This is a genomic window from Luteimonas sp. FCS-9 (assembly GCF_001014645.1).
Classification (GTDB): Bacteria; Pseudomonadota; Gammaproteobacteria; order Xanthomonadales; family Xanthomonadaceae; genus Luteimonas.
On the sequence record NZ_LASZ01000004.1, the window covers coordinates 1 to 112,287 of the forward strand.

At 71.9% G+C, this 112,287-nt stretch carries 104 protein-coding genes, 1 tRNA gene, 2 pseudogenes and 1 riboswitch (1 of these 108 only partly in view); of the genes and pseudogenes, 65 read left to right on the forward strand and 42 right to left on the reverse strand.

Features of this window, described 5'->3' with window-relative positions:
• The 5 genes from dapE to map form a co-directional block, all read right to left on the reverse strand.
• Positions 1-855: succinyl-diaminopimelate desuccinylase (gene dapE / locus WQ56_RS04740; RefSeq protein WP_047135955.1), on the reverse strand; the 855-nt coding region annotated here is incomplete at its 3' end.
• A 93-nt stretch (positions 856-948) separates the two neighbouring features.
• Entirely contained in the window at positions 949-1,305 is a 357-nt protein-coding gene (locus WQ56_RS04745) for an arsenate reductase (protein WP_047135956.1), read from the reverse strand.
• 80 nt (positions 1,306-1,385) lie between these two features.
• Positions 1,386-2,219 (reverse strand): 2,3,4,5-tetrahydropyridine-2,6-dicarboxylate N-succinyltransferase, encoded by an 834-nt coding sequence (gene dapD, locus WQ56_RS04750; protein ID WP_047135957.1) that lies wholly within the window; start codon positions 2,217-2,219, stop codon positions 1,386-1,388.
• Positions 2,220-2,248: 29 nt separating this feature from the next.
• Positions 2,249-4,864 (reverse strand): [protein-PII] uridylyltransferase, encoded by a 2,616-nt coding sequence (gene glnD, locus WQ56_RS04755; protein ID WP_047135958.1) that lies wholly within the window; start codon positions 4,862-4,864, stop codon positions 2,249-2,251.
• Between the two features lies 1 nt (position 4,865).
• Positions 4,866-5,648, reverse strand: coding sequence for a type I methionyl aminopeptidase (gene map / locus WQ56_RS04760; protein WP_047135959.1), 783 nt, complete (start codon positions 5,646-5,648; stop codon positions 4,866-4,868).
• 235 nt (positions 5,649-5,883) lie between these two features.
• Between map and WQ56_RS04765 the strand changes: the two genes are divergently transcribed.
• The 7 genes from WQ56_RS04765 to tsf all read left to right on the forward strand — a co-directional run bounded on the left by WQ56_RS04765 (position 5,884) and on the right by tsf (position 13,273).
• Positions 5,884-6,426 (forward strand): spore coat U domain-containing protein, encoded by a 543-nt coding sequence (locus WQ56_RS04765; RefSeq protein WP_047135960.1) that lies wholly within the window; start codon positions 5,884-5,886, stop codon positions 6,424-6,426.
• A 7-nt stretch (positions 6,427-6,433) separates the two neighbouring features.
• Positions 6,434-6,991 (forward strand): spore coat U domain-containing protein, encoded by a 558-nt coding sequence (locus tag WQ56_RS04770; protein WP_052772848.1) that lies wholly within the window; start codon positions 6,434-6,436, stop codon positions 6,989-6,991.
• A 33-nt stretch (positions 6,992-7,024) separates the two neighbouring features.
• On the forward strand, positions 7,025-7,798 hold the full coding sequence (locus WQ56_RS04775; RefSeq protein ID WP_047135961.1) for a molecular chaperone: 774 nt from the start codon (positions 7,025-7,027) through the stop codon (positions 7,796-7,798).
• Positions 7,798-10,137 (forward strand): fimbria/pilus outer membrane usher protein, encoded by a 2,340-nt coding sequence (locus WQ56_RS04780; RefSeq protein WP_047135962.1) that lies wholly within the window; start codon positions 7,798-7,800, stop codon positions 10,135-10,137. The genes WQ56_RS04775 and WQ56_RS04780 overlap by 1 nt, the downstream gene beginning before the upstream one ends.
• Positions 10,137-11,180 (forward strand): spore coat U domain-containing protein, encoded by a 1,044-nt coding sequence (locus WQ56_RS04785; protein WP_047135963.1) that lies wholly within the window; start codon positions 10,137-10,139, stop codon positions 11,178-11,180. Before WQ56_RS04780 ends, WQ56_RS04785 begins: the two co-directional genes overlap by 1 nt.
• A 287-nt stretch (positions 11,181-11,467) precedes the next feature.
• Positions 11,468-12,253, forward strand: a complete 786-nt coding sequence (rpsB, locus tag WQ56_RS04790) for a 30S ribosomal protein S2 (RefSeq protein WP_047135964.1) — start codon at positions 11,468-11,470, stop codon at positions 12,251-12,253.
• 141 nt (positions 12,254-12,394) lie between these two features.
• Positions 12,395-13,273, forward strand: a complete 879-nt coding sequence (tsf, locus tag WQ56_RS04795; protein WP_047135965.1) for a translation elongation factor Ts — start codon at positions 12,395-12,397, stop codon at positions 13,271-13,273.
• Between the two features lie 259 nt (positions 13,274-13,532).
• Here tsf and galU read toward each other — a convergent pair whose 3' ends face one another.
• From galU to cmk, 7 genes are all read right to left on the reverse strand, one after another.
• Entirely contained in the window at positions 13,533-14,435 is a 903-nt protein-coding gene (galU, locus tag WQ56_RS04800) for a UTP--glucose-1-phosphate uridylyltransferase GalU (RefSeq protein WP_047135966.1), read from the reverse strand.
• Positions 14,432-16,348, reverse strand: coding sequence for a nucleoside-diphosphate sugar epimerase/dehydratase (locus WQ56_RS04805; protein ID WP_047135967.1), 1,917 nt, complete (start codon positions 16,346-16,348; stop codon positions 14,432-14,434). Before WQ56_RS04805 ends, galU begins: the two co-directional genes overlap by 4 nt.
• Entirely contained in the window at positions 16,341-17,360 is a 1,020-nt protein-coding gene (locus WQ56_RS04810; RefSeq protein ID WP_047135968.1) for a glycosyltransferase family 4 protein, read from the reverse strand. Before WQ56_RS04810 ends, WQ56_RS04805 begins: the two co-directional genes overlap by 8 nt.
• Positions 17,361-18,539, reverse strand: a complete 1,179-nt coding sequence (gene lapB, locus WQ56_RS04815; RefSeq protein WP_047135969.1) for a lipopolysaccharide assembly protein LapB — start codon at positions 18,537-18,539, stop codon at positions 17,361-17,363.
• Positions 18,540-18,717: 178 nt separating this feature from the next.
• The gene (locus tag WQ56_RS04820; protein WP_255350605.1) at positions 18,718-19,035 is read right to left on the reverse strand and encodes an integration host factor subunit beta; all 318 of its coding nucleotides are present in this window, start codon (positions 19,033-19,035) and stop codon (positions 18,718-18,720) included.
• A gap of 48 nt (positions 19,036-19,083) precedes the next feature.
• Positions 19,084-20,772 (reverse strand): 30S ribosomal protein S1, encoded by a 1,689-nt coding sequence (rpsA, locus tag WQ56_RS04825; protein WP_047135971.1) that lies wholly within the window; start codon positions 20,770-20,772, stop codon positions 19,084-19,086.
• 268 nt (positions 20,773-21,040) lie between these two features.
• Positions 21,041-21,721 carry a (d)CMP kinase gene (gene cmk / locus WQ56_RS04830; protein ID WP_047135972.1) on the reverse strand — a complete coding sequence of 227 codons (681 nt, stop codon included), beginning with the start codon at positions 21,719-21,721 and terminating at the stop codon, positions 21,041-21,043.
• 109 nt (positions 21,722-21,830) lie between these two features.
• On the opposite strand from cmk, the gene ykgO reads away from it, so the two are divergent.
• From ykgO to WQ56_RS04860, 6 genes are all read left to right on the forward strand, one after another.
• A complete protein-coding gene (ykgO, locus tag WQ56_RS04835) occupies positions 21,831-21,956 on the forward strand; it encodes a type B 50S ribosomal protein L36 (RefSeq protein WP_005913193.1) in 126 nt (41 codons plus the stop codon).
• A gap of 217 nt (positions 21,957-22,173) precedes the next feature.
• Positions 22,174-22,503, forward strand: a complete 330-nt coding sequence (locus WQ56_RS04840; protein WP_047135973.1) for a hypothetical protein — start codon at positions 22,174-22,176, stop codon at positions 22,501-22,503.
• Between the two features lie 19 nt (positions 22,504-22,522).
• Positions 22,523-23,587 carry an agmatine deiminase family protein gene (locus tag WQ56_RS04845; protein ID WP_047135974.1) on the forward strand — a complete coding sequence of 355 codons (1,065 nt, stop codon included), beginning with the start codon at positions 22,523-22,525 and terminating at the stop codon, positions 23,585-23,587.
• Between the two features lie 144 nt (positions 23,588-23,731).
• Entirely contained in the window at positions 23,732-24,634 is a 903-nt protein-coding gene (locus tag WQ56_RS04850) for a carbon-nitrogen hydrolase (protein WP_047135975.1), read from the forward strand.
• A gap of 6 nt (positions 24,635-24,640) precedes the next feature.
• A complete protein-coding gene (locus WQ56_RS04855; protein WP_047135976.1) occupies positions 24,641-25,186 on the forward strand; it encodes a GNAT family N-acetyltransferase in 546 nt (181 codons plus the stop codon).
• 4 nt (positions 25,187-25,190) lie between these two features.
• Positions 25,191-26,399 carry a TraB/GumN family protein gene (locus WQ56_RS04860; RefSeq protein WP_047135977.1) on the forward strand — a complete coding sequence of 403 codons (1,209 nt, stop codon included), beginning with the start codon at positions 25,191-25,193 and terminating at the stop codon, positions 26,397-26,399.
• Between the two features lie 153 nt (positions 26,400-26,552).
• On the opposite strand, the gene WQ56_RS04865 is transcribed toward WQ56_RS04860, so the two are convergent.
• The 3 genes from WQ56_RS04865 to WQ56_RS04875 are packed head-to-tail and all read right to left on the reverse strand — an operon-like array spanning position 26,553 to position 34,269.
• Complete coding sequence (locus WQ56_RS04865; protein WP_047135978.1) at positions 26,553-29,642, reverse strand: efflux RND transporter permease subunit; 3,090 nt, start codon at positions 29,640-29,642, stop codon at positions 26,553-26,555.
• On the reverse strand, positions 29,639-33,145 hold the full coding sequence (locus WQ56_RS04870) for an efflux RND transporter permease subunit (RefSeq protein ID WP_047135979.1): 3,507 nt from the start codon (positions 33,143-33,145) through the stop codon (positions 29,639-29,641). Before WQ56_RS04870 ends, WQ56_RS04865 begins: the two co-directional genes overlap by 4 nt.
• Positions 33,145-34,269 carry an efflux RND transporter periplasmic adaptor subunit gene (locus tag WQ56_RS04875; protein WP_047135980.1) on the reverse strand — a complete coding sequence of 375 codons (1,125 nt, stop codon included), beginning with the start codon at positions 34,267-34,269 and terminating at the stop codon, positions 33,145-33,147. Before WQ56_RS04875 ends, WQ56_RS04870 begins: the two co-directional genes overlap by 1 nt.
• A gap of 235 nt (positions 34,270-34,504) precedes the next feature.
• Here WQ56_RS04875 and WQ56_RS04880 point away from each other — a divergent pair, with 235 nt between their 5' ends.
• On the forward strand, positions 34,505-34,873 hold the full coding sequence (locus WQ56_RS04880) for a cytochrome c (RefSeq protein ID WP_047135981.1): 369 nt from the start codon (positions 34,505-34,507) through the stop codon (positions 34,871-34,873).
• 5 nt (positions 34,874-34,878) lie between these two features.
• Positions 34,879-35,301, forward strand: a complete 423-nt coding sequence (locus WQ56_RS04885) for a cytochrome c (protein WP_082132218.1) — start codon at positions 34,879-34,881, stop codon at positions 35,299-35,301.
• Between the two features lie 264 nt (positions 35,302-35,565).
• Here WQ56_RS04885 and WQ56_RS04890 read toward each other — a convergent pair whose 3' ends face one another.
• Positions 35,566-37,209 (reverse strand): hypothetical protein, encoded by a 1,644-nt coding sequence (locus WQ56_RS04890; RefSeq protein ID WP_047135982.1) that lies wholly within the window; start codon positions 37,207-37,209, stop codon positions 35,566-35,568.
• 31 nt (positions 37,210-37,240) lie between these two features.
• Positions 37,241-37,834, reverse strand: a complete 594-nt coding sequence (locus tag WQ56_RS04895) for an NfuA family Fe-S biogenesis protein (protein WP_047135983.1) — start codon at positions 37,832-37,834, stop codon at positions 37,241-37,243.
• A gap of 98 nt (positions 37,835-37,932) precedes the next feature.
• Here WQ56_RS04895 and WQ56_RS04900 point away from each other — a divergent pair, with 98 nt between their 5' ends.
• Entirely contained in the window at positions 37,933-38,286 is a 354-nt protein-coding gene (locus tag WQ56_RS04900; RefSeq protein WP_047136134.1) for a 4a-hydroxytetrahydrobiopterin dehydratase, read from the forward strand.
• 30 nt (positions 38,287-38,316) lie between these two features.
• Here the strand turns inward: WQ56_RS04900 and WQ56_RS04905 are convergent, their stop codons facing one another.
• Positions 38,317-39,279 carry an RluA family pseudouridine synthase gene (locus tag WQ56_RS04905; RefSeq protein WP_047135984.1) on the reverse strand — a complete coding sequence of 321 codons (963 nt, stop codon included), beginning with the start codon at positions 39,277-39,279 and terminating at the stop codon, positions 38,317-38,319.
• 409 nt (positions 39,280-39,688) lie between these two features.
• On the opposite strand from WQ56_RS04905, the gene WQ56_RS04910 reads away from it, so the two are divergent.
• Positions 39,689-42,949 (forward strand): Rne/Rng family ribonuclease, encoded by a 3,261-nt coding sequence (locus WQ56_RS04910; protein ID WP_082132219.1) that lies wholly within the window; start codon positions 39,689-39,691, stop codon positions 42,947-42,949.
• Between the two features lie 344 nt (positions 42,950-43,293).
• Here the strand turns inward: WQ56_RS04910 and WQ56_RS04915 are convergent, their stop codons facing one another.
• The 3 genes from WQ56_RS04915 to WQ56_RS04925 all read right to left on the reverse strand — a co-directional run bounded on the left by WQ56_RS04915 (position 43,294) and on the right by WQ56_RS04925 (position 45,923).
• Positions 43,294-43,941, reverse strand: coding sequence for a response regulator (locus WQ56_RS04915; protein ID WP_047135985.1), 648 nt, complete (start codon positions 43,939-43,941; stop codon positions 43,294-43,296).
• 83 nt (positions 43,942-44,024) lie between these two features.
• Positions 44,025-44,606, reverse strand: a complete 582-nt coding sequence (locus WQ56_RS04920; RefSeq protein WP_052772851.1) for an SCO family protein — start codon at positions 44,604-44,606, stop codon at positions 44,025-44,027.
• Positions 44,607-44,777: 171 nt separating this feature from the next.
• Entirely contained in the window at positions 44,778-45,923 is a 1,146-nt protein-coding gene (locus WQ56_RS04925; RefSeq protein ID WP_047135987.1) for a pyridoxal phosphate-dependent aminotransferase, read from the reverse strand.
• Positions 45,924-45,990: 67 nt separating this feature from the next.
• Here WQ56_RS04925 and WQ56_RS04930 point away from each other — a divergent pair, with 67 nt between their 5' ends.
• From WQ56_RS04930 to WQ56_RS04985, 12 genes are all read left to right on the forward strand, one after another.
• Positions 45,991-46,494: a DUF3293 domain-containing protein gene (locus WQ56_RS04930; RefSeq protein ID WP_047135988.1), complete on the forward strand. Its 504-nt coding sequence runs from the start codon at positions 45,991-45,993 to the stop codon at positions 46,492-46,494.
• A 78-nt stretch (positions 46,495-46,572) separates the two neighbouring features.
• Positions 46,573-47,208: a heme ABC exporter ATP-binding protein CcmA gene (gene ccmA / locus WQ56_RS04935; RefSeq protein WP_047135989.1), complete on the forward strand. Its 636-nt coding sequence runs from the start codon at positions 46,573-46,575 to the stop codon at positions 47,206-47,208.
• The gene (ccmB, locus tag WQ56_RS04940; protein ID WP_047135990.1) at positions 47,205-47,894 is read left to right on the forward strand and encodes a heme exporter protein CcmB; all 690 of its coding nucleotides are present in this window, start codon (positions 47,205-47,207) and stop codon (positions 47,892-47,894) included. Before ccmA ends, ccmB begins: the two co-directional genes overlap by 4 nt.
• 105 nt (positions 47,895-47,999) lie before the next feature.
• Positions 48,000-48,758, forward strand: coding sequence for a heme ABC transporter permease (locus WQ56_RS04945; RefSeq protein WP_047135991.1), 759 nt, complete (start codon positions 48,000-48,002; stop codon positions 48,756-48,758).
• On the forward strand, positions 48,755-48,931 hold the full coding sequence (gene ccmD / locus WQ56_RS04950) for a heme exporter protein CcmD (protein ID WP_047135992.1): 177 nt from the start codon (positions 48,755-48,757) through the stop codon (positions 48,929-48,931). Before WQ56_RS04945 ends, ccmD begins: the two co-directional genes overlap by 4 nt.
• Positions 48,928-49,404, forward strand: coding sequence for a cytochrome c maturation protein CcmE (ccmE, locus tag WQ56_RS04955; protein ID WP_047135993.1), 477 nt, complete (start codon positions 48,928-48,930; stop codon positions 49,402-49,404). The genes ccmD and ccmE overlap by 4 nt, the downstream gene beginning before the upstream one ends.
• A 36-nt stretch (positions 49,405-49,440) precedes the next feature.
• Complete coding sequence (locus WQ56_RS04960) at positions 49,441-51,375, forward strand: heme lyase CcmF/NrfE family subunit (protein ID WP_047135994.1); 1,935 nt, start codon at positions 49,441-49,443, stop codon at positions 51,373-51,375.
• Positions 51,372-51,935 carry a DsbE family thiol:disulfide interchange protein gene (locus tag WQ56_RS04965; RefSeq protein ID WP_047135995.1) on the forward strand — a complete coding sequence of 188 codons (564 nt, stop codon included), beginning with the start codon at positions 51,372-51,374 and terminating at the stop codon, positions 51,933-51,935. Before WQ56_RS04960 ends, WQ56_RS04965 begins: the two co-directional genes overlap by 4 nt.
• A complete protein-coding gene (locus WQ56_RS04970; protein WP_047135996.1) occupies positions 51,932-52,375 on the forward strand; it encodes a cytochrome c-type biogenesis protein in 444 nt (147 codons plus the stop codon). The genes WQ56_RS04965 and WQ56_RS04970 overlap by 4 nt, the downstream gene beginning before the upstream one ends.
• Complete coding sequence (locus WQ56_RS04975; protein WP_047135997.1) at positions 52,375-53,394, forward strand: tetratricopeptide repeat protein; 1,020 nt, start codon at positions 52,375-52,377, stop codon at positions 53,392-53,394. Before WQ56_RS04970 ends, WQ56_RS04975 begins: the two co-directional genes overlap by 1 nt.
• A gap of 116 nt (positions 53,395-53,510) precedes the next feature.
• Positions 53,511-54,632 (forward strand): homoserine O-acetyltransferase, encoded by a 1,122-nt coding sequence (locus WQ56_RS04980; RefSeq protein WP_047135998.1) that lies wholly within the window; start codon positions 53,511-53,513, stop codon positions 54,630-54,632.
• Between the two features lie 50 nt (positions 54,633-54,682).
• Entirely contained in the window at positions 54,683-55,291 is a 609-nt protein-coding gene (locus WQ56_RS04985) for a cysteine dioxygenase family protein (RefSeq protein ID WP_047135999.1), read from the forward strand.
• A gap of 78 nt (positions 55,292-55,369) precedes the next feature.
• On the opposite strand, the gene WQ56_RS04990 is transcribed toward WQ56_RS04985, so the two are convergent.
• The gene (locus WQ56_RS04990) at positions 55,370-55,882 is read right to left on the reverse strand and encodes a hypothetical protein (RefSeq protein WP_156170353.1); all 513 of its coding nucleotides are present in this window, start codon (positions 55,880-55,882) and stop codon (positions 55,370-55,372) included.
• A gap of 130 nt (positions 55,883-56,012) precedes the next feature.
• On the opposite strand from WQ56_RS04990, the gene WQ56_RS04995 reads away from it, so the two are divergent.
• The 3 genes from WQ56_RS04995 to WQ56_RS05005 all read left to right on the forward strand — a co-directional run bounded on the left by WQ56_RS04995 (position 56,013) and on the right by WQ56_RS05005 (position 57,495).
• A tRNA-Leu gene (locus WQ56_RS04995) sits at positions 56,013-56,098 on the forward strand.
• A gap of 246 nt (positions 56,099-56,344) precedes the next feature.
• Positions 56,345-56,656 (forward strand): hypothetical protein, encoded by a 312-nt coding sequence (locus tag WQ56_RS05000; RefSeq protein WP_047136001.1) that lies wholly within the window; start codon positions 56,345-56,347, stop codon positions 56,654-56,656.
• 68 nt (positions 56,657-56,724) lie between these two features.
• Complete coding sequence (locus WQ56_RS05005; RefSeq protein ID WP_047136002.1) at positions 56,725-57,495, forward strand: NRDE family protein; 771 nt, start codon at positions 56,725-56,727, stop codon at positions 57,493-57,495.
• 16 nt (positions 57,496-57,511) lie between these two features.
• On the opposite strand, the gene WQ56_RS05010 is transcribed toward WQ56_RS05005, so the two are convergent.
• The 5 genes and pseudogenes from WQ56_RS05010 to WQ56_RS05025 form a co-directional block, all read right to left on the reverse strand.
• Positions 57,512-57,946: a hypothetical protein gene (locus WQ56_RS05010; protein ID WP_047136136.1), complete on the reverse strand. Its 435-nt coding sequence runs from the start codon at positions 57,944-57,946 to the stop codon at positions 57,512-57,514.
• Positions 57,947-57,996: 50 nt separating this feature from the next.
• Positions 57,997-58,179 (reverse strand): annotated as a pseudogene (locus tag WQ56_RS17990) (PspC domain-containing protein); the annotation flags it as partial.
• Between the two features lie 44 nt (positions 58,180-58,223).
• A complete protein-coding gene (locus WQ56_RS05015; RefSeq protein ID WP_047136003.1) occupies positions 58,224-59,291 on the reverse strand; it encodes a class III poly(R)-hydroxyalkanoic acid synthase subunit PhaC in 1,068 nt (355 codons plus the stop codon).
• Between the two features lies 1 nt (position 59,292).
• On the reverse strand, positions 59,293-60,960 hold the full coding sequence (locus WQ56_RS05020; protein WP_052772852.1) for a poly(R)-hydroxyalkanoic acid synthase subunit PhaE: 1,668 nt from the start codon (positions 60,958-60,960) through the stop codon (positions 59,293-59,295).
• Between the two features lie 59 nt (positions 60,961-61,019).
• Positions 61,020-61,640, reverse strand: a complete 621-nt coding sequence (locus WQ56_RS05025; protein ID WP_047136004.1) for a CDP-alcohol phosphatidyltransferase family protein — start codon at positions 61,638-61,640, stop codon at positions 61,020-61,022.
• 122 nt (positions 61,641-61,762) lie between these two features.
• On the opposite strand from WQ56_RS05025, the gene WQ56_RS05030 reads away from it, so the two are divergent.
• Genes WQ56_RS05030 through WQ56_RS05050 form a run of 6 tightly spaced genes read left to right on the forward strand, consistent with a single transcriptional unit; the run spans position 61,763 to position 64,990 of the window.
• The gene (locus tag WQ56_RS05030; RefSeq protein WP_047136005.1) at positions 61,763-62,614 is read left to right on the forward strand and encodes an SPFH domain-containing protein; all 852 of its coding nucleotides are present in this window, start codon (positions 61,763-61,765) and stop codon (positions 62,612-62,614) included.
• Positions 62,614-62,952: a hypothetical protein gene (locus tag WQ56_RS05035; RefSeq protein WP_156170355.1), complete on the forward strand. Its 339-nt coding sequence runs from the start codon at positions 62,614-62,616 to the stop codon at positions 62,950-62,952. The genes WQ56_RS05030 and WQ56_RS05035 overlap by 1 nt, the downstream gene beginning before the upstream one ends.
• Entirely contained in the window at positions 62,949-63,158 is a 210-nt protein-coding gene (locus WQ56_RS05040) for a hypothetical protein (RefSeq protein ID WP_047136007.1), read from the forward strand. Before WQ56_RS05035 ends, WQ56_RS05040 begins: the two co-directional genes overlap by 4 nt.
• Positions 63,151-63,327 carry a DUF4177 domain-containing protein gene (locus WQ56_RS18535; RefSeq protein ID WP_156170357.1) on the forward strand — a complete coding sequence of 59 codons (177 nt, stop codon included), beginning with the start codon at positions 63,151-63,153 and terminating at the stop codon, positions 63,325-63,327. Before WQ56_RS05040 ends, WQ56_RS18535 begins: the two co-directional genes overlap by 8 nt.
• Positions 63,324-64,145 carry a CPBP family intramembrane glutamic endopeptidase gene (locus WQ56_RS05045; RefSeq protein WP_052772853.1) on the forward strand — a complete coding sequence of 274 codons (822 nt, stop codon included), beginning with the start codon at positions 63,324-63,326 and terminating at the stop codon, positions 64,143-64,145. Before WQ56_RS18535 ends, WQ56_RS05045 begins: the two co-directional genes overlap by 4 nt.
• 50 nt (positions 64,146-64,195) lie before the next feature.
• Positions 64,196-64,990, forward strand: a complete 795-nt coding sequence (locus tag WQ56_RS05050) for a M15 family metallopeptidase (RefSeq protein WP_047136008.1) — start codon at positions 64,196-64,198, stop codon at positions 64,988-64,990.
• A gap of 49 nt (positions 64,991-65,039) precedes the next feature.
• On the opposite strand, the gene WQ56_RS05055 is transcribed toward WQ56_RS05050, so the two are convergent.
• The 5 genes and pseudogenes from WQ56_RS05055 to WQ56_RS05075 form a co-directional block, all read right to left on the reverse strand.
• Entirely contained in the window at positions 65,040-65,408 is a 369-nt protein-coding gene (locus WQ56_RS05055) for a DUF423 domain-containing protein (protein WP_047136009.1), read from the reverse strand.
• 110 nt (positions 65,409-65,518) lie between these two features.
• Positions 65,519-66,691 (reverse strand): SRPBCC family protein, encoded by a 1,173-nt coding sequence (locus WQ56_RS05060; RefSeq protein WP_047136010.1) that lies wholly within the window; start codon positions 66,689-66,691, stop codon positions 65,519-65,521.
• A 310-nt stretch (positions 66,692-67,001) separates the two neighbouring features.
• Positions 67,002-67,070: pseudogene (locus tag WQ56_RS19240) on the reverse strand (DNA-binding response regulator); the annotation flags it as partial.
• Between the two features lie 83 nt (positions 67,071-67,153).
• A complete protein-coding gene (locus WQ56_RS05070) occupies positions 67,154-67,795 on the reverse strand; it encodes a response regulator transcription factor (RefSeq protein WP_047136012.1) in 642 nt (213 codons plus the stop codon).
• 23 nt (positions 67,796-67,818) lie between these two features.
• A complete protein-coding gene (locus WQ56_RS05075; protein WP_047136013.1) occupies positions 67,819-69,033 on the reverse strand; it encodes a sensor histidine kinase in 1,215 nt (404 codons plus the stop codon).
• A 175-nt stretch (positions 69,034-69,208) separates the two neighbouring features.
• Between WQ56_RS05075 and WQ56_RS05080 the strand changes: the two genes are divergently transcribed.
• The 6 genes from WQ56_RS05080 (at position 69,209) to WQ56_RS05105 (ending at position 74,351) form a co-directional block, all read left to right on the forward strand.
• Positions 69,209-69,802, forward strand: a complete 594-nt coding sequence (locus tag WQ56_RS05080) for a GNAT family N-acetyltransferase (protein WP_047136014.1) — start codon at positions 69,209-69,211, stop codon at positions 69,800-69,802.
• The gene (minC, locus tag WQ56_RS05085) at positions 69,802-70,581 is read left to right on the forward strand and encodes a septum site-determining protein MinC (protein WP_047136015.1); all 780 of its coding nucleotides are present in this window, start codon (positions 69,802-69,804) and stop codon (positions 70,579-70,581) included. The genes WQ56_RS05080 and minC overlap by 1 nt, the downstream gene beginning before the upstream one ends.
• A 26-nt stretch (positions 70,582-70,607) precedes the next feature.
• Positions 70,608-71,417 carry a septum site-determining protein MinD gene (minD, locus tag WQ56_RS05090; RefSeq protein WP_047136016.1) on the forward strand — a complete coding sequence of 270 codons (810 nt, stop codon included), beginning with the start codon at positions 70,608-70,610 and terminating at the stop codon, positions 71,415-71,417.
• A 2-nt stretch (positions 71,418-71,419) separates the two neighbouring features.
• On the forward strand, positions 71,420-71,683 hold the full coding sequence (gene minE, locus WQ56_RS05095; protein ID WP_047136017.1) for a cell division topological specificity factor MinE: 264 nt from the start codon (positions 71,420-71,422) through the stop codon (positions 71,681-71,683).
• 6 nt (positions 71,684-71,689) lie between these two features.
• On the forward strand, positions 71,690-72,220 hold the full coding sequence (locus tag WQ56_RS05100) for a hypothetical protein (protein ID WP_047136018.1): 531 nt from the start codon (positions 71,690-71,692) through the stop codon (positions 72,218-72,220).
• Between the two features lie 130 nt (positions 72,221-72,350).
• On the forward strand, positions 72,351-74,351 hold the full coding sequence (locus WQ56_RS05105; RefSeq protein ID WP_047136019.1) for a M2 family metallopeptidase: 2,001 nt from the start codon (positions 72,351-72,353) through the stop codon (positions 74,349-74,351).
• 709 nt (positions 74,352-75,060) lie between these two features.
• On the opposite strand, the gene WQ56_RS05110 is transcribed toward WQ56_RS05105, so the two are convergent.
• On the reverse strand, positions 75,061-76,317 hold the full coding sequence (locus WQ56_RS05110; protein ID WP_047136020.1) for a multidrug effflux MFS transporter: 1,257 nt from the start codon (positions 76,315-76,317) through the stop codon (positions 75,061-75,063).
• A gap of 218 nt (positions 76,318-76,535) precedes the next feature.
• Here WQ56_RS05110 and WQ56_RS05115 point away from each other — a divergent pair, with 218 nt between their 5' ends.
• Positions 76,536-77,330: an OBAP family protein gene (locus WQ56_RS05115; RefSeq protein ID WP_047136021.1), complete on the forward strand. Its 795-nt coding sequence runs from the start codon at positions 76,536-76,538 to the stop codon at positions 77,328-77,330.
• On the opposite strand, the gene WQ56_RS05120 is transcribed toward WQ56_RS05115, so the two are convergent.
• On the reverse strand, positions 77,327-77,656 hold the full coding sequence (locus tag WQ56_RS05120; RefSeq protein WP_047136022.1) for a hypothetical protein: 330 nt from the start codon (positions 77,654-77,656) through the stop codon (positions 77,327-77,329). The two genes, WQ56_RS05115 and WQ56_RS05120, sit on opposite strands and share 4 nt — an antisense overlap.
• 188 nt (positions 77,657-77,844) lie before the next feature.
• Positions 77,845-77,941: riboswitch (glycine riboswitch) on the forward strand.
• A gap of 86 nt (positions 77,942-78,027) precedes the next feature.
• On the opposite strand from WQ56_RS05120, the gene gcvP reads away from it, so the two are divergent.
• Positions 78,028-80,970 carry an aminomethyl-transferring glycine dehydrogenase gene (gene gcvP, locus WQ56_RS05125; RefSeq protein ID WP_047136023.1) on the forward strand — a complete coding sequence of 981 codons (2,943 nt, stop codon included), beginning with the start codon at positions 78,028-78,030 and terminating at the stop codon, positions 80,968-80,970.
• 102 nt (positions 80,971-81,072) lie between these two features.
• Here gcvP and WQ56_RS05130 read toward each other — a convergent pair whose 3' ends face one another.
• From WQ56_RS05130 to WQ56_RS05155, 6 genes are all read right to left on the reverse strand, one after another.
• Positions 81,073-81,339 (reverse strand): hypothetical protein, encoded by a 267-nt coding sequence (locus WQ56_RS05130; protein ID WP_047136139.1) that lies wholly within the window; start codon positions 81,337-81,339, stop codon positions 81,073-81,075.
• 57 nt (positions 81,340-81,396) lie between these two features.
• Positions 81,397-81,909, reverse strand: coding sequence for a ferritin-like domain-containing protein (locus WQ56_RS05135; protein ID WP_047136024.1), 513 nt, complete (start codon positions 81,907-81,909; stop codon positions 81,397-81,399).
• 66 nt (positions 81,910-81,975) lie between these two features.
• Positions 81,976-82,533 carry a hypothetical protein gene (locus WQ56_RS05140; RefSeq protein ID WP_047136025.1) on the reverse strand — a complete coding sequence of 186 codons (558 nt, stop codon included), beginning with the start codon at positions 82,531-82,533 and terminating at the stop codon, positions 81,976-81,978.
• Positions 82,530-84,059, reverse strand: coding sequence for an FAD-dependent oxidoreductase (locus tag WQ56_RS05145; protein ID WP_047136026.1), 1,530 nt, complete (start codon positions 84,057-84,059; stop codon positions 82,530-82,532). Before WQ56_RS05145 ends, WQ56_RS05140 begins: the two co-directional genes overlap by 4 nt.
• 114 nt (positions 84,060-84,173) lie before the next feature.
• On the reverse strand, positions 84,174-86,561 hold the full coding sequence (locus WQ56_RS05150; RefSeq protein ID WP_047136027.1) for a catalase: 2,388 nt from the start codon (positions 86,559-86,561) through the stop codon (positions 84,174-84,176).
• A gap of 241 nt (positions 86,562-86,802) precedes the next feature.
• A complete protein-coding gene (locus WQ56_RS05155; protein ID WP_052772854.1) occupies positions 86,803-89,742 on the reverse strand; it encodes an EAL domain-containing protein in 2,940 nt (979 codons plus the stop codon).
• A gap of 259 nt (positions 89,743-90,001) precedes the next feature.
• On the opposite strand from WQ56_RS05155, the gene WQ56_RS05160 reads away from it, so the two are divergent.
• Positions 90,002-90,253 carry a hypothetical protein gene (locus WQ56_RS05160; protein ID WP_047136028.1) on the forward strand — a complete coding sequence of 84 codons (252 nt, stop codon included), beginning with the start codon at positions 90,002-90,004 and terminating at the stop codon, positions 90,251-90,253.
• 67 nt (positions 90,254-90,320) lie between these two features.
• On the opposite strand, the gene WQ56_RS05165 is transcribed toward WQ56_RS05160, so the two are convergent.
• Complete coding sequence (locus WQ56_RS05165; RefSeq protein ID WP_047136029.1) at positions 90,321-90,821, reverse strand: hypothetical protein; 501 nt, start codon at positions 90,819-90,821, stop codon at positions 90,321-90,323.
• Positions 90,822-90,994: 173 nt separating this feature from the next.
• Here WQ56_RS05165 and pyrH point away from each other — a divergent pair, with 173 nt between their 5' ends.
• From pyrH to WQ56_RS05240, 15 genes are all read left to right on the forward strand, one after another.
• Entirely contained in the window at positions 90,995-91,720 is a 726-nt protein-coding gene (gene pyrH, locus WQ56_RS05170; RefSeq protein ID WP_047136030.1) for a UMP kinase, read from the forward strand.
• Positions 91,721-91,855: 135 nt separating this feature from the next.
• Positions 91,856-92,413 carry a ribosome recycling factor gene (frr, locus tag WQ56_RS05175; RefSeq protein WP_047136031.1) on the forward strand — a complete coding sequence of 186 codons (558 nt, stop codon included), beginning with the start codon at positions 91,856-91,858 and terminating at the stop codon, positions 92,411-92,413.
• 120 nt (positions 92,414-92,533) lie between these two features.
• Positions 92,534-93,289, forward strand: a complete 756-nt coding sequence (gene uppS, locus WQ56_RS05180; RefSeq protein ID WP_255350606.1) for a polyprenyl diphosphate synthase — start codon at positions 92,534-92,536, stop codon at positions 93,287-93,289.
• Positions 93,286-94,125, forward strand: coding sequence for a phosphatidate cytidylyltransferase (locus WQ56_RS05185; protein WP_047136032.1), 840 nt, complete (start codon positions 93,286-93,288; stop codon positions 94,123-94,125). Before uppS ends, WQ56_RS05185 begins: the two co-directional genes overlap by 4 nt.
• Positions 94,126-94,174: 49 nt before the next feature.
• Positions 94,175-95,353 carry a 1-deoxy-D-xylulose-5-phosphate reductoisomerase gene (gene dxr / locus WQ56_RS05190; RefSeq protein WP_047136033.1) on the forward strand — a complete coding sequence of 393 codons (1,179 nt, stop codon included), beginning with the start codon at positions 94,175-94,177 and terminating at the stop codon, positions 95,351-95,353.
• A 9-nt stretch (positions 95,354-95,362) separates the two neighbouring features.
• Entirely contained in the window at positions 95,363-96,727 is a 1,365-nt protein-coding gene (rseP, locus tag WQ56_RS05195; RefSeq protein ID WP_047136034.1) for an RIP metalloprotease RseP, read from the forward strand.
• A gap of 68 nt (positions 96,728-96,795) precedes the next feature.
• Entirely contained in the window at positions 96,796-99,315 is a 2,520-nt protein-coding gene (gene bamA / locus WQ56_RS05200) for an outer membrane protein assembly factor BamA (RefSeq protein ID WP_047136035.1), read from the forward strand.
• Between the two features lie 13 nt (positions 99,316-99,328).
• A complete protein-coding gene (gene lpxD, locus WQ56_RS05205; RefSeq protein ID WP_047136036.1) occupies positions 99,329-100,354 on the forward strand; it encodes a UDP-3-O-(3-hydroxymyristoyl)glucosamine N-acyltransferase in 1,026 nt (341 codons plus the stop codon).
• Positions 100,351-100,806 carry a 3-hydroxyacyl-ACP dehydratase FabZ gene (gene fabZ, locus WQ56_RS05210; RefSeq protein WP_047136037.1) on the forward strand — a complete coding sequence of 152 codons (456 nt, stop codon included), beginning with the start codon at positions 100,351-100,353 and terminating at the stop codon, positions 100,804-100,806. The genes lpxD and fabZ overlap by 4 nt, the downstream gene beginning before the upstream one ends.
• A 2-nt stretch (positions 100,807-100,808) precedes the next feature.
• Complete coding sequence (lpxA, locus tag WQ56_RS05215; protein WP_047136038.1) at positions 100,809-101,594, forward strand: acyl-ACP--UDP-N-acetylglucosamine O-acyltransferase; 786 nt, start codon at positions 100,809-100,811, stop codon at positions 101,592-101,594.
• A 54-nt stretch (positions 101,595-101,648) separates the two neighbouring features.
• Entirely contained in the window at positions 101,649-102,902 is a 1,254-nt protein-coding gene (gene lpxB, locus WQ56_RS05220) for a lipid-A-disaccharide synthase (RefSeq protein WP_047136039.1), read from the forward strand.
• Entirely contained in the window at positions 102,899-103,528 is a 630-nt protein-coding gene (gene rnhB / locus WQ56_RS05225) for a ribonuclease HII (protein ID WP_047136040.1), read from the forward strand. The genes lpxB and rnhB overlap by 4 nt, the downstream gene beginning before the upstream one ends.
• 118 nt (positions 103,529-103,646) lie before the next feature.
• The gene (gene dnaE, locus WQ56_RS05230; protein WP_047136041.1) at positions 103,647-107,177 is read left to right on the forward strand and encodes a DNA polymerase III subunit alpha; all 3,531 of its coding nucleotides are present in this window, start codon (positions 103,647-103,649) and stop codon (positions 107,175-107,177) included.
• A gap of 44 nt (positions 107,178-107,221) precedes the next feature.
• Positions 107,222-108,094: a hypothetical protein gene (locus WQ56_RS05235; protein WP_047136042.1), complete on the forward strand. Its 873-nt coding sequence runs from the start codon at positions 107,222-107,224 to the stop codon at positions 108,092-108,094.
• Between the two features lie 104 nt (positions 108,095-108,198).
• On the forward strand, positions 108,199-109,158 hold the full coding sequence (locus tag WQ56_RS05240; protein ID WP_047136043.1) for an acetyl-CoA carboxylase carboxyltransferase subunit alpha: 960 nt from the start codon (positions 108,199-108,201) through the stop codon (positions 109,156-109,158).
• 72 nt (positions 109,159-109,230) lie between these two features.
• Here WQ56_RS05240 and WQ56_RS05245 read toward each other — a convergent pair whose 3' ends face one another.
• The gene (locus WQ56_RS05245) at positions 109,231-110,292 is read right to left on the reverse strand and encodes an NADH:flavin oxidoreductase/NADH oxidase (protein WP_047136044.1); all 1,062 of its coding nucleotides are present in this window, start codon (positions 110,290-110,292) and stop codon (positions 109,231-109,233) included.
• 102 nt (positions 110,293-110,394) lie between these two features.
• Between WQ56_RS05245 and tilS the strand changes: the two genes are divergently transcribed.
• The 3 genes in view from tilS to WQ56_RS05260 are tightly spaced (at most 47 nt apart) and all read left to right on the forward strand, a layout consistent with a single transcriptional unit that may run on beyond the window.
• The gene (tilS, locus tag WQ56_RS05250; protein WP_047136045.1) at positions 110,395-111,750 is read left to right on the forward strand and encodes a tRNA lysidine(34) synthetase TilS; all 1,356 of its coding nucleotides are present in this window, start codon (positions 110,395-110,397) and stop codon (positions 111,748-111,750) included.
• A gap of 47 nt (positions 111,751-111,797) precedes the next feature.
• Positions 111,798-112,085, forward strand: a complete 288-nt coding sequence (locus tag WQ56_RS05255; RefSeq protein WP_047136046.1) for an exodeoxyribonuclease VII small subunit — start codon at positions 111,798-111,800, stop codon at positions 112,083-112,085.
• A protein-coding gene (locus WQ56_RS05260; RefSeq protein ID WP_047136047.1) for a farnesyl diphosphate synthase crosses the window boundary here: on the forward strand, positions 112,078-112,287 show its 5' portion. 690 nt of this gene lie beyond the right edge of the window; the window shows 210 of its 900 coding nt (coding positions 1-210); its start codon is at positions 112,078-112,080; the stop codon falls past the right edge of the window. Before WQ56_RS05255 ends, WQ56_RS05260 begins: the two co-directional genes overlap by 8 nt.

The following is a 112,287-nucleotide window of genomic DNA, read 5'->3' on the forward strand; positions in this document are numbered from 1 at the left end:
GTCGATCACGTGGTCCAGGCCGTGCCGGTCCAGCAGCGCGGCGACTGCCGCCTCCAGTCGCGGCGCGTCCCAGTGCGGGTTGTAGCGCAGGTTGAACTGCACCGTCGCGCTGCCGGGGATCACGTTCGTCGCGCCGGTGCCGGCGGCGATGTTGCTGACCTGCAGGCTGGTCGGCGGAAACGACTCGAAGCCGTCGTCCCAGTGGCGGCCGACGAGCTCGGCCAGCGCCGGCGCGAGCAGATGGATCGGGTTGCGCGCCTTGTCGGGATAGGCCACATGACCCTGCACGCCGCGCACGGTCAGCGTGGCCGACAGGCTGCCGCGCCGGCCCACGCGCAGCAGGTCGCCCAGGCGCCGGGTCGACGACGGCTCGCCGGTGATGCACCAGTCGATGCGCGTGCCGCGCTCGGCGAACGTGCGCGCGACCCGGCGCACGCCGTCGATCGCCGCGCCCTCCTCGTCGGAGGTCAGCAGCAGCGCCAGCGTGCCGGGATGGTCGGGGTGTGCGGCGACGAAGCGCTCGGCGGCGACGACGAAAGCCGCGACGCTGCCCTTCATGTCGGCCGCCCCGCGCCCGTACAGCACGCCGTCGCGGATCTGCGGCACGAACGGATCGGACCGCCATGCCTCGACCGGCCCGCTCGGCACCACGTCGGTGTGGCCCAGCAGCGCGAGCACCGGCCCGCCGTTCCCGTGCGTGGCCCAGAGATTGTCGACCGCGCCGAAGCGCATCGACTCGATCGAAAAGCCCGCGGCTTGCAGCCGCGCGGCGATCAGCGCCTGGCAGCCGGCATCGTCGGGGGTCACCGAGGGCCGCGCGATCAGGTCACGGGTGAGGTCGAGGACGTCGGACATGGAACCCTCTGGAAACCGTGGGAGCGCGCTCGCGCGCGATGGCGCGTTCCCGGTGGCGCCACATCGCGCGCGAGCGCGCGCCTACAGCGGCATTCACGCGATGCCGAAGCGCTTCTTGAAGCCGTTGTCGCTGAATCCCTGCGTCACCGTGCCGTCGTCGGTGACGACGACCGGGCGCCGGATCAGCTGCGGGTATTCGCGCAGCAGCAGCTTCCATTCCGCGTCGCTGGCCGCGCCCTTGCGGTTGTCGGGCAGCTGCCGCCACGTGGTCGAGGACTTGTTGACCATCGCCTCGAAGCCGCCGAGCTGGCCGGCCCACGCGACCAGCGTCTCGGGCGTCGGCTTGTCGTCGCGATAGTCGACGAACCTGTGTTCGACACCGAAGCGGTCGAGCCATTTGCGCGCCTTCTTGCAGGTGTCGCAGTTCTTCAGGCCGTGAATCGTCGTCATGGGAATTCCAATGGAGCGCCGAAGCGGTTCGGCGGGACATCGGCGCGGGACGCGACGCAGCACGCCACGACCCGGGCCGCTCAGTCGGCCAGGCCGCGCAGCAGTTCGTTGACCGAGGTCTTGCTGCGGGTCTTCTCGTCGACCTGCTTGACGATGACCGCGCAGTACAGCGAATGCGAGCCGTCCTTCGCCGGCAACTGGCCCGAGACCACGACGCTGCCCGGCGGCACATAGCCGTAGGAGATCTCGCCGGTCGCGCGGTCGTAGATGCGCGTGGACTGGCCCAGGAACACGCCCATGCCGATCACGCTGTGGTGGCCGACGACGACGCCCTCGACGACCTCCGAGCGTGCACCGATGAAGCAGTGGTCCTCGATGATCGTCGGGCTGGCCTGCAGCGGCTCGAGCACGCCGCCGATGCCGGCGCCGCCGGACAGGTGCACGTGCCTGCCGATCTGCGCGCACGAGCCCACGGTGGCCCAGGTGTCGACCATCGTGCCCTCGCCGACGTAGGCGCCGATGTTGACGAAACTCGGCATCAGCACCACGTCGCGGCCGAAGTAGGTGCCGCGGCGCACCGCGGCGCCCGGCACCACGCGCACGCCGGCGGCCTTGAACCTCGCCTCATCGAAGCCGGCAAAGCGCGCCTCGACCTTGTCCCAGAACGGCGCGGGCTGCGCGTCGACCACGGCCATGTCGTTGCTGCGGAAGTACAGCAGCACGGCCTTCTTGAGCCACTCGTTGACCTGCCAGCCGCCGTTGCCATCAGGTTCGGCGACACGCAGCTCGCCCGATTCCAGGCCCTGCATCGCCTGCTCGACCGCCGGTTTGACGACGTCGCCGATCTCGGCGGCGGTCAGCTCGGCGCGACGCGCGAACGCGTCCTCGATCAACGTCTGCAGGGCATGGGTCATGGCGGGTCTTCGTGGGGAAAACGGGGGCGCTATCGTGCCATGTCGCCATCGATCGACGCGAGCAGCGCGGCGCGCAGCGCCGCCTGTGCCGCCTCGTCGAGCGGCCGGCCGTCGCCGCCGACGAGCCGGAACACATCCTCGACCCGCTCGCCGAACGTCGCCACGCGCGCATCGTGCACGCGCACGCCGTGCTGGCGCAGCACGTGGGCGACGTCGGCCAGCAGGCCGGGCCGGTCGGTGCACACCAGGCTGAAGACCGTATGCCGGCCGTCGGCGCCGGGATTGAACTCGATCCGCGGCGGCACGCGGAAATGCCGCAGATGGCGCGGCTGGGCGCGGCGCGCGGGGCGCAGATCGAGCGCGCCGCCGAGCACGGTGGCGAGCTTGCGCTCGATCGCGACCAGTTCCAGCGGATGCCGCGCGTCCATCGGCAGCACCTGGAAGACGTCGAAGATCGTGCCGCCCGGGCCGTCGAGCGCGCGCGCCTGCTGGATCGCCAGGCCCAGCCGGTCGAGCGTGATCACGATCGCCGAGAACAGGCCGTCGCGGTCGGGTGAGTGCACGAACACCTCCAGCGCCTGCGCGCCGGCCGCGAGCCGGCGCACGCGCACCACCAGTCCGCCCTCGGGGCTGTCGCGCAGCGCCAGCGCCTGCCAGACCACCTGGTCGGCGCGCCCGCGCAGGAAACTCTCCTGCGGGATCCGCGAGAACAGCGCGTCGGCCTGCGCATCGTCCACGCCGTGCGCCGACAGCAGGCCGCGCGCGCGGTCGCGCGCCTCGGCGATCCGCTCGATCGCCGCGACCGGATGCTCGAGCCCGCGCCGCAGCGCCAGCCGCGTGGCGATGCGCAGGTCGGTCAGCAGCCGGTCCTTCCAGGCGTTCCACAGCTTGGGCGAGGTCCCGGCGATGTCCGCGCAGGTCAGCAGGTACAGGTAATCCAGCCGCTCGCGGTCGGCGACCTCGGCGGCGAACTTGTGGATCACCGCCGGGTCGGAGATGTCGAGCTTCTGCGCGCTGGTCGACATCAGCAGGTGGCGCCGGACCAGCCATTCGACCAGCGCGGTGTCGGCCTCGCCCAGGCCGTGGCCCTCGCAGAACGCGCGCGCATCGACCGCGCCCAGTTCCGAATGGTCGCCGCCGCGGCCCTTGCCGATGTCGTGGAACAGCCCGGCCAGCAGCAACAGCTCGGGCTTGCGCAGCTGCGGCCACACTTCATGCGCGGTCGAGAAGCGCTCGTCGGGCGCCTCGGACGCGAAGCTGGCGATGTTGCGCAGCACCGCCAGCGTGTGCTGGTCGACGGTGTAGACGTGGAACAGGTCGAACTGCATCCGGCCGGTGACGTTGGCGAACTCGGGGATCCAGACGCCGAGCACGCCGAGCCGCGCCATCCGCTCGAGCGTGCGCACCGGCGTGGGCCCGCGCAGCAAGGCCGTGAACTGCTCGCGCAGCGCCGGCGACGCGCTGCGCCACGACGGCAGCGCATGCAGCGACTCGGCCAGCGCGCGCGCGGTCTGCGAGTGCAGGCCGCGCAGGGCCTGGTGGTCGGCCCAGATCGCGAACAGGTCGAACACCCGCGCGATGTCGCCGCCCGGCCAGACGTCGTCGCGGGCCACCAGGTAGCCGCGCTGCACGCCGAACTCGGCATCGAGCGGCCGCAGTTCGCCCTCGCCCTCGATCTGCTCCTCGAAGCGCTGCAGCATGCGCTCGCTGATCCGCTGCACCACCGAGGCGCTGCGGTAGAACTCCTGCATCATCTTCTCGACCAGCGGGTTGTCCGCCTGCTCGACGTGGTGCAGCCGCGCGGCCAGCGCCTTCTGGTAGTCGAACCGCAGCCGCTCCTCGGCCTTGCCCGCCACCAGGTGCAGGCCGAAGCGCAGCCGTGAGAGCGTGCGCCGTTCGCGCTCGAGCGTGGCGTGCTCGTCGACGCCGAGCTGGCCGAGCGCGATCAGTTCCTCCAGGCCGTAGATGCCGAGCACGCGCCGCGCCATCCAGCGCAGGTTGTGCACGTCGCGCAGGCCGCCGGGGCCGTCCTTGATGTTCGGCTCGAGGTTGTCGGCGGTGTCGCCGTAGCGCGCGTGCCGGGTCTCGAGCTCGCGACGCTTGGCGTGGAAGAAATCGGCGGCCGGCCAGACGCCGGGATCGGCGATCGCGTCCATCAGCGCGCGGACCTCGCCGATGTTGGCCAGCAGCGGGCGCGCCTCGAGCAGCGCGGTCAGCACGGTGGCGTCGGCGGCGGCCTCGGTGCATTCGTCGAAGCTGCGCACCGCATGGCCGACCGGCAGCCCCAGGTCCCACAGCAGCGCCAGCATCCGGCTCAGGGACTGCGCATGCGCGGCCTGCACCTGCGGTTCGCCGATGACCAGCAGGTCGATGTCCGAATGCGGGAACAGCTCGCCGCGGCCGTAGCCGCCGACCGCGAACAGCGCCAGCGCGGCCTCGCCGGGGATGCAGCGCGCCCAGGCCTTGCGGACCCAGCCGTCGACGGCGTTGGCGCGCGCGGCCAGCAGCCGGTCGATGTGCTGGCCGGCGTCGAAGCCCTGGACCAGCCGCGCGTCGTGCGCGGCGAGCGCCTCGCGCGCTTCCGCCACCCAGGCCGCGTCGCCGTCCTCGGCTGCGGGTGCGGTGGCGGCGGCGCGCTCGCCCACGTCAGAGGAACGCGTCGTTGTCGTCGCCCGGGATCCGGGTCAGCACGTCGACGCCGTCGGCGGTGACCGCGACCGTGTGCTCCCACTGCGCCGAGAGCTTGCGGTCCTTGGTGACCACGGTCCAGCCGTCGGGCAGCACCTTCGTGAACCGGGTGCCCTCGTTGATCATCGGCTCGATCGTGAAGGTCATGCCGGCCTCGAGCACGACACCGGCGCCCGGCGTGCCGTAGTGCAGCACCTGCGGCTCGTCGTGGTAGACCTTGCCGATGCCGTGGCCGCAGTACTCGCGCACGACGCTGAAGCGCTCGGCTTCCGCGTACTTCTGGATCGCATGGCCGACGTCGCCGAGCGTGGCGCCGGGCCGCACGGCGCGGATACCGCGCCACATCGCCTCGCGGGTCACCTCGACCAGCCGCCGCGCCATCACCGACGGGGTGCCGACGAAGTACATCCGGCTGGTGTCGCCGTGCCAGCCGTCCTTGATGACGGTCACGTCGATGTTGATGATGTCGCCATCCTTGAGCACCTTGGCATCGCTCGGAATGCCGTGGCAGATGACGTTGTTGGCCGAGATGCAGGTCGTCTTGGGATAGCCCTTGTAGCCGACGTTGGCCGGGATCGCGCCCTGCACGTTGACGATGTGGTCGTAGCAGATGCGGTCCAGCTCGTCGGTGGTCACCCCGGGCTTCACGTACGGGGCGACGACCTGCAGGACTTCGGCGGCCAGGCGGCCGGCCACGCGCATCTTCTCGATCTCGTCGGGCGTCTTGGTCTGAATGCTCATCGCGGCATTATCGCCCAGATCGGCATCGCCTTGCCGGCTGCGCCCCGCGCGGGCCCGGGAACAGGTGAGAAATTGCACATGGCAGGCGGCGACTTCACGGCCGGGTCACGAGGCCGTCACCGGCGCCGATTCCACACTCGCGACAGATGGGCCTCCCGGCTGCTGAATGGGGCGTGATGCCGCCCCGGCCGGGTCACCCGCATGCCATTTCGATCTCACAGGACGGAGATTCTCCATGCGCACCATCCCGCTGACCGCCGCCACGCTGCTCGCGCTGTTCGCCGGCAGCGCCCACGCCGACATCACCGGCCAGGTCGACGCCACCATGACGCTGCAGGCCGGTTGCGTCATCAACGGCGTCGACACCCCGGACGGAACCGCCTTCGGCACCCTGGGCACGCTCGACTTCGGCACCGAGACCACCGTGTTCGACCAGGCCGATGCCGAGGTGCAGAGCGCCGGCAGCGCGATCACGATCCGCTGTTCGGAAGGCGTGGCGCCGACCATCGCCTTCGACGGCGGTCTCAACCCCGGCGCGGCGCCGGACGGCGACGGCAGCCGTGCGCTCGCGCTGCAGGGCGGCGCGGACACGCGCTACATCAGCTACGAGCTGTACTCCGATGCCGGCCGCTCGGCGGTCATCGCCGACGGCGAACCGCTGACCCTGCCGGCCGACGGCACGGCGCAGACGGTGAACGTCTACGGCCGCGCCTTCGGCGGCGCGGCCCTGCTGCCGGGCACCTACACCGATGTCATCGGCGTCGTGATCACGCTCTGACCGCACCGTGGTCCGCGCACGCCCGGTCGACGCCGGCCGCCTGCGCCCCGCCGGCGCGCTGCTCGCCTGCCTGCTCGCAGCGGCGCCGTGCGGTCTGCAGGCCGACACCCAGGCGACCTTCCCGGTCTCGGCCACGGTGATCCCGGGCTGCGCGATCGACGGACTGGGCAGCGAGGGCGCGGCCGGGCTGCTGGCGACGCTGGACTTCGGCAGCGACAGCGCGCTCTCGACCGCGGTGCGCACCGCAGACGCGGCCGCGGCGCAGACGGTCACGCTGCGATGCACCGCGGGCGTGGTGATGCGCATGCGCATCGACGGCGGTGCGCACGCCGCGGGCGGGACGCGCCAGCTGCGTCACGCCTCGGCCGATCGCCGCCTCCCCTACCGGCTGTACCGCGATGCGGCCTTCACCCAGGAGATCGGGATCGACCAGGCCCAGGCGATCACCATTCCCGGCACCGGCACGCCCGGCATCGTGCTGCCGATCCACGGCCGGCTCGCGCTGCCCGGCGACGCGCTGCCGGGCGTCTACGCCGACACCGTCACCGTGACGCTGGACTGGTGAGGCCGCCCGATCCGCCATCGACAAGGAAACGTCATGCCCCCGCTCCCCGGCCGCCTCCCCCCGTTCGCCCACGTGCGCCGCTGGCTGCTCGCCGCGGGGCTGGCGCTGGCGACGACGGCGGCTCCGGCCGCCAACTCGCTGCTGATCTGGCCGGTCAACCCGACGATCCGGCACGGCGAACAGGCCACCGCGCTGTGGATCGAGAACCAGGGCCGGACCACCGCACACCTGCAGTTGCGGGTGTTCGAATGGCACCAGGTCGACGGCGAGGACGACTACCGCCCGCAACAGGACGTCGTCGGCTCGCCGCCGATGACCCGGATCGCGCCGGGCCAGCGGCAGTTGGTCCGCCTGACCCGGACCACCCCCACACCAGTCGCCCGGGAACTCGCCTACCGGATCGTCGTCGACGAGATCCCGGTGCAGGCCGCCGAGGAGGCGCCGGCCGGCACGCCGGTCGGCGTGCGCTTCCAGTTCCGCTACTCGATCCCGCTGTTCGTCCGCGGCGAGGCCGCCGGACGCGATGGACCGCAACTGGCCTGGGAGCTGCAGCAGCGCGACAGCGGGACCTTCCTGGTGGTCCACAACCGCGGCCCGCGGCACGCCCGGCTGACCGGGCTGGGCTTCCGCCGCCCAGGGGGAGCGCATGTCCCGCTGGAGAACGCGCAACTGGGCTACGTGCTCGCCGGCAGCTTCGCACGCTGGCCGCTGGCCAATGCCACGCAGGCCGACGGCGCGCTGGAGGCGCACGTCGACGACCACCGGCGCACCCGCACGATCCCGCCGGTGCAGGCACCGGGGCGCTGATGCCCCGCCCCGCCCCCGCGTGCCTGGCCTCGGCGCTGCTGTGCGCAGGGCTGTCGCCTGCACTGGCGGCGCCGCCCGGCGGCCTGCCGCCGCCTCCGCGGGCCGCCGACGCCGCCGGCGAGGGCGTGGTGCACCTGGAACTGGTCGTCAACGGGCTGGGGTCGGGGCGCGTGGTGCCGGTCGAGCTGCGCGACGGCCACTACCTGGTCGACGCGGCCGCGCTGCGCGCGCTGCACGTGCGCGTCGACGCCGCCGACGCGCCGGACGGGGACGGTCGCGTCGCGGTCGACCGCCTGCCGGGCGTCGAGGTCGGCTACGACGTCGCCAACCTGCGGCTGCTCGTGCAGGTGCCGGCCGACTGGTTGCCGGCACAGCACTTCGACAGCGGCGCCGCGCCCGCCCGCCACCCCTCGCGCGCCAGCCGTGGAATGCTGCTCAACTACGATCTCTACGCCACGCGGGCGCCGCACGCGTCCACCGCGACCTCGCTGTGGACGGACGTGCGCCTGTTCGGCGATGCCGGCACGGTGTCGTCGTCGGGCGCCTGGCGCCACGGCGGCGCCGGCGGGCGGTCGTTCGTCCGCTACGACACGCGATGGCAGCGCGTCGACGAGGCGCGCGTGCGGCTGTGGGAGGCAGGCGACCTGATCACGCGCGGGCCGACGTGGACCTCGCCGGTCCGGATCGGCGGCGTGCAGTTCTCGCGCGACTTCTCGCTCCGGCCCGACATCGTCACCTACCCGCTGCCGGCGTTCTCCGGCCAGGCCGGCGTCCCGTCGGCGGTCGACCTGTTCGTCAACGGCAGCCTCGCCGCACGCGAGCGCGTCGATCCCGGCCCCTTCGCGCTGACCGACGTGCCGTTCATCAACGGCGCCGGCGAGGCGGTGGTGGTGGTGACCGACGCGCTGGGCCGGCAGGTCGCCACGACCGTCCCGTTCTACGTCAGCAGCCGTCTGCTCGCGCCGGGCCTGAGCGACTTCGCGCTAGCGGCCGGCGCGCTGCGCCGCGAGTACGGCGTCGAGGACTTCGCCTACGGCCCGGTCGTGGCCTCGGCCGCCTACAGCCGCGGCCTCACCGACGTGCTGACCGTCGAGGCGCTCGGCGAGGCGGCCGGCGACCTGGCCCGGGTCGGTGCCGGCGGCGTGGTCCGGATCGGCATGCTGGGCGTGGTCAATGCCGCCTACAGCCGCAGCGCATCGCGCGGCCGGACCGGCGGACAGTTCGACGTCGGCTACCAGTACGCCCGCCGCGGGTTCACGCTGTCGGCGCAGCATCAGCGCGGCGACCGCGACTTCGTGGACCTCGCCCGCTACGACCCCCGCACCACGCTGCCGTTCCGGCCGCGGACGACGGTCGTCGCCGGCAGCGTGGCGCTCGGACGCTGGGGCAGCCTGGGACTGGGCCATTTCGCGGTCGAGAACGCCGACGACACGCGGACCCGGCTGGTCAACCTGTCGTGGAGCGTGTCGCCATGGCGGGACGTCGGGGTGTACCTGTCAGGCAATCGCGACATCGACACCGGCGACTGGTCGGCGGTCGCGCAACTGGTGGTATCGCTGCAGCAAGGCAACATCACCGCGACGCACGACCGCTCGCGCGATCGCGCAGGCGCCCATCGGCTGCGCTACACCCGCCCGGTCCCCACCGATGGTGGCCTGGGCCTGGGGCTGGGCTACAGCCGCTTCGACGCGGGCGACGACCAGGTCCAACTGGACGCGCTGTGGCGCGGCCGCCACGTCCAGTTCGGCGGCGGCGTTCGCGGCGCCGCCGGCGCCCACACGCTGTGGGCCAACGCCGCCGGCGCGATCGTGCGGATGGACGGCGGCACCTTCCTGTCGAACCGGATCTCCGACGCCTTCGTGGTGGTGGACACCAACGGCTTCCCCAGCATCCCGGTGCGCTACGAGAACGTAACCGTGGGCACGACCGACCGCCATGGCCGCCTGCTGGTGCCGTGGTCGGGCGCGCACTATGCGGCGAAATTCGAGATCGACCCGCTGCAACTGCCCGCGCACGTGCACACGCCGGTCGTCGAGCAACGCGTCGCGGTCCGGCGCGGCAGCGGCTACGTGATGCGCTTCCCGGTCGAACGCGCCGTCGCGGCCCTGGTCACGCTGCACGACGCCCAGGGCGCGGTCCTCCCGCCCGGCACGCCGGTGACCAGCGACCAGGGCGAGACGGCGCACGTGGGCTGGGACGGGCTGGTCTACCTGTCGGCGCTGGCGCCCGACAACACCCTCACCGCGCATCCGGCCGGCCGCCCGCCGTGCACCGTGCGCTTCGCGGTCGATCCCGCCTACGAAGGGGTCGCGCGGATCGGCCCCCTGGCCTGCCGGTGATGCGGCCGCGCGCCCGCCCCGTCCCGCCCCCGCGCAGCCGCGACCTGCTGCGCCTGCTGGCGCTCGTCTTCGCGCTGCTCGTCGCCGGCGGTGCGCACGCCCAGGACACCGGCTCGTGCACCGTGGCGAGCGCGCAGGCCAACCTCGGCACCACCGGCACGCTGGCGCTGGCCGACGGTTCGCTGCAGGCGGCGGGCAACGGCGGGCTGGCCTGCAGCGCACTGGCGCTGATCAGCACCTCGTACATCAAGGTGCGGCTGGAGAGCTCGACGTTCCGGCTGGTCCACGACGGCGGCGGGCCGTCTGTCCCGTTCGCGGTGCTGGCGCAGGCCACCGGGCCGCAGATCGGCCAGGGCCAGGAGTTCGACTTCTCCGCGCTGAACATCCTCAACCTCTTCATCGGGCCCGGCGGCAGCCTGCCGCTGTACATCCGCACCACGCCGACCGCGGGCCTGCGCGCGGGCACCTACACCGGCACGGTCAACCTGCGCTGGTTCTTCTCGATCTGCACCCTCGGGATCGGGCCGGTGTGCGCCTATTCGCAGAGCCCGGGCTTCCAGCGTCCGGGCCTGCTGACGCCGATCAACTGGGGCACGGGCATCCCGGCGACCGTGAACGTCGTGCTGCGACTGGAGAACGACTGCGCGATCACCGCCCCGCCGCTGGACTTCGGCAGCGCGCCGCTGGCCGGCGCGTTCGGCCCGGTCGTCCAGCAGATCTCCATCCGCTGCAGCGCCGGCGCCGCGTATTCGGTGGGGCTCGACGACGGCCAGTACTTCTCGGCGGGCTGGCGGCGCATGCGCGACGACCTGGTGCCCACGCAGTTCCTGCGCTACGAGCTCTACAAGGGCGCGGCATCGGGCGAGCGCTGGGGCAGCGTCGGTGGCGCGCGCCGGGCGAGCGCCACCGCCGAGCTCAACCCGGGCGTCCATACCGGCGCGGCGGTGCAGGGCTTCACGTACCGGGCGCTGATCGACCCGACCCAGCCGACGCCGACGCCGGGCGTCTACCGCGACACGATCCGGGTCGACGTCCGCTTCTGAGCACCGCGGACCGGCCGATTGCCCCGCCCGCCGCGGCGGGTTAGAATCCCGCGCTTGCCGTGCCCGCTCACCGGGCCCGGCACGCGACGCCGGGCGTCATCGGCGAATACACACCTGTCGCATCGACCCGTGCCGGGGTGCCTCGCAAGAGGTTCGGCCACGGAGGCGACAGGGAGGCCCAACCCCGGAATCGTGACGCGAGTCCCTTCGTCGCAGCCCGCCCATGCCTGTGCGGACTGTCCACAAAGCGGGGGTGCCGCCCGATTCCACCATCCAGAGAGTATCCAATGCCCCAGATCACCATGCGCCAGATGCTGGAAGCCGGCGTCCACTTCGGCCACCAGACGCGCTACTGGAACCCCAAGATGTCGCCGTACATCTTCGGCGCCCGCGGCAAGATCCACATCATCAACCTCGAGAAGACGGTTCCGCTGTTCAACGACGCGATGAACTTCATCTCGGGCATCGCCCAGAAGCGCGGCATGATCCTGTTCGTCGGCACCAAGCGCAGCGCGCGCGAGGCGATCAAGGAAGAGGCCGAGCGTTGCGGCATGCCGTACATGACCCAGCGCTGGCTCGGCGGCACGCTGACCAACTTCCGCACGGTCAAGCAGTCGGTGTCGCGCCTGAAGGAACTGGAGTCGGCCGAGACCGACGGCACGTTCGAGAAGCTGGTCAAGCACGAGGTGCTGGGCCTGCGCCGCGAGCGCGACAAGCTCGAGGCCTCGCTGGGCGGCATCAAGGACATGAACCGCCTGCCCGACGCGCTGTTCGTCATCGACATCGGCCACGAGAACATCGCGATCCAGGAAGCCAAGAAGCTCGGCATCCCGGTCATCGCCGTCGTCGACACCAACTACGACCCGGCCCTGGTCGACTACGCGATCCCCGGCAACGACGACGCGATCCGCGCCGTGCAGCTGTACGCCAACGCCGCCGCCGACGCGGTGCTCGAGGGCAAGGCCGCCGCACCGAGCGCGGCGACCGTGCGCGAGGAAGAGTTCGCCGAAGGCGGCGACAAGTCCGGCCGCGCCCCGCGCGGCAAGAAGACCGAGGACGCCGCGGCCGAGTAATCGCCGCGACACGCGGCTGCGCCATGCTGCGCAGCCGCACCTCCGCCGGCGCGATGCCGCCGCCCGTGCGCGGCGGCGACCGCCAACGACCGGCCGCGCCTCCGCGCGGCCGCCGAATCCACAGAACATCTGAGGTCATCCATGGAAATCACCGCATCCCTGGTCAAGGAACTGCGCGAGCGCACCGGCGCCGGCATGATGGAGTGCAAGAAGGCACTGAGCGAGACCGCCGGCGACATCGACGCCGCCGCCGAGGCCCTGCGCAAGTCGGGCCTGGCCAAGGCCGACAAGAAGGCCGACCGCGTCGCCGCCGAGGGCCGCATCGCCGCCGCGCAGAACGACACCGCCGCGGTGCTGGTCGAGGTCAATTCCGAGACCGACTTCGTCGCCAAGGATGACAACTTCCTGCGCTTCACCGACGCCGTCGCCCAGGCCGCGCTGACCTCCGGCGCCGCCGACATCGACGCGCTCAAGGCCGCGAAGATCGAAACCGGCGAGACCGTCGAGGAAGCCCGCGCCGCGGTCATCGCCAAGATCGGCGAGAACGTGCAGGTGCGCCGCATCGTGCGCGTCGAGAGCGGCAACAACCTCGCCGCCTACGTCCACGGCGGCCGCATCGGCGTGCTGGTCGAGCTGCAGGGCGGCGATGCCGACCTCGCCCGCGGCCTGGCGATGCACGTCGCGGCGATGAACCCGCCGCACAACAAGGCCGCCGACGTCCCGGCCGAGTTCATCGAGAAGGAAAAGGAGATCGAGCTGGCGAAGATGTCCGACAAGGACAAGAACAAGCCGGCCGACATCCTCGAGAAGATCATCAGCGGCAAGCTCAACAAGATCGTCAACGAGGTCACGCTCTACGGCCAGCCCTACGTGCTCGACACCGACAAGACCGTCGAGGCCACGCTCAAGGCCGCCGGCGCCGACGTCGTCGGCTTCAAGCGCCTGGCCGTCGGCGAAGGCATCGAGAAGGTCGTCGAGGACTACGCCGCCGAAGTGATGAAGCAGGCCGGCCTAGCCTGATCATCCGCTGCCGCGTCCTTCGTCGGACGCGGCAGGGCGACAGGAAAGCACGCCCCCTGCGGGCGTGCTTTTTTTTGGTTCCTGCCCGTCTCCCAGGTGCGGGGACGGGCGTTCACTTCGATGGGCAGCGGCCTGCGGCCCCCGGGCCGCTCTCCCCGCGGTCATCACGTCGCGCTCGGGATGCGCTCCCCGTCGAACCCGAGCGCGCCGGCATTGCCGAACCGCGCCACCGAAGGCGGCACGGTTCCGATTCCTCGATTCAGTCGAGGTCGCGCACGCCCAGTTCGTCGAGCGCGTCGCGCATCAACGCCGCGGCCGGCTCGCTGAGCTTTTCGTTGTCGAGCGCGTAGCGGATCGTCGCCTCGATCAGACCGATGTGGGTGCCGCAGTCGAAGCGCGTACCGCGGAAGCGGTAGGCGTGCACGGGCTTTTCGCCGAGCAGGTCGGAGATGGCGTCGGTGAGCTGGATCTCCCCGCCCGCCCCCGGCCGGGTCTGCTCGAGCAGCGGGAAGATCCGGCCATCGAGCACGTAGCGGCCGACGACCGCCAGGTTGCTCGGCGCGTCCTCGGGCTTGGGCTTCTCGACCATCGAGTGGATGCGGCCATGCCGGCCCTCGAACGCGTCGGTGGCGACGATGCCGTAGCTGGCGGTCTTCTCCGGCGGCACGTCCTGAACGGCGATCATGCTCGCGCCGGTCGCCGCGTGCGCGTCGGCCATCTGCTTGAGCGCGCCGTCGCCGTTGCGGTTCCACAGCAGGTCGTCGGGCAGCAGCACCGCGAACGGCTCGTCGCCGACCACCGCCTTGGCGCAGAGCACGGCGTCGCCCAGGCCGCGGGCCTCGGCCTGCGTGACGAAGATCGCCTGGACGCCGTCGGGCAGCGGCCGGCGCACCTTCTCCAGCAGCTCGTGCTTGCCCGACGCCTCGAGCCGGTCCTCGAGCTCGTAGGCCTTGTCGAAATAGTCGCCGATCGCGTGCTTGTAGCGATTGGTCACGAAGATCAGCGTGTCGCAGCCGGCCTCGATCGCCTCGTCGACGGCGTACTGGATCAGGGGGCGATCGACGATCGGCAGCATTTCCTTGGGCACCGTCTTGGTCGCGGGCAGGAACCGCGTTCCGAGCCCGGCAACGGGAAATACCGCCTTTCGAATCCTCTGCGTCATGGTTGTCTCGCGTGTCGTGGGGGAAATGCAACGATGGTCGCCGTCGTGGCGCGCTGCGTCGCAGGCGCGGCATCGAGCGGCTTGAACTCGGGCACCGCGTCGCGCAGCGCAGCCGACAGCAGTTCGAGGTCGTAGCGCGAGACGCCGTCGCTCAGCCGCGCCAGCGATGCGGCGAGCTTCTCGGCGTGTACCGCGCGCGCCTCGGCCTGGAGGATCTTCGGGTGGACGGTCGGGCGGTAGCGCTCGTCGGCGTGGAACAGCGTCTCGTGCAGCTTCTCGCCCGGGCGCAGCCCGGAATAGACGATGGCGACGTCGCGCCCGGGCTGCTTGCCGCCCAGGCGGATCATCTGTTCGGCCAGCAGGCGGATCGAGACCGGCTCGCCCATGTCGAGCGTGTAGACCGCCTGCGACGCGCCGATCGCCACCGACTGCATGATCAGCTGGCAGGCCTCGGGGATCGTCATGAAGTAGCGCGTGACCTCCGGATCGGTCACGGTCACCGGGCCGCCGCGCCGGATCTGCTCGCGGAACAGCGGCACCACGCTGCCGGCCGAGTCGAGCACGTTGCCGAAGCGAACGGTCACGAACCCGGTACCGCCGGTGCCGGCGAGATCCTGGCAGACCATCTCGGCCAGGCGCTTGGTCGCGCCGAGCACGTTGACCGGGTCGACCGCCTTGTCGGTGGAGATCAGCACGAACGTGCCGACGCCGTGCGCGACGGCCGCCCCGGCGACGTTGCGCGTGGCCAGTACGTTGTTGCGCACGCCCTCGCGCAGTTGCTGCTCGAGCACCGGCACCTGCTTGTAGGCCGCGGCGTGGAAGACCGCATCCGGCGACGACAGGCGCATCGCATGGTCGGTGACCGCGGGATCGCCGCAGTCGCCGAGCACCGGGGTCACCTGGATGTGCGGGAAATCGCGGCGCAGCTCGGCCTCGATCCGGGTCAGCGCGAGTTCGTCGATCTCCACCAGCGCGATCTGCGCGGCGCCGTGGCGCGCGCACTGCCGGCACAGCTCCGAGCCGATCGAGCCGCCGGCGCCGGTCACCAGCACGCTGCGGCCGCGCAGCCAGCCGCGGATGGCCTTCCAGTCGGGCAGGACCGGCTTGCGACCGAGCAGGTCCTCGATCGCGACCTCCTTCAGTTCGCCGGGCAGCGAACGCCCTTCCAGCAGGTCGTCGAGCCGCGGCACGGTGCGGAACGGCAGGGCCGTCCGCTCGCAGGCCGCGACCACGCGGCGCATCGCCGCGGCATCGGCCGACGGCATCGCGATGACCAGCAGCTTGGCGGCAGTCTCGGGCGCGATCCGTTCCACGTCCTCGACGCGCCCGAGCACCGGCACGCCCTGCAGCTGACTGCCGCGCAGCTTCGGCGCGTCGTCGAGGAAGCCGACCGGGTCGTAGGCGCCCGTCCGGCGCAGGTCGCGGACCAGCGTCTCGCCGGCCTGGCCGGCCCCGAGGATCAGCACCCGCGTGGCGGTCTGGTCCAGCCGCACGCTGCCGTGGTCCTTCCACGCGCGGTACAGCAACCGGGGCATGCCCAGCAGCGCGGCCAGCAGCAGCGGGTAGACGATCAGCACGCTGCGCGGCACGAGATCGAGCCGGTTGTAGACGAACAGCACCAGCAGGATCGCCAGCAGGCCCAGCACCGAGGCCTTCACGATGTTCAGCAGGTCGGGAATGCTGGCGAAGCGCCAGACCCCGCGATACAGGCCCACGCGCCAGAAGATCAGCCCCTGCACCGCGAGGATCAGCGCGACCTCGACCGACAGCAGCGAGAACGGTGGCGCCTGGACCATCACCGAATGGCGGAACTGGTGCAGGCCGATCCAGCACAGCCAGACCATGACCAGGTCGTGCACGACCACCGCGACGCGGGGCCCCAGGACACCGAGCCGTGTCCTCACATCATGCATCGGAATTCATCCTTGACGTCGACGCGGCCCGGCGAGCCAGCCGGGCGCGAACCGCAAACCAGACGGAGACAATGAGCAAGTACCACGCAACCAAGGCTCCGATGATAACCGGGGATCCGCGCCCGGCGAGCGATCCGCACAACGCCACAGCGACCAGCGCCGGCACCGCGTAGGCGCCGGCGACCGTCGCGTGCGCGTGTCCGGCCTGTACCGCGCGCTGGTAGACGTGCTGCACGTGCGGCGTCCACCAGCGTTCGCCGCGGAGCATGCGTGAAACGAGTGTCAACGAGGCGTCAACCAGGAACGGCGCGAGCGGGAACAGCAGCGCCCAGGCGGGCGGCGTGCCGACCTCCAGCGAGGCGAACGCGACCAGACCCGCGAGCAGGTAGCCCAGGCTGCCGCTGCCGACGTCGCCCAGGAAGATCCTCGCACGCGGACAGTTGAACGGCAGGAACCCGCCGCAGGCGGCCAGCAGCGCGATCGCGAGCGTACCCGACGCGCCCCAGGGACCGGCCACCGCAAGCACCGCGAGCGCGGCCAGCATCGCCTGGGTCGTGGCGATGCCGTCGATGCCGTCCATGAAGTTCCAGACGTTGACCAGGCCGACCGCCAGCGCGAACACCGCCGCGGCCCACCACGCCGGCTGCCCGGCGTGGATCAGCGCGGCGGCGAGCAGCGCGGCCGCCACGACGTGCACCCCCAGCCGCGACCACGGCGACAGCGGCCGGTGGTCGTCGACCCAGCCGATGCCGGCGACGAGCGCGAGTCCGGCCAGCGCCGCCAGCGCCGTCCACGGCGCCGCAGCGCGCCATGCCGTCCAGGCGAGTGCGCCCAGCATCGTCGCGACGATCGCGATGCCGCCGCCGCGCGGCGTCGGCACCGCATGGCTGCGGCGCTCGCCGGGGGCGTCGACCAGCCGGCGCGCCAGCGCGTAGCGACGCGCGAGCCAGGTACCCGCCGAGGCCGAGACGAAAGCGACGAAGGCGAGCGCGATGAGGGCCTGCGGTCCCACTCAGACCACGGCGTAGTTCAGCAGCGGCTTGATGGTGCCCCACTCCTTGCAGCTCGGGCACTGCCAGTGGTGGCTGCGTGCGCCGAACCCGCACTGCTTGCAGCGGTAGCTGGGATTGCGCACCAGCAGCTGCTCGGTGATCAGCCGCAGTTCCTGCAGCGTGCCGACATGGTCGACCCCGTCGGCCAGCGTGAGGTCGATCAGCGCCGCCTCGCCGCGGACCGAAGGGCGGTCCTTGAGCTGCCGCGCAAGATAGGTCCGCGCCGCGTGCACGCCCTCCTCCTGCTCGACCAGCCGGGTGAGCGCCAGCACCGGCGCCACGCCACGGTAGTGCTCGGTCATCTGCGACAGGAAGTTGCGGGCGCCGGGCGTGTCGCCGACGCGCTCGTAGGCGGCGAGCAGCGGCCCGAGGACTTCGGGCAGAAAGTCGGGATCGTGGCGCGCGGCGCGTTCGAACGCACGGATCGCCGCCGCGTCGTTGCCGGCGTCGATCTCGATCCGGCCCTCGAGGATGCCGGCGCGCACCGACCCCGAGTCGGCGGCGTACGCGCGCGCGACCGCGGCGCGCGCCTCGTCGGGATTGCCCGCCGAGCGATGGCGGTCGGCGAGCTCGCATTCGAACTGCGCGATCAGCTTGCCCATCGGCTCGCCGGTCGCCGCCTCGTAGCGGGTCGCGTTCTCGATCGCCTTGGCCCAGTCGCGCTCGGCCTGGTAGATGCCGATCAGGTGCCGCAGCGCGTGCGGGGCCCGCTGGTCGATGCGCGCCAGGTCGGTGAACACCGTCTCGGCGCGGTCGAGCAGGCCCGACTTCATGTAGTCCTCGCCCAGCGCCAGCAGCGCCTGCACCTTCTGCTGGTCGTTGAGGTCGGGACGCTGCACCAGGCCCTGGTGCAGCCGGATCGCGCGGTCGACCTCCCCGCGCCGGCGGAACAGGTGGCCGAGCGCGACCTGCGTCTCGAAGGTGTCCTTGTCGAGCTCGGCGATGTGCAGGAACAGCTCGATCGCCTTGTCGGGCTGTTCGTTGAGCAGGTAGTTGAGGCCGCGGAAATAGGTCGTCGACAGCCGGCTGACCTGGGTGTCGCTGTGCCGCTCGCCGCCGCGTCGCCCGATCACCCAGCCGCTGAGCGCCGCGATCGGCAGCAGGAGGAAGAACCAGAACCACTCGGTGACAAACGCCATGGATCACGCTCCATCAGGAAGGTCGCCGCATCCGCGCGACGGCGGGCGCGACCGGACACGCGGCCACGGCATCGCGCGACGGCCGGCAGCCGTCGTCGATCCTAACCGCTCGGGGATCGGCGGCGCCAACCACGCACGGCGGCGCCACGGGAACAGGAAACGGCGCGCGTTGGCGCGCTCACTCGTCCGCAGGCAGCGGCTGCACGTCGCTGACGCGGTCGCGCAGCTCCTTGCCGGGCTTGAAGTGCGGGACGTGCTTGCCCGGCAGCGCGACGGCGTCGCCGGTCTTGGGATTGCGGCCGGTACGCGGCGGGCGGAAATGCAGCGAGAAGCTGCCGAAGCCGCGGACCTCGATGCGGTCGCCGGCCGCCAGCGCGCCGCCCATCATCTCGAGCATGGCCTTGACCGCCAGGTCGACGTCCTCGCCCTTGAGATGGGCCTGCCGCTGGGTCAGCAGCTCGATGAGTTCCGACTTCGTCATGTCTCGTTCTTGCAGATGCGCGAACGCCGGCCCGGGACGGAGCCCGGACCGGCGTCGAACGCATTACTCCGACTTGTTGCCCAGCTGCTCGCGCAGCAGCGCGCCCAGCTTGGTGGTGCCGCTCGAGGCGTCCGAGGCCTGCTTGTTGTACTCGGCCAGGGTCTCGGCGGTCTCCGCCTCGTCCTTGGCGCGGATCGACAGCTGCAGCGAACGGGTCTTGCGGTCCATGCCGAAGTACTTGGCCTCGATCTCCTGGCCGACCTTCAGGTGCTGGCTGGCGTCGTCGATGCGCTGGTCGCTGATGTCGCGCGCCGACACGTAGCCTTCCACGCCCTCGCCCAGGTCGATGACCGCACCCTTGGCGTCGACTTCCTTCACGGTGCCCGAGACCTTCGAGCCGCGCGGGTTGTTGGCCATGAACTGGCCCAGCGGATCCTGCTCGAGCTGCTTGACGCCCAGCGAGATGCGCTCGCGCTCCGGATCGACCGCCAGCACGACGGCCTCGAGGGTGTCGCCCTTCTTGAAGTTGCGGGCCACGTCCTCGCCGGTGGAGTTCCAGGCGATGTCCGACAGGTGGATCAGGCCGTCGATGCCGCCGTCCAGGCCGATGAAGATGCCGAAGTCGGTGATCGACTTGATCTGGCCGTCGACCTTGTCGCCCTTCTTGTGGATCGCGGCGAAGGTCTCCCACGGGTTGCTGGTGACCTGCTTGATGCCCAGCGAGATGCGGCGACGCTCCTCGTCGACGTCGAGCACCATGACCTCGACCTCGTCGCCGACCTGCACGACCTTCGACGGGTTGACGTTCTTGTTGGTCCAGTCCATCTCCGACACGTGCACCAGGCCCTCGACGCCCGGCTCGATCTCGACGAACGCGCCGTAATCGGTGACGTTGGAGACCTTGCCGAACACGCGGGTGTTGGACGGGTAGCGGCGCGAGATGTTGTCCCACGGATCCTCGCCCAGCTGCTTGAGGCCGAGGCTGACGCGGTTGCGCTCGCGGTCGTACTTGAGCACGCGCACTTCCAGCTCCTGGCCCACTTCCACGACCTCGGACGGGTGGCGCACGCGCTTCCAGGCCATGTCGGTGATGTGCAGCAGGCCGTCGATGCCGCCCAGGTCGACGAACGCGCCGTAGTCGGTGAGGTTCTTGACCACGCCCTTGAGCACGGCACCCTCGACGAGCTTCTCCATCAGCGCCTCGCGCTCCTCGGAGTGCTCGCTCTCGACGACCGCGCGGCGCGAGACGACGACGTTGTTGCGCTTGCGGTCGAGCTTGATCAGCTTGAACTCGAGTTCCTTGCCCTCGAGGTAGACCGGGTCGCGGACCGGGCGCACGTCGACCAGCGAGCCGGGCAGGAACGCGCGGACGTCCTTGATGTCGACGGTGAAGCCGCCCTTGACCTTGCCGCTGATGCGGCCGGTGATGGTCTCGTTCTTCTCGAGCGCTTCCTCGAGCTCGTCCCACACCATCGCGCGCTTGGCCTTCTCGCGCGACAGCACGGTCTCGCCGAAGCCGTTCTCGAGCGAGTCCAGCGCCACCTTGACGGTGTCGCCCTCGGCCACGTCGATCTCGCCGGCCTCGTTACGGAACTGCTCGATCGGCACGATGCCTTCGGACTTCAGGCCGGCGTTGATCACGACGACGTCGGTGCGGACCTGCACCACGACGCCCGAGACGATGGCGCCCGGCTTGAGCTTGGCCAGGTTGGTCTGGCTCTGTTCGAACAGTTCTGCGAATGATTCGGTCATTTGGTGAATACCTGGTTGATGTCGGACCGGGCCGGCCGGCGACGGAGCGCGCGGTGCCGGTGGTCCACCCGTTGATCGGCCGTCGCGGGATTGCAGGGCCGTGAGTGTTGGCGTGGATGACACCCGGCGCCGCGCCTGCGCGCGGTGCCGGAACCGTTGGAGCGATGACGCGGTGTTGCGGGAGCGGCGCGCCGGGCCGGACGCTCCGTTCGGGGACACGCGACTGCCGGTTCGGGCCGACGCCGGACGGCGCGCGAGGGACGGGATGTCAGCCCATGCGCGCCGGCAACAGCGCCAGCACCTGCCCCACGACGGCCTCGATGCCCAGGCCGGTGGTGTCGATGCGGACGGCATCCTCGGCCGGCCGCAAGGGCGCCACCGCGCGGCTGGCGTCGCGGGCGTCACGCGCGAGGATCTCGCGCAGCAGACCGTCCATTGTCACCGAAACCCCCTTGCCCTTCAACTGTTTATAGCGCCGATCGGCGCGCTCCTCGGCGCTCGCGGTCAGGAACACCTTCCAGCGGGCGTCGGGAAAGATCACCGTGCCCATGTCGCGCCCGTCGGCCACCAGGCCCGGCGGCTGCCTGAATACGCGCTGCCGGTCCTTGAGCGCGGCCCGCACCTCGGGGATCGCGGCGATCGCGGACGCCGCGGCGCCCGCGGTCTCGGTCCGCAGTTCGTCGGTCGCGTCGTGGCCGTTGACGATCACGCGCGGCTCGCCGCCGGCGTCGTCGCGGAACGTGATCGTGGTGTCGAACGCGCAGCGCACCAGCGCGCCGGCATCGCCCAGGTCCAGGTCGGCCCAGCCGGCCGACACGCCGACCGCCCGGTACAGGGCGCCCGAATCGAGATAATGCCAGCCCAGCCGCTGCGCCACCGCGCGGCTGATCGTGCCCTTGCCGGAGCCCGAAGGCCCGTCGATCGTCAACACCGGCACCTCGGCCGTCATTCGCATCTCCCGGCGCTGCGGCCCCGGAGGACCCAAGCGCTTGAATCGTGTGGAAATCAACCGCTAGAATAGCCGGCTTGCCGTCCGTATCCCATCCCAGAGGTTTGTCATGAAGGTCCTGTCGTCCCTGAAGTCGGCGAAGACCCGCCACCGCGATTGCAAGGTTGTGCGTCGCCGCGGCAAGGTCTTCGTGATCTGCAAGTCCAATCCCCGCTTCAAGGCGCGCCAGCGCTGAGAGCGAGGCGGGAGCACGCGCGCCCGGCGCCCGTGCATCCCGAATCCTGCGCCTGCCCTCCCAGGGACGGCGCGGTACGCGAGGGCCGCAGCGATGCGGCCCTTCGTCGTATCGGCGCCGTGCGCATGCAGTGCCGTCGCAGCTATTCTGCTACATAGCCGCGACGCCGCCGACACGCATCGGCCGCTCGCCCCGTCCGCAGACCAGGAGCTACGTCATGTCGCGATCCCCCGTCACGGTCCTCGTCGGCGCCGCCCTCGGCGCGGCGCTGCTGCTCGGCGCGCCCAGCGCGTCCGCCGACACCCTGCTGGTCGATCGCACCCGGCAGCCGGCCGGGCTGTCGGTACCCGCGCGCGGCATGACCATGGCCCAGGTCGAGGCCGGCTTCGGCGTGCCGTCCGAGCGGCTCGAGCCGCGCGGCGGCCAGAAGCGGCAATGGCCGACGATCCATCGCTGGGTCTATCCCGCCTTCACCGTCTATTTCGAGCGCAACCGGGTCGTGGACACGGTCGCCAACCGCGCGACCGCGTCCGAGATCGGCCCCTAGCCCGCCATCCGTTGAATCCATGACGACAACCGCATTGCGCTTCCCCGCGGAGTGGGAACCCCAGTCCGCGATCCTGATCGCCTGGCCCACCGAGGACACCGACTGGGCCGACCGCCTGGGCGAGGTCGAGGACACCTACATCGCTTTGGTCGCGGCGATCACCCGGTTCCAGCCGGTGGTGGTCTGCGTGCCGGACGAGGACGTGCAGAGCTACGCCTACGTGCGCCTGGCCTCCAACCGCGTCGACATGGACCGGGTGCGCTTCGTCGAGGCCGCCTACGACGACACCTGGCTGCGCGACTCGGGCCCGATCACGCTGGTATCGCGCGACGCCGCCGGCACGGCGACGGCCGAGGGCGCGTTCCGCCTCAACGATTTCCGCTTCACCGGCTGGGGCGGCAAGTTCGACGCCAGCCGCGACGACCGGCTGGTCGGGCACCTGCATGAGGCCGGCGTGTTCGCCGGCGGCGCGCAGCGCCGGCAGCTCGACTTCGCGCTCGAAGGCGGCGCGATCGAGACCGACGGTGCCGGCACGCTGCTCACGACCTGGCGCTGCCTGCACGAGCGCCACCCCGACGCGACGCGCGAATCGCTGACGGCGCGGCTGTCGGACTGGCTGGTGCAGGACCGCGTGCTGTGGCTCGACCACGGCTACCTCGAGGGCGACGACACCGACGCGCACATCGACACCCTCGCGCGCTTCGCGCCGGGCGATGCGATCGTCTACCAGGCGTGCGACGACGTCGACGATCCGCACCATGCCGAACTGCAGGCGATGGCCGACGAGATCGCCGCGCTGCGCACGCCCGGCGGCGCGTCGTACCGGCTGTTCCCGCTGCCGTGGCCGCAGCCGATCCTCGACGACGGCCGCCGGCTCGCCGCGAGCTACGCCAACTACCTGGTCCTCAACGGCGCGGTGCTGATGCCCGCGTACGGCGACCCCGCCGACGACGCGGCCGCCGCGGTGCTGGCGCAGGCGCATCCCGGGCGCGAGATCGTGCAGGTCCCGTGCCGGCCGCTGATCTGGCAGAACGGCAGCCTGCACTGCATCACGATGCAACTGCCGGCCGGTCTGCTGGCCTGACGGCGGGCGCCCCGCCCGTCCGGCGCGCGCCGCGGGCGCAACCTGTACGCACGCCACGCGTGCGGCGCGTGGCGCTTGTCCGGGGCGCCGGCGCCACCATGTCGTCGCGTTAGCATGTCGTCTTCCCTCTGAGGGCCCGAATCCATGTCCCGCAAGACCACGCTGCCCGTCGCGCTGATCCAGGAGCGCGCCATCATCGACCGCGGCGCCGACAACGCCGATGCGAACCTCGCGATCATCGAGTCGCGCGTGGCCGAGGCGGCGCGCCAGGGCGCGCGGCTGGTGCTGCTGCAGGAACTGCACAACGGCGCGTACTTCTGCCAGGAGGAGAACGTCGACGCGTTCGATCTCGCCGAGCCGATCCCCGGTCCGAGCACCGAGCGCCTGGCCGCGCTGGCGAAGCAGCACGGGGTGGTCGTGGTCAGCTCGCTGTTCGAGCGCCGCGCCGCGGGCCTGTACCACAACACCGGCGTGGTCTTCGATGCCGACGGCAGCCTCGCGGGCAAGTACCGCAAGATGCACATCCCCGACGATCCGGGCTTCTACGAGAAGTTCTACTTCACGCCCGGCGACATCGGCTTCAAGCCGATCGACACCTCGGTCGGCCGGCTCGGCCTGCTCGTGTGCTGGGACCAGTGGTACCCGGAGGCCGCGCGCCTGATGGCGCTGGCCGGCGCGGACCTGCTGCTGTACCCGACCGCGATCGGCTGGGACCCGACCGACGACGACGCCGAGAAGACCCGCCAGCGCGACGCCTGGATCCTCAGCCACCGGGGCCACGCGGTCGCCAACGGGCTGCCGGTGCTCTCGTGCAACCGGGTCGGGCACGAGCCCTCGCCGCTGGGCGCGGCCGGCATCGACTTCTGGGGCAACAGCCACGTGCTCGGGCCGCAGGGCGAGTTCCTCGCGCAGGCGGGCGGCGACCCGACGCTGCTGACCTGCGAGGTCGACCTGGACCGCAGCGAGCACGTGCGCCGGATCTGGCCTTTCCTGCGCGACCGCAGGATCGACGCCTACGGCGATCTGCTCAAGCGCTACATCGACTGACCGCCGGTGGCCGCCCCTGCCCCCGGCGTCCTGGCCCGCGACGCGCACGACGGCGACCTGGACGCGATCGCCGCGCTGTACGCGCGCGAGGTCCGCGACGGCGTCGCCACCTACGAGTACGACGCGCCCGACACCGACGAGATGCGCCGGCGCTGGTCGGCGCTGCGCACGGCCGGCTACCCGTACCTGGTCGCCGAGCTCGACGGCCGCTTCGCCGGCTACGCCTACGCCGGCAGCTTCCGCTCGCGCATCGGCTACCGCTTCACCGTCGAAAGCTCGGTGTACGTCGCCCATGCGCTGCACGGCCACGGCGTCGGCCGCGTGCTGATGGAGGCGCTGATCGCCGCCTGCGCGCAGCGTGGCTTCCGCCAGATGATGGCGGTGATCGGCCCGCCGCAGGGCGGCCCGTCCGTGCGCTTCCACGAGCGCCTCGGCTTCCAGACCGTCGGCGTGCTGCCCGGTTCGGGCCGCAAGCACGGCCGCTGGCTCGACACCATCCTGATGCAGCGCGCGCTCGGCGACGGCGCGACCACTCCTCCCGAAGACGAATGACCCGATGACCGATTCCGCCTCCACGTCCTGGCAGACGCAGCCGCACGCGATCGTCGAGCGCGACGGCGTGCGCTACACGCTGCTGGGCACTGCCCACGTCTCGAAGGTCAGCGTGGAGGCGGTCGAGGACGCGATCGGCAGCGGCGCGTTCGACGCGGTCGCGGTCGAGCTCGATCCGCAGCGTCTGCAGGCGATCACCGACCCCGACGCGCTGGGCAAGCCCAACCTCGTCGACGTGATCCGCAAGGGTCGCGTCGCGCTGTTCGCGGCCAACCTCGCGCTGTCGGCCTACCAGCGCCGGCTCGCCGAGCAGCTCGGCATCGAACCGGGCGCCGAGCTCAAGCGCGCGGTCGCGCTCGCCGACGCGCACGGGCTGCCGGTCGCGCTGATCGACCGCGACGTCGGCCTGACGTTCCGCCGCACCTCCGCCCGGCTCGGACTGATGGGCAAGCTCCGGCTCGGCGGCAGCCTGATGTCGGGCCTGCTGACCAGCGAGGAGATGGGCGAGGACGAGATCGAGAAGCTCAAGCAGGGCGACATGCTCGAATCGAGCTTCGGCGATTTCGCCCGCAGCGATCCGAAGCTCTACGAGACGATCATCGCCGAGCGCGACCGCTACATGGCCGCGCGCCTGCGCGGCGACGTCGGCGATGCGCGCGAGGTACTGGCGATCGTCGGCGCCGGGCATCTGGCGGGCATCGCGCGCCACCTGGGCGAGGACACCCAGGCGCCGGCGGCGATCCGCGCCGAACTCGAGCAGGCGCCCGGCAAGCGTCGCTTCCCGTGGTTCACCACGCTGCTGATGGCGCTGATCCTGGCGATGATCGGCTGGGGCTACTGGCACGGCGGCGTCGACGTCGGTCGCCAGCTGCTCCAGGAATGGGTGCTGATCACCGCCGCGTTCGCCGCGCTCGGCGCGCTCGCCGCCGCCGCGCACCCGCTGGGAATCCTGGCCGCGGCGATCGCCGCCCCGCTCAAGCCGTTCCGCCCGCCCGGCGTTTCGCCCGGCCTGTTCAGTGCGCTGATCGAAGCGCACATGCGCAAGCCGGCCTACGGCGACTTCCTCGCGCTGCGCGACGACGCGGGCACGTTCCGCGGGTGGTACCGCAACCGAGTCTCGCGGACGATCCTCAATTTCATGCTGACCAATGTCGGCTCGAGCATCGGGGTGTGGGTCGCCGGGCTGCGGATCGCGCGGACGTTGTTCGCCTGACCGGGCGACAGCCCTCGGAACCTACGTGCCGGAACCGCGGATGCAGCGCCCTGTAGGAGCGCGCTTGCGCGCGATGGGCATTGCCGCGCCGGCCCCATCGCGCGCAAGCGCGCTCCTACGGGCTCCGCCCCATGAGGATGGTCGACGTCGTCTTCAGCCGGCCGTCGCGGCCTCCGGTGCCGGCACGCCCTGCGCGCGCCGGAGCATGCGCGCCGAGCCGTGGCGCAGGTCGTCGAGGATCGCGTAGATCGTCGGCAGGAACAGGAGGCTGACCACCGTCGAGAACGCCAGACCGCCGGCGACCGCGCGCGCCATCGGCGAATAGGCCAGGCCACCGAGCACGACGGTGTCGCTGAGCGAGATCGGGATCATCGCCAGGATCGCCGTGCCCATCGTCATCATGATCGGGCGCAGCCGTTCGCGGCTGCCCTCCACCAGCGCCTCCAGGCGCGGCATGCCCCGGCGGCGCAGGTTGTTGATGTGCTCGACCATGATGATGCCGTTGTTCACCACCACGCCCATCAGCACCAGGATGCCGATGAAGGCCATCACCGTGAACACCGTACCGGTGAGCCAGAACAGCCAGAACACGCCGAACACCGAGAACAGCACACAGCTCATGATCGCCGCCGGGAACAGCAGCGACTCGAACACCGCGGCCATCACCACGTAGATCATGATCACCGCGATCAGCAGGTTGAACAGCATCTGCCGGCTCGCCTCGGCGTCGTCCTCGAAACCGCTGCCGGAGAACGTGTAGCCGTAGCCGGGCGGGAACGCGACGGTGTCGAGCGTGCGCTCGAGCGCCTTGCGCGCGTCGGGCATCGTGGTGTCGCCCGCGAGGTTGGCCTGCAGCGTCAGCGACGTCTGCCGGTTGGCGCGGGCGATGCGGCTCGCGGCCGGTTCCACGCGCATGTCGACCAGGCTGGTCAGCGGCACGCTGCGGCCGTCGGGCGCGCGCACCATGAAGCTCGCGATGTCGGCCTGGCTGTACTGCTCGGCGCCGGCGAAGCGCACCCAGACCGGCACCTCGTCCTCGCCGCGCCGGAACTCGCGCAGCTGGCTGCCGCGCAGCGCCAGGCCGACGAAGCTCGACACCTGCTCGGCGGAAAAGCCGAACGCCGCCGCGCGGTCGCGGTCGACGCGGATGGCGAGCTCATGGTTGAGGTCGCCGGCCTCCACGCGCACGTCGCGCAGCGCCGGATTGGCGGCGAGCATCGGGATCACGCCGTCGGCGAGTTCGCGCAGCACCTGGGTCGAGTCGCCGACCAGCTGGACCTGCACGCCCTGCCCCGTCCCGCCCCCACCGCCGCCGCCCGGTCCGCCACCGCCGCCCACCCCGACGTCGGCGCGCGCGGACTTGGGCAGTGCCTGGCTGATCGCCTCGGTCAGCGCCTTGGTGTCGCCGACCGAGTCTTCGAAGGTGATCATCGTCCCCGAGTCGCCGCCCTCGCCGAACCACGAATAGATCTGGCGGATGCGGTACTGCTCGCGGCGTTCGTCGAGGAACGTCTCGTACCGGCGCACCTCGTCGGAGCGCTGCTGCAGGTTGTAGCTGCCCTTCCACTGGTAGTAGAGCTGGATCTCCTTGCCGCCGCTGCCGTCGCCGAACATGTCGAACCTGGTCTGCGTCATCGGCACAAGACTGACCGCGATCACCAGCACGATGCCGGCTACGCTCCAGCCGCGATGCTCGAGCGACCAGCGCAGCAGCCGCGCATAGCCGCGCTGCAGGCGCGGGATCAGGCCATCGGGACGGGCGACGGCCGGCGGCGTCTTCATCCGCGCCGACATCATCGGGATCAGGCTCACCGCGACCAGCCACGAGGCCAGCAGCGACACCGAGATGGTGACCGCCAGCTGGGTCATGAAGATGCTGATGTTGTTGGTCTCGCCCAGCAGGTTGGGCACGAACACGATGCAGTGGCACAGCGTGCCGGCCGACAGCGCGATCGCGACGTGGCGCGTGCCCAGCACCGAGGCCAACCACGGCTGGTCGGGCATGCGCTCGCGTTCCTGGTAGATGCTCTCGACCACGACCACCGCGTTGTCGACCAGCATGCCGACCGCCAGCAGCAGGCCCATCAGCGACAGCACGTTGAGCGTGACGTCGAAGAAGTGCATGAAGCCCAGCGTGATGACGAAGCAGATCGGAATCGCCAGCGTCACCATCAGCGTCGAGGGCCAGTGGCGCAGGAAGAAGTACAGCACGACGATCGACAGCACCAGGCCGATCGCGCCGGCCTCGACCAGCTCCAGCAGCGAGGAGGTGACCTCCTCGCCCATGTTCTGGGTGATCTTGACGTCGATGCCTTCCAGCCCCGGCTCGCTGCGCGCCGCCTCGACCTCGGCCAGCACGGTGCGCGAGACGTCGACGAGATTGGCGTCGCGCTCCTTGTAGATCTCCAGGCCCACCGCCGCGCGCCCGTCCAGGCGGCGGCCGTAGTCCATGCGCTGCGCCCTGAAGCGCACGTCGGCGATGTCCGACAGGCGCAGGCCCTTCTGGTCGATCACCAGGTCGCGCAGCTGCTGCAGGTCGTCGATCTCGCCGACCGGCTGCACCCGCAGCCGCTGGCCGGCTTCGAGGATCTGCCCGGCCGAGACCGAGAAGTTCATCGCGCGCAGGCGGGTCGCCAGCGCGTTGAGCTCAATACCGTGCGCGGTCAGCCGGTCGGGATCGACCGCGATCTCGACCTCGTTCGGCGGCGCGCCGCTGATCTCCACGCGCGCGACCCCGGGCACGCGCTCGAGCCGGCGCTTGAGCTGGCGGTCGATCAGCTCGTAGCTGCCCGACAGGTCGACGTTCGCCGCCAGGCGCATCCGCAGCACCGGTTCGTCGCTGCTCGACCACTTGTGCACGAAATAGCGGCGGAAGTCGTCGGGCAGGTCGCCGCGGATCGCGTCGATACGTTCGCGGGCATCCGAGGCGCTGATCGCGATGTCGCGGTCCCAGTCGTTGAACTCCAGGAACACGAACGCGCCATCGGCGTTCGCCTGCCCGCGCATGCGCTTGATGCCGCTCATCGTCGCCAGCGTCTCCTCGGCAGGCCGCAGCAGGTTCTGCTCGGCCTCGGCCGGCGTGGAGCCGGCATAGGGCAGCTCCACGAACAGGAACGGCGCGGAGATGTCCGGCAAGGCCTCCAGCGGCAGCCGCACCGCGGCGATCAGGCCGATCACGACCATCGACACGAAGCACATGATGGTCGTGACCGGGCGGCGCAGGCTCAGCTCGGCGATGCTCATGACGCGCTGGCCTCCGCGTCCGGACGATCCGCCGCCGCGCCCAGCCGCGCACGCCTGCCGCGCTCGGCGTAGTGGGCATCGGACTTGCGGTCGAGCAGGTCGTAGACGACCGGGATCACCAGCAGCGTGAGCACCGTCGACACCGCCAGGCCGCCCATGACCGTGATCGCCATCGGCGAACGCACTTCCGCACCGTCGCCGAAGGCCAGCGCGAGCGGCAGGAAGCCGAACAGCGTCGACAGCGTCGTCATGACGATCGGGCGCAGGCGCGAGCGCGCACCCTCGACCAGCGCCTCGCGCTTGGCCACGCCGGCCTCGCGCAGCTGGTTGACCTTGTCGATGAGGATGATCGCGTTCTTGACCACCAGGCCGACCATCAGGATCAGGCCGATGAAGGCCACGACCGAGATCGTGTTGCCGGTCAGCAGCAGCGCGCCGATCGCACCGACCATCGCCAGCGGGATCGTGAACAGGATCACGAACGGATGCAGCAGCGATTCGAACTGCGAGGCCATCACCAGGTAGACCAGGAAGATCGCCAGCGCGAACGCCATCAGCAGCGAGCGCATCGACTCGGCGAGTTCCTCGCCCTGGCCGCCGATGTGCAGGCCGACCTCGGGTCCGAGCGGGTTCTGGGCGACCATCTGCCGCACCTCGGCCATCGCCGCGCCCAGGTCGATGCTGCGCAGGTTGGCCGACACGACAGCGACGCGCACCTGGTCGGCGCGGTGGATCTCGCTCGGGCCGATCGTCGCGACGACGTCGGCGACCGAATCCAGCCGCACCGCCGCGCCGCTGCCGGGATTGACGATCAGGTTGCGGATGCGGTCCACCGAATCGCGCTCGCGTTCCTGGGCGCGCACCAGCACGTCGATCTTGCGGTCGCGGAAGTTGTAGCGCGTGGCCACCTCGCCGCGGACCGCGCGCACGACCGCGTCGGCGATCTGCCGCGTGGTCAGGCCGAACGCACCGGCGCGTTCCTGGTCGAACACGATCTGGATCTCGGGAAAGCCCTGCTCCACCGTGCTCTTGACGTCGGCGTAGTGCGGGTTGGCGCGCAGCAGTTCCGCCATCCGCTGGCCGGCCTTCGCCAGCCCGTCGAGGTCCTGCCCGCGCAGTTCGATCTCCAGCGGCGTGGAGAAGCTGAAGATCTGCGGACGGGCGAAATCGACGGCGACGCCGGGATGGTGGCGCATCGTCTCGCGCAGGCGCTCGGTCTGCAGCGCCTCGAACTCGCGGCTGCCGCCGCCACTCATGACGATGCTCAGCCGGCCGATGTTCTCGCCACTCTCGGTCGGGTTCGCGTCCAGGCGCGTACCGCTGCCGCTCACGCCGAACAGCAGTTCGACGCCGTCGTCGCCGGCATGGGCCTGCTGCACCTCGCGCATGATGCGGTCGGTCTCGCGCAGCGGTGTGCCCGGCGGCAGCTTGGCGGTCATCTCGAAGCGGTCCTGCGCCAGCTGCGGAATCAGGTCGGTGCCCAGCAACGGCACGGCGAGCATGCTGACCGCGAACACCGCCATCGCGGCGCCGAGCACCAGCCACGGCCGCGCCAGCGCGGCGGGCAGCGCGCGCAGGTAGCCGCGTTCGGCGCGTGCGTAGGGCGCCATCGCCAGGTCGCTGGCCCGGCCCATGACGCCGCCGACGACACGCGACACGCCGCGCCAGGCCCGCACGACCACCCAGACGATGCCGAACAGCGCACCGCGGATGCCCGCGCCCACGCCGCGCCCGGCCGCCGCGAACGGCTTCTGCCAGCGGCGCTCCGGGCGCCACTGCGGGTGCGGGGCTTCTTCCGGGAACGCCAGCGGCGGACGGCCCTTGAGCGACGCCAGCATCGGGATCAGCGTCACGGCGACGAGCAGCGAGACGCCCACCGCGATCGCGATCGTCAGCGCCTGGTCGCGGAACAGCTGCCCGGCGATGCCCTCGACGAACACCAGCGGCAGGAACACCGCGATGATCGTCAGCGTCGAGGCGACCACCGCCATGCCGACCTCGCGCGTGCCGCTGATCGCCGCCTCGAGCACCCCCAGCCCGCGCTCGCGCGCCTTGGCGATGCTCTCGAGCACGACGATCGAGTCGTCGATCACCAGCCCGGTCGCCAGCGCCAGGCCGCCGAGCGACATGACGTTGAGGCTCAGCCCCAGCTGGTCCATGAAGAAGAACGTGGTGATGATCGACACCGGCAGCGACAGGCTCACGACCAGCGTGCTCCAGCCGTTGCGCAGGAACAGGAAGATGATCAGCACCGCCAGCGTGCCGCCGATCAGCGCATCGGTGCGCACGTCGTGGATCGCCGCGCGCACGAACTTCGACTGGTCGTCGACGACGGTCAGCGTCATGTCCGGCGGCAGCTCCTCGCGGATGACCGCCAGCCGCGCCTGGATCGCGTCGGCGGTCGCCACCGTATTGGCGTCGCCTTCCTTGTAGATCGCCAGTTCCACCGCCTCGTCGCCGCCGAGCCGGATGATGCTCTCGCGCTCCTTGAAGCCCTGGCGAACGGTGGCGATGTCGCGCAGCCGGATCGCGCGCCCGCCGGCGATCGTCGTGCCGTCGCCGCCCGAGGCGCTCTGCACCGACGCAGCCGCGGCCAGCACCGCCTGCGAACCGCTGGCCGCGGCGATCGCGGCCATCTGCTGCGCTGCGCTCGCGGCCGCGTCGTCGCCGCCCGTCTGGGTGGCGACCAGCATCTCGCCGATCTGCTCGACCGTCGCGAACTGGTTGACCGTGCGCACCAGATACCGCTGCGTGCCCTGGTCGAGCCGGCCGCCCGACAGGTTGATGTTCTCCTGTTGCAGCCGCTGGATCACGTTCTCGATCGGCAGGCCGATGCGCGCCATCTGCTGCAGGTCGAGATCGACCTGCACCTCGTCCTCGAAGCCGCCGCCGACCTTGACCGCGGCCACGCCGACGACCGGCTCGAGCTTCTTCTTCAGGTCGTCGTCGGCGTAGCGGCGCATGCGCGTGAGCTCGTCGACAGCGTCGCCCTTGTCGCCCGCCGTCAATGCCAGGCGCAGGATCGGCTCGGTCGAGGGATTGAAGCGCAGCAGCACCGGCGGCGTGACCTCCAGCGGCAGCGACAGCGTCTCGAGCTTGTCGCGCACCTCCAGGCTCGCCTGGTCCATGTCGGTGCCCCAGGCGAACTCCAGTACCACGTCGCTCTGGCCGGTGCGCGAGATCGAGCGCAGCTTGCGCACGCCCTTGACCACGCCCACGGCCTCCTCGACCGGTTCGCTGACCAGCGTCTCGATCTCCGCCGGCGCCGCCCCGGTGTACTCGGTGCGCACGGTCAGCGTGGGATAGCTCAGATCGGGCAGCAGGTTGACCTTGAGGTTGGTCAGTGCGATCAGGCCGAACAGCATCAGGCTGATCGCGACCATCCACACGGTGACGCGGCGGCGCGTGGAGAACTCGACCAGGTCGAAGCGTCCTGGCGGCGCGGCGTGCGGATCCACGGCCGGGCCGTCGCCGGCGGGGCCGTGCTGCGGGTCGCCGGCCATTACTGCGCGTCGCCCTTGGCGTCGCCGGCGGGCCCGGCGGCCGCGACGGGCGCCTCGCCGATCACCTGCACCGGACTGCCCTCGCGCAGCGCGACCTTGCCTGCCGTCACCACCGGCGCGCCGTCGTCGAGCCCGCTGCGGATCTCGATCAGGTTGCCGTCGACGTAGCCCAGCTCGACCGGCACGCGCACCGCCTTGCCGTCGCGGACCGTGAACACCGCCGCCTCGTCGCCGTCGTCGAGCAGCGCGGTGCGCGGGATCACCAGCGCGTCGGCGCGCTGGTCGTAGTCGATGCGGATGCGGCCGAACATGCCGGCGCGCAGCGTGCCGTCCCCGGCGAACGCGCACACCACGCGGAACGTGCCGCTGCGCGACTCGACGACCGGCGCCACGCGCTCGACCACACCCTCGAAGGTCTCGCCCGGCAGTGCATCGACCTGCAGCCGCACCGGCTGGCCGCGCTGGAGCACGCGCAGTTCGCGCTCGGGCACGTTGAGCGTGGCCTCGATCCGCGCGTTGTCGACGATGCTGAAGATCGGCGTGTTGATCTGCACGAAGTTGCCGGTGCGAATCATGCGCTGCGAGATCACGCCGGCGATCGGCGCGGTCACCGTGGTGTAGGACAGCTCGAGCTGGGCCATTTCGTACTGCGCGCGCGCGGTGTCGAGGTCGAACTTGATCTGGTCCAGGTCGTTGGCGCTGATCATCTGCTGGCCGACCAGCTGCTGCGCGCGGCGATGGCTGTTCTCCAGCTTGCCCATCGTCGCCCGGCTCTGCTGCACGGCCAGGCGCGCGCGATCGGGGTCGAGCCGCACCAGCGGCTGGCCGGCGCGGACCGTGTCGCCCTCCTCGACCAGCACCTCCAGCGCGATGCCCGAGGTCTTGGCGACCACGTCGGCCCCGCGCGGCACGTCCAGCGAGGCCGTGCCGACGTAGCTCGCCGCCACGCTGCGCCGCGTCACCGCCTCGGTCTCCACCGGGACCGGCGCCTGCGCCGCGTCGCCGGGCTTGGCCTGGGCATCGCCCCCGCCCCCCTTGCATGCGCCCAGCCCCACGACGGCGGCCAGCAGGACGGTGCTGGCGAGGATGCGCCCGGAGGACGCGCGAACATGCAGTGTCGACATTGGAATGAAGGAGCCCCTACGGTGTGGTAGCAATGTAGTTCACCCGAACATGTGGCTTCATCCGCCATTGGTCATGGTGACCTCCCGCGTCGCGGCAGTCTCCACGGGCCGTTGGGCTTGCGGAAACGCCGTGGCTATACTGGACCGGTTGCCCGCGGTTCAGCGACCGCCCGCAGGCCACGTCCGACGCTTCCCCGACAGCCGTTCCAGCCACTCAGGATTGCGGATTACCAAGATGACGCGACCGCTGCTGCTCGCCACCTGCCTCGCCCTCGCCGCGACGGCCTCTCTCCCGGTCCTGGCGCAGACCGCCGCCCCGCCGGCCGCGGACGCCCCCAACGCGCCGCTCGCGGGCGACGCCGGCAACGGCCGCACGCTGACCTACACCTGCCAGGGCTGCCACGGCGTCGAGGGCTACCGCAACGTCTATCCCCACTACCACGTGCCCCGGATCGGCGGGCAGTCGCGCCAGTACCTGGTCAACGCGCTCAACGAGTACAAGCGCGGCACGCGCCGGCACCCGACGATGCAGGCGCAGGCGCAGAGCTTCTCCGACCAGGACATCGCCGATATCGCCGCCTTCCTTTCGGAGCTGACCCAGTGAGCGGCATGAACCGGACCTCCCTGATCCTGATTCCGGCCCTGGCCGGCCTGCTCGCCGCCTGCGGCGGCCCGTCGGCCGACGAATCGGCGCACGGTGGCCACGGCTCGTCCTCGGCCGGCCTGCCCGACGGCTCGATCCAGGCCGGCGAGCGCGCGGCGAACGTCAAGAGCGCCGCGACCGGCCAGACCTGCCTGGACTGCCATGGCGCCGGCGGCAACGCGCCGCTCGACGCGACCTACCCCAAGATCGGCGGGCAGTTCCGAGACTACCTCGCCCACTCGCTGCAGGCCTACCGCGACGGCACGCGCGAGCACGCGCTGATGTCGCAGCAGGCAGCGGGCCTGAGCGACCAGCAGATCGCCGACCTGGCGGCCTACTTCGCCGCGCAGCCGAGCCAGCTGCGCGACCTGCGCGGAGTGCACGACTAGGGGGGATTCGGGATTCGGGATTCGGGATTCGGGATTCGGGATTCGCAGGATGCTCGCCCCGGGATATCGCGGGGCGAGCCCTGCAGGCATGTCGGCGCGGCCGTGGCTGCGAGGGCATTCCCGGGCCGGTATCGCGCGCGAGCGCGCTCCTACGGGCACCGCCCGGGAACATTCGCTTGGCGCGGCGATCGGTAGGAGCGCGCTCGCGCGCGATGCGCCTGGATGCGCCGATGCGGCGATGCGTTTCTCGCTGAAGACGCGCCCTCAACCGCCCAGGCTGTCGCGATCTTCCTGCAGTTCCGGCTTCCAGGGCACGTCCGGCGGCGGTCGGCCATCGGTCTCGACGTCCTGCATGTTCGGATCGGTGATCTCGCAGCCGCCGCCGAAGGCCAGTAGCGCGACGTTGCACTGGATGGTCTTGCTGGTGCCGGGGATCGGGATCAGCACCGTCTGCACGCTGCGCCGCACCCATTCCTCCAGCAGCGACTCGCTCGGCACCCAGTAGCGGTCGAAGCGCGTCGACTCGTAGCCCGGTGCCGGCCGGCGCAGCCACGTGCCCATCCGGTCGATCTTCTCGAAATCCTCGGTGATCGTGCCCGGCGGCAGTCCGCCGCCCACGCGCCCGCCATCGGCCAAGCGCGGGCGACCGTCGGCGCCGAACAGGCCCGAGGGCCTGCCCGGCCGGCCGCCGTCGCGGGCGATGGCGGCGTCGCCCCAGTCGTCGGCGGCACGGGTCGACGGCGCGGCGCCGGGCGGGGCCGCGGCAGCGGACCCGTGTCCGGCCGTTGGTGCGGGCGTCCGGTCGCCCGCACCGGGTGCCGGCGTGGTGGCACCGCCCGGCGCAGGCCGGGCCGGCGCCTGCGCGACAGCGGGTGCGGGCGTGGGTGCAGCCGTTTCGCTGGCCGGGGCCGGCGCAGGATCGCGCAGGGGCACCGCACGATCGCGTGCGGCGACCTCGGGCGCCGGGCGCGCGGCTGGCGCCGGCGTCTCGACGGTCACTTCGCGTCGTGGCGCCGTCGGCAGTCGCACCGTCTCGGTCGCCTGCGCCACCGCCCGCTCGCGGACCTCGACCTGCACCACCGGCGTGTCCGGCTCGGGCGGCGCCAGGTCGACGCGCTGCGGCGCGCGCACGGCCGGGATCTCGACCGCCTGCAGCGAGGCGTCGGGCACCGGGCGTTCGCGCACCGCGACCTCCGGCACCGACGCGGCCGGACGCGGCGGCGGCAACGTGAACGCGATGTCGGGCATCGGCGTCTCGGTGACCTGCAGCACGTCCTGCGCCGGTGCCGCGTCGGCATCGGCCACCGACTGCGCGGGTGCCGGATCCTGTGTCGGGGGGGGCGGTACCGCGGGCGCGGGCGTCGTTGTCGGCGCGGGCGCCGGATCGGCGGGCGATGCCGGCGCGGCCGCCGCGACCGGCGTCGAAGGCGCCTGCACCTCGCCCGCCCCGCCGCCGGCGTCCTCGGGCGTGCCGTCGCCGACGAACACCGCCTCGACGACGTGTTCCTCGCCGCGCGCGGCGGCCTCGGTCGCCGCCAGGAACCGCGCCTGCATCAGCAGCAGCAACAGGGCCAGCCAGGTCAGCTGGACCAGCAGCGTCGTCGCCACCGAGACGATGCGCAGGCCGCGTTCGTCGCGCGGATCGGGCTCCCACAACGGATAGGCCAGGCTCGCCCAGGCGGCCAGCGCATTGCGCGGCGGCGCGACGCGGCGCCTCGGCCGCGGCGGCCGGCCCGCCAGCAGCGCGACGATCGCCCCGGCGGCGGCGCCGGTCACCGCCCCGGCCCGTACGCGCATGGCCGCGAGCCAGTCGGCCCAGCCCGGCGGAAACGCCGGCGCGGCGTCCGCCGATCCGACCGGCCGCCGCCTGCGGCGGAGCGCCTCGATCAGGTCGGCGGAGGTGAACATCCGTCGGTGGCCGCCGGCTGCCGGGCCCGGGTCAGGCCGCGTCGCGCGGCACGTACGGCGCGCTGCCGCTGCCGTGGTCGGTCGCGTCGCGCACCGCGGTCACCCCGGGCACCTTCTCCATCAAGGTCTTCTCGATGCCCTGCTTGAGGGTCACGTCGACCAGGCCGCAGCCGTGGCAGCCGCCGCCGAAACGCAGCACCACCACGCCCTCGGCGGTGACTTCCTGCACCGCCACGTTGCCGCGGTGCTGGGCCAGCTGCGGATTGACCTCGTTCTCGACGATCCAGTGCACCCGCTCGACCAGCGAGGCGGCCTCCGGCGGCGCTTCGCCCTTGATCTTCGGCGCGCGGATCTGCAGCTGACCGCCGGTCGCGCGGGCCTCGTAGTCGATCTGCGCGCCGTCGAGGTACGGCACGCTGGGCGCGTCGAGCCACAGCGTGAAGCCCTCGCAGTCGATCGCCCACTCGTCGCCTTCCAGGTCGCCGGGCTCGGCGAATTCCAGGCGCACGTCGGCGCGCGTGGTGCCCGCATGCACCGCGGCCAGGCGGACGCCCAGCCCGGGCAGCGCCTCGCGCTCGATCAGCTTGCGGAAATGCGTCTGTGCGGATTCGGAGATGTTGATCATGGGCGTATTCTAGCGGGCCCGGGCCGGCGAACGTGCCGGTCGCCATCTGTCGCATGAACGGCCGGCGCGACCGGTCGCCGCTGCCGAAGGAGCTGCCGATGTCCGACCTGATTCCCCTTGCCGACGCCCACTGCATCCCCCGTCGCGGCGCCGAGCACCGGCTGCCCGAGGCGCGGGTGCGTGAGCTGCTGCCGCAGGTGCCCGGCTGGACGCTCGCCGAGGACGACCGCGCGCTGACCCGCACGTTCCGCTTCGACGACTACTACCGGACCATGGCGTTCGTGAACGCGCTGGCGTTCGTCGCCCACCGCGAGGACCACCACCCGGACCTGGGCGTGCACTACGACCGTGTCGAGGTCCGCTACTCGACCCACGACGTCGGCGGGCTGAGCGAGAACGACTTCATCTGCGCGGCCAAGGCCGACCGGCTCGTCGGGCCGTCCGCCGCGTAGCGCGCAGGAGTTTCCGGCCGTCCGCCCGGCTCAGCCGAGCCGGTCCAGCGCCTCGCGCAGGTCGGCGGCCAGCGGCGCGTTGAGCACGTAGGCCTCGCCGTCGTCGAGTGCGAACTCCAGCGACGCGGCGTGCAGGAACAGCCGCCGCAGCCCGATCTGGTCGCGCAGGCGCCGGTTGACCGCCGGATCGCCGTACTTGTCGTCGCCGGCCACCGGGTGGCCGATGTGCTGGGCATGCACGCGGATCTGGTGCGTGCGGCCGGTCTCGATCCGGACCTCGCAGTACGACTGACCGCCGCGGCGCTCCAGGATCCGGAAGTGACTCAGCGAGGGCTTGCCCGACGCGTTGACCTGGACGTGGCGCTCGCCACCCTGGCGCAGGCCCACGTGCAGCGGCGCGTCGACGCTCATCGTGCCGTCGGGCAGGCGCCCGGCCAACAGCGCGAGGTAGCGCTTGCGGATGCCCGCCCCATGGTCCTCGCGCATCAGCGCCTGCAGTTGGGTCAGCGCCGAGCGCTTCTTGGCCAGCACCATCAGTCCCGAGGTGTCCCGGTCCAGCCGGTGCACCAGTTCCAGCGACTGGTTCGGGCGCAGCGCGCGCAAGGTCTCGATGACCCCGAAGCCGATCCCGCTGCCGCCATGGCTGGCGATGCCGGTCGGCTTGCTGATCGCCAGCAGGCGCGCGTCCTCGAACACGATGCTCGCGTCCATCGCCGCCAGCAGTCCGCGCGACGGCGTCCCCGCCTCCCCGGCCGGCGCCAGCCGGACCGGCGGGATCCGGACCTCGTCGCCGGCCTCGAGCTTGCGCTCGGCCTTGGCGCGGCCGCCGTTCACGCGGACCTGCCCGCTGCGCACGATCTTGTAGACGATCGACCGCGGCGCGCCCTTGAGCTGGCCCAGCAGGAAGTTGTCGAGGCGCTGGCCGGCGCGGTCGTCCGCCACCCGGACCAGCCGTACGCCGCCGCCGGCGGGGCCGGAATCGTTGTCGGTCATCGTCGCTTATTTATCTGCTACACTCGGGTCGCGATATAAGGTGCTGATTTCCCTGGAAGATCACGGGCCAAAAGCCCACCTTCCGAAGGTCTCCGGACAGTGCGCGGCCACCGCCCCAGGGGCGGCCATGTTAGCGGCTGGACGGCAACGCTGCTTATCGCCCGATGCCTGGCATCGGCGCTGAACACGTCCCGCGCGGCGCCCGCACCGGTCCAACGACCGGCCGCGAGCGGCCCGCGGCCCGCAACACCCAGACAACAACGAGCGCTCCCGCGGCCCGCCGTGGTGTCGTAGCGCTGGAAAATCCGGTTCGTCGCTGCGCTTGCGCGGCGGCTTCAGGCTTCATCCAGGCGAAACGCCCCGACGTTCCGCGCGTGAGAGCGCGTTGAGGAACGCAATCATGAAGCGCATGCTCATCAATGCGACGCAGGCAGAAGAACTGCGCGTCGCGATCGTCGATGGTCAGACCCTGTACGACATCGACATCGAACAGCCGTCCAGGGAACAGAAGAAGTCCAACATCTACAAGGGCCGGATCACCCGGATCGAGCCTTCTCTCGAGGCCGCGTTCGTCGAATACGGCGCCGCCCGCCACGGCTTCCTGCCGCTCAAGGAGGTCTCGCGCGACTACTTCCAGTCCGGCGTCGACCCCAACAAGGGCTCGATCAAGGAGCTGCTGCGCGAGGGCCAGGAGGTCGTCGTCCAGGTCGACAAGGAGGAGCGCGGCAACAAGGGCGCCGCGCTGACCACGTTCATCTCGCTGGCCGGCCGCTACATGGTGCTGATGCCCAACTCGCCGACCGCCGGCCGCGTCTCGCGCCGGATCGAGGGCGAGGACCGCGCCGAGCTGAAGAAGGCGATGGACGCGCTGGACATCCCCGACGACATGGGGGTGATCATCCGCACCGCCGGCGTCGGCCGCGACGCCGAGGAACTGCAGTGGGACCTCGACTACCTGCTGAGCATCTGGCGGGCGATCGCCGAGGCCGCGCTCAGCAAGCCCTCGCCGTTCCTGATCTACCAGGAATCGCGCCTGATCACCCGGGCGCTGCGCGACTACATGCGCGCCGACATCGCCGAAATTCTGGTCGACACGCCGGAGATGTACGCCGAGGCGCGCGACTTCGTCGAGCAGGTGATGCCGCACAACCTGCGCAAGCTCAAGCACTACACCGACGACGTCCCGCTGTTCAACCGCTATCAGATCGAGTCGCAGATCGAGAGCGCCTACGAGCGCACCGTGCGCCTGCCCTCGGGCGGTGCGCTGGTGATCGACCAGACCGAGGCGCTGACCGCGATCGACGTCAACTCGGCGCGCGCCACCAAGGGCGGCGACATCGAGGAGACCGCGTTCAACACCAACCTGGAGGCCGCCGACGAGGTGGCGCGCCAGCTGCGCCTGCGCGACCTGGGCGGCCTGGTGGTGATCGACTTCATCGACATGTCGTCCAACAAGCACCAGCGCGACGTCGAGAACCGCCTGCAGAACGCGCTCAAGTACGACCGCGCGCGCGTGCAGCAGAACCGGATCTCCAAGTTCGGCCTGCTGGAGATGAGCCGCCAGCGCCTGCGTGCGAGCCTGGGCGAGTCCAGCCAGATCGTCTGTCCGCGCTGCGAGGGCCATGGCCGCATGCGCAGCATCGAGTCGCTGTCGCTGTCGATCATCCGCGTTGCCGAGGAGCACGCGATGAAGGACAACACCGGACAGGTGCTGGTGCAGGCCCCGGTGGAGATCGCCAACTACCTGCTCAACGAGAAGCGCAGCGCGCTGGCCGAAATCGAGAAGCGCCACGGTGCGCCGATCATCATCGTCGCCGACGAGCAACTGCACACGCCGCACTACGAGGTCTCGCGCATCCGTGAGAACGAGCTCGGCGAAGAGACCAGCCGCCCGAGCTACCAGCGCGGCACCCCGCGCCGCGTGGCGACGATCGCGCTGAGCAAGGGCAACCTCAACGTGCCGCCGCCGGCCGTGACCAACGTGCGCCCGGCCCAGCCGGCGCCGGTCCGCGAACCCAGGCCGGAGCCCGTCCCCGCGCCGGCGCAGGCCCCCGCGCCGGTCGCAGCACCGCCGCCCCCGCCGGCACCGGCCCCTTCGGGCGGTTTCGTCGGCTGGCTCAAGACGCTGTTCGCCGCGCCGGCACCGGCAGCGCCGCAGCCGGCACGCCCGGACGCCCGTGCGCCGAGGCCCGAAGGCCAGGCGCGCGACGGCCAGCCGCGCGGCGAAGGCCGTGGCAACGGCCGCAATGGCCAGCGCCGCGATCGCCGCGGGTCGCGCCAGGGCGGCCAGGCCGCGCAGCCGGCCGCGGCGGTGACGCCCGCACGCGAGGAACAGGCCGCCGCGCCCCAGCGTGAGCCGCGCCGCGAGCAGGCCGCGCAGGACAAGCGTCCGCAGGAGCGTCGCCAGAAGCAGAAGCAGCCGCGAGCGCCCCGCCCGCCCAAGGGCGAGGCCGATGCCGCTGAAACGGTGACGGCACCCGCCGTCGCGGCGGCGACGACCGCAGCCGCGGTCGCGACGACGCCGGCCCAGGCCGCACCGGCCGCACGGGCCGAGGTCGCTGCGACGGCGCCGGTCGCGCCGGCCACGGTCGAATCGCCGAAGGCCGAGGCCCCGGCGCCTGTCGAGGCCGAGCGCCCCGCCCCCGCATCGGCGGTCGACGCTGCGCAGCCTCCGGTCGCGCCGGCCACGGTCGATGCCGACCAGGCCGACGAGGAGCGGACGGGCGACGAGGCCGCGTCGGGCGACGACGACGAGGCCGGCAACGGCCGCCGCCGTCGCGGTCGCCGCGGCGGTCGCCGCCGTCGTCGCGGCAAGGCCGGCGATGGCAACGCCACCGGCGACGAGCTGCAGCAGGACGACGACGAGGCCGCGGACGACCACGGGATCGTCCCGTCCGACCGCGCGCAGCCCGAGTTCGACTTCGACGACCTGCCCGCCGTCCCGGCACCGACGTCGGCACCTGCGCCCACGCCCGCCGCAGCCACGGTCCCGGCAACGGACGCAGCCGCTGCGGTGGACGCGACCGGTACCGACGCCGAGGCGCCGGCGCGTGCCGACATCGCACGCGAGCCGTCGGCGCCGGTGTCCGCATCGGCACCGACGACCGCACCGGCCCTGCCGGCGACCGGGACCACCGGGGACCGGCAGCCGGCTGCCGATGGGGACGTGACCACGGACGCGGCGAACGCAGCCGTTCCGGCGCAGGCGCAGGGCGCGGACCCGGTCGATCCGTCCGCGACGCTGTCGACGCCGTCGGCGGTCGAGGTCGCGCAGGCCGACGCCGATGCCGCCGCGCCCGCATCGCCGGTCGAGCGCCCGGCGACTGAGGCCGTCGGACGCGACGCCGCTCCGGGCCTGTTCGATGCGCCGACGCCCGCCGACCCGGCGGCCGAAGCAGTCGAGCAGGTCGCGGTGGTCGACGACGCGCGGCAGGATACGGACACGGCCGACACGGCCCGCGCCGATGCTGCCGCCACGCCGCCGTCGCAGGCCGTCCCAGTGCCGGCAGACGTGGACGAGCCCGGCACGCCGGCCGAGTCCGAGTCCGAGTCCGAGTCCGAGGATGCTGCCGCGCCCGCGACCGGGTCCGCGAAACCCGCGTCCCCGGCAGCCGGTACCGGGGCCGAGCCGGACGAGCGCCCGGACCCGCGGCCGACCCGCGAGGCCTGAGCGATGCGAAAAAGCCCCGGCAAGTCCGGGGCTTTTTTTCGCGCAAGCCTGTCCGAAGTCGGCTCGGCCAGGCGTCCGCGCGTGCGCCTGCCGGGTACCGCGCCCAGTCGCGGCCCGATATCCGCTTGGTGGTCGCGGCACCCGACAGGCGCTGGATACGGATGCGACGACGGACCGGAAAGCGGGATACGGGACGGCGGGTGATGCGGCGCGACCTTCGCAATCGATGTGCGCTGCATGCCAGGTGCACGCCGGAGCGCGCCGCGCAGCAGAGGCCCCGCCACGCCATCCGGGCGCAGGCTCGCGATCGCCCGCGCGACGCGCCCGGGGCTGGCTCGCAGGCCCTACACCGCCATGTCGGGCGGCGCGATGCCGTACTGGCTCGCGAGCCGGGCCAGGGCGATCGCGTCCTGGATCTGCAGCTTTTCAAACAGCCGCGACTTGTGCGTGTTGACGGTCTTCGCGCTCAGGCTCAGGCGCCGTGCGATGTCCTCCTGGCGCAGGCCGTGCAGCAACAGCATCGCGACCTCGAGCTCGCGCGAGGACAGCGCGTCGAACGGCGTGCCGTCGCCGTCCACGCCCGACAGCGCGAGATTCTGGGCGATCGCGCTGGCCAGATAGCGCTTGCCGCGGGCCACGTCACGCACCGCGCGCACCAGTTCGCCGGCATCGCCGCCCTTGCCGACGTAGCCCGAGGCGCCCGCCTCGATCAGCCGCCGCGGCATCGGGCCGTCCTCGAGGATCGACACGACGATCACCCGCGTCGCGGACCCACCGCGCACGATGCGCTCGGTGACCTCCAGTCCGCTGACGCCCGGCAGGTGCAGATCGCACAGCACGATGTCGGGCTTGAGGCGGCGGATCTGCGGCAACGCATCCTCCCCGCTCTCGGCCTCGCCGATCACTTCGATGTCCGACTGTCCGTCGAGGATCATGCGCATGCCGGTGCGCACCAACGCATGGTCGTCGACCATGAACACACGAATCTTCATCCCTGCTGCCCCGTCGTATTCCCCAGGACGAGGCTAAGCGTTGCATCGCGGTCGCCGCAAGTCGGAGAACTCCGACCGCCGCGTCAGCCCGGCCCGCGCTCGCGCGTCATCAGCACCTGCAGGTCGTCGACCATCTGCGCGACCGGCTGGTCGTACTGGAACGCCAGCCGCAGTCGCCCGTCCGGACCGATCACGTAGTTCACCATCGTGTGGTCCATCGCGTACGACGACCGCGTGGGCACCTGGCGGTAGGTCACGCGGAATGCCTGCGCCGCGAGGCGCGTCTGCATCTCGTCGCCGCGCAACGCGACGATGCCGTCACCGAATGCGCGCACGTATTCGTCGAGCACCGGGCCGGTGTCGCGCTGCGGATCGACGGTGACGAAGACGATCCGCAGCCGCGCCCCGTCCTCGCCCAGCGCGCGGCGCACCTGGGTCGCCTTGACCAGGCTGGTCGGGCAGACCTCGGGGCAATGGGTGTAGCCGAACGACAGCAGCACGTAGTCGCCGCGGAAGTCGCCCAGGCCGCGCGGCTGGCCGTCGGTGCCCTGCAGCGCCAGGCTGCGCCCGTAGGACACGCCCGACAGGTCGGTGCCATGGAACGGGCCGGTGGGCGCGGCCGTGCAGGCCGACAGCGCCAGGGCGAGACAGAGGACGGACGGCAACGACGATCGCAGGGACACGCTGTTCTTTTCCGGGAAACGGGACACGGCGCCGCGATCGCGCGCGGCGATCCCCGATTCTAGGCGCTCGCCGCTGAAGCCCCGGTTGCGACCGATCGTCGCAGCCCGCCTGCGACGCGGCGCGAGAGACGCCGCGCCGTGGCCTGCGCGGCGCTACAGCGCCTGCAACCGCGCGATCGCCGCGTCCAGCGTCGCCGGATTCTTGGCGAAGCACAGCCGCGCCAGCCGCTGGCCCTGTGGCGGCCGGGCGTAGAACGGCGAGAGCGGGATCGCGGCCACGCCCTTGTCGATCGTCAGCCAGCGGCAGAACGCCGCGTCGTCGAGGTCGCTGACGTCCGAATAGTCGACGAGCTGGAAGTAGCCGCCGGGCACCGGCAGCGGCCGCAGGCGCGTGGTCGCCAGCTGCGCGGCGAACGCGTCGCGCTTGGCCTGGTAGAACGCGCCGAGCTGCTCGTAGTGCTCGGGTTCCTCGCGCAGCATCGCCGCGAACGCGTGCTGGGCCGGCGCGAACGTGCAGAACACGTTGTACTGGTGGACCTTGCGGAACTCCGCGCTCAGCGCCGGCGGCGCGATGCAGTAGCCGAGCTTCCAGCCGGTGCAGTGGTAGGTCTTGCCGAAGCTCGAGACCACGAACGCGCGCTCGCGCAGCGCCGGATAGCGCAACGCCGATTCATGGCGCGCGCCGTCGAAAACGATGTGCTCGTAGACCTCGTCCGACAGCAGGTAGATGCCGGTGTCGGCGACGATGTCGGCGATCGCCTGCATGTCGCCGGCATCGAACATCGCGCCCGACGGGTTGTGCGGGCTGTTGACGATCAGCATGCGCGTGCGCGGCGTGACCGCCTCGCGCACGCGCTGCCAGTCCGGCGCGAAGGTCGCCGGGTCGAGCGGCACGTGGACCGCGACCGCGCCGGCCAGTTCGATCGCCGGCTCGTAGCTGTCGTAGGCCGGATCGAGCACGATCACCTCCTCGCCGGCGCGCACGACCGCGTGGATCGCGTTGAACAGCGCCTCGGTCGCGCCGCTGGTCACGGTGACCTCGGTCTCGGCGTCGGGCGCGTGACCGTAGACGCGCGCGGTCTTGTCGGCGATCGCCTGGCGCAGCGCCGGGATGCCGGTCATCGGCGCATACTGGTTGTGGCCGGCGCGCATCGCCGCGGCGAGCTCGTCCACCAGGCGCTGCGGGACGTCGAAGTCGGGGAAGCCCTGGCCGAGGTTGACCGCGCCGTGCTCGGCGGCCAGCTGCGACATCACGGTGAAGATCGTGGTGCCGACCTTGGGCAGCTTGGTCCGGGTCATCTGGCCTGCGTCCGTCCTGAAAGGGGCCCGAGTGTACGGGCCCGTCCGCCGGGGATAAACCGCGACCGTGCAACGCCGGACCGCCACCGATGCCGTCGATGCGCCGCGCGCGCAGCTCGATCCCGACCTGCTCGAGGCCTGGCTGCAGGCGCGCTACCGCTGGCGCGCGCCCGACCGCCGCTGGCACCCGCTCGCCCCCGGCCGCCGCGCCGCCGCACTCGAGCGCCTGCATCCCGGCGCGGCCGGCTTCGGCGTGGTCACCGCCTGGAATCCCGGCGGGCGCGCCTGCGCGGGCGTCGACAACCGCCGCGCCGGCCGCGCGCTCGACGCCGCGCTCGAGGCGGTCGGCATTCGCCGCCATCCCTCGTGCGCGGACGCTCCCGACGGCGGCTGGCTCGAGCCCGGGCGGCTGCTGGTCGACGTCGATGCCGGCACGCTCGACGCGCTGGCCGACCGGTTCGGCCAGCTGGGCACGCTGTGGTGGCCGCGCGGCGAGCCGGTGCGGCTGCGGCTGGCCGCGTCCGCACCTGCCTGGCGCATGAACGATCCGCGCATCGCCTGGCGGCATTGACCCTGCGCAATGCCGCGACCGGCGGCAATCCCTAGAATGCACGTCCGACGCGGCCCTCCCGCCCGCCGACCGCTCCCCATGTCCGCAGCCGTCCCCCCCCTGCTCGCCACCCGCGGCCTGCGCTTCTCGCGCGACGAGCGCCCGGTGTTCGGCCCGCTCGACTTCGCGGTGCAGGCCGGCGAAGCGCTGCTGGTGCGCGGCGGCAACGGCGTCGGCAAGACGACGCTGCTGCGCGTGCTCGCCGGGCTGCTGGAGGCCGACGGCGGCACGGTCGAGGTCGCCGGCCGCCCGGTCGCGCGCGCGATGCGCGCCGGCACGATGGCCTACCTGGGCCACCTGCCGGGGCTCAAGGCCGACCTGGACGCGATCGAGAACCTCGCGTTCCTGGCGCGCCTGCAGGGCTGCCGGCCCACCCAGACCGCCGAGCGCGCGCTGCGCGTCGTCGGGCTGGCCGCGCAGGCGCACCTGCTGGTGCGACAGATGTCGGCCGGGCAGAAGAAGCGGCTGTCGCTGGCGCGGCTGTGGATGTCGCCGGCGCCGCTGTGGCTGCTCGACGAGCCCTACGCCAACCTCGATCTGCAGGGCATCGAGCTGGTCAACCGCATGGTCCGCGCCCAGCTCGACGACGGCGGCGCGGCGCTGGTGACCACGCACGGCGCCTATGCCGCGCCGCCGGTGCGCACCCGCGAGCTGTGCCTGGAGGCGGCCGCGTGAGCGCGCCGCTGCCCACGCTCGCCGGCAGCGCGCGGGCGCTGGTCGCGCGCGACCTGCGCCTGCTGTGGCGCCGGCGCGGCGATGCGTTCCAGCCGGCGCTGTTCGCGCTGATCGTGATCGTGCTGTTCGCGCTGGCGCTGGGCAGCGACGCGGCGATGCTGGCGCGGGTCGCGCCGGGCGTGCTGTGGGTCGCGGCGCTGCTGTCGGGGCTGCTGGCGCTCGACACGCTGTTCCGCGGCGACGCCGACGACGGTTCGCTCGAGCAGTGGATGCTCGCACCGGTGCCGCTGGCCTGGCTGGTGCTGGTGCGCACGGTCTCGCACTGGGCGACCACGACGCTGCCGCTGCTGCTGGCCACGCCGCTGCTGGCCGAACTGCTGGGCCTGCCGCGGGCGCAGCTGCCGGTGCTGCTCGCCGGGCTGGCGCTGGGCACGCCGCTGCTGAGCCTGCTCGGCGCGGTGGTGGCCGCGCTGACCATCGGCATGCGCCGTTCCGGTATCCTGTTGGCGCTGCTCGCGTTGCCGCTGTACGTGCCGGTCCTGGTGTTCGGGGCCGGCAGCGTGGCGATCTCGGCCCAGGGCCACGATCCCACCGGCGGCCTGCTGCTGCTCGGCGCCGGCCTCGCCGCCGCCGTGGTGCTGGCGCCGGTCGCCGCCGCCGCCGCCATCCGCATCGCGCTGACCTGACCGCATGCAGCGACCGACCGCCACCGCCGCGCCACCGTTCCGCCCGCGGCCGGATGCCGCGCCGCACGATCCCGCCAGCCCGTTCACGCCAGCACGTCCGCCCGCATGAATCCCATCGTCCTCTGGTTCCATCAGCTCGGTTCGCCGCCGACGTTCGACCGCTTCGCACGGCGCTGGGCGCCGTGGGCGTACGGCCTGGCGCTGCTGACGATGGCCGTCGGCCTGTACGGCGCGCTGTTCCAGGTCCCGGCCGACTACCAGCAGGGCGACAGCTTCCGGATCCTCTACATCCACGTGCCGAGCGCGTGGATGAGCCTGGCGGTGTTCGCGCTGATGGCGCTCTACGGCGCGATCGCGCTGATCTGGCGGATCAAGCTGTGCGAGATCCTGGCGATGGCCTGCGCGCCGATCGGGGCCGCCTTCACCGTGGTGACGCTCGCGACCGGCTCGATCTGGGGCAAGCCGATGTGGGGCACCTGGTGGGACTGGGACCCGCGGCTGACCACGCAGCTGATCCTGCTGTTCCTGTACCTGGGCGTAATCGGGCTCTACCAGTCGATCGAGGACCGGCGCACCGCGGCGCGCGCGGCGTCGCTGCTGGCGATCGTCGGCGTCGCGCTGCTGCCGATCATCCGCTACTCGGTGGTGTGGTGGGACTCGCTGCACCAGGGCCAGACGATCCGCGTGTTCGGCGAGTCGAGCATGGACGCGAGCATGGTCGGCCCGCTGCTGTGGATGATCGTGGCGACCAAGTTCTGGTTCGTCGGGTCGCTGCTGGCGCGCGCGCGCGCCGACAATCTCCGCCGCGAGGCGGGCAAGGACTGGGTGCGCCGGATGGCCGGCGCGCCGGGAGAACGCGCATGAGCTACCTGGAATACGTCGTCGCCGCCTACGCGGTGTTCGCGGCCGTGCTGGTGTGGGACTTCGTCGCCCCGCGCGTGCGCATCGCGCAGACGCTGCGCGCGGTGCGCACCCTGGAGGCGCGCCGCCGCGCGGCCGCCGCCGTTCCCGCCCCCGACACGGAGCTGACCCGATGAACCCGACCCGCCGCCGCCGCATGGGCTTTGTCGTCGCGCTGGCCGCCGCCGGTGCGCTGTCGGCCACGCTGATCGCGTTCGCGCTGCAGCGCAACGTCTCCTATCTCTACACGCCGGCCGAGGTGCTGGCCGGGACCGCAGGCCCCGCGGTCGCCTCGGGCGAGGCGCGCTTCCGCCTCGGCGGCATGGTCGCCGACGGCTCGTTCGCCCGCGAGAGCGGTTCGATGGAGGCGCGCTTCCGCGTCACCGACGGCGACGCCGAGCTGCCGGTCAGCTACACCGGCATCCTCCCCGACCTGTTCCGCGAGAACCAGGCGGTGGTCGCGACCGGGCGCATGGCCGACGGCGTGTTCGTCGCCGAGCAGGTGCTCGCGAAGCACGACGAGACCTACGTGCCCAAGGAAGTGGCCGACAAGATGGGCCTGGCCCACGACAAGCACGGCGTCGCCACGCCGGCCGAGGGCGCGCAATGACGGCGGCGGTCCTCGGGCTGCGCCCGGAGCGCACCGATGCTGCCTGAACTCGGCCAGATCACCCTGCTGCTGGCGCTGGTCGCCTCGCTGCTGCAGACGCTGCTGCCGCTGCTGGGCGCACGCCGCGGCATCGCGTCCTGGATGGAGACCGCGCGGCCGGCGGCCTACGCGCAATGGATCCTGCTGCTTGCGGCCTGGGTGCTGCTCACCGTCGCCTTCATGGTCCAGGACTTCTCGGTGCGCTACGTCGCCGAGAACTCCAACGTGCTGCTGCCGATGGTCTACCGCATCACCGCGGTCTGGGGCGGGCACGAGGGCTCGCTGCTGCTGTGGGTGTTCCTGCTGGCGTGCTGGAACGGCGCGGTGGCCTGGGGCTCGCGCGCGTTGCCCGACCTGGTGCTGGCGCGCGTGCTCGGGGTCATGGGCGCGATCTGCTTCGGCTTCCTGGCGTTCCTGATCTTCACCAGCAATCCGTTCGACCGCATCCTGCCGATGCCGCTCGACGGCCGCGATCTCAACCCGCTGCTGCAGGACCCAGGGATGATCGTGCACCCGCCGATGCTCTACATCGGCTACTCGGGCTTCATGGTGCCGTTCGCGTTCGCGATCGCCGCGCTGCTCGACGGCCGCGTCGACGCGCGCTGGCTGCGCTGGACGCGGCCGTGGACCAACGTGGCCTGGGCGTTCCTGACGATCGGCATCGCGCTGGGCTCGTGGTGGGCGTACTACGAACTGGGCTGGGGCGGCTGGTGGTTCTGGGACCCGGTCGAGAACGCGAGCTTCATGCCGTGGCTGGCCGGCGCGGCGCTGATCCATTCGCAGGCGGTGACCGAGAAGCGCGGCAGCTTCCACGGCTGGACGCTGCTGCTGGCGATCGCGGCGTTCTCGCTGTCGCTGCTGGGCGCGTTCCTGGTGCGCTCGGGCGTGCTGACGAGCGTGCACAGCTTCGCCGCCGATCCGGCGCGCGGACTGTTCATCCTGGTGTTCCTGGGCATCGTCGTCGGCGGTTCGCTGCTGCTCTACGCGCTGCGCTCGCCCGACGGCCGGGGCGGCAAGCCGTTCACCGCGACCTCGCGCGAGACGCTGCTGCTGGCCAACAACCTGCTGCTGGTGGCCGCCTGCGCGATGGTGCTGCTGGGCACGCTGTATCCGCTGCTGGCCGACGCGCTGGACCTGGGCAAGATCTCGGTCGGCCCGCCGTACTTCTCGCTGCTGTTCGTGCTGCTGATGGCGCCGCTGGTGCTGCTGCTGCCGTTCGGTCCGCTGACCCGCTGGCAGGACGACGCCCCCGCCCGGCCGCTGCGCATGCTCGCGCCGTGGGCGGTGCTGGCGCTGGTGCTCGGCGCGGTCGGCTTCTACGTCGCCCCGCAGGGCCCGTGGAAGGTGGCGATGGGCATCGCCGGCGCGGTGTGGGTCGCCGCAGGCACGCTGCGCTTCGTCTGGGTGCGGCTGCGCACCGGCTCGAAGCGCTTCACGCCCGAGATGACCGGCATGCTGCTCGGCCATCTGGGCATCGCGGTGTTCCTGGTCGGCGCGCTGCTGGTCGAGGCGCTCAACGTCCAGCGCGAGGTCGCGCTGGCGCCGGGCCAGACGCTGGAGATGGGGCGCGATGCCTTCGTGCTCGACGGCGTCGAGCACCACGAGGGGCCGAACTACGCCTCCGACCGCGGCACCGTGCGCATGCTGCGCGACGACCGCCTGGTCGCCACGCTGCACCCCGAGAAGCGTGCCTACGTCAGCGGCGGCCAGGTGATGACCGAGAGCGCGATCCGCGCCGGCGTGACCCGCGACGTCTACGTCGCGCTCGGCGAGCCGCTCGGCGGCGGCGCCTGGGCGCTGCGCGTGCACGTCAAGCCGTTCGTGCGCTGGATCTGGGCCGGCGCGTTCCTGATGGCGCTGGGCGCGTTCGTCGTCGCCGCCGACCGCCGGTTCCGGCGTCCGCCATCGCCGCGCAAGGAGCCATCCGCATGACGCCGCCCCCCACCCGCCGCTCGCACGGCCGCTGGCTGCCGCTGGCGGTCTTCGGCGCGATCGCCGTGCTGCTCGCCGCCGGCGTCTGGCTCAGCCGCAACCCCAACCGCGACGCCCTGCCCTCGCCGCTGATCGGCAAGCCGGCGCCCGACTTCCGCCTGCCGGTGCTGCACGAGCCGGGCCGGATGGTGACCTCGGCCGAGCTGCGCGGCGAGCCGTACCTGCTCAACGTCTGGGGCAGCTGGTGCCCGGGCTGCCGCGAGGAACACGCGGTGATCAGCGAGTTCGCCAAGACCAAGCGCGTGCGCGTGATCGGCTACAACTGGAAGGACGAACACGGCGATGCGATGCGCTGGCTCGAGCAGTTCGGCAATCCGTACTGGCTGGTGCTGGTGGACTACGAGGGCCACGCGGCGATCGACTGGGGCATCTACGGCGCGCCGGAGACCTTCCTGGTCGACGGCGACGGGACCATCGTCTGGAAGTACGTCGGGCCGATGACCACCGAGGTGCTGCACACGCAGCTGCTGCCGCAGGTCGAACGGCTGGAGGCGCCATGATCCGCGCACTGCTGCTCGCGCTGGCGCTGTGCCTGGCCTGGCCGCAGGCGGCCCGCGCACAGGCGGCCGTCGACCCGGCGCCGCTGACGTTCGAGAACGCCGCCGAGGAGAAGCGCTTCCGCAGCCTGATCCTCGAACTGCGCTGCGTGATGTGCCAGAACCAGTCGCTGGCCGATTCCAACGCCCAGATCGCGCACGACCTGCGCCGCGAGGTGCTCGCGCTGATGCGCCGCGGCCGGAGCGATGCGCAGATCCGCGAGCACCTGGTCGCGCGCTACGGCGAGTTCGTGCTCTACCGCCCGCGCGTGGGGCCGGCGACGTGGCTGCTGTGGTTCGGCCCGCTCGTCGTGCTCGGTGCCGGCGGCGTGGTGATCTGGCGCATCGTGGCCGCGCGTCGTCGCGAGCCGATGCCGCCGTCCGACGAGTCCCAGGAGTGGTGATGGCCGTTTTCGTTGCGATCGCGATCTGCATCACGCTGGCGACCGTCGCCATGCTCGTCCATGCGCTGCGCCCCGGCGCGCCGCGCGTGGCGCTGGCGGTCGCGGTGCTGGTGCCGGTGCTGGTCGGCGGGCTGTACACGATCGTCGGCACCCCGGCCGCGCTCGACCCGCAGTCGCTGCGCGCGCCCGGGTCGCTGGAGGAAGCGGTCACGCGCCTGCAGGCGAGCCTGGAACGCGATCCGCGCCAGCCCGACGGCTGGCTGCTGCTCGGCCGCACCTACGCGGCGATGCAGGAGCCGGCCAAGGCGCGCGACGCGATCGAGCGGGCGGCCCGGCTGGTGCCCGACGACGACGCCTTGCAGGTCGAGTACGCCAAGGCGCGCGCGGAGGCGCATCCGCAGCGTCGCTTCGACGAGACCGCGGTGCGCGTCCTGCACGAGGTGCTGGCGCGCGATCCCGCGCAGCAGCACGCCCGCTGGTTCCTCGGCATCGCCCAGCGCCAGGCCGGCGACGACGCCGGCGCGGTCGCGACCTGGGAACCGTTGCTGGCCCAGCTCGACGGCGAGACCGCGGCGACGCTGCGCGAGCAGATCGACGTCGCGCGCCAGGCCGCCGGCATGCCGGCCTCGACGCCGCCCGCGACCGGCGCGCCGGCAGCACCGGCACGTGCGCTGCGGGTGCGCGTGCGCATCGAGGGCGACGCCGCGGCGCTGGCCGCGCGACTGCCGCCCGAGGCCGGCGTCTTCGTGATGGCGCGCCAGCCCGGCGGTCCGCCGATGCCGGTGGCCGCGCAACGCCACCGCCTGTCCGAGCTGCCGCTCGACATCGTGCTCGACGACGGCGACAGCCCGATGCCGACCCAGCCGCTGTCGGCGCTGGACGAGGTCGAGGTCGTGGCCCGGATCGCCGCGCGCGGCATCGCCGACCGCAGCCCCGACGACCTGGAATCGGCGCCGGTGCGCGTGACCCTGCCCACCGCCGACACGATCGAACTGGTCATCGACGCCGCACGCCGCTAGCGGCGCGCCGGCGCCCGCTCACCCGGCGCCGGCGATGGCTTTTCGCCGGTCGAACCGCGATCATGCAACGCCCGCGCCACCGGCCCGCCATCGCGCCTTCGCGGCGCGTCCTTCCGATGACCGAATTCGTCCCGCCGGGCAGCCGCTTCGTCGCGCTGCCCTCGCCGTTCCCGATGAAGCGCGGTGGCGCGCTGCACGGCGCACGCGTCGCCTACGAGACCTGGGGCGCGCTCGACCCCGCGGCCGGCAATGCGATCCTGATCGTCACCGGGCTCTCGCCCGATGCGCATGCCGCCGCGCAGGACGACGACCCCGCCCCGGGCTGGTGGGAGGCGATGATCGGCCCCGGCCGGCCGATCGACACCGACCGCTGGTTCGTGGTCTGCGTCAACTCGCTCGGCAGTTGCAAGGGCTCGACCGGCCCGGCCTCGCCCGATCCGGCCACCGGCACGCCGTACCGGCTGGCGTTTCCCGAACTGTCGATCGAGGACGTCGCCGACGCCGCCGCACACGTGGTGCGCGCGCTCGGCATCGGGCGGCTGGCCTGCGTGATCGGCAACTCGATGGGCGGCATGACCGCGCTGTCGCTGCTGGCGCGGCACCCTGGCCTGGCGCGCGCGCACGTCAACATCTGCGGCGCCGCGCGCGCGCTGCCGTTCTCGATCGCGATCCGCTCGCTGCAGCGCGAGGCGATCCGGCTCGATCCGATGTGGAACGGCGGCGACTACGACGACGCCGCCTATCCCGAGAGCGGCATGCGCATGGCGCGCAAGCTCGGCGTCATCACCTACCGCTCGGCGCTCGAATGGGACGGCCGCTTCGGCCGCGTGCGTCTGGACTCGGACCGGCGCGACGACGAAGATCCGTTCGGGCTGGAGTTCGAGGTCGAGAGCTACCTCGAGGGGCATGCGCGCCGCTTCGTGCGTCGTTTCGACCCCAACTGCTACCTCTACCTGAGCCGGTCGATGGACTGGTTCGACATCGGCGACCACTGCGGCGGCGACACCGACGCCGGGCTGGCGGCGCTGCGGGTCGAGCGCGCGCTGAGCATCGGCGTGCACACCGACATCCTGTTTCCGCTGCAGCAGCAGCGCCAGATCGCCGACGGCCTGCGCGCCGGCGGCGTCGATGCGCAGTTCCTGCCGCTGGAGTCGCCGCAGGGGCACGATGCGTTCCTCGTCGACATCGCGCGCTTCGGACCGGCGCTGCGCGGCTTCCTCGACGCGCTCCCGGCCTGAGCGCGCCGCCGCCACGCGGCCCGGCCGCCGCGGCGGCTAGACTTGGCCGCATGCCCACCGCCACGCCCCCGCTGCCCGACATCGGCCACCCCGGCCGCGACCGGCTGGTCGCCGCGGTCGACGCGGCGGTCGCGCACCCCGATGCGCAGGCCGTCACCGCCGCGCTGCGCGAGGCGATGCAGGCGCTGATCCGCGACCCCGCAGTCCGCCTGCCGCCGTGCGTGTACGCGCCGGTCGATGGCCACTACGCGCGCCGCGAGCTCTACCGCAGTCCGCGCCACGGCTACAGCATCGTCGCGATGACCTGGGCGCCGGGCCAGGGCACGCCGCTGCACGACCACGACGAACTGTGGTGCGTGGAGGGCGTGTGGCACGGCGCACTGGAGATCGTGCAGTACGAGCGGCTCGAGCAGGCCGGCGCGCGTTATCGCTTCCGGCCCGCGGTCGCGGTGCAGGCGCAGACGGGCAGCGCCGGCAGCCTGATCCCGCCGCACGAGTACCACGTCATCCGCAATGCCGATCCGGCGGTGGTCGCGGTCTCGCTGCACATCTACCAGGCGCCGATCCTGCGCTGCGCGCAGTTCGTCCCACAGGGCGACGAATGGTATCTGCGGCGCGAGGCCGCGATGCAGACCGACGCGGTCGGCCCGCAGGATTAGCCGCGCGCACCCGGCGCCGCTCGATGGCCTCGGACTCGGGCACCGGCACGCCGGAGGTCGGCGACGTCCGCGCCCGGACTAGTCGAGCAGCCGCTCGACCTCCACGCGCAGCGTCCGGCCGCCATCGACGAGCCACGCCCGCCCCTGCACGACGATGCCCTCGCCCTGGTGCGCCCGGTCGACCAGCCGGTCGTCGACCGCGCCGCCGGATGCGGCATCGAAGCGGACCTGCTGCGGCAGCCGGGCGACCGGCTGCGGCACGTCGGCGCGCAGCGCGGCCGGTCGGCCCTCGACGTCGGAGACCATGTAACCGTTGGGGCACGGTGCGCGCACGCAGCGGATGTTGCTCAGGTGCACGCGGAACACGCCCTGCGCCAGCCGGACCTGGCCCGAGGGCTGGGACGGCACCCGGGCGGACGCATCGACGGCCGGGTCGAGCACCCGTTCGCCGACCGGCTCGGCCGCCACCGGTGCGTGCCCGCCGGAGGTCGCGCACGCGGCCAGGAACAGCACCAGGAGGCCGGCCGGGACGCGCACAGGCCGCCGCCAGGCGCCGTGTCCGGCCTCGGAAATGCTGTGCCTGTCGCCCATCGCCGGTTCTCCTGCTGTGCCCGGCCACGCGCCGGCCCGCGCATCGTGCCAGAGCCGATGTTCGGATACCGCGAACGCCAGGCCGGTCCCTGCCGCGGCGCCGGGGCGATCCGCTATACTCCGCCTCCGCGCCGGAGTGGCGGAATGGTAGACGCAGCGGACTCAAAATCCGCCGCCTTTAAAAGCGTGCGGGTTCGAGTCCCGCCTCCGGTACCAGCGACCTGGCCAAGGATGCAGCCCGCCGTGCAGACCGCCGGCGCACGTTCGCACAGGCCCGTCGCGGTCGCCGACCGTATGCCGGCCGGCCCGGCCGACGCTCCTCGCGTGGTCGCTTGCGCGCTCCACCCGAACGCGAGCCCAACGGTGCCGCGAGGTGACGGCCGTGGGCCGCGGGCGTTGACGACGACGCCCCGGGTCATCGACTACCCTGTGCGTCGATCCGTCGCACCTCGAGCCATCGCCATGCCCCGCAGGACCCCCGCCGACCTGTTCGATGCCTGGGAAGCCGAGCTCGCGCTCGTCTTCGAGGCGGACCCGTCCGCGGAGGAGTTCTGGAGCTACTGGCACGAGCGCGAGGAGGTGGTCGAGCGGCTTGCACGCCCGGTCGACAGCGCGTTCGTCGACGCCGGGCTGGCGAGGCTGACCGCGATCGCCGAAGCCCAGGGCTACCGCAGACCATCGGCCGCGCTTCCGGGCGTGCCCGCCCCGGCCCCGGCCGGGCCTGTCATCGCCGAGCCGCCGATCGCGATGCTCGATGACGCGATGCCTGCCTGAGCGGCTCGCGCATCCGCACCTCGGCCGGGCCGCGACGCCGGCTGCGCGCCATCGGCTAGCATCGGCGCATGTGCCTGATCGCCGTCGCCTGGAACACCCGTCCCGACCTGCCGCTGGCGCTGATCGCCAATCGCGACGAGGCGCATGCGCGCCCGACCGCGGCCGCCGACGTCGATCCCGACGCCCCGCAGGTGTTCGGTGGTCGCGACCTGCAGTCGGGCGGCAGCTGGCTGCAGGTCTCGACCCGGCGCCGGCTCGCGGCGGTGACCAACGTCCGGGCCGGGCTCGCGCCGGAGACGGCGCCGCGCTCGCGCGGCTGGCTGGTGCGCGATTTCGTGCGCGGCGACCTGTCGGCCGAGCGCTTCGCGCGCGCGCTCGCCGACGATGCCGCGTGCCATGGCCGTTTCAACCTGCTGCTGTGGGACGGCGACGCGCTGTGGTTCGCCACCAACCACCCCGCGTTCGCGATCGCGCCGGTCGCGCCCGGGCTGCATGCGATGTCCAACGGCGCGTTCGATGCGCCCTGGCCCAAGAGCAATGCGGCCACGCGCACGCTGCGCAACTGGCTGACGACGTCGCCCGACGCGTCGGCGGACCTCGACCCGCTGTTCGCGGGCCTGCGCGACGTCCGGCCCGCGGACGACGCCCGGCTGCCCGACACCGGCGTCGGCCTGGCGCTGGAGCGGCGCCTGTCGCCGCCCTTCATCGAGGATCCGGTCTACGGCACACGCAGCAGCACCGTCGTGCTCGCCGGTGCCCGCGACATCGTGTTCGCCGAACGGCGCTTCGACCCGGGCGGCGCGCCGGCGGGCTCGACCCGCGTGCGGCTGGACGGCTGAGGCCGCAGGCGCGCGCTCAGGGCGCGGGCCACGGCCACCAGCCGCGGCCGGTCAGCGCGTAGCGGTCGGCCGCGCGCTCGAAGCGGTTGCGCACGCCGATGCCGCCGCACAGCAGGTACAGCGGCAGGAACAGCGGCCCGAGCACCATGTACTGGTAGACGTGCGCGCGCTCGTGGTCGTCCAGCCGGATCGGCGCGTCGACGCACAGCCCTGCGCGATGCGCATACGTCGCGCACGTCCGATCCAGCGATGCGCCGGTGTGCAGGATCGTGTTGCCGAACGTGATCGCCCCGCCCGGCCCCCAGGGCCAGCGTTCGAACACCAGCGCGCGGTCGCGCGCGCGCCAATGCGGCCGTGCGCCGAACGGCAATCCGGCCAGCCCGCCGGCCAGGCCGATCGCGGTGTTGGGCAGCGTCCAGACGGCGCCGAGCGCCAGCAGCAGCCCGCGCAGCGGTGCCGGCACGCGTCGCCAGCGCGCCATCGCGCCCAGGGCTCGCCTTCGGGCATCAGCAGCCACAGCACGAGATACACCAGCACGCCCGGGAACGCGGCCGAGAGCACCGACACCACGACGTAGGACGCGCGGACCAGCGTGGGGTTCCAGTCGAAACGGCGTGCGACGCCGCCGAGCACGCCGGCCAGGACGCGGTCGCTGCGGGAACGGCTGAGGCTCGGGGCGGGCATGGACATCGGCGGATTCCGGAACGGGAAGCGGAAGGCGGCGCGGGTCAGTCGCGCTGCGCGAGCCAGTCGTGGATCGCCGCGGGCACCTGCGCCTGCGCGCGGCCGGAGACGTAGATCCCGATGTGTCCGCCGCGGAACGACAGTTCGGCGTAGTCCTCGGTGCCGACCAGGCCGCGCAGCGCGCGCGAGGCGTCCGGCGGCACCAGATGGTCCTGCTCGGCGTAGATGTTGAGCACCGGCATCGTCACCTGCGCCAGGTCCACCGGGCGATCGCCGATCCTCGCGGTCCCGGCGACGAAACCGTTGTCCTGGTAGAACTGGCGCACGAACTGGCGGAAGGCCTCGCCGGCCTGGTCGGGCGAATCGAAGATCCACTTCTCCATGCGCAGGAAATCCTCGACCGCCTTGGGATCGTCGAGGATGTCGACCAGCCCGACGTACTTTTGAACCAGCAGCCGCCATGGCTTCAAGGTCAGGTAGCAGGCGTTCATCGCATCGGCCGGCACGTTGCCCAGCGTGTCGACGAACAGGTCGACGTCCAGTTCGCGCGTCCAGTGCGCGAGCATGTTGCCCTCGGTGTGGAAGTCGACCGGGGTGACCATCGTGATCAGGTTGCGCACGCGCCCCGGGTGCAGCGCCGCGTAGCTGAGCGCGAACGTGCCGCCTTGGCAGATGCCCAGCAGGTTGATCGCCGCCAGGCCCGCTTGCCGGCGCAGGTGGTCGACCGCCCCGCCGAGGAAGCGTTCGATGTAGTCCTCGAGCGTGAGGAAACGGTCGGAGCGGTCGGGATAGCCCCAGTCGAGCAGATAGACGTCCTCGCCGCGCGCGAGCAGCCCGCCGACGATCGAGCGGTCGGCCTGCAGGTCGACCATGTACGGACGGTTGACCAGCGCGTAGGCGATCAGCAGCGGCGTGCGCGCAGTCGGCGCGCGGTCGCCCACGAACCGGTAGAGCACCACCTTGCCGTCGCGCCACACCTCCTGTCGCGGCGTCGCGCCGTAGTCGACGTCGCCGACCTCGCGCAGCGTCGTCAGGCCGGCGGCGAGCTTGCGCTGCACGTGCAGCGCGTCCTCGGCGACGCGTTCGGGCGTGATATGCAGGGGTCCGCTCATGTCAGCGCTTCCGGGTCCGCGACCTGGCGGACGTCAGGGGTTCGGGCGCCTGCGGGATCGGCGACACGAAGCCGAGGTTGGGCAGGCGGGCGGTCCGCGCGGGGGCGGCGGCGCGCTTGCGCGCGGCGGGCGACGCGACCGCGCGCCGCACCGTGCCGGCGCGGTCGTCGCGGCGCGATGTCGCCGCGGCGGTGGCCAGGCCGCGGGGGACCCGCGCCTGCGCGCCTTCGGTGGACGCCCCCGCTCGCTTCGTCGGCGCCCGCTTCGACGCCGACCGCTTCGTCGATGCCGGCGCCGGGGCCCCCCGCTTCGTCGTGGCGCGCCTGTCGGTGCGCCGCGTCGCGGGCGGCGCGGCAGTCGCGCGCTTGGCGACCGGCGTGCGTGCGAGGCGCGTCGCTGCGGCCGTCTTCGCTGCGGGCCGCTTCGACGCCGCCTTTTTCGTCGCGGATGTTCTCGCCCCGGCCTTCTTTTGCGCAGCCTTCTTGAGCACAGCCTTCTTCTGCACGGCCTGCTTCGATGCCGCCTTCTTCGATGCGGTCTTCCTCGTTGCAGCCTTCTGCACGGCAGTCGCAGTCGTGCGCTCGGCTGGCACGGACGCACTGGCGCCCGCGACGACGACGCGCGTCGGGCCGACCGGCCGCCGCGGCGGCTCGGTCGCTGCGGCGGACGGCATATCGTCGCGGTCGTCGCGCGGCGCCCCCTCCAGGCCCTCCACGCGATCGCGCAACCCGCGCAGCGCGCGCCCGAGCTCGACGATCTTGCGGTGCGCGCCGTCGAGTTCGCTGCGCGTGGGCAGGTCGAGCAGCCTGCACGCGTGCTCGATCTCGCGCTGCAGCGCCGGCCGCAGCCGCATCTGCCCGGCGACCATCTCCGCGTATGCGGTGCGGAACGCCGGCGACAGCGCGACCTCGGCATAGGCCTCCTCGGCCGCCTCGATCCACAGGTCGAACAGCGCGCGCGGCGATTCGATCCGCATCCCCGGCGCGTCCAGCGCCGCAAGCCGCCGCTCGAAGACCGCGAACGCGGACTGCGAGGCCTGCAGCAGCAGCCCGTGGTAGGCCTGCTGGGTCTGCGGATATTCGGCGAATGCGCGGGCCAGCGCCTGCCAGCGCGCCTGGTGCTCGCGCGCCGGCCCGAACGTCGGCCACGTCCACGGATCGCGGCTGTCGCCGCGCAGCGCATCGAGGATCGGCTGCAGCGCGCGCAGCCAGCCGTCCCAACCCTCGGTGCCGGCACCGCCGAGACCGCCGAGACCGCCGAGACCGCCGAGCATCTGCGCGAACGGGTTGGCGCCCTCGCCGCCCAGCGCCTCGCGCCACGCGCGCACGACCGCGTCGGGTGAGGCGCTCTGGCCGACGAACCGCTCGGCCACCGCCTGCATCCGCGCCCACCAGTCGCCGGCCTGCCGCGTGAACCGCTGCACGACGTCGTCGGCAGCGGACGGACCCGGCGCCTGCGCCTGCGTCCAGGCATCGGCGACCGCGCGCCACGGCGCAGCCGACCACGCCGACCCGTCCGGCGCGAAGCCGGGCAGACCCGCGGCGAATCCGGACGGCGGCGCGCCGGGCATCGTGCGCTGCAAGGCCGACTGCCAGGCGTCCCAGTACCGGCGTGCGAGCCGCTCGAGTTCCGCGCCCGGCGCCGCCGGGTCCCATCCACCGTTGGCCATCGTCCGCTCCCGCCGCAGTGGCCCGATCATAGCAACAGCCGGGCGACGCTTCGGACCGCTCAGGGCTTGGGAATGCGCAGCGTCTTGCTGATCATCAGCGAGCCCGACAGCGCGAACATCAGCACCAGCGGATGCAGCTGCCACGGGCCCAGGTGCAGCTCGCCGAGCCACAGGGCGTCGCCGATCCGGCCCTGCCAGGCGGCGACCGCGAGCACCACGACCAGCAGCAGGCTGGTCGGGATCGGCGTGCCCTCGAAGAACTTCACCTTGTCGCCGCCGTCGGCCAGCGTCTCGGCGGTGACGTTGTAGCGCGCCAGGCGGCTGACGCCGCAACCGACGAAGAAGCTCAGCACGATCCAGTCCCAGCCACCCTGCATGCCGCAGGCGTAGGCCAGCGCCGCCGGCGCCAGTCCGAACGAGATCACGTCGGCCAGCGAGTCGAGCTCGCGCCCGAGCGTGGAGGCGACCTTGCGCCAGCGCGCGATGCGCCCGTCGAGCGCGTCGAACACGAACGCCAGCGGGATCAGCGCCATGCCGGTCAGCAGGTCGCGTACGCCGCCGTCCTGCAGGAACCGCATCGCCGCGAACACCGCGCCGGTGCCGCAGAAGGCGTTGGCGAGCGTGAACCAGTCGGCGAGGTGGAAATCGCGCAGCATCGAGAAATGGCGGGGGCGGCTCATGCAGGCTCCAGTGGGTCGCGGGTCGCCCGTAGGGTGCCCGGGCGGTCGGCAGGTGCGCGTGATTGCGCTTGACAGACTGATATCACGAAGATATCACTTGGCGAACTCCAGGGAGATGGCCCATGAAAGAGAATCCGATCCGATCGTTCCCCGGCATCCCGGTCGTACTGCTGCAGCTGGCCGCGATCGCCGTGTGCGCATGGCTGATGCTGACCACTGGCGGCGCGCTGCCGGTGCTGGCGGTCGTCGTCGCGTTGCTGGTCGCGTTCTCGGCGGTCGGCCTGTACATGGTCGAGCCCAACCAGGCCGCGGTGCTGAGTTTGTTCGGCCGCTACGTCGGCACGGCCAAGGAGAACGGGCTGCGCTGGAACAACCCGTTCCTGACGAAGAAGAAGGTGTCCTTGCGCGTGCGCAACTTCGAGAGCGGACGGCTGAAGGTCAACGAGCTCGACGGCAGCCCGATCGAGATCGCGGCGGTCATCGTCTGGCGGGTGGTCGATTCTGCCGAGGCGGTGTTCAACGTCGACAACTACGAGAGCTTCGTGCACATCCAGTCGGAGGCCGCGCTGCGCGCGATGGCCACCAGCTACCCCTACGACCAGCACGAGGACGGGCAGATCTCGCTGCGCAGCCACCCGGCGGAGATCTCCGACCGGCTCAAGGAGCACCTCGACGAGCGCCTGGCCGCGGCCGGCGTGGACGTGCTCGAGGCACGCATCAGCCACCTGGCGTACGCGCCGGAGATCGCGCAGGCGATGCTGCAGCGGCAGCAGGCCAACGCGGTGATCGCGGCGCGCACGCGGATCGTCGCCGGCGCGGTCGGCATGGTGGAAATGGCGTTGTCCGAGCTGCAGAAGAGCGGCGTGGTCCAGCTCGACGAGGAGCGGCGCGCAGCGATGGTCAGCAACCTGCTGGTCGTGCTGTGCGCCGACCGCGGCACGCAGCCGGTGGTCAACACCGGCTCGCTGTACTGATGGCGTCCCATCACGTCATGGCGCTGGTGTTCGCGGTGTTCGCGCTGCCGGCATTCGTGTTCGCGCGCTGGCTCGGCGACGGCCGGCTGCCGCTGGCGGGCGGCAGCGGCATGACGGTGCGCGACAAGGCACTGCTCGACAGCCGGCTGGCGCGGCTGATGCGCATGGTCGGCCTCGCCACGCTGGCCACCGCTGCCGGCATCGCGTCGTGGGGCGACGACGAGCGCCGGCTGTCGATCCTGGTCGTGGTCATGGTGCTCGCGGTCAACGGCCTGGCGGCGGCGTTCGTCTACGTCGTCGCGAGCAGCAGGCGGCGGGCGCGCGGCGGGCGCGGGTGAGCGCCCGCAAGGCCTATCCGCTGCGCATCGACGCCGCGATCCTCGCGGCGGTGCAGCGCTGGGCCGACGACGAACTGCGCAGCGCCAATGCGCAGATCGAATATGTCCTGCGCGACGCGTTGCGCCGTGCGGGCCGGCTGCCGCCGCCCACTGCACCCGACGCCGATCCGACCCCATCCACATCCGCAGGAGCATCCGATGACTGAGCGCTGGCACTACAAGGTGCAGGAGATCAAACCGGGCATGTTCGGCCTCAAGGCCGGTGTCGTCGAGGCCGAGCTGCAGACGCTGGGGCAGCAGGGCTGGGAGCTCGTCGACGTCGTGCAGACGGCGCCCTGGCAGCCGGTGCTGCTGTTCCTCAAGCGCCGCGCATGAGCGCCGCTCCCGCGCCGCGCGTGCGCCAGGACCTGCGGGTGGCGGTGGCGCTGGCCGCCGCGGCCGCGCTGTCCACCGTCGCCGTGTTCCCGTACCTGATGCAGCTCGCGCCCGGCCGCGTCGCGTCGTCGCCGGTCCCGCTGCCGGCGCTGATCGCGATCCAGGCGATGCAGATGTTCGTGCTCGCGACGCTGCTGGCGTGGGCCGGCCTGCGCATGGGCCATCGGGTCGGTCTGGGCAGCCCGTTGCTGCAACGCTGGCTCAACCGCCACGGCGCGGCACGACCGGCGCCGCTGCATCCGTGGCGCGCGGCCGGGCTCGGCGCCGCCGCCGCGGTGGCGGTGCTGGCGCTGTCGGCACTGCTCGATCCGCTGCTGCTGCCGCCGGCCAAGGTCGCGATGCAGGACGTCGACGGCGCGCGCAGCGCGCTTTACGGGCTGCTCGCCTCGTTCTACGGCGGCATCGTCGAGGAACTGCAGTTGCGGCTGTTCCTGATGACACTGCTGGCCTGGGCCGCGACGTGGCTGCTGCGACGCGCCCGCGGCTTCGACGGCACGCTGCCGCCGGCCGCCGCGTGGCTCGCGATCCTGGGCGCGGCGCTGCTGTTCGGCGCCGGCCACCTGCCCGCGGCCGCGGCGGTGTGGGACCTCGATGCCGGCGTCGTGGCGCGGACGGTGCTGCTCAACGCGATCGCCGGCATCGCCTTCGGCTGGCTGTACTGGAAGCGCGGACTGGAGATGGCGATCGTGGCGCACTTCGCCGCCGATCTGGTGCTGCACGTGCTGATGCCGCTGCTGACGCCGCAGACGGTCCTTTGACCGTCGCAGTCGGCCGTGCGCGGCCGGCCGCCGGTCGCTAAGCTGCGCCGATGCCCCGCCCCGCCTCCGCCATCCTGATCAACACGCCGGACATCGAGCTGTGGCCGGCCGCGCTGCTGCGCGCCCGCGCCAATCGCGACGCCCGCGTGCTGGCGCGCGCGCAGCGTGTACTGCGCCGCAAACGCGACGGCCGCTATCTCGCCGCGCTGCTGCCCGAGGGCCTGATGCCGCTGCTGCCCGGCTGGCGCCGCACGCCCGGCGTGGACGAGGCACTGGGTCTGCTCGAGACGATGCCGTCGGGCCCGCCGTCGGCGGCGCCGGACACGCTGCCGGTCGCGCGGCTGCAGACGCGGCTCGACGGCCTGGGCATCGATGCGCACGACTACGCCGCCCGCACCGGGCTGCCCCTGGTGCCCGAGCCGGCATGGCTGGCGTTCGCCGGCGTCGACCGCTACCGCCGCCCGCTGTGGCTCGAGGCCCGCGCGGCGCGCGCCTGGGCGCGGATGCGCGATGCGGCGCTGCGCGACGGCGTCGCGCTCGAGGCGATCTCCGGCTACCGCAGCCACGACTACCAGTTGGGCATCTTCGAGCGCAAGCGCGCCCGCGGCCTTGCCGTGGACGCCATCCTCGCGGTCAATGCCGCGCCCGGCTACAGCGAGCACCACGCGGGCAGCGCGCTCGACATCGGCACGCCCGGCGAGCCCAGCGCCGAGGCCTCGTTCGAGGCGACGCCGGCATTCGCGTGGCTGGCGCGCCACGCCGGCGACCACGGTTTCTCGATGAGCTACCCGCGCGACAATCCCCACGGCATCGTCTACGAGCCATGGCACTGGCGCCACCGCTGAGCGCGCGCAGCGCCGGCGCACCGGGCGCCGTGCGCGCGGGATGCGGCCGTCAGCGCCGCGGCGTACGCAGCGCCGAGACCGCGTAGAGCAGCCAGCCGAGCATCGTCAGCCCGCCGCCCCAGGGGGCGAACGTCGACGGTCCGCCCAGCAGGTGGCGCGAGACGACCGCTCCTGAAAACAGCAGCGTCCCGGCCAGCAGCGCGAGCAGCGCCAGCTTGGCCAGCGGATCGCGCACGCCGCGCGCGAGCGCGGCCAGTGCGACGCCGTGCCCGAACGCGAACACTGCCGCCGACTGCAGCGCCGGCCGCGCATCGCCCTCGACCCCGTGGCTGGCGTAGGCCGCCAGCGCGACCGCGACCCCGGCGAGCAGCGCACCCGCCGCCGCCAGTCCCGAGGCATTGCCCTCATTCCTGCGCATCACCGCTTCCCCTGTCCTGCGCGCCGTCGCGGCGCCGGCTCCCCAACGCAACACGCCGCATCCAGGGGATGCGGCGTGCGTCGGGTCTCGTCGATGTACGAAGGCGACCGTTACGGCTGCTGGCGCAGCGTCCAGAAGACCTCGAACTCGCCGTTCTCGGTGAACGCCGACTCGATACCGTTGCGGTAGGCCTCGTAGGGACGGTCGGTGACCTCGTAGCCCTGCGTCAGCGCCCAGGCGCGGACCGCGTTGCGGACGTTGTCGAGCTCGGCCATGAAGCCCTTGTAGTTGGCCTTGGCGACGCGGCCGCGCGGCTGGTGCACGTACTTCACCGGGCCCAGCAGCTCGAGATCCGACAGCTCGGCGGCATCGGTCGCAGGCGCTTCGACCGGAGCGGCTGCGGTCTGCTCGGCAGCGTCGCCCTCGCCTTCGCCCTCACCCTCGGCAGCGGCCGGCGCGGCCGGACCGGTACCCTTGACGCGGACCGGCAGTGCGATGTCGAACGTGTAGGTCTCGCGACCGAGCTCGGTGGTGATGATGCGCAGCGGGCCGGCGGCCTCGAGGTCGTTGGCGGCGATCGTGCGGTTGATCCACTCCAGGTTCGCCTTCATCGAGTCCTGGATGACCTGGTTGTTGCGCTCCACCGCGCCGGCGCTGACCACCAGCAGGTTCTCGGCCGGACGGTCGACGGCGGCCAGGTCGGACAGCGAGCTGCCCTCGACGCGGTAGTCGACGTTGGGCACGGCGGCGAGCAGGTTGCCCATCTGGCCCAGGCCCAGCTTCATGTCGTCGCCGACGTTGCGGCTCACGTACAGGCCGGCGAAGCGGCCCAGCAGGTCCCAGCCATAGTCGACGTTGTAGGTCTGGGTGATCTCGATGTTGCGGTTGTTACGGCCGGTCGGCTTCAGCGAGAAGGTCATCTTCTTGTTGTCGCCGCGCTGCGGGTTCTCCAGCGCGTAGACCACGCGGGTGTCCGGCTCGGACTCGGTGATCTCCCAGTGGCCCTGGCCGACGCGCTCGTCCTGGGAGGTGTAGTCGACGCGGGCGCCGACGCCGGCATCCGGGCCGGAAACCTTGAGCTGGACGGCGGGGTCGTAACGGGGGATCGGCGACCAGTCCTTGAAGCGACGGACGCTGTTGATCGTGTCGAACACGATCGACTGCCGACGGTTGGTCTCGACAGATTCGGTCAACGTGCGGCTGGACGGAAGCAGCACGGCCACCACCAGGAACAGCACGGCGACGATGACGCAAGAGATCAGCAGTTCGAGCAGACGGGTCATTCAGGGTTCTCCAGGACCAATTCCGGCCTGAGGCGGCACAGACCGGCAATCGTAGCAAGATTGTGTGACTGCGGGCGAGCCTGACTTGTCGTCCGATTCGCGTGCGCGATCGCCCCGTCGCATCGCGTCTGGCGCGCCGCCCGTCCCGCCCCACGGCCGCCGGCGACACCGGTGTCGTCATGCGGCGGGCGGGACGGCCGTGCGGTCGCGCACGTCAGGCCTGCACAGGGTGAGGACGGCCGCCTGCGAGGCATCGCCTCGCGGGCGGACGAACGCCCGCCGCGCTGCGGCGGGCCGGCCATCCTGTCGATCAGACCAACTGCAGCTCGAAGGCCTTGAGCACGGCCCGGGTGCGATCGCGCACGCCGAGCTTGGACAGGGTGAGGACGCCCGGCCTGCGAGGCATCGCCTCGCGGGTGGACGAACGCCCGCCGCGCTGCGGCGGGCCGGCCATCCTGTCGATCAGACCAGCTGCAGCTCGAAGGCCTTGAGCACGGCCCGGGTGCGATCGCGCACGCCGAGCTTGGACAGGATGTTGGACACGTGGTTCTTGATCGTGCCCTCGGCCACGCCCAGCGAGTTGGCGATCTCCTTGTTGGAGAAGCCGCCGGCCATCAGGCGCAGGATCTCGGTCTCGCGGTCGGTCAGCGGGTCGGGCCGGTCGAGGCTGACGAACTCGTTGCGCATCTGCTCCAGGCCGGTCAGCAGGCGCTGGGTCACCGCCGGCTGCACCAGCGATCCGCCGTCGGCGACCGTGCGGATCGCGCCGACCAACTGCTCGAGCGAGACGTCCTTGAGCAGGTAGCCCTTGGCGCCCGCCTTGAGCCCCGCCAGCACGAGCTGGTCGTCGTCGAAGGTCGTCAGGATGATCGTCGGGGGCAGCGCATCGGCGCGGGCCAGCGACTGCAGCGCATCGAGCCCGGACATCGCCGGCATGCGCATGTCCATCAGCACCACGTCGGGCTTGAGACCGGGGATCAGATCGACCGCCTGCCGGCCGTCGGCGGCCTCGCCGACGACCTCGATGCCGCCGTCGAGCGCGAGCAGCGAGCGGATGCCCTGGCGGACTAGGGTCTGGTCGTCGACCAGGCAGACTCGGATCATGGGGCCTCCCATCGGATGCGGACTCACGGCGGCGGGGACGCGACGGTGCGGGGTGCAGCATCGCGCAGGCGGGCATCGTCCGCCAGCGGCAGTTCCAGGCGCAGCACGAAGCCGCTGCCCGGCGCGGTCTCGACCTGCAGGCCGCCGCCGTAGGCCGCCAGCCGCTCGCGCATGCCGGTCAGGCCGTTGCCGGCGCGCGCGCCGTCGGCGCCGCGGCCGTCGTCACGCGCGTCGAGGCGGATCGCCCCGGCGTCCTGGACGTAGCGCAGGCGCAGCAGGCCCGCGCCCGAGTGGCGCACGGCATTGGTGATGATCTCCTGGGTGCAGCGCAGCAGCACGTGCGCGCGCTCGGGATCGTCGACCAGGAACTGCTGCGGCATCTGCATGTCGATGCGCAGGCTCGGCACGTTCTCGGCCAGCGGCAGCAGCGTGGCGCGCATGTCGATCGCGTCGTCGTCACGCAGCTGGCTGACCGCCTCGCGCACGTCGCTGAGCAGCAGCTTGGCCAGCGTCTGCGCCTGCCCCACGTGTTCCTGGGCCTGGCCGCTCGCCAGGTGGCTGGCGATCTCCAGGTTCAGGCTCAGCGCGGTCAGGTGGTGGCCCAGCAGATCGTGCAGCTCGCGCGAGATGCGCGTGCGCTCGTTGACGCGCACGCTCTCGGCCAGCAGCGCGCGCGTGGCGCGCAGTTCGGCATTGAGGCGGCGCTGCTCCTCGCGGGCCTGCGCCTGCTGCCGCGCGACCAGCCCGGTGACGAACGCGAAGCCGGTGAAGCCCACGTACAGCGCCGCCTGCAGCACCGCCTCGGCCAGGGTGAAGTCGAACCCGCGCACGTAGACCGGCACGATCACGAACTCGCAGGCCACCAGCAGCGCGACCCCGACCCACAGCGGCAGCAGCCAGGGCAACACGCAGGCGACGACCATCAGCAGGATGCTGCCCAGGCCGCTCTGGCTGTAGTAGCTGATCGCAATCGCGCTGCCGGCCAGCACCAGCACCAACAGCCGGTCGAACAGGCCGATCCGGCGCTCGCCCAGGCCGCGCGTCAGCCAGGCGTAGCTGGTGCCGAACACCGCCCAGGCCAGCCATGAGCGCCAACTGTCGAGCACCACGCGGGCACCGCCCTCGGCGAGCTGGTCCGCCGGCGCCAGCGACAGCATCAGCAGCGGCAGCCCGATCACCGCCCAGGTGAACAGGCCGGCGACGCGCAGCAGGCGGTTGTGGTTCAGGGTGCGCATCATGGCCCATGGTAGACGCGCGCGGGGCCTGGCGCCGCGGGCCTGAAGTCATGCCCGCACCCGCGCACCGCCTCGCCCGCCCGCGACGGGCATGCAATAATCCGCGCTTGCGACGCACAGCGGCGGAAGCTGCCGCATGCCGTCGATTCGTGTGTCTGCCGTCTCAATGGAGTCTGGAATGTCGATCGTCGTCCGCGACGTGCGCGAGCACGAGCTGGATTCCATCCTCGAACTCAACAACGCCGCCGGCCCGTCGATCCTGCCGCTGGACGCGGCCCGCCTCCGTCGCCTGCACGACACCGCCGAATACTTCCGCGTCGCCGAGCGCGACGAGGCGATGGTTGGCTTCCTGATCGGCTTCGGCTCGGGCAGCGGCCACGACAGCAGCAACTACGCCTGGTTCGGCGCGCACTACCCCGAATTCTTCTACATCGACCGCATCGTGGTCGCCAGCCGCCGACGCGGCGGCGGCGTCGGCCGGGCGTTCTATGCCGACGTGCAGAGCTACGCCGAGGTCCGCTACCCGCTGCTGACCTGCGAGGTCTTCGTCGAGCACGACAACGATCCGGTGCGGCTGTTCCACGGCGGCTTCGGCTTCCGCGAGGTCGGCCAGCACGTCATGCCCGGCACCGACCTGCGCGCCTCGATGCTGGTCAAGGACATGTGCAGCTATCCGTGGGTGCGCGACACCTACGGCGGCCGGCTGCCCGATGCGCCGTGGCTCGGGCGCCCACGGGTGCCCACCGATGGCAGTGCCGGGGCCCGCGCCTGATGGCCGGCCAGCCCGCCCCCGCCCCGGCGACCGATTTCGAGCCCGCCGGCGAACTGAAGATCGGCCAGGTCGGCATCGCCAACCTGCGCATCCGCACCCTCGACGTCGCCCGCCTGGGCGAGGAGATGCGCAGCCGCGTGACGCGCGCGCCCAAGCTGTTCGAGCGGGCGGCGGTGATCCTGGACTTCGGCGGCCTGCCCGCGAGCCCGGACCCGGCGACCGCGCAGGCGCTGATCGATGCGCTGCGCGACGCCGGCGCGCTGCCGGTCGCGCTGGCCTGGGGCAGCAGCGACAACGCCGTGCTGGCGCAGGCGCTGGGCCTGCCGCTGCTGTCGAAGTTTCGCGCCCAGTACGAGAGCGCCGACGCCGTGCCGCCGTCTGCCGCGGCGCCCACCCGTGCCGCGCCGCCGCCGGCCGCCGCACCGCCCGCACCCGCCGCGGCCGCGCCCGAACCGGGCCTGATGCAGACCTCGGCGGTGCGCTCGGGCCAGCAGCTCTACGCCAAGAACCGCGACCTGACGGTGATGTCGCAGGTCGGCGCCGGCGCCGAGGTCATCGCCGACGGCTCGATCCACATCTACGGCCCGCTGCGCGGACGCGCGCTGGCCGGCGCCCAGGGCAACCGCAACGCCCGCATCTTCTGCCGCAGCTTCCACGCCGAGCTCGTCGCCGTGGCGGGGCAGTACAAGGTGCTGGAAGATATCCCAAGAGAACTCCACGGCAAGGCCGTCCAGGTCTGGCTGGAGCATGAAGAACTGAAGATCGCCGCACTCGAGTGACGGCGGCACACCCCAGGAGACGTGTTTTGGCTGAAATCATCGTGGTCACTTCGGGCAAGGGTGGCGTCGGCAAGACCACCACCAGCGCCAGCATCGCCAGCGGGCTGGCCCGGCAGGGCAAGCGCACCGCGGTCGTCGACTTCGACGTCGGCCTGCGCAACCTCGACCTGATCATGGGCTGCGAGCGCCGCGTGGTGTACGACCTGGTCAACGTCGTCCAGGGCGAGGCCTCGCTCAAGCAGGCGCTGATCAAGGACAAGCGCTTCGACAACCTCTACGTGCTCGCCGCCTCGCAGACGCGCGACAAGGACGCGCTGACCAAGGACGGCGTGGAGCGCGTGCTCAAGGAACTGGCCGACGACGGCTTCGACTTCATCGTCTGCGACTCGCCGGCCGGCATCGAGAAGGGCGCGTTCCTGGCGATGTACTTCGCCGACCGCGCGATCGTCGTGGTCAACCCCGAGGTCTCCTCGGTGCGCGACTCCGACCGCGTCATCGGCCTGCTGCAGTCCAAGACCCGGCGCGCCGAACAGGGCGAGCGCGTGCAGGAACACCTGCTGCTGACCCGCTACAGCCCGTCGCGCGTGGAAAGCGGCGAGATGCTCTCGATCGCCGACGTCGAGGAGGTGCTGGGCCTGAAGACCATCGGCGTGATCCCCGAATCGGGCGACGTGCTCAACGCGTCCAACAAGGGCGAGCCGGTGATCCTCGACGCCCAGTCGACCGCCGGCCAGGCCTACGACGACGCGGTCGCGCGCCTGCTCGGCCAGGAGCGCCCGCTGCGCTTCACCACCACGGAGAAGAAGGGCTTCTTCAGCAAGCTGTTCGGAGGTTGACGATGGCCCTGTTCGATTTTCTCAAGCCCAAGAAGAACACCGCGACGATCGCCAAGGACCGCCTGCGCATCATCGTCGCCCAGGAACGCACCAACCGCGACGCGCCCGACTACCTGCCGCTGCTGCAGCGCGAGCTGCTCGAGGTGATCCGCAAGTACGTCAGCATCGACGTCGAGGCGGTCAAGGTCGACCTGGTCAAGGAGGGCGAGCACGACGTGCTCGACATCTCGGTCGCGCTGCCCGACGAGCGCATCACGCCGGCCTGAGCCGACGTGCCCCCGCTCCCCGGCGCACCGGCATCGCCCGCCGCGGACGCGCCGCACGACGCGTCCGCGTCGGTGCTGCGCGTGGCCGACGTCGGCTTCGAACCGGCCACCGCCCTGCTCGCGCGTTACGGGCTGCGGCCGCATCGCGTCGCCCCCGGCCAGCCGATTCCCGGCAGCTACTGGGGCGACAGCGAAGCCGGCATCATCGGCACCGACGTGCATGCGCGCGACGACACCCCGGTGCATTCGCTGCTGCACGAGGCCTGCCACCTGATCGTGCTGCCGCCCGAGCGCCGCGCCGCCGTGCACACCGACGCCACCGACTCGGTCGAGGAGGAGGACGCGACCTGCTACCTCCAGATCGTGCTCGCCGACGCGCTGCCCGGCGTCGGCAGCGCGCGGCTGATGGCCGACATGGACGCCTGGGGGTACACCTTCCGCCTGGGCTCGGCGCGCGCCTGGTTCGAGCGCGACGCCGACGATGCGCGCGCCTGGCTGGTCGCGCGCGGCCTGCTGCCGGTGCCCGCGGCCGGCTGACGGCGGGCATCGACGCGCCGCATCGGCACGGTCGGATGCGTGCGACGCGGCGCATCGCGCGCGCATCGTCACTTGCGGCGTCGCAACCGCCGCACTAGCCTCCCGGTTCCCTTGCACACCGGACGCCGTCGTGACCCATCGCCATGCCCTGCTCGCCCTCGCGGTCGCCGCGAGCCTGACGCTCGCCGGCTGCAACCGTTCGCCCTCGCCCGACGCGACCGCGCCGGCCGCGTCCACCGCGCCCGCCGACGAGACGGCCGACCAGTTCATCGCGCGCGTCAACGAGGAGATGCGCACGCTGATGCCGGAACTGACCGCCTCGCAGTGGCTGTCGGCGACCTACATCAACGACGACAGCCAGCTGCTGGCCGCCAAGTACAACGAGCGCTACCTGGCCCAGCTCAACACCTGGATCGAGCAGGCGCGCCGGTTCGAGGGCAAGGAGATGTCGCCCGAGACCGCGCGCGCCATCAACCTGCTCAAGCTCGGCGCGTCGATGCCGCCGCCGCGCGATCCCGCGCACCTGGCCGAGCTCACCGCACTGGCGTCGAAGATGGAAGGCACCTACGGCGCCGGCCAGTACTGCACCGGCGAAGGCGAGGCCCGCCGCTGCCGCCAGCTCGGCCAGCTCGAGGACGTGCTGCGCAGCAGCCGCGACTACGACGCGCAGCCCGACGCCTGGCAGGGCTGGCACACGATCGCCCAGCCGATGCGCCCCGACTACACGCGCTTCGTCGAGCTGGTCAACGAGGGCGCGCGCGACCTCGGCTTCGCCGACGCCGGCGAGGCCTGGCGTTCGGGCTACGACATGCCGCCGGCCGAGCTCGCCGCCGAGACCGACCGGCTGTGGGGCCAGGTCAAGCCGCTCTACGAGCAACTGCACTGCTACGCGCGCGGCCGGCTGGAAGCACGCTATCCCGGCCGCGGCACGGTCGACGGCGGCCTGCTGCCCGCGCACCTGATGGGCAACATGTGGCAACAGGACTGGGGCAACCTGTGGGACGTGCTGCAGCCGTACCCGAACGCCGGGGACCTCGACATCACCGGCGCGCTGGAGAAGAACTACCAGGCGCTGCTCAACGAGCGGATGGTCAAGGAGAACGCGCTGATCGATTCGGATCGCCGCGCCGACATCGCGCACGCCGCGCAGGTCGAGAACGCCAAGCGCATGAACGAGCGCGCGCAGGACTTCTACGTCTCGCTCGGCATGCCCAAGCTGCCCGAGAGCTTCTGGACCAGGACGCAGTTCGTGAAGCCGCGCGACCGCGACGTGGTCTGCCATGCCAGCGCCTGGGACATGGGCGCGCACATCAACGGCCAGCCGGACGTGCGCACCAAGATGTGCACCAAGCCCAACGAGGAAGACTTCACGACGATCTACCACGAGCTCGGGCACGTCTACTACTACCTCGCCTACAACGGTCGTCCGCCGCTGTTCCAGACCGGCGCGCACGACGGCTTCCACGAGGCGATCGGCGACACCATCGTGTTGGCGATGACGCCCAAGTACCTGCAGTCGATCGGCCTGGTCGGCGAACAGCAGCAGTCGCAGGAATCGCTGGTCAATTCGCAGATGCGCATGGCGCTGGCGAAGGTGTCGTTCCTGCCGTTCGGGCTGATGATCGACCGTTGGCGCTGGGGCGTGTTCGACGGCTCGATCACGCCGGACAACTACAACGCCGCGTGGTGGTCGCTCAAGGCGCAGTACCAGGGCGTGGCCCCGGCGACACCGCGCGGCGAGGAGTTCTTCGACGCCGGCGCCAAGTACCACGTGCCGGGCAACACGCCCTACACGCGCTACTTCCTCTCCCACGTACTGCAGTTCCAGTTCTACAAGGCGCTGTGCGACGCGTCCGGGCACACCGGCCCGCTGTACGAGTGCAGCTTCTACGGCAACAAGGCGGCCGGCGAGAAGTTCTGGGCGATGCTCGAGAAGGGCAACAGCCAGCCGTGGCAGCAGACGCTCAAGGCGCTGACCGGGGGCGAGACGATGGACGCCGCGCCGGTGCTCGAGTACTTCGCACCCCTGCAGACCTGGCTCGAGCAGCAGAACGAAGGCCGCAGCTGCGGCTGGAGCGCACCGGCCTCGGCGCAGTCCCCTGCTCCGGCCGCGACGCCTGCAAAGGGCTGAGCGGCCTTTGAAGCACCGCGGCCTTTCCAGGCCGACTCGTTACAACTGCGGGATGGGAGCTGTCTTCGGACAGACAGCAGCCTGCCAGCCGGAAGGCGCTCCCCCCTCGGTCAAGGCCGCTTCGCGGTCCGGCCACGCGAAGCGCGCGTGGCGTTCGCATGGATGCGCGGCAGTGCCGCGCACGCCATCCATGCTCACCCTGCCTTGACTCGGGCGCGCGCCCGCTCCGCGTCCGGCCCGGCGCAGCGCGCCGGGCGTTCGCCCGCTCGCGCGGCATGCCGCGCAGGCAGAGCGGGTTCACCCATGGCGCGCTCGACGCGGCCACCGGCTGTCAGTCCGCTGCCACAGCCGTTTGCATCCCGACTTCGGGTGGACACAGAGTCACCCGCCAGAAGAAGTCGCGCGTTGTCGGCCTCGGTGCGTCGTGCTGGCCGGGGATTGCGATAGCGGGCCATGGATGGCTCGCGGCGGCGAGTCAGCCATGGGTGAGTGTGGGCTGCTCGCGCGGCATGCCGCGCAGCCCGCACGAACGCCCGGCGTGCTTCGCCGGGCCGGACCGCGGAGCGGGCTGACCGAGCCGGGGAGCAGTCCCCGGCCGGCGCGACGCACGTTCCGAAGAAGAACGCCCTGATCGAGCAAGCAGAAGCAGGACTCGCTAGCTCGGGTAAAGACCATTCATCGCCCCCACGGCAACGCCTCCGAGCGGCGGCTACAGCGGATCGGTCGGGGCCACCGGCGCGGCATCGCGCGCGGGGGTCGGGGGCGGCGCGCCGCGCGCCAGCTCGGCGCGCCAGAACAGCCAGCCGACCAGCATGAAGCCGGCCGAGGTCAGCGCAAGCGCGCGCGGATGATGGCTGACCAGTGGCGAGAGCACGCCGGCCGCGACCGCATTGAGCACCAGGCCGACGAAGGCCTGCAGCGACGACGCCGATCCGCGCTGGCGCGGGTACATGTCCAGCACGGCGAGCGTGAGGATCGGGAACACCAGCGCAATGCCGAACGAGTTGAGCATCATCGGCAGCACCGCCCACGGCACCTCGGGCTGGTCCACCAGCAGGTTGTAGCCGAGGTTGGCGGCCATCGCCACGCCGCTGCACGCAAAGCCGATGTTCGCCAACCGCGGGCCGCTGATCCGCCCCGCCGCCCGACCCGAGAGCCAGGCGCCGAGCATCATGCCGGTGATCATCGGGACGAAGAACCAGCCGAACTGGCGCTCGTTGAGGCGCAGCACGTCGACGACGAACACCGGCGTCGAGGCGATGTACAGGAACAGCGCCGAGAAGTTGAACGCGCCCGCCGCGGCGAGCCGCTGGAACCGCCGGTTGGCGACGATCGCCGCATAGCCGCGCAGCAGGCGCCCGGGCGCGAGCGAGATGCGCGCCGCCGGCGGATGGGTCTCCGGCAAGCGCACCCAGCACACCGCCAGCAGCACCAGCGAGAACGCGACCAGGAACCAGAAGATCAGCGGCCAGCGTCCCCAGCCCAGCAGCCAGCCGCCGATCACCGGCGCGATCGCCGGCGCGATGCCGAAGATCATCGACACCTGGCTCATCAATCGCTGCGCGTCGTCGCCGTGCAGCACGTCGCGGATCACCGCGCGCCCGACGATCAGGCCCACGCCGGCCGACAGGCCCTGCAGCGCGCGGAACGCCAGCAGCGTGCCGAGGCTGGTCGACAGCGCGCAGCCGACCGACGCGACCACGAACACCGCCAGCCCGCCCAGGATCACCCGCCGCCGCCCGAGCGCGTCCGACAGCGGCCCGTGCACCACGCTCATCAGCGCGTAGGCCACGAGATACACCGAGATCGTCTGCTGCATCGCGACCGCATCCGCGCCCAGGTCCGCGCCGATCGCGGGGAACGCCGGGAAGATCGTGTCGATCGAGAACGGCCCGAACATCGCCAGGCCGGCGAGCAGCAGGGTCAGCAGGCGGATCGGGACCTGCGGTGGCGGGGTCACGGTCATCGTCGACCGGCCCCGTTGGGACATGGACGCATGCGCTGGGCTCGGTGCGGGGGCTGCGCAGCATAGCAACGCGTCCATGCACGCCGGGACGGACGCAGCGTTCCCCGGGCCGCAGTCCGGTGCGTTGCCGCGGCGCAGCGCGATCGCTGCAGGGCCGGCGAGCGATCGCTACGCCGCGTCGACCGTTCGTGCACGCGCGGCGCTCCACGGTGCGGGCCATGCCATTCTTGTCCCGCTCCCTCGCCGCCGCGCTCCTGGGCGCCGCCCTCGCCGCCTGCGGCGGCACCGCCCCCACCGCGCCGGCCGTCGACCCGCCGGGTGCATCGGGAACGGCCGCCACGCGCACGCTCGAGGCCGGTGCCCGCGCGCTGCAGGGCACCGCGCCGCTGCGCGACATGGACATCCACATCGTCGGCTTCCATCCGATGAAGGACGACCCGACGATGCAGATGGAGGCCCACCACTACTGCCGCCAGGTCAATGAGGACTTCGCGCAGTGCGCGCTGTTCGACGGCGACACCGTCGAGGCCAACCTCACCGGCATCGAGTACATCGTGTCCGAGCGATTGTTCGCGCAGCTGCCCGAGGACGAACGCGCGTACTGGCACCCGCACAACGGCGAGATCCTGTCCGGGCAGCTGGTCGCGCCGGGCCTGCCCGAGGTCGCCGAGCGCGCGCTGATGCGCCAGAAGATCAACAGCTACGGCAAGACCTGGCACACCTGGCATTCGCGCCACGGCATCGCGGCCGGCGATGCGCTGCCGCTCGGCCCCGCGACGCTGGCGTGGTCGTTCAACCGCGACGGCGAGGTCGATCCGGCGCTCGTTGCGGCGCGCGACCAGCGCACCGGCATCGACAGTGCGCAGCGGCGCCGGGCGCGCGAGGACCTGCGCACCGATGCGCGACCGCAGGCGGGGGTCGACGCACTGCGCGCGCATTTCCCGGACGCCACGCCGATCCCGGGGGTCCGCGACGCCACCGCGGACCCGGACACGGGCGACCGCAGGCGCTAGAGCCGCTCGACCGCCATCGCGCGGATCAGCACCGCCTGCTGCGCGAAGCGCGTCTCCAGCGAGGCGCGGTAGTCCGCCCACCAGGCGCGATCGAGCCCGTCGGTCATGACCTCGACCAGCACCACCTCGTCGCGCTGCACCTCGCCACCCGGATCCTCCCAGGCGCCGGCGGCCGGCGCGCGCAGGAACGCGGTGGCGCCGCCGAAGCGCGTGGTCAGTTCGTCGCGCACCCCGTCGAACAACGTGCGTGGCCACGGGTGGCCGTCGGCGCCGCGCAGCGGCAGGAAGAGCTGGACGAGCGTGCACGGGGGCGGGTCTTCGGGCATGGACGGGCGGCGCGAAAGCGGGACGGACGAGCATCGCCGCCCGGCCATGGAGCCCGCGTCACGGCCCGGCCCGGCCGGCCGCGCGGGGGCGGTATAATCGGCGCGCTGCAACCAACCGGTGGGAGAAGCGGGTCCGCCCGCTGCCGAAGGCGCAACGCCCGTAATCGCTCAGGCCCACGTACTGCCGGCGGGAAAACTCTGGAGAGACCGGTTCGATCCGGCGCCGAAGGTGCATGGGGACGCGTCACCCCCCGAACTCTCAGGCAAAAGGACAGAGGGGCACGAGGAAGGCCGGCGCCTTCCGCCGCCGCATGCCCTCCCCGGCGCGGCGCGGCATGCCGTCGGCCCTCCGCCCCCAGCCGCCCTACCGGATGCCCGCCATGACCGCATCGCCCCTGCGCGACCTCGAACACCCCTCGGCCTTCGTCGAGCGCCACATCGGCCCGAACGACGCCGAGATCGCCCACATGCTCGAGGTCGTCGGCCACGCGTCGCTCGATGCGATGACCGACGCGATCGTGCCCGGCAGCATCCGGTCGCCCGCCGCGCTCGCGCTGCCGACCGCGACCACCGAGGTCGAGGCGCTGGCGAGGATCCGCGACGTCGCGAGGAAGAACACGGTGCTGCGCAGCGTCATCGGCCAGGGCTACTACGGCACCCACACGCCGAACGTGATCCTGCGCAACATCCTCGAGAACCCGGCCTGGTACACCGCGTACACGCCCTACCAGGCGGAGATCTCGCAGGGCCGCATGGAAGCGCTGATCAACTTCCAGACGATGGTCGCCGACCTGACCGGCATGGACATCGCCAATGCCTCGCTGCTCGACGAGGCGACCGCCGCGGCCGAGGCGATGACGCTGGCCAAGCGCTCGGCCAAGTCGAAGTCCAACGTGTTCTACGTCGCCGACGACGTGCACCCGCAGACGCTCGACGTGCTGCGCACGCGCGCCGCCGGCCTGGGCATCGCGCTGCAGGTCGGTCCCGCCGCCGACGCGGCGACCGCCGACAGCTACGGCGTGCTGCTGCAGTACCCCAACACCTTCGGCCGGATCGACGACCACGCCGCGGTCGCCGAGGCGGTGCACGCGCGCGGCGGCATCGTCGCGGTCGCGGCCGACCTGCTGGCGCTGGCGCTGATCGAGGCGCCCGGCGCCTGGGGCGCGGACATCGTCGTCGGCAGCGCACAGCGCTTCGGCGTGCCGTTCGGCTTCGGCGGCCCGCACGCCGGCTACATGGCCTGCCGCGACGCCTACAAGCGCTCGATGCCCGGCCGCCTGATCGGCGTGTCGGTCGACGCCGCCGGCAACCCGGCCTACCGGCTGACGCTGCAGACGCGCGAGCAGCACATCCGCCGCGAGAAGGCGACCTCCAACATCTGCACCGCGCAGGTGCTGCTGGCGGTCATGGCCTCGATGTACGCCGTCTATCACGGCCCGGAAGGCCTGACACGCATCGCGCGCCGGACGCACCGCTTCGCCTCGATCCTGGCCGCCGCGCTGCGCCAGGCCGGCGTCGCGGTCGGCGACGCGTTCTTCGACACCCTGCACGTGACCGGCGTCGACGCCGGCGCGCTGCACGCCAAGGCGCGTGCGGCCGGCTTCAACCTGCGCGCGATCGACGCCGCGTCGGTCGGCATCAGCCTCGACGAGACCACGACGCGCGACGAGGTCGTGGCACTGGCCGGGCTCTTCGGCGACGCGCAGGAAGGCGCGAGCGCCGCGGGAGGCAGGATGCCGGGAGCAGCCGCCGACAGGCTCGACATCGACGCGCTCGATGCCGCGACGGCCGACGCGCTGCCGCAGGCGCTGCGCCGCAGCACGCGCTTCCTGCAGCACCCGGTGTTCAACACCCACCACAGCGAGCACGAGCTGCTGCGCTACATGCGCACGCTGGCCGACCGCGACCTGGCGATGGACCGCACGATGATCCCGCTGGGCTCGTGCACGATGAAGCTCAATGCCACCGCCGAGATGATTCCGGTCACGTGGCCCGAGTTCGCCAATATCCACCCGCTGGCACCTGCCGACCAGACCGCCGGCTACACCGAGCTGATCGACGGCCTGGAGAAGATGCTGGTCGAGATCACCGGCTACGACGCCGTCAGCTTCCAGCCCAATTCCGGCGCCCAGGGCGAATTCGCCGGCCTGCTCGCGATCCGCGCCTACCAGCGCGCGCAGGGCCAGGGCCATCGCGACATCTGCCTGATCCCCGAATCGGCGCACGGTACCAACCCGGCGTCTGCGCAGATGGTCGGCATGACCGTGGTCGTGACCCGCTGCGACAAGGACGGCAACGTCGACGTCGACGACATCCGCGCCAAGGCCGAGAAGTATTCCGACCGGCTGGCGGCGATCATGATCACCTACCCGTCCACGCATGGCGTGTTCGAGGAGGACGTGGTCGAGATCTGCGACATCGTCCACCGCCACGGCGGTCAGGTGTACACCGACGGCGCCAACATGAACGCCCTCGTCGGCCTGGCCAAGCCGGGCAAGTGGGGCTCGGACGTCAGCCATCTCAACCTGCACAAGACCTTCTGCATCCCGCACGGCGGCGGCGGCCCGGGCGTGGGCCCGTGCGCGGTCAGGTCGCATCTCGCGCCCTACCTGCCCCGAAGCCTCGGCGCCGACGGCGAGGTCGGCATGGTCTCGGCCGCCACGCACGGCTCGGCCTCGATCCTGCCGATCAGCTGGATGTACATCGCGATGATGGGCGCCGACGGCCTGCGTCGCGCGACCCAGGTCGCGCTGCTCAACGCGAACTACGTCGCCAAGCGCCTCGCGCCGCATTTCCCCACGCTCTACACCGGCCGCAACGGCCTGGTCGCGCACGAATGCATCCTCGACCTGCGCCCGATCAAGGACGCGACCGGCATCAGCGCCGAGGACGTGGCCAAGCGCCTGATCGACTTCGGTTTCCATGCGCCGACGCTCAGTTTCCCGGTCGCGGGCACGCTGATGGTCGAGCCGACCGAGAGCGAATCGCTGCACGAACTCGACCGCTTCATCGACGCGATGATCCAGATCCGCGACGAGATCCGCAGCGTCGAGGACGGCCGTCTGGACCGCGAGGACAACCCGCTCAAGCATGCGCCGCACACCGCGATGCAGGTCGCCGCCAGCGAGTGGACCCACGCCTATCCGCGCGAACTGGCCGCGTTCCCGCTGGAAACGCTGCGCCAGACCAAGTACTGGCCGCCGGTCGCGCGCGTGGACAACGTGCACGGCGACAAGAACGTGTTCTGCAGCTGCATCCCGGTCGGCTCGGCCGAGGACGCGCCCGAGGCGTTCAGCGAGCCCGACGTCGTCTGAGCGCGACGTCGGACCCCGGTCCCGGGCGCAATGCCCGGGGCCGTGCCCGCGCAATACCCGGTGCGCCCATCGTCCTCCGGCAGGTGCGCGGGCGCAGGCGCCCTAGGCGCCCGCGCGTCGCCGTTTGCGCCAGGTCACGACCTGGCCGACGATCGCGGTGACGAGGATGCAGGCGTTGGTGACGATGAACACCCAGTCCCCGACCAGCGCGCTGTAGGTCACGAAGCCGGTCGAGGCCGCGATCTGGCCGACGAACAGCCACTTCGACACGCCGCGCGCGCTGTCGTCGCGCAGTTGCGTGACGATCTGCCGGACAAGCGTGGCCAGCAGGATCGCCGAGGCCGCCCAGCCGATCAGTTCAGGACCCATGCGCGCCCCGGCCTGCGCAGGCGCCAACGGGACGCACTGAGGCCGCAGCCACCGGCATCAACGCTTCGCCGTCTGCCCTTCGGTCTCGTCCCGGTCCAGATACGTGAGCACGGTCTCGTCGAGATTGGCGGCCAGCCATTCGGCCATGGCCTCTTCCTGGGCCAGGATCTCCTGGCAGACCGCCTCGGTCTCCTGATCGCCCACCTTGCGCGCGGCCGCGATGATCGCGCGGTACGTGGCGATCTCCAGGTGCTCGAACGCGTAGCTCAGGCCCGACCCCTTGACGACCTCGTCGCTCATCATCGAATTGCCGGCCGCATGCATTGCCGCCGTCGCCGAACCCATGACGTCCTTGACGGTCGACGTCGACCCGCCGAGCGCCTTGATGCGTGCTTCGAGCAGCCGCGCCTGTCCCTGCGTTTCCTCCACGTGCTGCTCGATCCGCTGCCGCAGCCGGGGGTAATGCTCCAGCCGCGAGGCCTGGCCCTTGAGCATCGTCTCGGCCTCGCTCTCCATGGCATGCGCATCCGACAGCCACTCCAGCACGCGCTTCTCGTTCGCCTTGGTCATCCCGGGTCTCCTCGTTGATGTCGAGACGCCATTGGGCCGTCGCGGGCGTCGGACCGACGTGAGCCGTCATCGCGGGCCCGGGATGCGAACGGAAGAAATGTCCGCGTCGCGCGCGCGGGCGGCGCGCGCGGCCTGCCGGAACTCGAGCACCGCAGGCAGCACGCACAGCAGCAGCGGCGGCACCAGCACCAGGCCCCAGACCTGTACGCGATCGACGGCGAACGCGCGCGCCGGCAGCGTCCAGCCCGCCTGCCACGCCTGCGCGCCCTCGGATGCGAACAGCACCGCCAGCGCGATCCACGGCGCCATGTCGAGCACGCTGTGCAGATGCTGTTCGACCGGCGGAATCGCGCGGGTGCGGTACGCGATCCGCGTGTCGACGTAGCCGGCCGCCGCGTGCGCGCACACCAGCAGGACCTGGAAGCCGAGTGCGGCCAGCGACGGACCGAATGCCAGCCAGATCATCACGGCCGCCCCCAGCAAGGCCAACTGCAGCAGGTGCATCGTCGATTCGGCGACGCCGGACGTCTGTGCGAGGCATTGCCGGCGATGGCACACGAAATCGCCCAGTCCTGCGACCAGCCAGGCCAGGTAGCCGGCATAGGCCCAGGCCGCGCCGTTCACTGCTCCACCGGCTCGCCGTCGAGCGTGCACGGTGCCAGCGGGCGGTCGGTCGGCCCGTTGAGGATCGCCCCGGTACGCGCATCGAAACGCGAGCCATGGCAGGGGCAGTCCCAGCTCTTCTCCTCGGTGCTCCAGCGCACGACGCAGCCCATGTGCGGGCAGCGCGCATCGTGCGCGTGCAGGCTGTCGTCGCCCGCGCGATAGACGGCGACGCGGCGCAGCCCGCGCCGCAGCACGGCGCCGGTCCCGCGCGCGATGTCGTCGGGCGCAGCGGCGTCGGCCGGCTTGATCCAGTCGCGGAACTGCAGCGCGGCGTTGGCGTTCTCGCGCATCCAGGCGCCGCCGCTGCGGAACGGTTTGCGACCCGGATCGTAGAGTTCGATCCAGGGGTTGTCGCGTCCCTGGATCAGGTCGGCGATCAGCAGCCCGCCAAGGGTGCCGTGGGTGATGCCGTTACCCGAATCGCCGGTGACCAGGTAGACGTTCTCGTTGGCGGGATCCGCGCCGAGGAACGCGAGTCCGTCGGCCGGCTCGAGCACCTGGCCCGACCAGGCGTGGGTGAACGTACCCAGACCCGGAAACCGCGCCCGCGCCCACGCTTGCAGCCGTGCGTAGACCTCCGGATCGTCGTCCTGGCCGGTCTTGTGGTCGGCACCGCCGACGATCAGCATCCAGGTCCCGTCGCGGCGCGCATGCAGGCGTACGTAGTGATAGGGATCGGCATCGTCCCAGTACAGGCCGTCGGGCACCGCGTCGGCCGCGATCTCGCCGGCGACGACGAAACTGCGGTACGGCGCCTGCTTGTGGAACGTGGCGCCGGTGGGATGGAACGGCACGTTGGTCGCCACGACGACCGCGCGCGCCTGGAGCGTGCGCTCGCCCAGCGTCAGGGTCGGCCGGTCCCCGCCTTCGACGCGGTCGACCTCGGCGCGGTGGAACCGGCAGCCGGCGACCCGCGCCTCCTCCGCCAGACCCTGCATGTAGCGGCCGATGTCGACGCGGGCCTGTCCGGCGAAGCGCAGCACCGGCCCGCCGAGCGCGGGCAGTGCATCCAGGCCCGGCAGCCGCTCGACGTCGAGTCCGGCCTGGCGCGCCGCGTCGTACTCGCGTTCGATGTCCGAGACGTCTTCATCGTGCGGAAAGAGGTAGCCCGACACGCGCCGGAAATCGCAGTCGATGCCGTCGCGCGCCATCGCCTCGATCCAGTCGATCGCCGCGGCATGGCTCGCGGCCGCCAGACGCGCGCCCGCCTCGCCGTGATGGCGCGCAAGGTTGAAGAAGCGGTCGTCGAGGGCGGATGCCAGGTGCGCCGTGGTGCGCAGCGTCTCGCCGGCGCCGACGTCGTCGCGCTCGACGATCAGCACGTCGCGTCCTGCGCGCGCCAGTTGCACGGCTGCCGTCAGGCCGGCCACGCCGGCACCGACCACGACCACATCCTGCTCGCGGCTGGGATTCTTCTCGGTGAACCTGTCCGCCGTCGGCTCGGAATCGTCGAGCCAGACCGGACGCGTGATGCCAGTGCTCATGGCCTCTCCTTTTCGGGAAGCGGAGTGCGGCGACCGGGGCGGTGCCGCGCCCCGGGACCGCACGCGCCGCGTGCACGACGTGGCGCGGTGGCCCACGGGGACGCCAGCGGCGCCTCAGATCATCGGCGGGTCGCGCTCGCGGTCGAAGTTGCGATGTTGCGCCAGCGCCTCGACGAAGCGTCCGATCGATCCGTCGTCCCCGTCGTCCGCCACGATCAGAGCGGCGTCGTCGTCGAGCGGAATGCCGGCTTCCTGGAGCAGGTCGGCGCCGTCACCCAGCGCCAGGATCGCCTTGCAATGGCGGAACTGGTCGCTGACGAACTCCACCGCGCGGCCGTCGCGGGTGAGGCGCACGGCGCCCTCGCCGCCCGGGATCGCGACGCCGTCGAACAGCACCGACGGCTCGTTCTCCAGCGACGCATCGGCATCGAGGCTCGCGCCATCGGCGGCGGTGAACGCACCGACGCGCGGGCCGACCAGGCGACCGACCGCGCCTTCGGCCAGCAACGCCTTCTGCAGCGCGGCGACCTGGTCGGCATCGCTGCCCTCACCGATCAGGATCGCGATCTTGCGGGTGCGAATCCCCGCCTCGCCCGGACGCGCCAGCATCGACAGCGCCGGCGACACCTCGACCTCGGGGGCCGGCGGATCGGGCAGCACGCGCGGCATCGGCTCGGGCAACGGCATGCCGAGCCCCTCGGCGACCTTGCCGGCGAGATCGTCGGACACGTTGCGCAGCATCGAGACGACGCGCTCGCGGATCGCCGGCACGGTCACCTTCGACAGCTCGAACCGGAACGCGGCGACGATGTGCGCCTGCTCGACGGGCGTCTGGCTGTTGTAGAACAGCGTGGCCTGGTTGAAGTGCTCGGCGAAGCGCTCGGGCTTGCCGCGCACCTCGTCCTGCGCCACCGGCTCGGGGAACGGCACGAAACCGGCCTTGCCCGCCTGGAACGGGCACCCGCCGCCCAGCGAATTGGGCTCGTAGGCAACCTTCCCGCGATGGATCGCCTGCCGGTGCATGCCGTCGCGCTGGTTGTTGTGCACCGGCGCGATCGGCGCGTTGATCGGCAGTTCGTGGAAGTTGGGGCCGCCGAGCCGCGAAATCTGGGTGTCGACGTAGGAATGGATGCGCCCGGCGAGCAGCGGATCGTTGGTGAAGTCGATGCCGGGAATCACATGCGCGGTGCAGAACGCGACCTGCTCGGTCTCGGCGAAGAAATTGTCGGGGTTGCGGTTGAGCACCATCCGGCCCAGCGGGGTCAGCGGAACCAGTTCCTCGGGCACGATCTTGGTCGCATCGAGCACGTCGAACGAGAACCGCTCGGCATCCTCCTCGGAGAACACCTGCACCGCCAGCTCCCACTCCGGATACTCGCCCGCCTCGATCGCATCCCACAGGTCGCGGCGATGGAAGTCCGGATCGCAGCCGGAGGTCTTTACAGCCTCGTCCCAGAGCTGCGCGTGCGTACCGAGCACCGGCGTCCAGTGGAACTTCACGAACGACGACACGCCCTCGGCGGTCACGAAGCGGAAGGTGTGCACGCCGAAGCCCTGCATCATGCGGTAGCTGCGCGGGATCGCCCGGTCGGACATCTGCCACAGCAGCATGTGCGTGGACTCGGGCATCAGCGAGACGAAGTCCCAGTAGGTGTCGTGCGCGGACGCGGCCTGCGGCATCGCGTGGTGCGGTTCGGGCTTGACCGCATGCACCAGGTCCGGGAACTTCATCGCGTCCTGGATGAAGAACACCGGGATGTTGTTGCCCACCAGGTCCCAGTTGCCTTCGTCGGTGTAGAACTTCACCGCGAATCCGCGCACGTCGCGCGCGGTGTCCTTGGAGCCGCGCTCGCCGGCGACCGTCGAGAAGCGCACGAACACCGGCGTGATTTTGCCGGCTTCCTGGAACGGCGCCGCGCACGTCAGCGACGGCACCGCGTCGTAGCATTCGAAGTAGCCGTGCGCGCCCGAACCGCGCGCGTGCACGATGCGCTCGGGAATGCGCTCGTGGTCGAAGTGGGTGATCTTCTCGCGGAGGATGAAGTCCTTGAGCAGCGCCGGGCCGCGCAGGCCTGCTTTAAGCGAGTCCTGGTTGTTCGCGACCGGCACGCCCTGGTTGGTGGTCAGCCGCCGGCCGGTCGCGTCGACGCGCACGCGGTCGAGCGACTCGACGGTCGGGTTGGCGCCGGGCGCGGGCCGCGAGCCGACCTTGGCCGACGTGTTCGACTCGCCCAGCGTGCTGGCGGTCGGCAGGTCGGACGGCGGCGCCACCTGCCGGCCGCGCCGCGGCGCGGTCGCCTCGTCGCGGCCGTACTCGGACGCCTTGTTCTCGTTGTGGGTGAACTCGGCCGCGAGGAACTCGGTGTCGGCGGCCTGATCGGCCTGGAGATCTCCCGTGCCCGGCGCGGGTGCGTGCGAGGCCGCGCTGTCGGACGCGCGCGCCGCGGACACCTGCTGCGCGGCAGCGTCGGCCGAAGGGGGTTGCTTGGGGGACTTGGCCATCTTGGTACTTCTCCCTGGGTAGCCGGTGAGCGAACACACCGACGCTAGCGGCGAGGATGTGGCGGGACCGTGCAGAACGCGGAACCGCCGGTGGGCCGAGCACGTCAGTTGTGCCGACCCCGCACCCGCCGTGGATCGACGCCCCCGCACGGGCGTGGCAGGGAGATGCGAATGCGTTGCATGCGCGCGGCCTGCGGCCTCGCCTGCGCACGCGGCGAGGCGGGCGACACCGCCGCGGCGATCAGTGGGCCCGCAACAGCGCGAGCGCCTGGTCGAACGGCTGCGGACGACCGAAGTGGAACCCCTGCGCCTGGTCGCAACCGTGCGCCACCAGCCAGTCGCGCTGCGCCGCGTCTTCCACGCCCTCGGCGATGATCGACAGGCCCAGGCCGTGGCCGAGCCCGATCAGCGCCCGGCAGATCGCCGCGCTGCGCGCGTCGTCGACGACATCGCGGACGAAGGCGCGGTCGATCTTCAGGTGGTCGAGCGGCAGTTCGCGCAGGTAGGCCATGCTCGAAAAGCCCGTGCCGAAGTCGTCGATCGACAGGCACACGCCCTCGTCGCGCAGCCGCCCCATCTGCGCGCGCACCGCATCGGGATCGCGCAGCAGCACGCTCTCTGTGAGCTCGAGGTGCAGCGCGCCCGGACGCAGCGCATGCGCCTGGCGCAGCGCGCGGATCGTGTCGACCGGCAGGCCGGCCTCGAACTGCACCGCCGACACGTTGACCGCGATCGCCGCGTCGGACCCGGCCTCCGACAGCCGCCGGCTCGCGCGCGCCGCCTCCTCGATCACCCAGGCGCCGATCGGCACGATCAGGCCGGACTCCTCGCACAGCGGCACGAACTGCGCCGGCGGCACGAAGCTGCCGTCCTCCTGGCGCCAGCGCAGCAGCGCCTCGAACGCGACCACCGCACCGTCGCGCAGGCGGTGGATCGGCTGGTAGAAGAGTTCGAACTGGCGCTGGTCGAACGCCTTGCGCAGGCGCCGCACCAGCGCCAGGCGCTCGGCCGCCTGCGCGGCCATCGCCTCGTCGTAGCGCACGACCGCAGTACGCTCGCGACGCGCCTGCAGCGCCGCGAGCGCGGCGTGCGCGATCACGTGTTCGGCGCCGCCGTCGTCGCAGGGCCCGTCGGCCAGCCCGATCCAGGCCTCGAGCGGGAACATGCCGACGTCGGCCTCCACCGGCACGTCGCTGGCCGCCACCAGCGCCTGGACCAGCGACGGCAGCGCGGCGCGGTCGAACGCCGCGATCGCGAAGGTCTCGGGCGGCGCGTAGCCGCCCAGGCCGTAGCGCTCGGCGATCCGCGCGAAGCGGGCCGCGGCCTCGCGCAGCACCGCCTCGCCGGTACGCCGCCCCAGCGTGGGCGCGATCAGTTCCAGATCCCGCAGCTGGACGTAGGCGACCGCGAAGCCGTTGCAGGCGTTCGCGGCGCAGTGCGCGTCGAGCTGCTCGGCCAGCGCCGCGAGCGTCAGCATGCCGGTATCGGGATCGTGGTGGGCGCGCCAGGCCAGATCGCGCTCGTAGGCCAGGCGCGCGCCGATGTCCTCGGCCAGCACCAGGCGCGCACGTGCGTCGTGCATCTCGATGTCGCGTGCGTGGACCCGTGCGTCGATGCGCCGGCCGTCGTGGGTGAGCAAGGTCCAGGTCCGCTCGGCGCTGCCCTCGCCGCAGCGCAGGATCACCTCGGTGCCGGCATCGCGATCCTCCGGTGCGATCAGCTCGGTCACGCGCATGCCCACGAAGGCCTCGCGGCGGTAGCCGTAGACCTCGATCGCCGCTTCGTTGACCGCCAGCACGTTCAGCGTGTCCACGTCGTAGACCCAGGCCGGCAGCGGGTTGCGATCGAACAGGTTGCGGAACTGCATCTCCGCGCGCTCGACCCGCAGCTGCGCGTCGCGGCGCTCGGTCACGTCGATGACGGTGCCGGTCATGACCTCGCGACCGCCGTCGACGACCGTCGCCCCGTTGCCCTTCAACCAGCGGATGCGACCGTCCGGCAACCGCACCCGGTATTCCTGCTCGTAGGCCTCCCGGCGCCGGCGCAGCACCTCGAACTGCGCCAGGGTCCGCGCGCGATCGTCGGGATGCATGCGCTCGAAGAACGCGTCGAGCGGGATGGTGCCCCGCTCCGGGACGAGGCCGAACAACGCGGCCATCTCGTCGGTCACGCGCACGCGATCATCGCCCTCCTCGATCCGCCACACGCCGATCTGGGAGGCCAGTTGTGCCTGGCGCAGCCACCGGGCCTGGGTGTCGATCTCGGCCATCAGCCCGACCTGCGCCCGTTCGTTGGCACGCAGCCGGCCCACCACGGCGGCGAGCGCGATCCAGTAGGTCACGACCAGCGCCAGCGCAGTGCCGGCGTACACGCGCCAGGGGGCGAGGACCTCGCGGACGCTGAGGCCGCCGCTGACGACGAGCGGATAGTCGCTGGTGCGGCTGAAGCCCATCGCGCGTTCGACGTGGTCGAGCTGGCTGACGCGTCGCACATTGAAACGCGCGCCATCGTGAACGGCCGGATCCGGCAGCGTCACCTTGCGGCCGACCTGCGAGCGCCCGCGACCGAAACGCGAGATCACCTCGCCGTCGTGGGTGTAGATGACCACGCTGCCGTCGCGTCCGATGTCGAAACCTTCGGTCATCGCGTCCAGCTCCCGGGTCAGGAGGTTGGCGACCAGCCAGTGGCCGCGGCCGTCCGGCAGGACGAGCGGCAGTTCCCAGCCGCCATCGCCGCGATGCAGGTCGCCCAGTCGCATCACGCCCGGCCCGGAGGCAGGTCCGGGTGCGGTCATCGTCCACGCCCGCAGGTCGGGCACGTCGGCGCCCGCCGAGAGCGCCCGGCCGTGGGCGTCGTAGAGCACGATCGAGGCGAGCTCGTCGTAACGCGCCACGACCCCCGCGATCAATGCCTGCAGCCGCACGTCGTCGCCGGCGCGATACGGCGCGATCTCGCGATCCAGATCGGACGCGATGCCGCGCAAGGTGCGCTCGACGTTGCGCAGTTCGAGGTGCAGCAGCCGGTCGACGCCGATCGCCATCGCCAGACTCTGGCGGTCGGCCGCCTGCATCCGCGTCTGCCGGTCGAGCGCCAGCAGCACGATCAGGCCGATGCTGATGGCAAGTCCCAGCGCGACGCCGATCGCGCGCACCGTCGCCACCGAGCCCCAGCGCTCGGCCACCCGTTTTCTGGCCCGCCCCCTCGGCATTCCGCTTCCCCCTGCAGCTGATCCCGCGCTCTGCATCGTGCGTCCAACGACGGCCCGCACCACGCGACACGGCGAGTCGCACGATACGACGGTGCGCGCGAGCGGAGCGTGAGCCGCGTCACGCTCCCCGATACACGCACCACGGTCTGCGACACAGGTGGGCGATATCGGATTCACGCGACACCGCAGCCGGATCTCTCAACATCGGCGCTCCCCCTGATGGAGCGCCTCCATGTCCCGCAAGCACGACGCAGGCTCTGCCACCCATTCCGACCAGCCGCAACAGGCCGACAACGTCGCCGTTAACGACCGGATTGCCGCGCGCGGCGCCGACTACGCGCACGACAACAATCCTTCGGCCGAGGGCAACGATCCGGCGTTGATCACCGGCCCGACGTTCGTGCGCCGCGTGAACCCGGACGGCACCGTCGAGTCGGGCGGGCCCGACGCGCCCGCGGACGACGACGCGCCGTCGCGGGGCTGAGCCGACGTCCGCCCCCGCGCCGGCGGCGGCATGCCGCCGCCGGCCGCCGGACCCACCGGCATGGCATTCAATCCTGCTTGCGCGTCCGCGCCGCCTTCTTCGCCGCCGCCTTGCGTCCCGCCGCGCCCTTGGTCTTCGCCGCCTTCTTCGCGGCGGCCGAGCGGCTGGCCGCAGTCCGCTTCGAGGCCGCCTTCTTGGCCTGGGTCGACAGCGCCTGCTTGCTCGCGACCTTCTTGGCCGGCGTCTTCTTGCTCGCGGTCTTGAGCGCCTTCTTCGCGCCGCGCGAGCGGGTCGCCGACGGCTCCTTGGCCGTGCCGGCCTTGGCCGAGTCCTGGGCCGCCTTCTTCTTGGTGGCCTTGGAGGCGGTCTTCGAAGGCTTGGCGTCGACACCTGCACGGCGTGCCTTCGACAGGCCGATCGCGATCGCCTGCTTGGTCGACTTGGCGCCGTGCTTGCCTTCGCGCACGTGCTCGATCTCCTCGCGGACGAACTCGCCGGCCTGCGTGCTGGCGGACTTGCCTTCGCGCTTGGCCTTCGCGGCGCGCGCGGTGGTCTTCTTCTCCGGCATGGAACGCTCCCACGGATGGACGAACGCCTGCGATAGCAAGCCGCCGATCAAGGACATGCGAACGCACACCCGTCGTCGGGACGCGGTGGGCGCAACGCACGCGGCCGCCGCATGAGCGCGAGCGGCGTCGATCTTCTAGAATCCACGCGCCCCCCAATCCCCCGGAGTCCGTCATGACCTCACCCCTCGCCTATCGCCGCGTCCTGCTCAAGCTGTCCGGCGAGGCACTGATGGGGGACGAGGACTACGGCATCGACCCGAAGGTCATCGGCCGGCTGGCCGAGGAAGTCATCGAGGCGCAGAAGGCCGGGGCCGAGCTCGGCCTGGTGATCGGCGGCGGCAACATCTTCCGCGGCGCCGGCCTGGCCGCCGGCGGCATGGACCGGGTAACCGGCGACCAGATGGGCATGCTGGCCACCGTCATCAACGCCCTGGCGATGCAGGACGCGCTGGAGAAGCGCGGTGCGCGCGTGCGCGTGATGAGCGCGATCAAGATCAACGACGTCTGCGAGGACTACATCCGCCGACGTGCGATCCGCCACCTGGAGAAGGGGCGCATCGGCATCTTCGCCGCCGGCGTCGGCACGCCGTTCTTCACCACCGACTCGGGCGCGGCGCTGCGCGCGATCGAGATCGGCGCCGACCTGCTGCTCAAGGCGACCAAGGTCGACGGCGTCTACGACGCCGACCCCAAGAAGGTGCCCGGCGCCAAGCGCTACGAGCGGCTCACCTACGACGAGGTGCTCGGCCAGGGCCTGGAGGTCATGGACACCGCGGCCTTCGCGCTCGCCCGCGACTCCGACCTGCCGCTGCGCATCTTCGACATGGGCCAGCCCGGCGTGCTGCTGCGGATCCTGCGCGGCGAACCGATCGGCACGCTGGTCCAGGGCCGCGGCTGAGGGCCGCCGGGCACCGCCAAGGCGGCGGGGCGCCCCTGCGCGCCCCGCGCCTCCGGTGCCGACCGCGATCGCCGCCCGATGGGCCGGCCGGTCCGCTTATAATCCCCCGATTCTGCACACGGACCGGGGGCGCGCATGCTCAACGACATCAAGAAAGACACCCAGACCCGCATGGCCAAGAGCGTCGAGGCCCTGCGGCACGCGCTGGTCAAGGTCCGCACCGGCCGCGCCTCGACCGCGCTGGTCGACCACCTGAAGGTCAACTACTACGGCTCGGACATGCCGCTGACGCAGGTCGCCAGCGTCACCGTGACCGACGCCCGCTCGCTGACGATCACCCCTTGGGAAAAGCAGATGGTGGGCGCGGTCGAGAAGGCGATCCTGGGCTCCGACCTCGGCCTGACCCCCAACACCGCCGGCACCACGATCCGCCTCAACATCCCCGCGCTGACCGAGGAACGCCGCCGCGACCTGACCAAGGTCGTCCACGGCGAGGGCGAGGACGCCAAGGTCGCGATCCGCAACATCCGCCGCGACGCCAACCAGCAGGTCAAGGAGCTGCTGAAGGAGAAGCTCGTCTCCGAGGACGACGTGCGCCGCAGCGAGGAGGAGATCCAGAAGATCACCGACAAGGCGATCAAGGACGTCGACGACGTGGTCAAGGCCAAGGAACAGGAATTGATGGCGGTCTGATCAAGAGACGGGATTGGGGATTCGGAATTAGGGATTGGCGAAAAGCCAGAGCCAGAGAAGCCACCATTGACTGATGCCCCCACCCTGCAGGATTCCGCGCGCCCGAATCCCGAATCCCGAATCCCGAATCCCGGCGCTGTGCCGCGGCACATCGCCATCATCATGGACGGCAACGGCCGCTGGGCGGCGCGTCGGCGGCGGCCGCGGGCGATCGGGCACCGCGCGGGCGCGCGCACGGTCAACCTGTGCATCGATTTCTGCCTGGAGCGCGGCATCGGGGCGCTGACGCTGTTCGCGTTCTCCAGCGAGAACTGGGGCCGGCCCGAGGACGAGGTCGGGGCGCTGATGAAGCTGTTCCTCGGCGCGCTCGACCGCGAGGTCGGCGAACTGCACCGCCGCGGCGTGCGACTGCGCTTCATCGGCGAGCGCACGCGTTTCGGCGAGGCGCTCGGCGCGCGCATGGCCGCGGCCGAGGCGCAGACCGCGGGCAACACCCGGCTGGCACTGAACGTGGCCGCCAGTTACGGCGGCCGGCAGGACATCGCGATGGCCGCGCAGTCGCTCGCCCGGGACGTCGCCGCGGGCCGCCTGCGCCCCGAGGACATCGACGAGGCCGCGGTCGGTGCGCGGGTCGCGCTGGCCGACCTGCCGGCGCCCGACCTGTTCATCCGCACCGGCGGCGACCTGCGCATCAGCAACTTCCTGCTGTGGCAGCTGGCCTACACCGAACTGTGGTTCACGCAGACGCTGTGGCCCGAGCTGGGCGTGGCGGAACTGGAGCAGGCGCTGGCCGCCTACGGCACGCGCGAGCGTCGATTCGGGCTGACCGGCGAGCAGATCGCCGCCGGCGCGCCGCACAAGGAGAGCATCGAATGACAAGCACGCGCATCCTCGCCGCGCTGCTGATGGCCCCGGTCGCCATCGCCGCCGTGCTGCTGCTCAACACCCCGTGGATGGCCGCGGTCTCGGCCATCGTGTTCCTGGCCGCGCTGTGGGAATGGCTGCGCCTGGCCGGCGTGGAGGACACGCTCTCTCGCACCGCGCTGCTGCTGCTCAACCTGCTGCTGATGGTCGCCGTCGTCTGGGCCTCGGCCACCGGCGGCGGCTCGCTGGTGCTGCTGAAGATGCTGGCGATGGTCGGCGTGGCCTGGTGGCTGGCGGCGGCGCTGTGGCTGCGCCGCTACGATTTCGCCGCCGCACCCGACGCAAAGGGCCGGATCCTGAAGCTGGCCGCCGGTACGCTGGCGGTGATCCCCGCCTGGGCCGCGCTGTGCGTGATCCACGCCAACGAGGGCGGCGCGTACGGCAACCGCTGGCTGCTGCTGGCGCTGGCGATCGTCTGGGCCACCGACACCGGCGCCTACTTCGCCGGCCGCCGCTTCGGGCGCCGCAAGCTGGCGCCGCGCATCAGCCCCAACAAGACCGTCGAGGGCCTGGCCGGCGGCATCGTGGCCGGCATCGTCGTGGCGGTGGCCTTCGCCCCGCTGGCCGGCGCCCAGGTCGCGCAGCTGCCGCTGGTGGCCGCGGTCGCGGCGCTGACGGTGCTGGCCTCGGTGGTCGGCGACCTGTTCGAGAGCCTGCTCAAGCGCCATGCCGGCGCCAAGGACTCGGGCACGCTGATCCCAGGCCATGGCGGCGTGCTCGACCGCATCGACAGCGTGCTCGCCGCGCTGCCGGTGTTCGCGTTCGGCCAGATCTGGCTCGGCTTCTGAGCACGATGACCGCCCTCCGCCGCACCCTGCCCCGCCGGGCCGGCGCCCGATGACCCGCCGCGTCGCCGTCTACGGCGCGACCGGTTCGATCGGCACCTCGGCGCTGGACGTGATCGCCCGGCATCCGCAGCGGCTGCGCGCCAGCGTGCTGGCGGCCGGCAGCAATGTGCCCGCGCTGGTCGCGCTGTGCGCTGCGCACCGGCCCGAGCATGCGGTGATCGCCGACCCCGCCGGCCTCGACGCGCTGCGCGCGGGCCTGCGCGCGGCGGGCTTGGCGACGCAGGCGCACGCCGGCATGGCCGCGCTCGACGCGCCCGCCGCCGACCCCGACGCCTGCGACACCGTGGTCGCGGCGATCGTCGGTGCCGCCGGGCTCGATTCCACGCTTGCCGCGCTGCGCGCCGGCAAGCGGGTGCTGCTGGCCAACAAGGAGTCGCTGGTGCTGGCCGGCGACCTGATGATGCGCGCCGCACGCGAGGCCGGCGCGACCATCGTGCCGATCGACAGCGAGCACAACGCGATCCACCAGTGCCTGCCCGCCGACGGCGACCGCAGCGGCGTGGCGCGGATCGTGCTGACCGCCTCCGGCGGCCCGTTCCGCGGCCGCGACCGCGCCGCGCTCGCGCAGGTGACCCCGGCCCAGGCGGTCGCGCACCCCAAGTGGTCGATGGGCCCGAAGATCTCGGTCGACTCGGCGACGCTGATGAACAAGGGACTGGAGCTGATCGAGGCCCACCACCTGTTCGCCACGCCGTCCGCACGCCTGGACGTGCTGGTGCACCCCCAGAGCCTGGTGCACTCGCTGGTCGAGTTCATCGACGGTTCCACCCTCGCCCAGCTCGGGCTGCCGGACATGCGCACCGCGCTGGCGGTCGGCCTGGGCGGTCCGGAGCGCATCGCCTCGGGCGTGTCGGGCCTGGATCTGCTGCAGCACGGCCGCCTCGACTTCGAGGCACCGGACACCGACACCTTTCCCTGCCTGGCGCTGGCGCGCGCGGCATTGGAGGCAGGCGGCACCGCGCCGGCGCTGCTGAACGCGGCCAACGAAGTGGCCGTTTCAGCCTTTCTTCAGGGACGGATTCGTTTTCTAGCGATCCCGGCGCTGGTCGAGCACGTGCTCGCCGCGCTTCCCGCCCTCCCCGCCGATACGCTGGACGTGCTGCGCGACGCCGATGCGCAGGCCCGGCGCGCCGCCGGGCAGGCGATCGATTCCGGTTCGGTCCATTGAGCGTGCGCGATGTCTGAATTCCTCGGCTCGGTGTGGTGGCTGATCGTCAGCCTCGGCGTGCTCGTGACCTTCCACGAGTTCGGGCACTACTGGGTCGCACGCCGCTGCGGCGTCAAGGTGCTGCGCTTCTCGATCGGCTTCGGCCGCCCGCTGTGGTCGCGCCGCGGCCGCGACGGCACCGTCTACCAGGTCGCGATGCTGCCGCTGGGCGGCTACGTGAAGATGCTCGACGAGCGCGAGGGCCCGGTGCCGCCCGAGACCGTCGGCCAGGCCTTCAACCGCGCATCGGTGTGGAAGCGCATCGCGATCGTCGCCGCCGGGCCGGTCGCCAATCTGGTGCTGTGCGTGGCGCTGCTGTGGGCGATGTTCGTGATCGGCCGCCCCGACTACGCGCCGGTGATCGGCCAGAGCGCCGGCATCGCCGAGGCCTCGGGCCTGCGCCCGGGCGACCGCGTCGACGCGGTCGGCGACCGGGCGACGCCGACCTGGTCGGAGGTCCACCAGGCGCTGCTGCCGGCCGCGCTCGACCACCGCGACATCGCGGTGCACGTCACCGACGCCGACGACCGGCAGGTCGTGCGCGACCTGCGGCTGTCGCAGCTCCCCGACGATTTCGACCAGCGCCGCTTCACCCACGCCATCGGCCTGCTGCCGCGCCACCTGCTGCTACCGCCGCTGGTGGGCCGGGTCGAGCCCGACAGCGCCGCCTGGGGCATCCTGGCCGAGGGCGACCGCGTGACTGCGGTCGACGGCAGCCCGGTGCGCGCGTTCGACGAGATCGGCCCGCTGGTCCAGCGGCTGGGCGAGCGCGGCGGCGCGGCGATGATCGAGGTCGCCCGCGACGGCGAGCGTCTGGCGCTGGAGATCACCCCCGGCCAGATGGATCTGCCCGACGGCAGCGGCCGCTACTGGGCGCTGGGCATCGCGCCGCCGCGCAACCTGCCCTTGCCGCCCAAGGACGCGATGCAGCGCTACGGGGTGTTCGCGGCCGCCCCGGTCGCGGTGCGCGAGGTCGGCCACCTGACCGGCCAGCTGGTGGGCATGATCGGCCGCGCGTTCACCGGCCGGGTGGCGATCGAGAACACCGTCGCCGGCCCGATCACGATCGCCCGGGCGGCCAACACCTACGCCCAGCAGGGCGCGGCCTGGTACCTGACGATCCTCGCCCTGCTGTCGCTGAGCCTGGCGATCCTGAACCTGCTCCCGATCCCGCTGCTGGATGGGGGACACCTGTTGTATTACCTTATCGAGTTGGTCAAAGGCAGCCCCGTGAGCGAGCGCGCGATGGTGGCCGGGCAGTACGTCGGCCTGGCCCTGCTGGCCAGCCTGATGGGCCTGGCGTTCTACAACGACATCCTGCAGCTGGTGCGCTAGACGACCGCCCCGACCCGGATTCCGCCGCGCCGACGCGCCGGAACCCCTCCCCTACCCGGACCCGAAGAATGACGCGTATGCCCGACCGCCGCCTGCTTGCCCTCGCCCTCGCCGCGGTGATCGCCGCTCCGGCCTGGGCCCAGACGGCGGCCAACGCGCCCGCGCCCCAGGCGGCGGCACTGCCGCCGCTCGCGCCGCCGGCCGCCAGCAACTTCACCGTCAGCGACATCCGCGTCGACGGCCTGCAGCGCATCGGCGCGGGCACCGTGTTCACCTACCTGCCGGTCGAGCGCGGCGACACCGTCAACCCGACCCGGGTGTCGGAGGCCGTCCGCGCGCTGTACCGCACCGGCTTCTTCGAGGACATCCAGGTCGCGCGCCAGGGCGACATCCTGGTGTTCACGGTCACCGAGCGCCCGGCGATCAACCGGCTGACGCTGACCGGCAACAAGGACATCAAGACCGAGGACCTGACCAAGGGCCTCAACGATATCGGCCTGTCGGAAGGCGAGACCTTCGACCGCCTCGACCTCGACCGTGTGACCCAGGAACTGGTCCGCCAGTACAACAACCGCGGCAAGTACAACGTCAAGATCACCCCGACCGTCTCGCGGCTCGACCGCAACCGCGTCGACATCGCGATCAACATCGAGGAAGGCAAGGCGGCCAAGATCCGCCACATCAACATCGTCGGCAACGAGGTCTACGACCTCGAGACGCTGACCGACAACTGGGAATCGGGCGAGTCGAACTGGCTCAGCTGGTACCGCCGCGACGACCAGTACTCGCGCGAGAAGCTCGAGGGCGACCGCGAGAAGCTGCACAACTTCTATCTCGACCGCGGCTACATCGACTTCAGCGAAGACAGCATCCAGGTCTCGATCAGCCCCGACAAGGCCGACATGTTCATCACCGCCGGCATCACCGAAGGCGAGATCTACAAGGTGTCGGACGTGCAGATCACCGGCAACACGGTGCTGCCCAAGGAGGAGATCGAGAGCCGCGTGTTCGTCAAGGAGGACCAGGTGTTCTCGCGCGCGCTGCTGGAGCTGAGCTCCGACGCGATCACCGCCACGCTCGGCAACATCGGCTACGCGTTCGCGCAGGTCAACCCGATCCCCGAGGTCGACCGCGAGAACCGCACCGTCGCGATCAACCTGCAGGTCGTGCCCGGCCCGCGCGTGCAGGTGCGCCGCATCCAGTTCAAGGGCAACAACCGCACCTCCGACGAGGTCATCCGCCGCGAGATGCGCCAGTTCGAGGGCAGCTGGTACTCGCAGGCGGCGATCGACCGTTCCAAGGTCCGCCTGCAGCGCCTGGGCTACTTCGAGTCGGGCAGCGTCAACGTCGAGACCCAGCCGGTGCCGGGCAGCAACGACGAGGTCGACGTCGTGTTCAACATGACCGAGACCACGTCGGGCAGCTTCGTGTTCGGCCTGGGCTACTCGCAGCTGGCCGGCGTGACCACGTCGGTGCAGCTGTCGCAGAACAACTTCCTGGGCAGCGGCAACCGCGTGTCGGTCGAGGCGCAGCGCAACGTCTACCTGCAGCGCTACTCGTTCTCGTTCATGAACCCGTACTTCACCGACGGCGGCATGTCGCTGGGCTACAACCTGTGGTGGCGCGAGTTCGACAACTCCGAATTCAACACCGCGCAGTACTCCTCGACCAGCGCCGCCGGCCAGGCGATCCTGGGCATCCCGCTGACCGAGAACGACTCGATCTCGCTGCTGTTCGGCGCCGACCGCAACCAGATCTTCGCCTGGCGAGGGTCCTCGCCCGAGTCGATCGTCGACTACATCGACGCGTTCGGCTCGCGCACCTTCCACGCCTGGCGCAGCGAGCTCGCCTGGGCCCGCGACACCCGCAACGACTACCTGCAGCCCACCCGCGGCATGATGCAGCGCGTCTCGCTGGAGACCACGCTGCCCGGCTCGACCGCCGAGTACTTCAAGCTCAACTACGAGATCTCCAAGTACTGGCCGATCAACCGCCACCTGGTGCTCAACACGCGCGCCGAGATCGGCTACGGCGACAGCTACGGCGACGACGTGGTGCGCAACATCTGCTACACCGCGTCGACCGAGGCCAACCCGAATCCCACGCCCTCCTCGCCGTGCGAGCCCAGCTCGCCCGACTACGTGCGCACGGTCACCGGCGGCGGCCTGCCGTTCTTCGAGAACTTCTACGCCGGCGGCGCGCGCTCGGTGCGCGGCTTCCGCGACAACACGCTGGGCCCGCGCGAGACCGCGTTCGCCAGCAGCTACCTGCAGCCGATCGGCGGCGCGGTCAAGACCGTCGGCTCGTTCGAGATGTTCTTCCCGCAGCTGATCAAGTCCCCGGCCGCGCGTATCTCGGCGTTCGTCGACTTCGGCAACGTCTTCAGCGACGTCGACTCGTGGGAGGCCAAGGAACTGCGCGCCTCGGCGGGCGTGGCGCTGATGTGGCGCGCGCCGGTCGGCCCGATCTCGATCAGCTACGCGTACCCGCTGCGCAGCCAGGACGAGGTCCGCGGCGGCTCGGGCGAACTGATCCGCGGCGGCGACGAGCTCGAGCGCCTGCAGTTCACGTTCGGCGGCGCGTTCTGATCCGCCCGGCCCGATGACCGCCCATGCCCGCCACACCGCCCGGACGCTCGCCGACCGCTTCGCGCTGACCGTCCACGGCGATGCCGACGTCGAAGTCGTCGGCGTCGCCACGCTGGCCGCCGCCGGCCCCGACCGGCTCGCGTTCCTGTCCAATCCGCGCTACCGCCCGCAGCTCGAGCAGACCGCCGCCGGCATCGTCGTGCTGCGCGAGGCCGACGCCGCCGGCTACGCCGGCACCGCGCTGGTCGCGCGCGATCCCTACGTCGCCTACGCGAAGATCGCCGCGCTGTTCGCGCCGGTCGCCGACGTGCCGGTGGGCGTGCATCCCACCGCCGTGGTCCACGCGACCGCGACGATCGACCCGACCGCCTCGATCGGCCCGCTGACGACCGTCGGCGCCGGCAGCGTCGTCGGCGCCGGCGCGACCGTCGGCCCGGGCTGCACGATCGGCGAGGATTGCGTCGTCGGCGAGGGATCCCGCTTGGTCGCCCGCGTCACGCTGGTCAAGCGCGTGCGACTGGGCGCGCGGGTGACCGTGCATCCGGGCGCGGTGCTCGGCGCCGACGGCTTCGGCTTGGCGATGGAGGCCGGCCGCTGGCTCAACGTGCCCCAGCTCGGCGGCGTGGTGGTCGGCGACGACAGCGACATCGGCGCCAACACCACGATCGACTGCGGCGCCCTCGAGGACACCGTCATCGAGGAAGACGTGCGCCTGGACAACCTGATCCAGATCGCGCACAACGTGCGCATCGGCGCGCACACCGCGATCGCCGGCTGCGTCGGCATCGCCGGCAGCACCCGCATCGGCCGCTACTGCATGCTGGCCGGCAAGGTCGGCGTGGCCGGCCATCTTGAAATCTGCGACAAGGTCGTCGTCCACGCGATGACGATGGTGTCGGCTTCGATCACCGAGCCGGGCGAGTACTCGTCCGGCATTCCCGCCCAGCCCACCCGGGAATGGCGCAAGAATGCCGTGCGGATCCGCCAGCTCGATTCGCTCGCCCGCCGCATCGGCGCGCGCGCAAAGGGGGATGAATGACGCTGGACCTGACGCTGCCGATCGACATCGGCGGCATCCGCAAGCTGCTGCCGCACCGCTACCCGTTCCTGCTGGTCGACCGCGTGGTCGAGTTCGAGTCGGGCAAGCGCGTGCTCTGCTACAAGAACGTCTCGGCCAACGAGCACTTCTTCCAGGGGCATTTCCCCGACCACCCGGTGATGCCGGGCGTGCTGGTGATCGAGGCGCTGGCGCAGGCCGGCGGCATCCTGAGCCACCTCAGCCGCAGCCGCACCTGCGAGGGCGCGCTGTCGTACCTGGTCAAGGTCGACGCGGCCAAGTTCTCGCGCATGGTGGTGCCCGGCGACCGGCTGGAGCTGGACGTGAGCATCAAGCGCGAGATCCGCAACATGACGCTCTACAGCGGCGTCGCCCGCGTCGACGGCCAGCAGGCCGCGTGCGCGGACATCCTGTGCGCGGAAGTGAAGGACTGACGATGACCGAGGCCGCGATCCACGCCACGGCCGTCGTCGATCCCGGCGCCAAGCTCGGCGCCGGTGTGCGCATCGGCGCGTTCACGATCATCGGCCCCGAGGTCGAGATCGGCGACGGCACGGTGATCGGGCCGCATTGCAGCGTCCACGGCCCGACCACGATCGGGCGCGACAATCGCGTCCACGGCCACACCGCGATCGGCGGCGAGCCGCAGGACAAGAAGTTCCGCGGCGAACGCGTCGAGCTGACGATCGGCGACCGCAACACGATCCGCGAGTTCGTCACGATCAACCGCGGCACTGGCGACGGCGGCGGCGCGACCCGCATCGGCGACGACAACTGGCTGCTGGCCTACACCCACGTCGCCCACGACTGCATCGTCGGCAACCACTGCGTGTTCTCCAACAACGCCACGCTCGCCGGCCACGTCCAGGTCGGCGACCACGTGATCCTCAGCGGCTTCGTCGGCATCCACCAGTTCTGCCGGATCGGCGCGCATGCGTTCATCGGCATGGGCGCGTTCGTCAATGGCGACGTGCCGCCGTTCGTCATGGTCGCCCAGGACGGCTACGGCCGGCCCCGCGGCATCAACGCCGAGGGCCTCAAGCGCCGTGGCTTCGACGCCGGCCGCACCGCGGCGATCAAGCGCGCCTACCGCACGCTGTACGTCTCCGGCGAGCCGCTCGACGCCGCCCGCGCCCGCCTGGCCGAACTGGCGCAGGACAGCGACGACGTCCGCGCGATGCTCGCGTTCATCGATGCCGGCGAGCGGCCGCTGGCGCGCTGATGCGCGCAGGGATTCGGAATTCGGAATTGGGGATTCGGGATTGGGAAGCGCACAATGCTTCGACCTGATCGATCACGCGACTCCGCTTTGCCGAATCCCGAATCCCCAATCCCGAATCCCCCGACCAGCGCCACGCTTCGCGTGGCCCTGGTCGCCGGCGAAGCCTCCGGCGACCTGCTCGGAGCGGGGCTGATCGAGCGGCTGCGGGCGCGCCACCCGGACATCGAGTGCGTCGGCGTGGGCGGCGATGCGATGCGCGCGGCCGGCATGACGACGTGGCACGACGCCTCGGAACTCGCGGTCATGGGGCTGAGCGAGGTGCTGCGGCACCTGCCGCGGCTGTTGCGGCTGCGCCGCGAACTGCGGACCCGGCTGCTGGCCTGGCGGCCGGACGTGTTCGTCGGCATCGACGCGCCGGACTTCAACCTCGGGCTCGAACGCGCGCTCAAGCGCCACGGCATCCGCACCGTGCACTACGTCAGCCCGTCGATCTGGGCCTGGCGCCAGGGGCGTGCGGCGAAGATCGGGCGCAGCGCCGACCGGGTGCTGTGCCTGTTCCCCACCGAGCCGCCGATCTACGCCGCGCACGGCGTCGACGCCCGCTTCGTCGGCCATCCGCTGGCCGAGATGCTCGCGCTCGAGCCCGACCGCACCGCGGCGCGCCACACGCTCGCGCTCGACGCGAGTGCGCCGGTGCTGGCGGTGCTGCCCGGCTCGCGGCTGGGCGAAATCGCCCGGCTGGGCGAGGTGTTCCTCGAGGCGGCCGCACGTGTCGCCGCCGAGTTGCCGGGGCTGCGCGTCGTCGTGCCCGCGGCCAACGCCGGCTGCCGCGCCGCGATCGACGCGCTGCTGGCGCAGCCGCGCTTCGCCGCGCTCGACGTGCGCGTGCTCGACGGCCAGGCACGCGCCGCGATGGTCGCCGCCGACGTCGTGCTGCTGGCCTCGGGCACCGCGACGCTCGAGGCGCTGCTGGCCAAGCGGCCGATGGTCGTGGGCTACCGCATCGCGCCGAGCACGGCATTCGTCGTGCGGCTGCTGAAGCTGATGAAGGTCGACCGCTACTCGCTGCCGAACATGCTCGCCGGCCGCGCGATCGTACCGGAGCTGATCCAGGAGGACTGCACGCCCGACAACCTCGCTACCGCGGTGCTGCGCTGGTTCCGCGACCCGGCGGCCGCCGCGGCGCTGCAGCCGGTCTACCGCGACCTGCACCTGCAACTGCGCCAGGGCGCGTCGGCGACCGCCGCCGAGGCCGTCGCGCAGCTCGCGCCGCCGGCACTGCCGGCCCCGCAGGCGGCGCCGCGATGACCCGGCGCCTGCGCGTGGCCGGCGTCGACGAGGCCGGACGCGGGCCGCTGGCCGGCCCGGTCGTGGTCGCGGCGGTGGTGCTGCACCCGCGCCGGCCGATCGACGGGCTCGACGACTCCAAGAAGCTGACCGAGAAGCGCCGCGAGGCGCTGTACCCGCAGATCGTCGAACGCGCGCTGGCCTGGCGCGTGGAGTTCGTCGGGGTCGAGGAGATCGACCGCATCAACATCTACCACGCCACGCACGCCGGCATGACCCGCGCGGTGCGGGCGCTGGCGCCGGCGGCCGAGCGCGTGCTCGTCGACGGCAACCGCCTGCCGCCCGGCCTGCCCTGCCCGGCCCGGGCGATCGTCGGCGGCGACGCCACCGAGGAGGCGATCATGGCCGCCTCGATCCTGGCCAAGGTCGCGCGCGACCGGGCGATGGTCGCGCTGCACGCGCAGTTCCCGGCCTACGGCTTCGACCGGCACAAGGGCTACAGCGCACCGTCGCACTTCGCCGCGCTCGAGCGCCACGGGCCCTGCGTCCACCATCGGCGCAGCTTCGCACCGGTCTCCCGTCTGCTGGCGCCGGCGCCCGAGGCGCCCGCGCTGCCGGACCTGTTCGACGCGCCGGCCCTGGCCTGAACGCCGGCCGCCCGGCGGCGGGCGTCGAGCGGCTTCGCGGCGGGGTCGTCCGGCTGTCAAGCCTTGTCCGGCCCGGGCCCCGGCCCTACCCTGACGCTCCGGCCGCCACGCCCCCGCAATGCCCGCGCGCTTCGTCCATCTCCACGTCCACAGCGAATACTCGCTCGCCGATTCGACGATCCGGATCAAGGCGCTGGTCAAGCGCTGCGCCGAGCTCGGCCAGCCGTCGGTCGCGCTGACCGATCGCAACAACCTGTTCGCGCTGGTGAAGTTCTACCGCGCGGCCGAGGGCGCGGGCATCAAGCCGGTCATGGGCGCGGACATCTCGCTGGCCGAGGGCGACGAGCCGGCTTCCACGTTGACGCTGCTGTGCCGCGACCACGACGGCTACCTGTCGCTGTCGCGGCTGCTCACGCGAGCGTGGATGGAGGGCCACCGGACCGACGGCGTCGTCGTGCGGCCCGACTGGCTGCGCGACTGCAACACCGGCCTGTTCGCGATCGCCGGCCGCCACGGCCCGGCCGCGCGGCTGCTGGCCGGCGGGCGCGAGTACCTCGCGCGGCAGTGGTACGCGCAATGGCGCGAGGTGTTCGACGAGCGCCTGTTCCTGCAGCTCACGCGCTGCGGCTTCGACGACGAGGCCGTGCACAACGCGCTCGCGCTGCAGGTGTCCTCGGACCTGTCGCTGCCGGTGGTGGCCGGCAACGACGTGCGCTTTCTCGACGCCGAGGGCTTCGACGCCCACGAGGCGCGCGTGTGCATCGCCACCGGCCGGGTGCTCGACGACCCGCGCCGGCCCAGGCTCTACACGCGCGAGCAGTACTTCAAGTCGGCCGACGAGATGGCGACGCTGTTTGCCGACGCGCCCGATGCGATCGACAACACGCTGGCGCTGGCGCAGCGCTGCAACCTCGAGCTGCGCCTGGGCACCTACTACCTGCCCGCCTACCCGGTACCCGACGACGAGACGCTCGACAGCTGGATCCGCGTGCAGTCGCGCGAGGGACTGGAGGAACGGCTGGCGAAATACCCGCTGGCGCCGGGGCACACGCGCGAGAGCTACTTCGAGCGGCTGGAGGTCGAGCTCGGCGTCATCTGCAAGATGGGGTTCCCGGGCTACTTCCTGATCGTCTCGGACTTCATCAAGTGGGCCAAGGAGCACGACATCCCGGTCGGCCCCGGCCGCGGCTCGGGCGCCGGCTCCCTGGTGGCCTGGGCGCTGAAGATCACCGATCTCGACCCGCTGCCCTACGACCTGCTGTTCGAGCGCTTCCTCAATCCCGAACGCGTGTCGATGCCCGACTTCGACATCGACTTCTGCATGGACCGGCGCGACGAGGTCATCGACTACGTCGCCGCCAAGTACGGCCGCGACCGCGTCAGCCAGATCATCACCTACGGCACGATGGCGGCCAAGGCGGTCGTGCGCGACACCGGCCGCGTGCTCGGCTTTCCCTACGGCATGGTCGACGGCATCTCCAAGCTGGTGCCGATGACGCTGGGCATCGGCCTGGACGACGCGCTGGGCCGCACCGAGAAGTCGCGCAGCGACGACGCCTGGCGCTCGGACGAGCTGATCGCGCGCTACAACGACGAGGACGACGTCCGCGACCTGCTGGACCTGGCGCTGCAGCTCGAGGACCTGACCCGCAACGCCGGCAAGCACGCCGGCGGCGTGGTCATCGCGCCTTCGCCGCTGTCGGATTTCTGCCCGCTGTTCGCCGAACACGACGAGGGCGGCCGCGGCCGCAACCCGGTCACCCAGTTCGACAAGGACGACGTGGAGTCGGTGGGCCTGGTGAAGTTCGACTTCCTGGGCCTGCGCACGCTCACGATCATCGACTGGGCGGTCAAGGCGATCAACCGGCGGCGCGCGGCCGCGGGCGAGGACGCGCTCGACATCGCCGCGCTGCCGCTCGACGACGTCGCGTCCTACGAGCTGTTCGCGCGCGGCGACACGGTTGCGGTGTTCCAGTTCGAATCGCGCGGCATGCGCGAGCTGCTCAAGCGCGCGCAGCCCGACACCTTCGAGGACATCATCGCGCTCGCCGCGCTGTTCCGTCCGGGCCCGCTGGGCTCGGGGATGGACAAGGAATGGGTCGACCGCAAGCACGGCCGCACCGACGTGACCTATCCGCACCCCTCGCTCGAGCCGGTGCTCTCGCCCACCTACGGCGTCATCGTCTACCAGGAACAGGTGATGCAGATCGCCCAGGTCCTGGCCGGCTACTCGCTGGGCGGCGCGGACCTGCTGCGCCGCGCGATGGGCAAGAAGAAGGCCGAGGAGATGGCCAAGGAGCGCGCGAAGTTCGAGGCCGGCGCGGCCGAGAACGGTGTCGATCCCAAGGTCGCCACGTCGATCTTCGACCTGATGGAGAAGTTCGCCGAGTACGGCTTCAACAAGTCGCACTCGGCCGCCTACGCGCTGGTCGCCTACCAGACCGCGTGGCTGAAGGTGCACTACCCGGCCGAGTTCATGGCCGCGGTGCTGTCCTCGGACATGGACAACACCGACAAGGTCACCGGCTTCCTGACCGAGGCGCGCACGATGGGGCTGGAAGTGCTGCCGCCCGACGTCAACGCCTCGGCGTACATGTTCGAAGCGATCGATCCGAAGACCATCCGCTACGGCCTGGGCGCGGTGAAGGGCGTAGGCCGCGGCGCCTGCGAGAACGTGGTCGAGGCGCGCGAGCGCGGCGGCGCGTACACCGACCTGCTCGACTTCTGCCGACGCGTCGATTCCCAGCGTCTGAACAAGCGCACGCTCGAGGCGCTGATCAATGCCGGCGCGCTCGACGCGCTGGGCCGCAACCGCGCCTCGCTGATGCTGCAACTGCCCGAGGCGATCAAGGCCACCGACCAGCTCGCACGCAACCGCAGCGCCGGCATCGTCGACATGTTCGGCAGCGCCATGGGCGGCGACGACGTGCTGCACATCGACCTGCCCGAATGCGAGGAATGGCCGCTGCGGCAGAAGCTCGACGGCGAACGCGAGACCCTCGGCCATTACCTGAGCGGACATCCGCTCGACCCCTACCGCGAGGAACTGCAGGCGCTGGTGGGCACCGACCTGGGCCAGCTCGACAGCCTGTGGGCCGCGCGCGACACCAAGGGCGGCGGCAACAGCTGGCGGCCCGAGACCCAGGTGATCGTCGCCGGCCAGGTGTCGTCGATGCGCAAGCGCGGCGACGCGCAGGCGTTCGTGCTGCTCGAGGACGGCCGCGGCCGGCTCGAGTGCGGGTTCTTCTCCGACGCCAGCGCCGAGTACGCGCACCTGCTGACCCGCGACCGCATCCTGATCGTCGAGGGCGGCCTGCGCGAGGACGAGTTCAGCGGCGGCTTCGCACTGCGGGTCAAGCGCTGCTGGGATTTCCACGCCGTCTGCCCCGAGCACGCGCGCCGGCTGTCGCTGCGCCTGGACCTGCGTGTGCCCGGCACGATGGCACGCATCGAGCAGGTGCTGGCCCAGCACCGCCCCGGCAAGACCGCGCTGCGGCTCGACCTGCTGCTGCCCGCGGGCGCGGCGGGCACGCTGGAGGTCAACGGCAGCCACGGCGTACGCGCCGATGCCGAGCTGCCCGGCACGCTGCGCGCGCAGCCGGGCGTGCGCGTGGCCCGGCTCGACATGAGCAAGCCCTGGGCGCACTGACCCGCCCACAGGCCCGGCCCACCCCCTGTCCAGAAGAGACGACGATGATCCGATCCTTCGCCGCGGCGAGCGCCGTGTCGCTGCTCGCCGCCTGCGGCCCGTCCTCGCCTGCGTTCGAGATCGACAACCCCACCGACGCGCCGGTCCAGGTCACCATCGACGGCAAGACCCTCGAGGTGGCGGCCGGCGCGAGCACGGCACTGGAGCTCGACGCCGGACCGCACACGCTGGCCACCGCGCGCACCGGCGAGGTCCGGATCTCGGTCTGCGGCGCCGAGCGCGGCACCCTGATCAACCCGACGCTGTCGGACTACGTGCTGGCGCGCGAGATCTATGTCGCCGACGCGTCCAAGCTGCGCAACTTCGGCGCAGTGACCGCCACCGTGCAGCTCGGCGACGCGACCTACGAAGGCCCCTTCGAACAGGTCACGGGCCTGTTCATCGACAGGACCTGGGATTTCGGCGTCCGCGAGGCGTTCCCCGGGCAACAGACCGTGGCGCGGATTCCGGAGAACGGCGGCAAGATCAGCACCAAGCTGTTCACCCCGCAGGCGTTCATCGACTACGTCGAGACGGCCGACGACCGCCAGGGCGCGTTCGCGCAGCGGCATCCGGGCGGCGACGTGCAGCCGGCACGGGCGCTGGAGACCGCGCCGGCCGAACTGCCGCCGTTGCCTCCGGCCTTCGAGCCCCACTCGGCGCCGCTGCGCGAGTCCTACGCGCAGCGCCTTCAGGTCCAGGATGCGGCCGACTGCGAGGCGGTGCGCAAGCGTTCCCACGAGGCCCTGATGGCCATCACCGGCGCGACCGCGATGCTGCACGTCGACCAGAGCCCCGAGGACAACCAGGCCTACAACGATGTCATCCACCGCTACGGGCGGCTGATGGGCGCCGGCGCGCTGGTCCTGCCCCGCTAGGCCCGGTGCCGGCCACGCGTCCGGCCGTCCCGCCGCACCCCGCCGTACGGGGCGCCCAGGGCCGGTCGGCTACACTTCCCCCCCACGTCACCTGACGGCGCGTCATGAACCCGAACTACCTCGATTTCGAGCAGCCCATCGCCGACCTGGAAGCCAAGATCCAGGAACTGCGCCAGGCCAGCGACGGCCCGGCGGTCAACATCGACGCCGAGCTGGCGACGCTGCGCGACAAGCTGCGCAAGCGCACCGCGCACATCTTCCGCGACCTGACCCCGTGGCAGGTCTCGCAGCTGGCGCGCCATCCGCAGCGCCCCTACACCAACGATTACATCCGCACGTTCTGCGACGAGTTCGAGGAACTGGCCGGCGACCGCGCCTACGCCGACGATGCCGCGATCGTCGGCGGGCTGGGCCGGATCGACGGCCGCAGCGTGGTGATCATCGGCCACCAGAAAGGCCGCGACACCAAGACCAAGGTGCGGCGCAACTTCGGCATGCCGCGTCCGGAGGGCTACCGCAAGGCGCTGCGGCTGATGAAGATGGCCGAGCGCTTCGAGCTGCCGCTGCTGACGTTCATCGACACGCCCGGCGCGTACCCGGGCATCGGTGCCGAGGAACGCGGGCAGTCGGAGGCGATCGCGCGCAACCTGATGGAGATGGCCGAGCTGCGCACCCCGATCGTCTGCACGGTGATCGGCGAAGGCGGCTCGGGCGGCGCGCTGGCGATCGGCGTGGGCGACCGCACGGTCATGCTCGAGTACAGCACCTATTCGGTGATCTCGCCCGAGGGCTGCGCGTCGATCCTGTGGAAGGACGCGTCCAAGGCCCGCGACGCGGCCGAGCAGCTCGGCCTGACCGCCAAGCGGCTCAAGCAGCTGGGCCTGATCGACAAGGTCGTGCGCGAGCCGATCGGCGGCGCCCACCGCAATCCGCGCCAGACCGCGACCCGCCTGAAGGCGGTGCTGATGAACGAGCTCGACCAGCTCGAGCAGTTGCCGGTCGACACCCTGCTGCAGCGCCGCTACGAGCGCCTGCGCAGCTACGGGGCCTACGAGGCGGCGTGAGCGCCGTCGGGACGGGGCCGGTGTTCCGGGCCCGCCCCGGTCCGTTCGGGCGACGGCGCGCGCGGCGCGCCCTCACCAGGCGCGCAGGTACTGCGCCGGCGCCTCGATCGTCGCGCCCAGTGCCTGGGCCGCGCGCCTCGGGAAGTACGGGTCGCGCAGCAGTTCGCGCGCCAGCAGCACGACGTCCGCGTCGCCGTCGGCGACGATGCGCTCGGCCTGCTCGGGCGTGGTGATCAGTCCCACCGCACCGGTCGCGATGCCGGCCTCGGCGCGGATACGGCGTGCGAAGGGCACCTGGTAGCCGGGCACCGCATCGATCCGCTGCGCCGGCGACAGGCCGCCCGACGACACGTCGACCAGGTCGACGCCGCGCGGCGCCAGCAGTCTCGCCAGCGCGACGCTCTGCTCGACGTCCCAGCCGCCCTCGACCCAGTCGGTCGCCGAGAGCCGCAGCCACAGCGGCAGCCGCTCGGGCCAGACCGCGCGCACCGCGTCGACAACGTCCAGCACCAAGCGCGTGCGGCCCTCGAAGCCGCCGCCCCAGGCATCGTCGCGCGCGTTCGACAGCGGCGACAGGAACTGGTGCAGCAGGTAGCCGTGCGCGGCGTGCAGTTCGACCAGTTCGAAACCGGCGGCGAGCGCGCGCTGCGCGGCCGTGCGGAACGCGTCCACGACCGCCGCGATGCCGTCGGCATCGAGCGCGACCGGCGACGGGTACCGCTCGCCGTAGGCCGAGGCCGACGGCGCGACGACCTGCCAGCCACCATCGGCCTCGGCCACCGCGCCATGCCCGCGCCACGGCGCATGGGTGCTGGCCTTGCGCCCGGCGTGCGCCAGCTGGATCGCCGGCACCGCGCCCTGCGCGCGCACGAACGCCGCGATCGGCGCCCAGGCCTGCGCCTGCGCGTCGTTCCACAGGCCGACGTCCTCGGGCGAGATCCGGCCCTCGGGCAGCACCGCGGCCGCCTCGGCCATCACCAGGCCGGCCCCGCCGACCGCGCGGCTGCCCAGGTGCACGAGGTGCCAGTGGTCGGGCAACCCGTCGACCGCGCTGTACTGGCACATCGGCGAGACCGCGATGCGGTTGCGCAGCGTCAGCGCACGCTGCGCCAGGGGGGAGAACAGCTCGGACATCGCAGGTTCCTGCAGGCGGGCCCGCGACTGTAGGGCCTGCGCGCCGGACCGGCGACCGCGCGGCCGGATCGCAGCATTCCGGTCGCATGGCACCATGCGCGGATGCCCGCGCCGTCTCCCGATCCGACGCTGCCCGCGCCGCCCGGCGACGGCCCGCTGCGCGTCGCCTTCAGCGGCGGCCTGGACTCGACCGTACTGCTGCATCTGCTCGCGCACGACCCGCGCGTCCGCGCGCGCGGCCTCATCGCGCTGCACGTGCACCACGGCCTGCAGCCGCAGGCCGACGCCTGGGCCGCGCATTGCGAAGCGGCCTGCGCCGCGCTGGACGTGCGCTGCGAGGTGCTGCGCGTGACGGTCGTGCGCGATGGCGGCCGGGGCCTGGAGGCCGCGGCGCGCGAGGCCCGCCATGCCGCGCTGCGGGCGCAGTTGCCGCCGGGCGCGGTCGCGGTCTTCGCCCACCACCGCGACGACCAGGCCGAGACCGTGCTGCTGCGCGCGCTGCGCGGGTCCGGTCCCGACGGCCTGGCGGCGATGCGGTCGCTGCGCGCGTTCGGCGCGGGCTGGCTGTGGCGGCCGCTGCTGGAGGTGCCGCGTGCGCACCTGCTCGCCTATGCCGCACGGCACGGGCTGTGCTGGATCGAGGATCCGAGCAACGCCGACGACGCCGCCGACCGCAACTTCCTGCGCAACCGCGTGCTGCCGCTGCTGCGCACGCGCTGGCCGCAGGCCGACGGCGTGCTGGCCGAGGTCGCGGCGCTGCAGCGCGCGAGCGTCGCGTTGCTCGATGACGGCGATGCCGCAGCGCTGGCGCAGGCACGCACGCCCGACCCGGCAACGCTGGGCGTCGATCCGCTGCGCGCGTTGCCGCCCGCGCGCCGCGCCCGCGTGCTGCGGCGCTGGATCGCGGCACTGGACCTGCCGCCGCTGCCGCGTCAGGGCAGCGCCTGGTGTGAGGCCGCGCTGCAGACGCCTGCCGGGGATCGCATCCCCCAGTTCGACTGGGCGGGCTGCCGGCTGCAGCGCTGGCGCGACCTGCTGCACGCAGGACCGCAGCGCCCGTCGCTGCCGCGCGATCTCGATCTCGACTGGACCGGTAGCGGGCCACTCGCACTGCCGGGCGGCGACCGGCTGCGTCTGCTCGGCCCGCCGCCCGAGGCCCCGCAGCGCTGGCGCGTGCGCGCGCGGCGCGGCGGCGAGCGTGTCGTGCTGCCCGGGCGGACGCATTCGCACGCGCCCAAGCACGTGCTGCAGGACCGCGCGGTGCCGCCCTGGATCCGCGCGCGGCTTCCGCTGGTCGTCGATGCCGACGGCCGGCTGCTCGCGGCCGGCGACGTCGTTCTCGACGCGGCGTTCGAAGCCTGGCTGCGCGACGGCGGCTTCAGGCTGCGCTGGGAGCGCGCGGCCGCACAGGCCGGGGAGAAGGCGGCCCCGTCGACAGGCGATCGCCCGCCGCCGTGATCGCGACGGGCGGCCCCCGCCCGGGCGTCATCGCTTAGAATCCGTCCATGGCCAGATCCGCTTCCACGTCCACCCCGCCCGCCCACGATCCGTCCCCGGTCGCCGACTTCGAGAACGCGCTCGGCCAGCTCGAGGCGCTGGTCGAACGGATGGAAGGCGGCGAGCTGAGCCTGGAGGAATCCCTCGGCGCCTACGAGCGCGGCGTCGGCCTGTACCGCCGCTGCCGCCAGGCGCTCGAGGACGCCGAGCAGCGCGTACGCCTGCTCAGCGACCCGGCCGCGCCCGAGCGTGGCCAGCCGTTCGGCAACGAGCAGGCCGACGATCCCGATGCCTGATCCCGCCGGCGAGGTCGCCGCGCGCATCGGCGACTGGCGCGCCCGGACCGACGCGGCGCTGCAGCACGCGCTCGACGGTGCGGCCGGTGGCGAGCCGCGGCTGCACGCGGCGATGCGCCACGCGGTACTGCTCGGCGGGAAGCGCATGCGCCCGCTGCTGGTCCACGCGACCGCGGCCGCGTTCGGCGCGCCGCCAGCGCAC

What these genes read in the sequence shown, in the direction of transcription:
- WQ56_RS04745 (WP_047135956.1), bottom strand. Translation starts at nt 1,305, where the DNA reads ATGACGACGATTCACGGCCTGAAGAACTGCGACACCTGCAAGAAGGCG.
- dapD (WP_047135957.1), bottom strand. Translation starts at nt 2,219, where the DNA reads ATGACCCATGCCCTGCAGACGTTGATCGAGGACGCGTTCGCGCGTCGC.
- map (WP_047135959.1), bottom strand. Translation starts at nt 5,648, where the DNA reads ATGAGCATTCAGACCAAGACGCCCGACGAGATCGAGAAGATGCGCGTG.
- WQ56_RS04765 (WP_047135960.1), top strand. Translation starts at nt 5,884, where the DNA reads ATGCGCACCATCCCGCTGACCGCCGCCACGCTGCTCGCGCTGTTCGCC.
- WQ56_RS04775 (WP_047135961.1), top strand. Translation starts at nt 7,025, where the DNA reads ATGCCCCCGCTCCCCGGCCGCCTCCCCCCGTTCGCCCACGTGCGCCGC.
- WQ56_RS04780 (WP_047135962.1), top strand. Translation starts at nt 7,798, where the DNA reads ATGCCCCGCCCCGCCCCCGCGTGCCTGGCCTCGGCGCTGCTGTGCGCA.
- WQ56_RS04785 (WP_047135963.1), top strand. Translation starts at nt 10,137, where the DNA reads ATGCGGCCGCGCGCCCGCCCCGTCCCGCCCCCGCGCAGCCGCGACCTG.
- rpsB (WP_047135964.1), top strand. Translation starts at nt 11,468, where the DNA reads ATGCCCCAGATCACCATGCGCCAGATGCTGGAAGCCGGCGTCCACTTC.
- tsf (WP_047135965.1), top strand. Translation starts at nt 12,395, where the DNA reads ATGGAAATCACCGCATCCCTGGTCAAGGAACTGCGCGAGCGCACCGGC.
- galU (WP_047135966.1), bottom strand. Translation starts at nt 14,435, where the DNA reads ATGACGCAGAGGATTCGAAAGGCGGTATTTCCCGTTGCCGGGCTCGGA.
- WQ56_RS04805 (WP_047135967.1), bottom strand. Translation starts at nt 16,348, where the DNA reads ATGCATGATGTGAGGACACGGCTCGGTGTCCTGGGGCCCCGCGTCGCG.
- lapB (WP_047135969.1), bottom strand. Translation starts at nt 18,539, where the DNA reads ATGGCGTTTGTCACCGAGTGGTTCTGGTTCTTCCTCCTGCTGCCGATC.
- rpsA (WP_047135971.1), bottom strand. Translation starts at nt 20,772, where the DNA reads ATGACCGAATCATTCGCAGAACTGTTCGAACAGAGCCAGACCAACCTG.
- cmk (WP_047135972.1), bottom strand. Translation starts at nt 21,721, where the DNA reads ATGACGGCCGAGGTGCCGGTGTTGACGATCGACGGGCCTTCGGGCTCC.
- ykgO (WP_005913193.1), top strand. Translation starts at nt 21,831, where the DNA reads ATGAAGGTCCTGTCGTCCCTGAAGTCGGCGAAGACCCGCCACCGCGAT.
- WQ56_RS04840 (WP_047135973.1), top strand. Translation starts at nt 22,174, where the DNA reads ATGTCGCGATCCCCCGTCACGGTCCTCGTCGGCGCCGCCCTCGGCGCG.
- WQ56_RS04845 (WP_047135974.1), top strand. Translation starts at nt 22,523, where the DNA reads ATGACGACAACCGCATTGCGCTTCCCCGCGGAGTGGGAACCCCAGTCC.
- WQ56_RS04850 (WP_047135975.1), top strand. Translation starts at nt 23,732, where the DNA reads ATGTCCCGCAAGACCACGCTGCCCGTCGCGCTGATCCAGGAGCGCGCC.
- WQ56_RS04860 (WP_047135977.1), top strand. Translation starts at nt 25,191, where the DNA reads ATGACCGATTCCGCCTCCACGTCCTGGCAGACGCAGCCGCACGCGATC.
- WQ56_RS04865 (WP_047135978.1), bottom strand. Translation starts at nt 29,642, where the DNA reads ATGAGCATCGCCGAGCTGAGCCTGCGCCGCCCGGTCACGACCATCATG.
- WQ56_RS04870 (WP_047135979.1), bottom strand. Translation starts at nt 33,145, where the DNA reads ATGGCCGGCGACCCGCAGCACGGCCCCGCCGGCGACGGCCCGGCCGTG.
- WQ56_RS04875 (WP_047135980.1), bottom strand. Translation starts at nt 34,269, where the DNA reads ATGTCGACACTGCATGTTCGCGCGTCCTCCGGGCGCATCCTCGCCAGC.
- WQ56_RS04880 (WP_047135981.1), top strand. Translation starts at nt 34,505, where the DNA reads ATGACGCGACCGCTGCTGCTCGCCACCTGCCTCGCCCTCGCCGCGACG.
- WQ56_RS04885 (WP_082132218.1), top strand. Translation starts at nt 34,879, where the DNA reads ATGAACCGGACCTCCCTGATCCTGATTCCGGCCCTGGCCGGCCTGCTC.
- WQ56_RS04890 (WP_047135982.1), bottom strand. Translation starts at nt 37,209, where the DNA reads ATGTTCACCTCCGCCGACCTGATCGAGGCGCTCCGCCGCAGGCGGCGG.
- WQ56_RS04895 (WP_047135983.1), bottom strand. Translation starts at nt 37,834, where the DNA reads ATGATCAACATCTCCGAATCCGCACAGACGCATTTCCGCAAGCTGATC.
- WQ56_RS04900 (WP_047136134.1), top strand. Translation starts at nt 37,933, where the DNA reads ATGTCCGACCTGATTCCCCTTGCCGACGCCCACTGCATCCCCCGTCGC.
- WQ56_RS04905 (WP_047135984.1), bottom strand. Translation starts at nt 39,279, where the DNA reads ATGACCGACAACGATTCCGGCCCCGCCGGCGGCGGCGTACGGCTGGTC.
- WQ56_RS04910 (WP_082132219.1), top strand. Translation starts at nt 39,689, where the DNA reads ATGCTCATCAATGCGACGCAGGCAGAAGAACTGCGCGTCGCGATCGTC.
- WQ56_RS04915 (WP_047135985.1), bottom strand. Translation starts at nt 43,941, where the DNA reads ATGAAGATTCGTGTGTTCATGGTCGACGACCATGCGTTGGTGCGCACC.
- WQ56_RS04925 (WP_047135987.1), bottom strand. Translation starts at nt 45,923, where the DNA reads ATGACCCGGACCAAGCTGCCCAAGGTCGGCACCACGATCTTCACCGTG.
- ccmA (WP_047135989.1), top strand. Translation starts at nt 46,573, where the DNA reads ATGTCCGCAGCCGTCCCCCCCCTGCTCGCCACCCGCGGCCTGCGCTTC.
- WQ56_RS04945 (WP_047135991.1), top strand. Translation starts at nt 48,000, where the DNA reads ATGAATCCCATCGTCCTCTGGTTCCATCAGCTCGGTTCGCCGCCGACG.
- ccmD (WP_047135992.1), top strand. Translation starts at nt 48,755, where the DNA reads ATGAGCTACCTGGAATACGTCGTCGCCGCCTACGCGGTGTTCGCGGCC.
- ccmE (WP_047135993.1), top strand. Translation starts at nt 48,928, where the DNA reads ATGAACCCGACCCGCCGCCGCCGCATGGGCTTTGTCGTCGCGCTGGCC.
- WQ56_RS04960 (WP_047135994.1), top strand. Translation starts at nt 49,441, where the DNA reads ATGCTGCCTGAACTCGGCCAGATCACCCTGCTGCTGGCGCTGGTCGCC.
- WQ56_RS04965 (WP_047135995.1), top strand. Translation starts at nt 51,372, where the DNA reads ATGACGCCGCCCCCCACCCGCCGCTCGCACGGCCGCTGGCTGCCGCTG.
- WQ56_RS04970 (WP_047135996.1), top strand. Translation starts at nt 51,932, where the DNA reads ATGATCCGCGCACTGCTGCTCGCGCTGGCGCTGTGCCTGGCCTGGCCG.
- WQ56_RS04975 (WP_047135997.1), top strand. Translation starts at nt 52,375, where the DNA reads ATGGCCGTTTTCGTTGCGATCGCGATCTGCATCACGCTGGCGACCGTC.
- WQ56_RS04980 (WP_047135998.1), top strand. Translation starts at nt 53,511, where the DNA reads ATGACCGAATTCGTCCCGCCGGGCAGCCGCTTCGTCGCGCTGCCCTCG.
- WQ56_RS04985 (WP_047135999.1), top strand. Translation starts at nt 54,683, where the DNA reads ATGCCCACCGCCACGCCCCCGCTGCCCGACATCGGCCACCCCGGCCGC.
- WQ56_RS04990 (WP_156170353.1), bottom strand. Translation starts at nt 55,882, where the DNA reads ATGGGCGACAGGCACAGCATTTCCGAGGCCGGACACGGCGCCTGGCGG.
- WQ56_RS05000 (WP_047136001.1), top strand. Translation starts at nt 56,345, where the DNA reads ATGCCCCGCAGGACCCCCGCCGACCTGTTCGATGCCTGGGAAGCCGAG.
- WQ56_RS05005 (WP_047136002.1), top strand. Translation starts at nt 56,725, where the DNA reads ATGTGCCTGATCGCCGTCGCCTGGAACACCCGTCCCGACCTGCCGCTG.
- WQ56_RS05015 (WP_047136003.1), bottom strand. Translation starts at nt 59,291, where the DNA reads ATGAGCGGACCCCTGCATATCACGCCCGAACGCGTCGCCGAGGACGCG.
- WQ56_RS05020 (WP_052772852.1), bottom strand. Translation starts at nt 60,960, where the DNA reads ATGGCCAACGGTGGATGGGACCCGGCGGCGCCGGGCGCGGAACTCGAG.
- WQ56_RS05025 (WP_047136004.1), bottom strand. Translation starts at nt 61,640, where the DNA reads ATGAGCCGCCCCCGCCATTTCTCGATGCTGCGCGATTTCCACCTCGCC.
- WQ56_RS05030 (WP_047136005.1), top strand. Translation starts at nt 61,763, where the DNA reads ATGAAAGAGAATCCGATCCGATCGTTCCCCGGCATCCCGGTCGTACTG.
- WQ56_RS05035 (WP_156170355.1), top strand. Translation starts at nt 62,614, where the DNA reads ATGGCGTCCCATCACGTCATGGCGCTGGTGTTCGCGGTGTTCGCGCTG.
- WQ56_RS18535 (WP_156170357.1), top strand. Translation starts at nt 63,151, where the DNA reads ATGACTGAGCGCTGGCACTACAAGGTGCAGGAGATCAAACCGGGCATG.
- WQ56_RS05045 (WP_052772853.1), top strand. Translation starts at nt 63,324, where the DNA reads ATGAGCGCCGCTCCCGCGCCGCGCGTGCGCCAGGACCTGCGGGTGGCG.
- WQ56_RS05050 (WP_047136008.1), top strand. Translation starts at nt 64,196, where the DNA reads ATGCCCCGCCCCGCCTCCGCCATCCTGATCAACACGCCGGACATCGAG.
- WQ56_RS05055 (WP_047136009.1), bottom strand. Translation starts at nt 65,408, where the DNA reads ATGCGCAGGAATGAGGGCAATGCCTCGGGACTGGCGGCGGCGGGTGCG.
- WQ56_RS05060 (WP_047136010.1), bottom strand. Translation starts at nt 66,691, where the DNA reads ATGACCCGTCTGCTCGAACTGCTGATCTCTTGCGTCATCGTCGCCGTG.
- WQ56_RS05070 (WP_047136012.1), bottom strand. Translation starts at nt 67,795, where the DNA reads ATGATCCGAGTCTGCCTGGTCGACGACCAGACCCTAGTCCGCCAGGGC.
- WQ56_RS05075 (WP_047136013.1), bottom strand. Translation starts at nt 69,033, where the DNA reads ATGATGCGCACCCTGAACCACAACCGCCTGCTGCGCGTCGCCGGCCTG.
- WQ56_RS05080 (WP_047136014.1), top strand. Translation starts at nt 69,209, where the DNA reads ATGTCGATCGTCGTCCGCGACGTGCGCGAGCACGAGCTGGATTCCATC.
- minC (WP_047136015.1), top strand. Translation starts at nt 69,802, where the DNA reads ATGGCCGGCCAGCCCGCCCCCGCCCCGGCGACCGATTTCGAGCCCGCC.
- minE (WP_047136017.1), top strand. Translation starts at nt 71,420, where the DNA reads ATGGCCCTGTTCGATTTTCTCAAGCCCAAGAAGAACACCGCGACGATC.
- WQ56_RS05110 (WP_047136020.1), bottom strand. Translation starts at nt 76,317, where the DNA reads ATGACCGTGACCCCGCCACCGCAGGTCCCGATCCGCCTGCTGACCCTG.
- WQ56_RS05115 (WP_047136021.1), top strand. Translation starts at nt 76,536, where the DNA reads ATGCCATTCTTGTCCCGCTCCCTCGCCGCCGCGCTCCTGGGCGCCGCC.
- WQ56_RS05120 (WP_047136022.1), bottom strand. Translation starts at nt 77,656, where the DNA reads ATGCCCGAAGACCCGCCCCCGTGCACGCTCGTCCAGCTCTTCCTGCCG.
- gcvP (WP_047136023.1), top strand. Translation starts at nt 78,028, where the DNA reads ATGCCCGCCATGACCGCATCGCCCCTGCGCGACCTCGAACACCCCTCG.
- WQ56_RS05130 (WP_047136139.1), bottom strand. Translation starts at nt 81,339, where the DNA reads ATGGGTCCTGAACTGATCGGCTGGGCGGCCTCGGCGATCCTGCTGGCC.
- WQ56_RS05135 (WP_047136024.1), bottom strand. Translation starts at nt 81,909, where the DNA reads ATGACCAAGGCGAACGAGAAGCGCGTGCTGGAGTGGCTGTCGGATGCG.
- WQ56_RS05145 (WP_047136026.1), bottom strand. Translation starts at nt 84,059, where the DNA reads ATGAGCACTGGCATCACGCGTCCGGTCTGGCTCGACGATTCCGAGCCG.
- WQ56_RS05150 (WP_047136027.1), bottom strand. Translation starts at nt 86,561, where the DNA reads ATGGCCAAGTCCCCCAAGCAACCCCCTTCGGCCGACGCTGCCGCGCAG.
- WQ56_RS05160 (WP_047136028.1), top strand. Translation starts at nt 90,002, where the DNA reads ATGTCCCGCAAGCACGACGCAGGCTCTGCCACCCATTCCGACCAGCCG.
- WQ56_RS05165 (WP_047136029.1), bottom strand. Translation starts at nt 90,821, where the DNA reads ATGCCGGAGAAGAAGACCACCGCGCGCGCCGCGAAGGCCAAGCGCGAA.
- pyrH (WP_047136030.1), top strand. Translation starts at nt 90,995, where the DNA reads ATGACCTCACCCCTCGCCTATCGCCGCGTCCTGCTCAAGCTGTCCGGC.
- frr (WP_047136031.1), top strand. Translation starts at nt 91,856, where the DNA reads ATGCTCAACGACATCAAGAAAGACACCCAGACCCGCATGGCCAAGAGC.
- WQ56_RS05185 (WP_047136032.1), top strand. Translation starts at nt 93,286, where the DNA reads ATGACAAGCACGCGCATCCTCGCCGCGCTGCTGATGGCCCCGGTCGCC.
- dxr (WP_047136033.1), top strand. Translation starts at nt 94,175, where the DNA reads ATGACCCGCCGCGTCGCCGTCTACGGCGCGACCGGTTCGATCGGCACC.
- rseP (WP_047136034.1), top strand. Translation starts at nt 95,363, where the DNA reads ATGTCTGAATTCCTCGGCTCGGTGTGGTGGCTGATCGTCAGCCTCGGC.
- bamA (WP_047136035.1), top strand. Translation starts at nt 96,796, where the DNA reads ATGACGCGTATGCCCGACCGCCGCCTGCTTGCCCTCGCCCTCGCCGCG.
- lpxD (WP_047136036.1), top strand. Translation starts at nt 99,329, where the DNA reads ATGACCGCCCATGCCCGCCACACCGCCCGGACGCTCGCCGACCGCTTC.
- fabZ (WP_047136037.1), top strand. Translation starts at nt 100,351, where the DNA reads ATGACGCTGGACCTGACGCTGCCGATCGACATCGGCGGCATCCGCAAG.
- lpxA (WP_047136038.1), top strand. Translation starts at nt 100,809, where the DNA reads ATGACCGAGGCCGCGATCCACGCCACGGCCGTCGTCGATCCCGGCGCC.
- lpxB (WP_047136039.1), top strand. Translation starts at nt 101,649, where the DNA reads ATGCTTCGACCTGATCGATCACGCGACTCCGCTTTGCCGAATCCCGAA.
- rnhB (WP_047136040.1), top strand. Translation starts at nt 102,899, where the DNA reads ATGACCCGGCGCCTGCGCGTGGCCGGCGTCGACGAGGCCGGACGCGGG.
- dnaE (WP_047136041.1), top strand. Translation starts at nt 103,647, where the DNA reads ATGCCCGCGCGCTTCGTCCATCTCCACGTCCACAGCGAATACTCGCTC.
- WQ56_RS05235 (WP_047136042.1), top strand. Translation starts at nt 107,222, where the DNA reads ATGATCCGATCCTTCGCCGCGGCGAGCGCCGTGTCGCTGCTCGCCGCC.
- WQ56_RS05240 (WP_047136043.1), top strand. Translation starts at nt 108,199, where the DNA reads ATGAACCCGAACTACCTCGATTTCGAGCAGCCCATCGCCGACCTGGAA.
- WQ56_RS05245 (WP_047136044.1), bottom strand. Translation starts at nt 110,292, where the DNA reads ATGTCCGAGCTGTTCTCCCCCCTGGCGCAGCGTGCGCTGACGCTGCGC.
- tilS (WP_047136045.1), top strand. Translation starts at nt 110,395, where the DNA reads ATGCCCGCGCCGTCTCCCGATCCGACGCTGCCCGCGCCGCCCGGCGAC.
- WQ56_RS05255 (WP_047136046.1), top strand. Translation starts at nt 111,798, where the DNA reads ATGGCCAGATCCGCTTCCACGTCCACCCCGCCCGCCCACGATCCGTCC.